Annotated in this window: 100 protein-coding genes and 4 tRNA genes (2 of these 104 running past the window's edge); 49 read left to right on the top strand and 55 right to left on the bottom strand. The window is 41.7% G+C overall.

Going from position 1 to position 115,343, the window contains the following annotated elements; all coding sequences use genetic code 11:
- From rpsA to pyrF, 5 genes are all read left to right on the top strand, one after another.
- Positions 1 to 975, top strand: partial view of a 30S ribosomal protein S1 gene (gene rpsA / locus ACFOHL_RS09050; RefSeq protein WP_376919898.1) — the 3' portion only. It extends 693 nt beyond the left edge of the window; only the last 975 of its 1,668 coding nucleotides appear in the window; the start codon falls outside the window, past its left edge; it ends in the stop codon at positions 973 to 975.
- 92 nt (positions 976 to 1,067) lie between these two features.
- A complete protein-coding gene (gene ihfB / locus ACFOHL_RS09045; RefSeq protein ID WP_376919897.1) occupies positions 1,068 to 1,346 on the top strand; it encodes an integration host factor subunit beta in 279 nt (92 codons plus the stop codon).
- A gap of 27 nt (positions 1,347 to 1,373) precedes the next feature.
- A complete protein-coding gene (locus tag ACFOHL_RS09040) occupies positions 1,374 to 1,631 on the top strand; it encodes a lipopolysaccharide assembly protein LapA domain-containing protein (RefSeq protein WP_376919896.1) in 258 nt (85 codons plus the stop codon).
- Positions 1,632 to 1,635: 4 nt separating this feature from the next.
- Entirely contained in the window at positions 1,636 to 2,805 is a 1,170-nt protein-coding gene (lapB, locus tag ACFOHL_RS09035; protein WP_376919895.1) for a lipopolysaccharide assembly protein LapB, read from the top strand.
- Between the two features lie 207 nt (positions 2,806 to 3,012).
- Positions 3,013 to 3,735 (top strand): orotidine-5'-phosphate decarboxylase, encoded by a 723-nt coding sequence (gene pyrF / locus ACFOHL_RS09030; RefSeq protein ID WP_376919894.1) that lies wholly within the window; start codon positions 3,013 to 3,015, stop codon positions 3,733 to 3,735.
- Here the strand turns inward: pyrF and ald are convergent.
- Entirely contained in the window at positions 3,732 to 4,868 is a 1,137-nt protein-coding gene (gene ald / locus ACFOHL_RS09025) for an alanine dehydrogenase (protein ID WP_376919893.1), read from the bottom strand. The genes pyrF and ald overlap by 4 nt on opposite strands.
- A 196-nt stretch (positions 4,869 to 5,064) precedes the next feature.
- Between ald and lrp the strand changes: the two genes are divergently transcribed.
- The 6 genes from lrp to serS all read left to right on the top strand — a co-directional run bounded on the left by lrp (position 5,065) and on the right by serS (position 11,897).
- Positions 5,065 to 5,553 (top strand): leucine-responsive transcriptional regulator Lrp, encoded by a 489-nt coding sequence (lrp, locus tag ACFOHL_RS09020; RefSeq protein ID WP_376919892.1) that lies wholly within the window; start codon positions 5,065 to 5,067, stop codon positions 5,551 to 5,553.
- A gap of 86 nt (positions 5,554 to 5,639) precedes the next feature.
- The gene (locus ACFOHL_RS09015; protein WP_376919891.1) at positions 5,640 to 8,123 is read left to right on the top strand and encodes a DNA translocase FtsK; all 2,484 of its coding nucleotides are present in this window, start codon (positions 5,640 to 5,642) and stop codon (positions 8,121 to 8,123) included.
- A gap of 41 nt (positions 8,124 to 8,164) precedes the next feature.
- Positions 8,165 to 8,821 carry an outer membrane lipoprotein chaperone LolA gene (gene lolA / locus ACFOHL_RS09010; protein ID WP_376919890.1) on the top strand — a complete coding sequence of 219 codons (657 nt, stop codon included), beginning with the start codon at positions 8,165 to 8,167 and terminating at the stop codon, positions 8,819 to 8,821.
- A 78-nt stretch (positions 8,822 to 8,899) separates the two neighbouring features.
- Complete coding sequence (locus ACFOHL_RS09005; protein WP_376919889.1) at positions 8,900 to 10,219, top strand: replication-associated recombination protein A; 1,320 nt, start codon at positions 8,900 to 8,902, stop codon at positions 10,217 to 10,219.
- Positions 10,219 to 10,599 carry a fluoride efflux transporter CrcB gene (gene crcB / locus ACFOHL_RS09000; RefSeq protein ID WP_376919888.1) on the top strand — a complete coding sequence of 127 codons (381 nt, stop codon included), beginning with the start codon at positions 10,219 to 10,221 and terminating at the stop codon, positions 10,597 to 10,599. Before ACFOHL_RS09005 ends, crcB begins: the two co-directional genes overlap by 1 nt.
- A gap of 8 nt (positions 10,600 to 10,607) precedes the next feature.
- The gene (gene serS, locus ACFOHL_RS08995) at positions 10,608 to 11,897 is read left to right on the top strand and encodes a serine--tRNA ligase (RefSeq protein ID WP_376919887.1); all 1,290 of its coding nucleotides are present in this window, start codon (positions 10,608 to 10,610) and stop codon (positions 11,895 to 11,897) included.
- A 5-nt stretch (positions 11,898 to 11,902) separates the two neighbouring features.
- Here the strand turns inward: serS and ACFOHL_RS08990 are convergent, their stop codons facing one another.
- The 5 genes from ACFOHL_RS08990 to ACFOHL_RS08970 form a co-directional block, all read right to left on the bottom strand.
- A complete protein-coding gene (locus ACFOHL_RS08990) occupies positions 11,903 to 12,241 on the bottom strand; it encodes a TusE/DsrC/DsvC family sulfur relay protein (RefSeq protein WP_376919886.1) in 339 nt (112 codons plus the stop codon).
- Positions 12,242 to 12,465: 224 nt separating this feature from the next.
- A complete protein-coding gene (locus tag ACFOHL_RS08985; protein ID WP_376919885.1) occupies positions 12,466 to 12,768 on the bottom strand; it encodes a hypothetical protein in 303 nt (100 codons plus the stop codon).
- Positions 12,768 to 13,136 carry a DsrE family protein gene (locus tag ACFOHL_RS08980; RefSeq protein WP_376919884.1) on the bottom strand — a complete coding sequence of 123 codons (369 nt, stop codon included), beginning with the start codon at positions 13,134 to 13,136 and terminating at the stop codon, positions 12,768 to 12,770. Before ACFOHL_RS08980 ends, ACFOHL_RS08985 begins: the two co-directional genes overlap by 1 nt.
- On the bottom strand, positions 13,136 to 13,519 hold the full coding sequence (tusD, locus tag ACFOHL_RS08975; RefSeq protein WP_376919883.1) for a sulfurtransferase complex subunit TusD: 384 nt from the start codon (positions 13,517 to 13,519) through the stop codon (positions 13,136 to 13,138). The genes ACFOHL_RS08980 and tusD overlap by 1 nt, the downstream gene beginning before the upstream one ends.
- A gap of 139 nt (positions 13,520 to 13,658) precedes the next feature.
- Positions 13,659 to 14,318, bottom strand: a complete 660-nt coding sequence (locus ACFOHL_RS08970; protein WP_376919882.1) for a Bax inhibitor-1/YccA family protein — start codon at positions 14,316 to 14,318, stop codon at positions 13,659 to 13,661.
- A gap of 297 nt (positions 14,319 to 14,615) precedes the next feature.
- Here ACFOHL_RS08970 and ACFOHL_RS08965 point away from each other — a divergent pair.
- A tRNA-Ser gene (locus ACFOHL_RS08965) sits at positions 14,616 to 14,707 on the top strand.
- 633 nt (positions 14,708 to 15,340) lie between these two features.
- Positions 15,341 to 18,853 (top strand): TonB-dependent receptor, encoded by a 3,513-nt coding sequence (locus ACFOHL_RS08960; protein ID WP_376919881.1) that lies wholly within the window; start codon positions 15,341 to 15,343, stop codon positions 18,851 to 18,853.
- Positions 18,854 to 18,964: 111 nt separating this feature from the next.
- Here ACFOHL_RS08960 and ACFOHL_RS08955 read toward each other — a convergent pair whose 3' ends face one another.
- Positions 18,965 to 19,501, bottom strand: a complete 537-nt coding sequence (locus ACFOHL_RS08955; RefSeq protein WP_376919880.1) for a DUF3016 domain-containing protein — start codon at positions 19,499 to 19,501, stop codon at positions 18,965 to 18,967.
- Between the two features lie 305 nt (positions 19,502 to 19,806).
- Here ACFOHL_RS08955 and uvrY point away from each other — a divergent pair, with 305 nt between their 5' ends.
- The 8 genes from uvrY to ACFOHL_RS08915 all read left to right on the top strand — a co-directional run bounded on the left by uvrY (position 19,807) and on the right by ACFOHL_RS08915 (position 23,859).
- Complete coding sequence (gene uvrY, locus ACFOHL_RS08950) at positions 19,807 to 20,448, top strand: UvrY/SirA/GacA family response regulator transcription factor (protein ID WP_376919879.1); 642 nt, start codon at positions 19,807 to 19,809, stop codon at positions 20,446 to 20,448.
- A 23-nt stretch (positions 20,449 to 20,471) separates the two neighbouring features.
- Positions 20,472 to 22,304 carry an excinuclease ABC subunit UvrC gene (gene uvrC / locus ACFOHL_RS08945; RefSeq protein ID WP_376919878.1) on the top strand — a complete coding sequence of 611 codons (1,833 nt, stop codon included), beginning with the start codon at positions 20,472 to 20,474 and terminating at the stop codon, positions 22,302 to 22,304.
- Between the two features lie 54 nt (positions 22,305 to 22,358).
- Positions 22,359 to 22,925 carry a CDP-diacylglycerol--glycerol-3-phosphate 3-phosphatidyltransferase gene (gene pgsA / locus ACFOHL_RS08940; protein ID WP_376919976.1) on the top strand — a complete coding sequence of 189 codons (567 nt, stop codon included), beginning with the start codon at positions 22,359 to 22,361 and terminating at the stop codon, positions 22,923 to 22,925.
- 173 nt (positions 22,926 to 23,098) lie between these two features.
- Positions 23,099 to 23,174 (top strand) — tRNA-Gly (locus tag ACFOHL_RS08935).
- Between the two features lie 23 nt (positions 23,175 to 23,197).
- A tRNA-Cys gene (locus ACFOHL_RS08930) sits at positions 23,198 to 23,272 on the top strand.
- Between the two features lie 29 nt (positions 23,273 to 23,301).
- Positions 23,302 to 23,388, top strand: a tRNA-Leu gene (locus ACFOHL_RS08925).
- A gap of 187 nt (positions 23,389 to 23,575) precedes the next feature.
- Entirely contained in the window at positions 23,576 to 23,782 is a 207-nt protein-coding gene (locus ACFOHL_RS08920; protein ID WP_376919877.1) for a type II toxin-antitoxin system CcdA family antitoxin, read from the top strand.
- Positions 23,755 to 23,859, top strand: coding sequence for a hypothetical protein (locus ACFOHL_RS08915; RefSeq protein ID WP_376919975.1), 105 nt, complete (start codon positions 23,755 to 23,757; stop codon positions 23,857 to 23,859). Before ACFOHL_RS08920 ends, ACFOHL_RS08915 begins: the two co-directional genes overlap by 28 nt.
- Positions 23,860 to 23,918: 59 nt before the next feature.
- On the opposite strand, the gene ACFOHL_RS08910 is transcribed toward ACFOHL_RS08915, so the two are convergent.
- Both ACFOHL_RS08910 and ACFOHL_RS08905 read right to left on the bottom strand, forming a co-directional pair.
- Complete coding sequence (locus ACFOHL_RS08910) at positions 23,919 to 24,659, bottom strand: anti-sigma factor (protein ID WP_376919876.1); 741 nt, start codon at positions 24,657 to 24,659, stop codon at positions 23,919 to 23,921.
- Positions 24,646 to 25,209, bottom strand: a complete 564-nt coding sequence (locus ACFOHL_RS08905) for an RNA polymerase sigma factor (RefSeq protein WP_376919875.1) — start codon at positions 25,207 to 25,209, stop codon at positions 24,646 to 24,648. The genes ACFOHL_RS08910 and ACFOHL_RS08905 overlap by 14 nt, the downstream gene beginning before the upstream one ends.
- Before the next feature lie 337 nt (positions 25,210 to 25,546).
- Between ACFOHL_RS08905 and ACFOHL_RS08900 the strand changes: the two genes are divergently transcribed.
- Genes ACFOHL_RS08900 through ACFOHL_RS08875 form a run of 6 tightly spaced genes read left to right on the top strand, consistent with a single transcriptional unit; the run spans position 25,547 to position 30,238 of the window.
- A complete protein-coding gene (locus tag ACFOHL_RS08900) occupies positions 25,547 to 26,146 on the top strand; it encodes a leucine-rich repeat domain-containing protein (RefSeq protein WP_376919874.1) in 600 nt (199 codons plus the stop codon).
- On the top strand, positions 26,136 to 27,395 hold the full coding sequence (locus ACFOHL_RS08895) for a hypothetical protein (RefSeq protein ID WP_376919873.1): 1,260 nt from the start codon (positions 26,136 to 26,138) through the stop codon (positions 27,393 to 27,395). Before ACFOHL_RS08900 ends, ACFOHL_RS08895 begins: the two co-directional genes overlap by 11 nt.
- The gene (locus ACFOHL_RS08890; protein ID WP_376919872.1) at positions 27,395 to 28,015 is read left to right on the top strand and encodes a LysE family translocator; all 621 of its coding nucleotides are present in this window, start codon (positions 27,395 to 27,397) and stop codon (positions 28,013 to 28,015) included. Before ACFOHL_RS08895 ends, ACFOHL_RS08890 begins: the two co-directional genes overlap by 1 nt.
- Positions 28,016 to 28,765, top strand: coding sequence for a hypothetical protein (locus ACFOHL_RS08885; protein WP_376919871.1), 750 nt, complete (start codon positions 28,016 to 28,018; stop codon positions 28,763 to 28,765).
- 28 nt (positions 28,766 to 28,793) lie between these two features.
- The gene (locus ACFOHL_RS08880) at positions 28,794 to 29,591 is read left to right on the top strand and encodes a glucosaminidase domain-containing protein (protein WP_376919870.1); all 798 of its coding nucleotides are present in this window, start codon (positions 28,794 to 28,796) and stop codon (positions 29,589 to 29,591) included.
- Positions 29,588 to 30,238: a DUF2987 domain-containing protein gene (locus ACFOHL_RS08875; RefSeq protein WP_376919869.1), complete on the top strand. Its 651-nt coding sequence runs from the start codon at positions 29,588 to 29,590 to the stop codon at positions 30,236 to 30,238. Before ACFOHL_RS08880 ends, ACFOHL_RS08875 begins: the two co-directional genes overlap by 4 nt.
- A 3-nt stretch (positions 30,239 to 30,241) precedes the next feature.
- Here the strand turns inward: ACFOHL_RS08875 and rssA are convergent, their stop codons facing one another.
- The 11 genes from rssA to ccoN all read right to left on the bottom strand — a co-directional run bounded on the left by rssA (position 30,242) and on the right by ccoN (position 40,456).
- On the bottom strand, positions 30,242 to 31,159 hold the full coding sequence (gene rssA / locus ACFOHL_RS08870; RefSeq protein WP_376919868.1) for a patatin-like phospholipase RssA: 918 nt from the start codon (positions 31,157 to 31,159) through the stop codon (positions 30,242 to 30,244).
- 13 nt (positions 31,160 to 31,172) lie between these two features.
- Positions 31,173 to 32,093: a tRNA 2-thiocytidine(32) synthetase TtcA gene (gene ttcA / locus ACFOHL_RS08865; RefSeq protein ID WP_376919867.1), complete on the bottom strand. Its 921-nt coding sequence runs from the start codon at positions 32,091 to 32,093 to the stop codon at positions 31,173 to 31,175.
- Positions 32,094 to 32,353: 260 nt separating this feature from the next.
- A complete protein-coding gene (gene fnr / locus ACFOHL_RS08860) occupies positions 32,354 to 33,079 on the bottom strand; it encodes a fumarate/nitrate reduction transcriptional regulator Fnr (protein ID WP_376919866.1) in 726 nt (241 codons plus the stop codon).
- Positions 33,080 to 33,140: 61 nt separating this feature from the next.
- Entirely contained in the window at positions 33,141 to 33,791 is a 651-nt protein-coding gene (locus ACFOHL_RS08855; protein ID WP_376919865.1) for a sulfite exporter TauE/SafE family protein, read from the bottom strand.
- Positions 33,778 to 34,014 (bottom strand): cbb3-type cytochrome oxidase assembly protein CcoS, encoded by a 237-nt coding sequence (gene ccoS, locus ACFOHL_RS08850; RefSeq protein WP_376919864.1) that lies wholly within the window; start codon positions 34,012 to 34,014, stop codon positions 33,778 to 33,780. The genes ACFOHL_RS08855 and ccoS overlap by 14 nt, the downstream gene beginning before the upstream one ends.
- Positions 34,015 to 34,117: 103 nt before the next feature.
- Positions 34,118 to 36,604, bottom strand: a complete 2,487-nt coding sequence (locus ACFOHL_RS08845) for a heavy metal translocating P-type ATPase (RefSeq protein WP_376919863.1) — start codon at positions 36,602 to 36,604, stop codon at positions 34,118 to 34,120.
- Between the two features lie 69 nt (positions 36,605 to 36,673).
- Positions 36,674 to 37,165, bottom strand: a complete 492-nt coding sequence (locus tag ACFOHL_RS08840) for a FixH family protein (protein WP_376919862.1) — start codon at positions 37,163 to 37,165, stop codon at positions 36,674 to 36,676.
- Positions 37,166 to 37,287: 122 nt separating this feature from the next.
- Positions 37,288 to 38,238, bottom strand: a complete 951-nt coding sequence (ccoP, locus tag ACFOHL_RS08835) for a cytochrome-c oxidase, cbb3-type subunit III (protein WP_376919861.1) — start codon at positions 38,236 to 38,238, stop codon at positions 37,288 to 37,290.
- Positions 38,239 to 38,241: 3 nt separating this feature from the next.
- Complete coding sequence (locus ACFOHL_RS08830; RefSeq protein WP_376919860.1) at positions 38,242 to 38,415, bottom strand: cbb3-type cytochrome oxidase subunit 3; 174 nt, start codon at positions 38,413 to 38,415, stop codon at positions 38,242 to 38,244.
- Positions 38,415 to 39,020 carry a cytochrome-c oxidase, cbb3-type subunit II gene (ccoO, locus tag ACFOHL_RS08825; RefSeq protein WP_376919859.1) on the bottom strand — a complete coding sequence of 202 codons (606 nt, stop codon included), beginning with the start codon at positions 39,018 to 39,020 and terminating at the stop codon, positions 38,415 to 38,417. The genes ACFOHL_RS08830 and ccoO overlap by 1 nt, the downstream gene beginning before the upstream one ends.
- The gene (gene ccoN / locus ACFOHL_RS08820) at positions 39,017 to 40,456 is read right to left on the bottom strand and encodes a cytochrome-c oxidase, cbb3-type subunit I (RefSeq protein WP_376919858.1); all 1,440 of its coding nucleotides are present in this window, start codon (positions 40,454 to 40,456) and stop codon (positions 39,017 to 39,019) included. Before ccoN ends, ccoO begins: the two co-directional genes overlap by 4 nt.
- A 477-nt stretch (positions 40,457 to 40,933) precedes the next feature.
- Here ccoN and ACFOHL_RS08815 point away from each other — a divergent pair, with 477 nt between their 5' ends.
- Positions 40,934 to 41,380 (top strand): hypothetical protein, encoded by a 447-nt coding sequence (locus ACFOHL_RS08815; RefSeq protein WP_376919857.1) that lies wholly within the window; start codon positions 40,934 to 40,936, stop codon positions 41,378 to 41,380.
- Between the two features lie 27 nt (positions 41,381 to 41,407).
- On the opposite strand, the gene bfr (ACFOHL_RS08810) is transcribed toward ACFOHL_RS08815, so the two are convergent.
- From bfr (ACFOHL_RS08810) to ACFOHL_RS08795, 4 genes are all read right to left on the bottom strand, one after another.
- A complete protein-coding gene (gene bfr / locus ACFOHL_RS08810; protein WP_376919856.1) occupies positions 41,408 to 41,875 on the bottom strand; it encodes a bacterioferritin in 468 nt (155 codons plus the stop codon).
- 4 nt (positions 41,876 to 41,879) lie between these two features.
- Positions 41,880 to 42,350, bottom strand: a complete 471-nt coding sequence (gene bfr / locus ACFOHL_RS08805; RefSeq protein ID WP_376919855.1) for a bacterioferritin — start codon at positions 42,348 to 42,350, stop codon at positions 41,880 to 41,882.
- Between the two features lie 116 nt (positions 42,351 to 42,466).
- Positions 42,467 to 44,050 carry a cation:proton antiporter domain-containing protein gene (locus ACFOHL_RS08800; protein ID WP_376919854.1) on the bottom strand — a complete coding sequence of 528 codons (1,584 nt, stop codon included), beginning with the start codon at positions 44,048 to 44,050 and terminating at the stop codon, positions 42,467 to 42,469.
- A 125-nt stretch (positions 44,051 to 44,175) separates the two neighbouring features.
- Entirely contained in the window at positions 44,176 to 44,376 is a 201-nt protein-coding gene (locus tag ACFOHL_RS08795) for a hypothetical protein (RefSeq protein ID WP_376919853.1), read from the bottom strand.
- 196 nt (positions 44,377 to 44,572) lie between these two features.
- Between ACFOHL_RS08795 and ACFOHL_RS08790 the strand changes: the two genes are divergently transcribed.
- The 5 genes from ACFOHL_RS08790 (at position 44,573) to ACFOHL_RS08770 (ending at position 51,833) form a co-directional block, all read left to right on the top strand.
- On the top strand, positions 44,573 to 46,099 hold the full coding sequence (locus ACFOHL_RS08790) for a response regulator (RefSeq protein WP_376919852.1): 1,527 nt from the start codon (positions 44,573 to 44,575) through the stop codon (positions 46,097 to 46,099).
- 114 nt (positions 46,100 to 46,213) lie between these two features.
- Complete coding sequence (locus ACFOHL_RS08785) at positions 46,214 to 47,701, top strand: extracellular solute-binding protein (protein WP_376919851.1); 1,488 nt, start codon at positions 46,214 to 46,216, stop codon at positions 47,699 to 47,701.
- Positions 47,694 to 48,140, top strand: coding sequence for a response regulator (locus ACFOHL_RS08780; protein ID WP_376919850.1), 447 nt, complete (start codon positions 47,694 to 47,696; stop codon positions 48,138 to 48,140). Before ACFOHL_RS08785 ends, ACFOHL_RS08780 begins: the two co-directional genes overlap by 8 nt.
- 5 nt (positions 48,141 to 48,145) lie before the next feature.
- Positions 48,146 to 50,050 carry a sensor histidine kinase gene (locus ACFOHL_RS08775; protein WP_376919849.1) on the top strand — a complete coding sequence of 635 codons (1,905 nt, stop codon included), beginning with the start codon at positions 48,146 to 48,148 and terminating at the stop codon, positions 50,048 to 50,050.
- A gap of 91 nt (positions 50,051 to 50,141) precedes the next feature.
- Entirely contained in the window at positions 50,142 to 51,833 is a 1,692-nt protein-coding gene (locus ACFOHL_RS08770; protein ID WP_376919848.1) for a putative bifunctional diguanylate cyclase/phosphodiesterase, read from the top strand.
- Positions 51,834 to 51,850: 17 nt separating this feature from the next.
- Here ACFOHL_RS08770 and ACFOHL_RS08765 read toward each other — a convergent pair whose 3' ends face one another.
- Genes ACFOHL_RS08765 through ACFOHL_RS08750 form a run of 4 tightly spaced genes read right to left on the bottom strand, consistent with a single transcriptional unit; the run spans position 51,851 to position 57,503 of the window.
- On the bottom strand, positions 51,851 to 52,294 hold the full coding sequence (locus tag ACFOHL_RS08765; protein WP_376919847.1) for a response regulator: 444 nt from the start codon (positions 52,292 to 52,294) through the stop codon (positions 51,851 to 51,853).
- A 36-nt stretch (positions 52,295 to 52,330) separates the two neighbouring features.
- Complete coding sequence (locus ACFOHL_RS08760) at positions 52,331 to 55,483, bottom strand: response regulator (RefSeq protein ID WP_376919846.1); 3,153 nt, start codon at positions 55,481 to 55,483, stop codon at positions 52,331 to 52,333.
- 60 nt (positions 55,484 to 55,543) lie between these two features.
- Positions 55,544 to 55,990, bottom strand: a complete 447-nt coding sequence (locus tag ACFOHL_RS08755) for a response regulator (RefSeq protein ID WP_376919845.1) — start codon at positions 55,988 to 55,990, stop codon at positions 55,544 to 55,546.
- A gap of 4 nt (positions 55,991 to 55,994) precedes the next feature.
- Positions 55,995 to 57,503, bottom strand: coding sequence for a PAS domain S-box protein (locus tag ACFOHL_RS08750; RefSeq protein ID WP_376919844.1), 1,509 nt, complete (start codon positions 57,501 to 57,503; stop codon positions 55,995 to 55,997).
- Positions 57,504 to 57,645: 142 nt separating this feature from the next.
- Here ACFOHL_RS08750 and ACFOHL_RS08745 point away from each other — a divergent pair, with 142 nt between their 5' ends.
- From ACFOHL_RS08745 to ACFOHL_RS08715, 7 genes are all read left to right on the top strand, one after another.
- Entirely contained in the window at positions 57,646 to 58,404 is a 759-nt protein-coding gene (locus ACFOHL_RS08745; RefSeq protein ID WP_376919843.1) for a sensor histidine kinase, read from the top strand.
- Positions 58,405 to 58,525: 121 nt separating this feature from the next.
- Positions 58,526 to 58,822: a DUF2845 domain-containing protein gene (locus ACFOHL_RS08740; RefSeq protein WP_376919842.1), complete on the top strand. Its 297-nt coding sequence runs from the start codon at positions 58,526 to 58,528 to the stop codon at positions 58,820 to 58,822.
- Positions 58,823 to 59,181: 359 nt separating this feature from the next.
- Positions 59,182 to 59,661, top strand: coding sequence for a MarR family winged helix-turn-helix transcriptional regulator (locus ACFOHL_RS08735; protein ID WP_376919841.1), 480 nt, complete (start codon positions 59,182 to 59,184; stop codon positions 59,659 to 59,661).
- 291 nt (positions 59,662 to 59,952) lie between these two features.
- On the top strand, positions 59,953 to 61,437 hold the full coding sequence (putP, locus tag ACFOHL_RS08730; RefSeq protein ID WP_376919840.1) for a sodium/proline symporter PutP: 1,485 nt from the start codon (positions 59,953 to 59,955) through the stop codon (positions 61,435 to 61,437).
- Between the two features lie 2 nt (positions 61,438 to 61,439).
- Positions 61,440 to 62,558 (top strand): glutamate 5-kinase, encoded by a 1,119-nt coding sequence (gene proB, locus ACFOHL_RS08725; protein WP_376919839.1) that lies wholly within the window; start codon positions 61,440 to 61,442, stop codon positions 62,556 to 62,558.
- Positions 62,558 to 63,805 carry a glutamate-5-semialdehyde dehydrogenase gene (locus tag ACFOHL_RS08720; RefSeq protein ID WP_376919838.1) on the top strand — a complete coding sequence of 416 codons (1,248 nt, stop codon included), beginning with the start codon at positions 62,558 to 62,560 and terminating at the stop codon, positions 63,803 to 63,805. The genes proB and ACFOHL_RS08720 overlap by 1 nt, the downstream gene beginning before the upstream one ends.
- Positions 63,806 to 63,874: 69 nt before the next feature.
- Entirely contained in the window at positions 63,875 to 64,798 is a 924-nt protein-coding gene (locus tag ACFOHL_RS08715) for a mechanosensitive ion channel family protein (protein ID WP_376919837.1), read from the top strand.
- Positions 64,799 to 64,828: 30 nt separating this feature from the next.
- On the opposite strand, the gene ACFOHL_RS08710 is transcribed toward ACFOHL_RS08715, so the two are convergent.
- Together ACFOHL_RS08710 and ACFOHL_RS08705 are read right to left on the bottom strand one after the other, a co-directional pair.
- Complete coding sequence (locus ACFOHL_RS08710; RefSeq protein ID WP_376919836.1) at positions 64,829 to 65,227, bottom strand: type II toxin-antitoxin system VapC family toxin; 399 nt, start codon at positions 65,225 to 65,227, stop codon at positions 64,829 to 64,831.
- Positions 65,228 to 65,458 (bottom strand): type II toxin-antitoxin system prevent-host-death family antitoxin, encoded by a 231-nt coding sequence (locus tag ACFOHL_RS08705; RefSeq protein WP_376919835.1) that lies wholly within the window; start codon positions 65,456 to 65,458, stop codon positions 65,228 to 65,230. It abuts the gene before it with no gap.
- 686 nt (positions 65,459 to 66,144) lie between these two features.
- Here ACFOHL_RS08705 and ACFOHL_RS08700 point away from each other — a divergent pair.
- Entirely contained in the window at positions 66,145 to 66,546 is a 402-nt protein-coding gene (locus ACFOHL_RS08700) for a DUF6746 family protein (protein ID WP_376919834.1), read from the top strand.
- A gap of 12 nt (positions 66,547 to 66,558) precedes the next feature.
- Here ACFOHL_RS08700 and ACFOHL_RS08695 read toward each other — a convergent pair whose 3' ends face one another.
- The 6 genes from ACFOHL_RS08695 to ACFOHL_RS08670 all read right to left on the bottom strand — a co-directional run bounded on the left by ACFOHL_RS08695 (position 66,559) and on the right by ACFOHL_RS08670 (position 78,897).
- Entirely contained in the window at positions 66,559 to 68,328 is a 1,770-nt protein-coding gene (locus tag ACFOHL_RS08695; RefSeq protein ID WP_376919833.1) for a two-component system response regulator, read from the bottom strand.
- Positions 68,321 to 72,904: a hybrid sensor histidine kinase/response regulator gene (locus ACFOHL_RS08690; RefSeq protein WP_376919832.1), complete on the bottom strand. Its 4,584-nt coding sequence runs from the start codon at positions 72,902 to 72,904 to the stop codon at positions 68,321 to 68,323. The genes ACFOHL_RS08695 and ACFOHL_RS08690 overlap by 8 nt, the downstream gene beginning before the upstream one ends.
- Positions 72,905 to 73,108: 204 nt before the next feature.
- A complete protein-coding gene (locus tag ACFOHL_RS08685; RefSeq protein ID WP_376919831.1) occupies positions 73,109 to 75,226 on the bottom strand; it encodes a S8 family peptidase in 2,118 nt (705 codons plus the stop codon).
- Positions 75,227 to 75,514: 288 nt separating this feature from the next.
- On the bottom strand, positions 75,515 to 76,807 hold the full coding sequence (locus tag ACFOHL_RS08680) for a mechanosensitive ion channel family protein (RefSeq protein ID WP_376919830.1): 1,293 nt from the start codon (positions 76,805 to 76,807) through the stop codon (positions 75,515 to 75,517).
- Positions 76,808 to 77,005: 198 nt separating this feature from the next.
- Positions 77,006 to 77,449, bottom strand: coding sequence for a YaiI/YqxD family protein (locus ACFOHL_RS08675; RefSeq protein WP_376919829.1), 444 nt, complete (start codon positions 77,447 to 77,449; stop codon positions 77,006 to 77,008).
- Positions 77,450 to 77,487: 38 nt separating this feature from the next.
- Positions 77,488 to 78,897 carry an SLC13 family permease gene (locus ACFOHL_RS08670; protein ID WP_376919828.1) on the bottom strand — a complete coding sequence of 470 codons (1,410 nt, stop codon included), beginning with the start codon at positions 78,895 to 78,897 and terminating at the stop codon, positions 77,488 to 77,490.
- A 146-nt stretch (positions 78,898 to 79,043) separates the two neighbouring features.
- On the opposite strand from ACFOHL_RS08670, the gene ACFOHL_RS08665 reads away from it, so the two are divergent.
- The 3 genes from ACFOHL_RS08665 (at position 79,044) to ACFOHL_RS08655 (ending at position 81,110) form a co-directional block, all read left to right on the top strand.
- Entirely contained in the window at positions 79,044 to 79,688 is a 645-nt protein-coding gene (locus ACFOHL_RS08665; protein WP_376919827.1) for a hypothetical protein, read from the top strand.
- Positions 79,688 to 80,425, top strand: a complete 738-nt coding sequence (locus ACFOHL_RS08660) for a DUF3307 domain-containing protein (RefSeq protein ID WP_376919826.1) — start codon at positions 79,688 to 79,690, stop codon at positions 80,423 to 80,425. The genes ACFOHL_RS08665 and ACFOHL_RS08660 overlap by 1 nt, the downstream gene beginning before the upstream one ends.
- A gap of 325 nt (positions 80,426 to 80,750) precedes the next feature.
- Positions 80,751 to 81,110, top strand: coding sequence for a DUF3135 domain-containing protein (locus ACFOHL_RS08655; RefSeq protein WP_376919825.1), 360 nt, complete (start codon positions 80,751 to 80,753; stop codon positions 81,108 to 81,110).
- A gap of 169 nt (positions 81,111 to 81,279) precedes the next feature.
- Here ACFOHL_RS08655 and ACFOHL_RS08650 read toward each other — a convergent pair whose 3' ends face one another.
- The 4 genes from ACFOHL_RS08650 to ACFOHL_RS08635 form a co-directional block, all read right to left on the bottom strand.
- A complete protein-coding gene (locus ACFOHL_RS08650; RefSeq protein ID WP_376919824.1) occupies positions 81,280 to 81,408 on the bottom strand; it encodes a DUF2256 domain-containing protein in 129 nt (42 codons plus the stop codon).
- On the bottom strand, positions 81,395 to 82,945 hold the full coding sequence (locus ACFOHL_RS08645) for a cryptochrome/photolyase family protein (RefSeq protein ID WP_376919823.1): 1,551 nt from the start codon (positions 82,943 to 82,945) through the stop codon (positions 81,395 to 81,397). Before ACFOHL_RS08645 ends, ACFOHL_RS08650 begins: the two co-directional genes overlap by 14 nt.
- A 2-nt stretch (positions 82,946 to 82,947) precedes the next feature.
- A complete protein-coding gene (locus ACFOHL_RS08640) occupies positions 82,948 to 84,375 on the bottom strand; it encodes a cryptochrome/photolyase family protein (protein ID WP_376919822.1) in 1,428 nt (475 codons plus the stop codon).
- A 252-nt stretch (positions 84,376 to 84,627) separates the two neighbouring features.
- Positions 84,628 to 85,554 (bottom strand): winged helix-turn-helix domain-containing protein, encoded by a 927-nt coding sequence (locus tag ACFOHL_RS08635; RefSeq protein ID WP_376919821.1) that lies wholly within the window; start codon positions 85,552 to 85,554, stop codon positions 84,628 to 84,630.
- 223 nt (positions 85,555 to 85,777) lie between these two features.
- Between ACFOHL_RS08635 and ACFOHL_RS08630 the strand changes: the two genes are divergently transcribed.
- The 4 genes from ACFOHL_RS08630 to ACFOHL_RS08615 all read left to right on the top strand — a co-directional run bounded on the left by ACFOHL_RS08630 (position 85,778) and on the right by ACFOHL_RS08615 (position 91,006).
- Positions 85,778 to 86,374 carry a hypothetical protein gene (locus tag ACFOHL_RS08630; protein WP_376919820.1) on the top strand — a complete coding sequence of 199 codons (597 nt, stop codon included), beginning with the start codon at positions 85,778 to 85,780 and terminating at the stop codon, positions 86,372 to 86,374.
- Entirely contained in the window at positions 86,371 to 87,948 is a 1,578-nt protein-coding gene (locus ACFOHL_RS08625) for a hypothetical protein (protein ID WP_376919819.1), read from the top strand. Before ACFOHL_RS08630 ends, ACFOHL_RS08625 begins: the two co-directional genes overlap by 4 nt.
- Before the next feature lie 310 nt (positions 87,949 to 88,258).
- Entirely contained in the window at positions 88,259 to 89,536 is a 1,278-nt protein-coding gene (locus ACFOHL_RS08620) for a DASH family cryptochrome (protein ID WP_376919818.1), read from the top strand.
- Positions 89,537 to 89,539: 3 nt separating this feature from the next.
- On the top strand, positions 89,540 to 91,006 hold the full coding sequence (locus ACFOHL_RS08615) for a cryptochrome/deoxyribodipyrimidine photo-lyase family protein (protein WP_376919817.1): 1,467 nt from the start codon (positions 89,540 to 89,542) through the stop codon (positions 91,004 to 91,006).
- A gap of 62 nt (positions 91,007 to 91,068) precedes the next feature.
- Here ACFOHL_RS08615 and ACFOHL_RS08610 read toward each other — a convergent pair whose 3' ends face one another.
- Positions 91,069 to 91,419, bottom strand: coding sequence for a hypothetical protein (locus tag ACFOHL_RS08610; protein ID WP_376919816.1), 351 nt, complete (start codon positions 91,417 to 91,419; stop codon positions 91,069 to 91,071).
- A 144-nt stretch (positions 91,420 to 91,563) separates the two neighbouring features.
- On the opposite strand from ACFOHL_RS08610, the gene fabA reads away from it, so the two are divergent.
- Positions 91,564 to 92,082 (top strand): bifunctional 3-hydroxydecanoyl-ACP dehydratase/trans-2-decenoyl-ACP isomerase, encoded by a 519-nt coding sequence (fabA, locus tag ACFOHL_RS08605; RefSeq protein WP_376919815.1) that lies wholly within the window; start codon positions 91,564 to 91,566, stop codon positions 92,080 to 92,082.
- 125 nt (positions 92,083 to 92,207) lie between these two features.
- On the opposite strand, the gene rmf is transcribed toward fabA, so the two are convergent.
- From rmf to nhaC, 14 genes are all read right to left on the bottom strand, one after another.
- Positions 92,208 to 92,384, bottom strand: coding sequence for a ribosome modulation factor (gene rmf, locus ACFOHL_RS08600; protein WP_376919814.1), 177 nt, complete (start codon positions 92,382 to 92,384; stop codon positions 92,208 to 92,210).
- Between the two features lie 482 nt (positions 92,385 to 92,866).
- On the bottom strand, positions 92,867 to 94,609 hold the full coding sequence (locus tag ACFOHL_RS08595; protein ID WP_376919813.1) for a DUF3466 family protein: 1,743 nt from the start codon (positions 94,607 to 94,609) through the stop codon (positions 92,867 to 92,869).
- Positions 94,610 to 94,621: 12 nt separating this feature from the next.
- Complete coding sequence (gene uup, locus ACFOHL_RS08590; protein WP_376919812.1) at positions 94,622 to 96,541, bottom strand: ATP-binding cassette ATPase Uup; 1,920 nt, start codon at positions 96,539 to 96,541, stop codon at positions 94,622 to 94,624.
- On the bottom strand, positions 96,538 to 96,768 hold the full coding sequence (locus ACFOHL_RS08585) for a glutaredoxin family protein (RefSeq protein ID WP_376919811.1): 231 nt from the start codon (positions 96,766 to 96,768) through the stop codon (positions 96,538 to 96,540). Before ACFOHL_RS08585 ends, uup begins: the two co-directional genes overlap by 4 nt.
- On the bottom strand, positions 96,765 to 98,903 hold the full coding sequence (gene rlmKL, locus ACFOHL_RS08580; RefSeq protein ID WP_376919810.1) for a bifunctional 23S rRNA (guanine(2069)-N(7))-methyltransferase RlmK/23S rRNA (guanine(2445)-N(2))-methyltransferase RlmL: 2,139 nt from the start codon (positions 98,901 to 98,903) through the stop codon (positions 96,765 to 96,767). The genes ACFOHL_RS08585 and rlmKL overlap by 4 nt, the downstream gene beginning before the upstream one ends.
- Positions 98,896 to 99,900, bottom strand: coding sequence for a quinone-dependent dihydroorotate dehydrogenase (gene pyrD / locus ACFOHL_RS08575; protein ID WP_376919809.1), 1,005 nt, complete (start codon positions 99,898 to 99,900; stop codon positions 98,896 to 98,898). Before pyrD ends, rlmKL begins: the two co-directional genes overlap by 8 nt.
- A 58-nt stretch (positions 99,901 to 99,958) precedes the next feature.
- Positions 99,959 to 104,797 (bottom strand): NAD-glutamate dehydrogenase, encoded by a 4,839-nt coding sequence (locus tag ACFOHL_RS08570; protein ID WP_376919808.1) that lies wholly within the window; start codon positions 104,795 to 104,797, stop codon positions 99,959 to 99,961.
- A 184-nt stretch (positions 104,798 to 104,981) separates the two neighbouring features.
- On the bottom strand, positions 104,982 to 107,300 hold the full coding sequence (locus tag ACFOHL_RS08565; protein ID WP_376919807.1) for an efflux RND transporter permease subunit: 2,319 nt from the start codon (positions 107,298 to 107,300) through the stop codon (positions 104,982 to 104,984).
- A 1-nt stretch (position 107,301) separates the two neighbouring features.
- Positions 107,302 to 108,345 carry a WD40/YVTN/BNR-like repeat-containing protein gene (locus tag ACFOHL_RS08560; protein WP_376919806.1) on the bottom strand — a complete coding sequence of 348 codons (1,044 nt, stop codon included), beginning with the start codon at positions 108,343 to 108,345 and terminating at the stop codon, positions 107,302 to 107,304.
- Between the two features lie 285 nt (positions 108,346 to 108,630).
- Complete coding sequence (locus ACFOHL_RS08555; protein WP_376919805.1) at positions 108,631 to 109,995, bottom strand: DUF1329 domain-containing protein; 1,365 nt, start codon at positions 109,993 to 109,995, stop codon at positions 108,631 to 108,633.
- Positions 109,996 to 110,005: 10 nt separating this feature from the next.
- Complete coding sequence (locus tag ACFOHL_RS08550; protein WP_376919804.1) at positions 110,006 to 112,081, bottom strand: DUF1302 domain-containing protein; 2,076 nt, start codon at positions 112,079 to 112,081, stop codon at positions 110,006 to 110,008.
- A gap of 142 nt (positions 112,082 to 112,223) precedes the next feature.
- Positions 112,224 to 112,448 carry a DUF2835 family protein gene (locus tag ACFOHL_RS08545; RefSeq protein WP_376919803.1) on the bottom strand — a complete coding sequence of 75 codons (225 nt, stop codon included), beginning with the start codon at positions 112,446 to 112,448 and terminating at the stop codon, positions 112,224 to 112,226.
- A gap of 18 nt (positions 112,449 to 112,466) precedes the next feature.
- A complete protein-coding gene (pepN, locus tag ACFOHL_RS08540) occupies positions 112,467 to 115,082 on the bottom strand; it encodes an aminopeptidase N (protein WP_376919802.1) in 2,616 nt (871 codons plus the stop codon).
- A gap of 64 nt (positions 115,083 to 115,146) precedes the next feature.
- Positions 115,147 to 115,343, bottom strand: the 3' portion of a protein-coding gene (gene nhaC, locus ACFOHL_RS08535) for a Na+/H+ antiporter NhaC (RefSeq protein ID WP_376919801.1). Its footprint extends 1,267 nt past the window's final position; only the last 197 of its 1,464 coding nucleotides appear in the window; the start codon falls outside the window, past its right edge; its stop codon occupies positions 115,147 to 115,149.

Below are 115,343 nucleotides of genomic sequence, written 5' to 3'. Positions count from 1 at the left end.
AGCGAAATTGTTAACGTTGGCGACGAAATCAACGTTAAAGTACTGAAATTCGACAAAGAGAAATCACGTGTTTCTCTTGGTATGAAGCAAATGGGCAACGATCCATGGCAAGAAATTGCTAATCGTTATCCAGAAGGCTCTAAACTAAGCGGTGCTGTGACTAACTTAACTGATTACGGTTGCTTTGTTGAGATTGAAGACGGTGTTGAAGGGCTTGTTCACGTTTCAGAAATGGATTGGACAAACAAAAACATTCACCCATCTAAAGTCGTAAGCCTTGGTGATGTTGTTAACGTGATGGTACTTGAGATTGACGAAGAACGTCGTCGTATTTCTCTAGGCCTTAAACAGTGCATCGACAACCCTTGGGAAACATTTGCTAAGTCTCATGAAAAAGGCGACAAAGTTACCGGTAAGATAAAATCAATCACTGATTTTGGTATCTTCATTGGCCTAGACGGCGGCATCGATGGATTGGTTCACTTGTCTGACATTTCTTGGCAGAAAACCGGTGAAGAAGCTGTACGTGATTATAAGAAAGGCGACGAGATCACAGCAGTCGTACTTCAAGTTGATCCAGAGCGTGAGCGTATTTCACTTGGCGTCAAGCAAATCGAAGAAGATCCGTTCAATAAGTATCTGACAGACAACAAAAAAGGTGCTATTGTTAATGGAACGGTTATTGAGGCCGATGCTAAAGGTGTAACAGTTCAACTTGCAGAAGAAGTTGAAGGTTATATCCGTATTGGTGACCTTTCACGTGACCGAGTGGAAGATGCAAACGATGTAGTTGCAGCAGGTGACACAATTGAAGCTAAATTCATGGGTGTTGACCGTAAAAATCGCGTAGTAAACTTATCTGTTAAAGCAAAAGATCAAGAAGACGAAAAAGAAGCGCTTGATAAAGTTAACAGTCAAGAAGAAAGTGGTTTGAGTGCAATGGCAGAAGCATTTAAAGCTGCTAAAGGCGAATAATCTCTATTCTCCAAAAGAGCGGCTTTAGCCGCTCTTTTTTTATGCCTGAAAGTCGCCAACTTTCATCGAAATATTAATTGGAGAAGACCGCAGTGACAAAATCTGAGCTTATCGAACGCATCGCCAGTAAAACGGGTGAATTACAAGGCAAAGAGCTTGAGTCGGCAGTAAAAGAGTTGCTTGAGCAAATGGCACAAACACTTCAGAAAGGCGACAGAATCGAAATTAGAGGGTTTGGCAGCTTTTCTCTACACTACAGAGCCCCGAGAGTAGGAAGAAATCCGAAAACGGGTGAAACAGTCGAGCTGACAGGTAAACATGTACCGCACTTTAAAGCAGGTAAAGAGCTTAGAGACCGCGTAGATTTGTAAGGAGCTCCTTTGTAAAAAGGGCTAATAATGAGAAGAATTCTAATAATAATTGTCGTAGTTTTGCTGGTATTTTTGGCAATTGTTGTAGGATCACGCAACACCGATGTGATCACCATCAACTATTTAATTGCTCAGACAGAACTACGAATCTCAACGTTTATGGTTATTTCGGTGCTAGTCGGATTTTTTTTGGGCTTCGTCACCTTATTAAGTAAATATTTAAGTTTACGCCTTCAATTAAGTTTAGCGAAGCGCAAGCTCAAGAAATTGTCAAAAGAAGAGTAGACTGATGTTGGAGTTACTCTTTTTATTACTGCCTGTCGCCGCAGCTTACGGTTGGGTGATGGGGCGCAACAGCTTGCGCAGTGCTCAACGCAAGCAGTCCAGTATTCTTTCAAATCATTACTATAAAGGTTTGAATCTCCTGCTGTCTGATGAACCAGACAAAGCGGTTGATACCTTTATGAAAATGATCAGCGTCAACAACGACACCGTCGAGACACACATTGCGATGGGGAATTTTTTCCGGCATCGCGGTGAGTTAGATCGCGCCATTCGTGTTCATCAAAATCTTATCAGCAGAGAAGAAATCAGTAAAAAACAAGAGGCACTTGCGCTTGTAGAATTGGGGACAGATTATCTACTTGCTGGTTTTCTAGAGCGTGCTGAGGGCGTATTTATACAATTACTCGAAAACGAAAAACACTTCCCAATTGCACAGCAAAAACTGTTTAGTATTTATCAAATAACAAAAGAGTGGTATAAGGCTGTAGAACTCGCGACACGAAGTTTAAAAATTACACCAAATGATAAGTTCATGTATTTATTGCTAGCGCATTTTTACTGTGAACAGGCAGTTGAGTTATTAAAAGAAAAAGATATAGAAGCGGCAGAAGCGACACTTAAAAAAGCCATCATGGTGGAAGGAAGCGAAGTTCGTGCTTGGCTAGAATTGGGCAAACTGGCAATTCAAAAAGAAGACTATTCGATGGCCTTTGAATACTTGTCTGAGGTGCCTAAACGCGATATCAATTGGTTGAGCGAGGCAATACCATTACTCGAAACCTGCGCATCTAAATTAAACGCTTGGTCTAAATTAGAAGGCTTACTTGAACCTTATTGGGAAAAATGTGCGTCGTCGTATATTGCAAAAGTAAATATACTGGCAAGAAGTGGTGAAACGCAAAATGCCGCAGATATTCTCATTAAGCAACTAAAAACACATCCCACAATGCGAGGGTTTAAGGCCTTACTGGGCTTATATCAACAACTGTCGAGTGATGTACGCACCAAAGAAAGTATGGGTGATCTACAAGTACTGATCGATAAACAAATATCAAGCCGTCCGAAGTATCGGTGTCACAGCTGCGGATTTACCAGTAGACAGCTTTATTGGCTTTGCCCATCTTGTAAAAAGTGGTCAGTGATTAAACCAATTAAAGGCTTAGATGGCGAATAAAGATTGGTCTTGGTTCGCTTAAGTGTACGGGGATATTGTACTGAATAGAGGCGACTAAAATTAAAATTTGTTTCTCATGGATGAGAAACTAAAGCGTATACGGACATACTTGCTGCGTTTTTGATTTTAGTCGCCTCTATTCAGCACAGTATAATCCCACTCTACAACTAAGTGTTGTATTAAACAAATTTAGAAGACTTTTAAAGCATGCAAACAGATTCAATTATCATTGATAAGCGTCCCGTCATTGTTGCCTTGGACTTTGATGACTTAAGCTTGGCAAGAGCCTTGGTAAATAGTTTATCACCCGAAAAATGCAGGATAAAAGTCGGTAAAGAAATGTTTACCTTATTTGGTCCTGACTGGGTCAGAGAACTGGTAGATAAAGGCTTTGAGGTGTTTCTTGACCTTAAATTTCACGATATTCCCAATACCGTAGCAAAAGCAGTAAAAGCCGCTTCAGCACTTGGCGTATGGATGGTAAATGTTCATGCCTCGGGTGGACCAGATATGATTTATGCGGCCAAAGATGCCGCCTTGATCTCAAACACGCCACCATTATTAACAGCTGTGACTATTCTGACGAGTATGGACGAACGTCAATTCGGCGCAGTTTACGATACGGGTGGCATAGATGAAAAGGTATTATCACTGGCTAAATTAGCGGAGTCTTCGGGTGCTGATGGTGTTGTATGTTCAGCGAGAGAGGCAGGCAGTCTTCGCCGTCACGTTGATAAGCATTTTTGCCTTGTTACCCCAGGCATTCGTCCCAAAGGCAGTGCCGTCAATGATCAAAAGCGGATCATGACTCCCAGCGAGGCTATTGACGCGGGAGTCAACTACTTAGTCGTAGGGCGTCCGATTACCCAAGCTAGCTTACCAGCTTCCGTGCTTAGTGAGATTAATGCATCTATTGTTCAGCTTACTTAGACTATACTATCTAGTGCAGTTTCAGCGGCACAATATTCTAAATCTAATTGATTTTTTAAGGCATCATACACCGCTTGGTAGGTGATTTTGCCTTGGTGCACATTGAGCCCGTTTAACAAATGCTTGTCGTCTAACAAGGCTTGTTTTAAGCCTTTGTTTGCGATGGCTAAACCAAATGGCAGTGTTGCATTATTTAGTGCGAGTGTTGAGGTTCGCGCTACACCGCCAGGCATGTTTGCTACACAGTAATGCACCACATCGTCAACCACGTATACGGGAGACTGATGGGTAGTTGGTGTCGCTGTCTCAAAGCATCCCCCCTGATCAATGGCGACATCGACGACAACTGCACCTGGTTTCATCTTAGCGATGTGATCTTTGGTAAGTAGTTTAGGTGCGGCTGCTCCTGGAATTAACACTGCGCCTATTACCAAGTCAGCCTCAGATGCATAGTATTCTATTGCATCAGCAGTACTAAAAACGGTGCGTAGTTGACCTGAGAAAATATCGTCAAGCTGACGTAAGCGCGGTAAAGAGCGATCAAGAATAGTGACATCTGCACCCAAACCAATAGCCATTTTTGCGGCGTTTGTGCCGACAACACCACCGCCGATAATAAGTACTTTTCCGGGTGCAACGCCTGGCACACCGCCTAATAAAGTACCATTTCCGCCTTGGGCTTTCTCTAAATAATGTGCGCCAGCTTGAATAGACATCCTGCCAGCGACTTCAGACATTGGGGCTAATAAAGGCAAGGCACCGAAATTATCGCTGACTGTCTCATAAGCGATACAACTAGCACCAGACTCTACAAGTAATTGGGTTTGCTGTGGATCGGGTGCCAAGTGCAAATAGGTATAGAGTATTTGCCCCTCACGCAACATTTTACATTCTTCAGCTTGTGGCTCTTTTACCTTGATGATCATCTCAGCTTTGGCAAAAATTTCGCTTGCCGAGCCAATTATTTCTGCACCAGCATCAATGTAATCTTGATTGCTAAAGCCGATGCCAGCGCCTGCATTTTCTTCAACTAAGACACTGTGATCATAAGATTTGAATTCTCTTACCGCAGCAGGGCTTAAACCCACACGGTACTCGTGGTTTTTTATTTCTTTTGGTACGCCAATTATCATTATATTTTCTCTTGGGTTTAGGGTCTGCTTTTGGGAATATATCCACTTCCTGTAGTTGCCAATGAGAGCATGTAAATCTGCAATTACTCAAAAACAACATAAAACTATGCTACCCCAAAAAACTAAAATTTAAATTTTGAAATAAGTAAAAATATAGAATAAAATTTGGCATTAATGGATTTAATAAGAATTATATATGCTAGTCAATACGCCAAAACACATTGATCGTTTAGACCGAAAAATACTCGATGCTTTGCAAAAAAATGGACGGATTTCTAATGTCGACTTAGCAAAGCAAGTTGGGTTGAGCGCAAGCCCGTGTTTGGAACGAGTAAGGCGCTTAGAAGCGCAGGGCTACATTGAAGGATACTACGCAAGGGTAAATCCTGAAAAACTGGGTGCCGCCATGTTAGTATTTGTAGAAATCACCCTAACGAAAACGTCGCCCGACATTTTTGCCGAATTTTCAGCCGCCGTTCAGGAACACGATGACATACAGGAATGCCATTTGGTTTCAGGAAATTTTGATTTTCTGCTGAAAACACGTGTGGCTGACATGGCAAACTATCGAAACTTATTGGGAGATATTTTACTTCGTTTACCAGGCGTAAGTGAATCACGCACCTATGTTGTGATGGAAGAAGTAAAACAGAGTACAAATATAAAAATCAGTATGAAATCATAGCGCTAACATGAGTATTTGAAAATACTGTGGTAATCTACACCTTGCGTTAAACAAACCCTAAGTAATAAAAGAGACAAAAACAAACTATGCCAAGATTATCAGGGGTTCAAAGGCTGTTAGAAGTAGGAATGATATCTTCTTGTGCCTTTGCATTTTTCTTACTTATTGCCCTAGCAACCTTCCATCCCAGTGATCCTGGCTGGAGCCAGGCTGGCTTTGAATCCGAAGTGAGTAACATGATGGGGGCGGTGGGGGCTTACTTTGCCGATATACTGCTCTTTACTTTTGGTGTTACCGCCTATCTAGCACCCTTTGCCTTGGCCTTTGTCAGTTGGTATATGTTTTTACATATAAGGAGTCTGGTTGAACTAGACTACCTTACTATTTCTTTGCGCTTGATTGGTATATTGCTGCTGATTTTTGGTTTTACGGGCATTGCCAGTATTAATTTTAATGACTTTCACTCTGTCTCTGCTGGCGGCGCAATGGGCGATCTTATCAGCAGTGCACTGATGCCGCACTTCAACTTTGTCGGTTCAGTGCTCTTATTGCTGTGTTTCTTTTGTACTGGGTTCACCTTGGCGACAGGGATTTCGTGGATGAGAATTATTGATGGGGTAGGCGCACTGGTGTTTTGGCTAGGCGACAAGGTCATCCGTTTACCTCAAGAAATGAAAAAATTGTCTCTACCTTCTCCAAAAAAGCGCATAGAGAATAACTCGCAAGATGATAAAGCACCTAATCTTCAAGTCAAAATAACGAGCCTCAGACCAGAGCCTCCCGCCAATACCGTGGCAGAAAAACAAGAGCCTGCTTTCACGATCCCCGATGAGGTGTTTGCCAACGCACCATTTACGGCAGAACAGGAAGATAAAATTGACCAGATATTTGCCCGACAGTCACCCCTGGGCGAAGATGGAGATTTGGACGACGGAATACACACGCAGGCCGATGAACATGAAGCAGCCTTAAACAAATCAGAGAAGGGCGCTTATCATAAAGCGGCGCATGTGACGAAGAATACCACGAGTGAAAACACAGCGCCATTGCAAGCTAAAGCCCAGCTACCTTTAGAACCGATGCCGTCATTTGCTTTGCTTGAACGAGCAGACAAAAAACAAAATCCAATTACACCAGAAGAGTTGGAACAAATATCTCGCTTACTCGAAGCAAAATTACTCGACTTTAACATTCAGGCGCAAGTTGTCGATGTTCTACCTGGCCCCGTCATCACGCGATTTGAACTCGATTTAGCACCGGGTATAAAAGTGAGCAAAATAACTGGCTTAGCAAAAGATTTGGCACGCGCCATGTCAGCAATATCTGTTCGCGTGGTTGAAGTCATTCCGGGTAAATCTGTAATAGGTTTAGAGTTGCCCAATAAGCACCGTGAAATGGTACGCCTAAGCGAAGTGATTGAATGTAAAGAGTTTCAATCGAGTAGTTCACCGCTCACCATGGTGCTAGGTGCAGATATCTCGGGTAAACCAGTTGTAGTGGACTTAGCGCGTATGCCGCACTTGTTGGTTGCAGGTACTACTGGTTCAGGCAAGTCAGTAGGCGTCAACGTCATGATTTTGAGTTTACTTTATAAGTCGACGCCAGAAGACGTGCGCTTGATCATGATTGATCCAAAAATGCTAGAGCTTTCAGTTTACGAAGGCATCCCTCATCTACTAGCAGAAGTTGTCACCGATATGAAAGAGGCCTCAAATGCACTGAGGTGGTGTGTAGGTGAGATGGAGCGACGCTATCGCTTAATGTCTGCACTGGGTGTTAGAAATTTAAAAGGGTTCAATAAAAAGATTGCCGATGCGGCTGCTGCAGGTACTCCGATACTCGATCCACTCTGGCAACCAGAGCAAAGTATGGATGAGTCGCCCCCTGAATTAGAAAAATTACCTTCTATCGTAGTGATTGTAGACGAATTTGCTGACATGATGATGATTGTCGGTAAAAAGGTTGAAGAGCTTATTGCGCGAATCGCACAAAAGGCAAGGGCAGCGGGTATCCATTTGATATTGGCAACCCAGCGTCCGTCTGTTGATGTGATCACTGGTTTGATAAAAGCCAATATTCCTACTCGTATTGCTTTTCAAGTATCCAGTAAAATAGACTCACGCACCATCCTTGATCAGCAAGGCGCGGAGTCGTTGTTGGGAATGGGAGACATGTTGTACAACCCGCCCGGTACGAGTATTACTACGCGCGTCCATGGCGCGTTTGTTGACGATCACGAGGTACATGCGGTAGTCGCAGACTGGAAAGCTAGGGGCGAACCGGATTACATCGATGAGATCCTCAGTGGAGAATCAAGCGGTGAAGTGTTATTGCCGGGTGAACAAGCAGAAAATGCAGAGCAAGAGTATGATGCGTTTTATGATGAAGCGGTGCAATTCGTTACCCAGAGTCGCAAAGTCTCGGTATCCTCGGTACAACGAAAATTTAGAATCGGTTACAACCGCGCCGCTAGGATAGTGGAACAAATGGAAATTGACGGCGTCATAAGTTCTGCAGGCCATAATGGCAATAGAGAAGTGCTCGCGCCACCACCACCGCCTAAGGACTAAGGACTAAGGACTAAGGACTAAGGACTAAGGATTACATACTGATGAAACAAAACAAGATGCCAATAAATCGTGCTTACTCTGTGCTAACTGTATGCGGTATAGCAATAAATTTATTTTTTGCTAGCCCCAGCAACGCACAAGTATCAGAGATGTCAGCGACGGAAAATCTGCGCGGTAAACTCCGACAAATTAACAGTTATCAAGCCCAATTTGAGCAACAAATAAAGGATGCACAGCAAGAACTATTACTCACCTCGAGGGGTAATATAGCGATTGGTAAACCGAGTAAACTAAGATGGGAAGTGATCAGCCCCGACGAATCACTGCTTGTGGCTGACGGAGAACATGTTTACAACATTGATACCTTTGTTGAACAGGTGACCATTCTTAATCAAAGCGAATTAGTCCAAAACAATCCCTTGTCTTTGCTTATAAGCGACAAAGACGATGTGTGGGACAAGGTTCGCGTAAGTTTTAAAGACAATACATACGATGTACAATCATTGGACGAAAACGCAAACATAGTCCGCGTCTCTTTGCAGTTTGAGGGAGAAAAACTTGTCTCACTTAGTTCTGTAGACGCGCAACAACAGACTAACGCCATCGTGTTTTCCAATATTAGACAAAATCCAGTATTGGAACTAAATCTTTTTAGCGTAGACATTCCCGAAAGCTATGAAGTGGATGACCAGCGATAAATGGTTTTTACTCTGTTTAGTCCCTCTCACTACTTTATTGTGCGTTTGCGTATTATCCAGTTTTTGGCGTAATTAACAGTGTCTCGAACCAATCCACTCGCAAATTTACTTCGCCCCAAACGTTTAAGCGACTACGTTGGACAATCTCATCTACTGGGTGATGGTGGGGTGTTAACCCCATTAATTATCAACAAGCAGCTTCCCTCGATGATTTTTTGGGGACCACCTGGTTGTGGGAAAACCTCGCTTGCCCATGTTATTGCTGAAGAAACCCAGCTTTCAATGCATTTTCTATCGGCGATTACTGCGGGTGTTAAAGACATAAAACAAATAGGTGACGCCGCAAGTAATACGCTGTTACCTGAGTCGGCATTAGTTTTTGTTGACGAAATTCATCGCTTTAACAAAAGCCAACAGGACGCACTGCTACCTTATGTTGAATCGGGCAATATCGTGTTAATTGGCGCGACAACAGAAAATCCTGCGTTCTCAATAAACAATGCATTGCTCTCCAGAATGCGCGTGTTTACGCTGGAAAAACTCAACGACGACGAGCTTAGGACATTGTTGACAAAGGCTATGTTGACACTCGGTTTAATACAAGCTGCATCTGAGCTTGAAGATGCACTGCCGAAGAACACAGAAAATGCTTTCTTAGACATCGCAAAGGGGGATGCTCGTCGCTTATTGACGACCTTAGAGGTGCTTGTTTCAGGCAATGAACAAGGTAAGAGCTTAAATATCTCGGCAGAAAAGGTCTATCAGGTCGCAGGGGAACGGATTGCCAATTACGCTTTTGGGGGGGATGAATATTACGATTTACTCTCTGCTTTTCACAAATCGATAAGAGGCAGCAGCGTTGACGGCGGATTATTTTGGTTTGCTCGCTTGCTGCAGGTCAACAGTGATATTGTACCCATCTGTCGCCGTTTACTTGCGATCGCATCTGAAGATATTGGCAATGCCGATCCTAGAGCCTTGGATATTTGCTTGAATGCTTGGGATATATATCATCGCGTGGGGCAGGCGGAAGGGGAGAGAGCCGTCGCTCAAGCGGTAGTTTATTCTGCCTTGGCACCAAAGAGTAATGCCGTATACAACGCTTTTAAGGCTGCAATAAAAGCCGCCAATACATACGCGTATGAGGCCGTACCCTTGCACTTGAGAAACGCACCAACGGCCTTGGCTAAACAAGCAGGGCATGGTGAAGGTTATGCTTATGCACATAATTACGAAGGTGCATACGTGCCCAATTGTTCCTATTTACCTGAAAAGCTAGGTAAGCCAGCGTTTTATTCACCCAGTGACAGAGGTTTTGAAAAACAACTGTCGGCAAAGATAAAATATTTGCAAGAAAGAGATGAGTGGGAAGCGCAGCAAAAAGGAGAAAACCCCTAGTGCAGACTTTATCCCTATATCTCGCGGTGGCCTGCGGTGGAGCCATCGGCGCGTGTATTCGTTTATTTGTCAATCAAACAAGCATAAACCTGTTGGGTAAAGGCTTCCCTTTTGGTACTCTTGCGGTCAATGTATTGGGTTCATTTTGTATCGGCTTGCTATACGCTTGGTTTGAACAACAAGATGCAGTGAACCCGCTATTAAAAGCATTTTTAACGGTAGGGATGTTGGGCGCCTTAACGACCTTTTCTGCGTTTTCTTTGGATACTGTATTGTTAGTGCAATCTGGAAATGTGATTAAGGCTTTTGGGAACATCATTTTAAATTTGAGCCTGTGCTTAGCTAGTGTGTGGCTCGCATTAATTTTAGCTAAAGGATGAAATAGGTAATGTTAGATCCTCGCTTGTTGCGAAACAATATTGAAGACACCGCAGCAAAACTTAAATCGCGCGGGTACGTGCTAGACATCGACGCGTACAATAAGCTTGAAGAACAAAGAAAAACCTTACAAGTCAAAACGCAGGAATTACAAAATGAGCGCAATGTGCGCTCTAAGTCGATTGGTAAGGCAAAAGCGGCGGGCGAAGATATTCAACCTTTGCTAGCACATGTTGACCAATTAAGTACGGAATTAAGTGAAGCAAAAGAGGCGCTAGATGACGTTCAAGCAGCATTAGACGCCATGTATGCGGAAATGCCCAATATTCCTCATGAGGATGTGCCTGACGGTGCTGATGAAAACGATAACGTCGAAGTTCTGAGATGGGGAACGCCAAGAGCATTTGATTTTGATGTAAAAGACCATGTCGATATCGCCGCATCCTTGAACAATGGTTTAGATTTTGAAACAGCTGCTAAATTAACGGGTTCTCGTTTTGTCGTAATGAATGGCGCGATAGCAAGATTACACCGTGCACTTGCGCAGTTTATGCTGGATTGCCATACACAAGAACATGGTTATCAAGAAGTCTATGTCCCGTATTTGGTAAATGCGGACAGTCTTTATGGCACCGGACAATTGCCCAAGTTTGGCGAAGACTTATTTCATACACAGCCAGCGACAGAAGAAGGGCAAGGTTTGTCTTTAATCCCGACTGCTGAAGTGCCTTTGACGAATATTGCCCGAAACAGTATTTTTAACGCCAAAGAACTGCCGATAAAAATGACGGCACATACTCCTTGTTTTCGAAGTGAAGCCGGTAGTTATGGGCGTGACACACGCGGATTAATCAGGCAGCATCAATTTGATAAAGTTGAACTGGTGCAACTGGTGTTACCGGAAGACTCTATGGAAGCACTTGAGTCCCTGACTGGGCACGCAGAAACGATTCTACAAAAACTGGCCTTACCCTACCGAAAAGTCACCCTTTGTACCGGCGATATGGGATTTGGTGCCTGTAAGACCTACGACTTGGAAGTATGGTTACCGGCTCAAAATACATATAGAGAAATTTCTTCCTGTTCCAACATGTGGGATTTTCAGGCTAGACGTATGCAAGCAAGATACAAAAAGCCTGATATGAAGAAACCGGATCTGTTGCACACTTTGAATGGCTCAGGTTTAGCGGTGGGTCGTACCTTAGTGGCGGTATTGGAAAACTACCAACAAGCCGATGGCAGTATCGAAATACCTGCTGCACTTGTACCTTATATGAATGGTCTAGAGCGTATCAGCTAGCTGATCTATAGGCATTTAGCGGGTTTTGGTAAACCCGCTATTTTCGTCGCTATTTTTGCAGGACCATCGGGGAACAAACGATGAAGGTAGCGGCTATTGCCAACTTCCTCACCGTATTTTTCTTTCATAGCTTTTACCAGTACACGGATTGCAGGACTTGTCTCGTAGCGGGTGTAAAAATCCCTCACAAAATGTACAACCTCCCAATGTTCATCCGACATCTCAATACCTTCTTGTTCAGCAAAAGCGAGCGCAATATCCATGCTCCAGTCGTTTATATCGGCTAGGTAACCTTTGGGATCCAGTTCAATCGTTTTCTCATTAACTTGCAGGGTATTATTCATAGTTTGTTACTTATTGTGTCGTTATTTACAGCCTTGGCGAAGCCATTCTGGGTTTCACTGTACTGGATAAAAACAAAGTCGTCATAAACCCATCCATGGGGACTCCAAAAAGGCATCCATGCCTTTTAGGCCTTGTTTTTATCCAGTACAGTGAAACCCAGAATGGCTTCGCCTAACTTTTATGAACAGAAGAACAATCGGACGAACACGCCTATTATCAACGATCATTGAAAAGTGAGAATAGGGCGGTGTTTTATACAAAGTTCTACCCATTCGTTTTCGCTAATCAGTTTTATTGCACTTCGGCTGCTCTCAGGTGTGTCATTATTCTGTTGAACAAAGTCGTCAGGTAAACCACTAACCACCCAGTCGGATGCTAGTATGCCGATAGCTGTATTTGACAATTTGCGCTCGTCAAGCAAGGCAGGTAAGGCATACACCCCATTTTGTAGCAGTATAATTTGAGATATCTTGTCTGCCAGAGGAAATAAATCGGCGTAATCTTTTTTTAATAGTTGGATCAACATTAAAACACCAAAACATTGTTTGCATTTTTTACCAAGTCAGCAAAACCATCATCTTCGAGCGATCTTAGCCCCAAACTTTCAAGGTCAATTGCAAGCTTTTGGTATTGCTCTGGATTGATTGTATTACCAAGCGCAATATAAATATTTTCGATATCATAAAGCGGCATCAGTGACAGTTGCTTAAGTAAACTCTTGTGATCTATCGTATCGCCAGATTGTGTTTCGAGCAATTGATATACGCCGTCGCCATAAAACACAAAGCGGATTTCGAGGCCGACGTTACTGGCAGACAAGGCGGCTTCCAAGGCATCCTTTGCATGGCTTGTATGATAAGGCGTATGGGTTGATACAAATAACAAATAAGCCATTAAAACTGTACACCAATTAGCTTGGGATCGCGCAAAGCTGCGAAGTACTCAATCATGCCTACGGCAGAAAACATTGGATCGTAGTTGTTTACATCGAGCATGTCGTCATCACTGACTAGCCCTCGACGAGTCGCGGCTGTACTGCAAACGTACAAAGGAACCTTGTATTGTGTAGAAAAATGCTTCCACGCCTCACGCTGATTTAACTCGTCTGAGTTGGGTAACAATAGTTTAGACGCGGTGTGAATAGCCGCAGAGTAAAAAAATACTTGTTCGACAGTATGCCCATTTTCAACAGCTGCGATACAAAACTGCAGCGCAGTTTCAGGGTTTCGGCTGTCATAAGGAGCTTTTGTTATAAATATAGCAAAACGTTCTGACATGTTGACTTGCTTGTAATGGGTGATGGCTATGATGTAGTGGATTTTTATCATTTCATTATATCTGTAATAAGACGATAAATACCACTAACAAAAACGCCCCAATAATGGGGCGTTTAAAAGTCAGTTTATTAACTATTGCTTAATCGTCAGCAGCGCCTAGTAAAGATAGTAGGGATGTGAAGATATTATAAATGCTCAAATATAGGCTAACGGTAGCCAATACATAGTTAGTTTCACCACCGTGAATAATGCGGCTAGTATCATACAAGATGAAACCAGACATGATAAAGATTACCGCAGCATTAATAGCCAAAGTAACAGCAGGCATGGCGAAGAAAATATTTGCGATAATTGCTAGCAGTACAACAACCATACCAACCATTAAGAAGCCACCTAAAAAGGAGAAGTCTTTTTTACTGATAAGTGCATACCCTGACAGTGATAAAAAGATTATCGCGGTACCCGCCAGCGCCTGAGCAATAATGCCTGTCATTCCAGCCGCCACGTACATGCTTAAGATAGGACCTAAACAAGCGCCTAGAAGTCCGGTGAATAAGAATACCAACGGTAAAGATGCTGCAGAATTTGCCTTTTTGTGAATGATAAACAAGGTGATGAGTGCACCGATGAACATCGCGAAGTAGCCGATAGTCCCAACACCAACAGCCATTGATATAAAGGCAGTTATCGCACTAAACCCTAGAGTAAGCGAAAGCAACATATAAGTGTTGCGCAACACTTTGTTAATTTCGACTACTGGACGTGCCGAAGTTGAATTAAAAGCAGTATGCCTTTCCATTTTTTTCTCCAATAAAATGCTTGAGTGTTTTACTAGAGGCTGTTTATCTTTGTTTGAACGAATGAATGACCGACAGCACAAATAACAAACAAAGATAAACAGCCTCTAAACTATTCTTAGTCTCTTTTTAGGGTGTTTGGTTCATTTTTTCAAGTACTATGTCATTAATTTTTAGCGAGGGCTGTAAAAAAAGGCCAGTAGTGTTGGAATATTATGCAAACAGTAATAAAAACGACATTTTTTATATATAAGGCCTTTACAATCGAATCAATGCTCATTAATATTCGCAGCACTTAAGGAGAGGTGGCAGAGCTCGGTTTAATGCACCTGACTTGAAATCAGACGTAGGTTCATCCCTACCGGGGGTTCGAATCCCTCCCTCTCCGCCATATTCAAAGGCCTGCAGCAATGCAGGCCTTTTCCGTTTTCAGCCTCAAACTACCAACTTGAGTTTGAGGCAGTCATTAAAATCCGCTTTGCCCGTATCCCAATTCATAGTAAATCTCCCTCTGACTTTTCCTGAATGTTATTCAAGCACTTTTTAGTGCCTAACTTTTTGCCAAGCATTTGAACATATCAACAAGGCATCCTCAAATTTTAAGGAAGATAGGTAATCCTTTTGCAACACAAGACCTTAGTGCTTATAACTCACCGCGCTGGAACCACCACACGCCCATCATTTTTTCGACTTATGTTCAAATTATAGTCTTAAATGTAAAAATTATATTTCAAATGTAAAATAAAAACTGCATTTAATGTATACATTAAAGTTAATTTTATGTTATACATATTAGTAGGTCGCACCGTACATATATCCCACTTAATTTTGTGTGGTTGTTGAATGTTTACACGTAATAATTTGTTGGGCTTTATCTGATATTGCGTTATCAAAGTGCCTTGTTGTCGAGTTGTTGGTGTTGATGGGATCGATGTGATTAATGAAAGGCAGGAGTCGCGTTGCCAACGCTGTATTTTTGTCAAAGTAACAATGTCAATTAGAACACCCAACTAGGAGTCAATTAATGGACACTGCGAGGAAAAAAGCACATTGCGTGCGCAATAATCTTTTAAAATACACGTCAATATTTCCGTTGGTATTGCTGGGAACTCAAGTTGCTATTTCGCAAGAAAATAACGAAAACAATGAAGAAACAACTGAGCATATTGAAGTAAAAGGCACCTACAAAGCACTCTCAGAAGCCGCCGCACTTAAGCGCAGCGCTTCACAAATCGTTGATGCAATTTCTGCAGCGGATATAGGTAAACTGCCAGATACTAATATTGCTGAAGCCTTGCAGCGTGTAACGGGGATCACGATTGGCCGTGATGATGCGGGTGACGGTACGTCTTTTCAGATTCGTGGATTCAGTGAAAACTCCCTAACTATTAATGGTAAAGGCGTGGTAACCGATGGCTTTGACGATCGTGAAAACAACCTTAATGCACTGTCATCAGCGCTTGTTAAAAACATTGTTGTCAGTAAAACACCGACTGCAGACCAAATAGAGGGTGGCAGCGGGGGCTCTGTAGAGTTGACCACCTTTTCACCGCTAGACTTCGATGACCTAGAATTGCGCGTGAGTGCCGATTTAAACGATAACTCACTCAAGAGCGATCCCAGTGCGAAAATTAGCGGTTTGTACTCCGACCGTATTACATTAGACGGCGCAGGAGAATTAGGGTTTTTAATTAATTTAGAAAAAGAAAACAGAAATACTTATTCAGAAGGCTTCAGTACTCGATATGGTGGTACAGACCGCAGTCGAAATGGACGCCATGACCCAGTGGGGATCGGGCGTTCAATAGCTTTATTAAACACTTTGGGACAAGCGCCTTTAAATGCTGCTTTTATTCCTCGATTCTCTGATGTGAGTTTACGCGACCAAGAAATTGATACTGATACAATAAGTGGTGCAATTGAATGGGCACCGACAGAAAATTTCAGCGTTGAATTTAAGGGCTCGTTTAGTGAATATAAAAAAGCGAACGCACAATCTAACTTGCGCTTAAATGGCTCTCAGCTGGGCGGCAATAGGGATGCGCGCGGCGAGTTTGGTGTCACACTCGAACCTGGCGCCACTTGGGATACCTTAGTTAGACCGGCAAATGCAAATGAATATGATGTGTCTACTTTTGCCGATAACTATACGCTGCCAAATGGTAACACCTTAAATAGTCAATTTACATCAGGTGAATTGGCAACGGGTGATGTCATGCGCTCAATGTTGACTTCGGGCATATTCTTAGCGGATTCAGAAAATAATAACCAAAATTCGCCATTTTCCAGTCGAGGTGGTTTATTCATACAAGAAAAAAGCCAAACCAATGTAGGCATAGACATTGATTGGTATGTCACTGATGACCTGTTAATCACCGCCCAAGTGGGGCGTTCTGAATCCGAAACTGATAATCTGAATCGTCGAATGGAGTTACATTTAGAAACAGAACATCCAGTTACTGGCAGACGCTTGTATCCTAGTTTACGTTATGACATCAGAAACGGCGGCAATCTGCCCGAGTATGAGTTGCTTTGGCGTGAACCCGTATTAGATGAAAATGGCAACCGAATCGGCGGAAGAGATATAGCAGGTTTTGCGCCTGATTATCTAGATCCGGTGGCAAGAAATGATTTACACCGTTTACATAGATTGGACAAATCTCTGAGCCGCACACGCGGTACAATCGATGAAGCGCGTTTTGACGTAGATTGGGACGTAGAGCTAGGAGGGATCACCCGTATAGAGTTTGGTGGTCGCTATGATAGCTTGGAAAACTTTAAAGACCGCTCTGATTTTAGAACACCTTTTGTCCCAGGATTCGAAGATAATGATGCGGACGGTATTCCAGATGACTTAGATGGAGACGGCTTGCCAGACAATCCTGAAAGACGAGGTAGTCGACCAAATAGAACCCTAACATCTTTAATAGAAGATCCCTTGGTTGGCAGTGAAGATGCCGCATTTTCTAGCGTAACACCGGAATTACTGGATCGTTTCTTTCTGCTTCGTGATGGGCTTTCCGGTGTGTCGAGTAATTTCCCTGGCCAATTCTGGGGAACAACCGATGACGCAGCGCTTTGGGATGAGACTATCAATTCTGTATATGGCGGTCATGAAGTCTTGTTAAATGAGCTACAGACCGAAAAAGTCTTTGAAGATACCACAGCCTTTTATTTAAAACTGAATTTTGAATACGAAGTTGCAGGTATGCCGCTAACTGGTAATATCGGTGTGCGCCACGGTAAAACCACAGGGCAATCCGAAGCTTTTATCGCACACTGTAATATGCCTTGGTTAGTAGATGCTGAGAAAACAGCGATTGTACGTCAGGAACAGCAGGAATTTAGAGATAACCTTCAGGCATGGATAGATGGCGGTGAAGTGGGTGAACAACCGACCCTAACACCATCGTTTTGGGATAGACCCTTGTCTACACACCAAGGTCGCAATGATCCGCTGGGCGCGCCAGAAAGAATGAGCTTCTGTAATACTCGCTTAGAGCCAGGTGGTGACCAAGTGGCGGTAATCTTTCAAGATGATCCTTGGGTTATTACACCAGGCTTCCCTGCTCAAGGTATTTTACGTACCGGTACACCCAATGTAGATGGTACTTCACTTTGGAAAGACTATTTGGCATCAGAGTATGAGTATGACTTTACCTTGCCAAGTTTAAACTTAAACTTAGGTGTAGCGGATGATATGTACGTGCGTTTTGCTGCATACAAAACCATCGCAAGACCAGGTCCGAATGACTTGAGCTTGGATCCAGCAAATAGAAATGGCGTATTCACGCAAGGTAACCCTAACCTAAAACCTTACGAGACCGAGTCATTTGATATTTCGTGGGAATGGTATATCTCGCAAACAGATAACATTTCTTTGACTTATTTTTCAAAGGATTTGCTCAATCAAAAAATTGATAGCACAGAATTTAACGTCGATTTAAATCGCTTAGTCTCCCAGCCCATTAATGGTGGTGACGGCAAGGTAGATGGTATCGAATTCAGCACGGTTCATACCTTTGGCTACTTACCAGAGGTAATCAGAGGCTTTGGTGTGCAACTCAATTATACGATTATTGACAGTGAGCAATCGAATGGTTGGGACGAATACACAGGCTTTGATTTGCCAATTGTAAATCGTTCAGACGAAACTTATAACATTCAGTTCTTTTATGAAAACCATGGGTGGAGTGCGCGTTTAGCTTATAACTGGCGTGATTCAAGACTACACGGAGCTGAGGAGCAATCATATCGCGATTTAACTTTGGGACAGATAAATGACGCAAGTACAGCTGCTGCTGGGCAAAATGTGTATAACAACTTTATCGATGTCAACCCCAGAAGCTGGTACGAAGACTATGCTCAACTCGATTTCACTTTAGGGTATGACTTTTCGGATAATTTGAGTGTTGTTTTTAAAGCTTCAAACATAACGGAAGAGGTAAACCGAGCGTTTACTGTTATTCCAGAAGCCACAAGAGAATATAACTTAGCTGCTTCATTCTATCGTTTATCGGTAAGTTGGAAGCTGTAATCAATACAGTTTATGCTGTTCGATTAAAAAGCATACTTTGAGCCCCTTTTACAGGGGCTTTCTTTATTCAACGTTCAACCATACTTAACAGAAATATAGTTGTGATCAAAACTAAGCGTTTATCACTTCCTTGAATTCTTTTTTAAACCAATCCGACAACATCTCTCGTTCAAAATACAAGGCGCGTTGACTACCTATTCGTGAAGCGTTATCTAGGTAATTCATATCGCGCAGGTTCACGGTATCGCTAGACACAATTTGCCCCTTGTCGTCTTTTAGTTCATAGCTAAACTTAATACGCGGAATGTCAATTCGTTGCATGATACGCACAAAATTGAAATTGCGGCGCGTGTCACCCGCCATATCCAAATCATTCACGGTTAATGACAGCTCATAACCTTCTGGGAATTTTTCCGCTAGTTTTTCAACATGCTTGTGTAAACGATTGAAAACGAACTTTCTATATTTAATGCGGGTACTGGTGTTGCCAGATGGATGCACGTCTCTAAACTCGGTCGGTTTGACCCACTCAATGTTCACGCGTCCGTTTTCAATTTCAGTTTTAAAATTTTCTTCTTCAGCGATAGCGGGGGACAAAAAACACAGGCTACCCGCGATCAATAGGGTTTTAGGTAATAGGTGCTTCACGATTTTTCCTCAAATTTAGGGTGCGCAAGTTATAGAGTACAAAATTCGAGCGATAGTTCAAATTAAAAATTTTACTACATCGCGTTTTGGCTAACTAATTGACAACACACCACAACACAGCTCTTACCCCAAAAGGTATTTACTCTATGTCTTGTTCATATTTGACTTTATTGATTTATATTTTTAACAAAATATTATCAATTCACGGCTTAATATATACGGCTCAGTGTGATAATGTAACGACAAACATGCAATGCATTTTAAAGTTTGCACTCAACTAGTAGTAACACAGGTTCAATTACGACGTGATCAAAATTTTAGTAGTGGATGACCATGAGCTCGTAAGGACAGGGATAAGCCGAATTTTAAACGATGTTAATGATTTTAAAGTCATTGCAGAAGTCGGGAGTGGCGAAGATGCCGTCGAGTACTGCCGGAAAAACTCGCCTGATATCGTTTTAATGGACGTATCAATGCCGGGCATAGGTGGCTTAGAAGCAACAAAAAAAGTACTGCGATATTGCGAGGAAACACGAGTTATCTGTGTATCTATGCACAAAGAAAATCCCATTCCCGCTAAAATAATGCAAGCCGGTGCTTTTGGTTTTCTGACAAAAGACGCGGATCACTCAGAAATGATTGATGCCATATATAAAGTCTCGTCAGGTCAGAAATACATTTCGCCTGAAATTGCACAAAAAATAGCAATAGGGCAATTGGATTTGACCGCAGACAACCCCTTTGACCAGTTGAGTGAAAGAGAATTAGAAATCACCTTGATGTTGACACGTGGCGTCAAGGTAACCGATATCGCCAACAAACTGGCTATCAGTGCTAAAACCGTGAATACTTATCGTTACCGGATGTTTGATAAACTCAATATCGGCTCAGATGTAGAACTCACTCACCTCGCACTTAGGCATAAGCTCATTCAGACCAGTGCATAAATAAGTAGGTAATCGCCTGACTTATGACAGAACAACAAGAAAATAGCTTTGACCATCGACATTTTTTGAAAAATGTATCGTCTTCGCCGGGCGTGTATCGCATGTACAATAGCCGAGGCGAGGTGATTTATGTCGGCAAAGCTAAAAACCTAAAAAAGCGTTTAAGTAGCTATTTTAGAGCCAATTTAGATAGCGCAAAAACGCAAAGTTTAGTTGCGAATATCAGCAATATCGATGTGACTTTAGTAAGCAGTGAAACAGAAGCGTTTCTGCTTGAAAACAACTACATCAAAAAGTATCGCCCTAGGTTTAACGTTGTTCTCAAAGATGACAAATCCTACCCATTTATCTTGATCTCTGAACATAAACACCCACGGATCAGTGTGCACCGTGGCTCGAGAAAGCCAAAAGGACAGTACTTTGGCCCTTATCCAAGTGCGTGGTCGGTAAGAGAGAGTTTGCGATCCTTGCAAAAGCTTTTTCCCATTCGCCAATGTGAAGATAACTATTATAAAAATCGTTCTCGCCCCTGTTTGCAATATCAGATGCAGCGGTGCGCTGCGCCCTGTGTTGAAGGCTACGTCAGTGACGACGATTATGCCGAGCAAGTCAGACTCGCAAGTATGTTCTTAAAAGGCAAAAATGTAGAGGTGATTCATGCACTTATTGACAAGATGGAGGCAGCCAGTGAAAAACTTAACTTTGAAGCGGCAGCCAAGTATCGCGATCAGGTGAGCGCACTTCGAAAAGTACAAGAAAACCAAATTATTACCAGTACACAAGAACAATTGGATGTATATGGTTTTTCGCACAAAAATGGCATTGCGAGTATTTACGGAATTTTTATTCGAGACAATCAAATACTGGGCAGCAAAGCATTTTTTCCAAAAGTGCCAAAGGACTCTGACGATCAGGAAATCTTACTTTCGTTTTTACTGCAGTTTTATCTTGCCGGTAATAAAACGATACCTAAACAAGTCGTGTTACCGCTCAAAATTAGTGAGGCTGCTGAGGTTGAAGCAGTCTTGTCTTCTGAAGCAGGTCGCAAAGTGCGATTTTACGAGGGCGTGAGAGACGAAAAACGAAGGTATTTGGAGCTAGCCAATAAAAATGCGCAAAATGCCTTAGAAACCCAACAAAATCAACAAATATCATTGTTCAAGCGCTTCAGTGATTTAGAGCAAATTATCGAAGTAGATACCCCCATTAAACGCATGGAGTGTTTTGATATTTCACACACATCCGGTGAACAAACGGTAGCCTCTTGTGTGGTGTTTGACCGCAATGGCCCTAAGAAATCAGACTACAGACGCTTCAATATTGAAGGCATTACCCCTGGTGATGACTATGCGGCGATGCTTCAAGCCCTTCGCCGCAGGTATAAAAAGCCAAGCGAAGACACAAAGATCCCAGATATATTGTTAATTGACGGAGGAAAAGGGCAGTTATCGCAAGCTGAACAACACTTTCAAGATTGGCCCGAAGAATACAAACCTTTGATAATTGGTGTGGCAAAAGGAAGTTCGCGCAAAGCCGGATTAGAAACCTTAATCTTAGCTTATTCTCATGCAACAATACCGGTGCAATCAGACCAAGCCGGTTTGCACTTAATACAGCATATTCGAGACGAATCACATCGCTTTGCCATTAGCGGTCATCGCAATCGGCGACAAAAAGCCAAGTCAAGTTCTCCCTTACAAGGCATACCTGGAGTGGGGGCAAAACGTCGCCAAGTATTGCTAAAACACACCGGCGGCTTACAAGGTTTAAAACACGCAAGTAAAGAAGAAATAGCCAAAGTACCGGGCATTAGTGAAGCGCTAGCCGATACCATATATGATTATTTACATGCGTAATTATGTAGATTTGCTATCATGCAGCTTGTGTTATCGATAGATTAGTGAAGTATGATTTGGACAGTACCCAACGTCGTTACAATTTTTAGGGTCATTTTAATTCCTGTTTTCGTTGCCGTATATTTTCTAGATTGGACATGGGCAAATGAACTCAGCGCTTTTATTTTTTGCATTGCCGCGATTACCGATTGGTTTGACGGTTATCTTGCTCGTAAACTCCAGCAAGTCAGCGCTTTTGGTGCCTTCCTTGACCCTGTTGCAGACAAGCTTATTGTTGCCGCCGCTTTATTAATGGTGACCCATATGTACGCCAGTCCTTGGGTCGCCGTCCCCGCGATTGTTATATTGATGCGTGAAATTTACGTTTCAGCACTGCGAGAGTGGATGAGCCAACAAGGGCAATCCGAAGCTGTGAAAGTAAACCTTATCGGCAAAGCGAAAACCATGACACAAATGTTAGCCATTATTGGTTTGTTATCAGGTTTAGACACGTTTTTGGGCTTTCCAATATATTGGGTAGTATTGGGTAAAATTTTGCTGTCTTTCGCCGCTATTCTCTCGGTTTGGTCTATGCTTGTGTATTCATCAGCCGCATGGAAAACACTGCGCTCGCTTAAATAATTATCGCCAAATGCACCAATTTTAGGCATGTTGCTTAAAATTTGTATGAACGGTTCTTTTTACCAAGATTTGTTGTTGACAGTTTTGTGAATGTCGGTAGAATTCACGCCACATTTTAGAGCAGGCGATTAATTTAATTAGTTATCTCGCACTAAAATAGACAATTAGATTACGCGGGAATAGCTCAGTTGGTAGAGCACAACCTTGCCAAGGTTGGGGTCGCGAGTTCGAGTCTCGTTTCCCGCTCCAATCTAATAGAGTGTAGTCAAAATGGCGCTGTGGCAGAATGGCTATGCAGCGGATTGCAAATCCGTACCATTCCGGTTCGAATCCGGTCGGCGCCTCCACACTCCTTGCATTAGCAAGCACCCCCTTAGCCCGGGTGGTGAAATTGGTAGACACAAGGGATTTAAAATCCCTCGCTGGTAACAGCGTGCCGGTTCAAGTCCGGCCCCGGGCACCATTTATCATTTAGCTATATTCTGCTAAATCTTATTACTTCTTACTATTCAATAATTTAGAGTAGATTCTCAAAAGCTGTGATTTCATATTACTAGCCATATATCGCCATATTTGCGACCAAAGTGCGGCTGAAACTAAGGTTTAACTCGAAATACACACAATTGTTATATATGATTGTTGGGCGTTTAATGCTTTTCAAAAAGCTAGGTGTGAATATTTCCAGCTCTGCCGAATTGGGGATTCAACATGCACTATTAGCGCGTAAAAAGGAGCTATGGTTAAAAGAAAACAAAGAAGCTATTGAAAGCTCCAATAAGTATGTGGAATTAAACGGTCTCCCGCTTAGTCAGTTTCGGTCACCCAGTTTATCGCTGCCGCACCAGAATCAGAGTTAAAACATCCAGTCGGTAACCTAAGTGAATATCACCACGACATCACCGCAGTGCTTGATATGATTTTTTCTGGCTTTTAGAAGAGCAATAGTTTAGTAAGTGTTAGGCTGGTATTGACCAAGCCAGCCTAAACTTTCAACTACGATACCTCATCGGGCTGAGAAAACCTCACGCAAACCCCTTCAGCTATGACAGTTTCGCTTGGTTCATCAAAAGGTGAACCACCCACTTCTTCAAGCGTGATCAACAAGTGAGACGAGTCTTGTATCAAGCGCAGTGTGGCTTGGTCTAAGTTAATGCTTGTTTGTTGTTCATCAAACACAAACAATGGTCGTATTTGCCCGTCTCTACGTGATTTTGACCACAGTTGTAAACTTCCGTTTTGGGGCTTCTGAAAATCATCCCATTTTAGGTGCAATTTTTGTCCTTCGGATGCGGTAAGCGCAGTTAGTACGGGCTGGTTTCCTTCGTTAAGCAGAACGGCGACATAATCAGTATTGGGGCCTAGTGCCTCGTCGTTCCATTGTACTGTTGTGACTAATACCAACACAAAAGCTGCAAACAAAGATACGGTTGCTACTTTCCATGGAAACAACATGTCCATAATAGAACCAAGCTTGGGAGAGTGCGTTTTTACATCATGCGATGTTTGATTAATTCTCGATTTAATCTTTTCCAGTGACTGCGGATCAGGTGCTACATCCACTTCTATGGCAGTTTGCACTTCGAGGTATTTTTCCCAAAAATGTACCTCGTCAACTAAGTTGTGATCGCGCTTTAACTGATCTTCAAATACGAGTCTTTCTTCAAAATTAAGCGTGCCCAATACGTATTCGAAGGCTTCAGAAGAGCTTTCTGTAGAAATTTTATTTGTACTCATTCTGCAAACACTCTTTTAGTTTTAAAGAACCACGTCTTAGCCAAGATTTAACCGTATTCAAATTTGCACCTAATATATCGACTAACTCTTCTCTCGAATATCCGTAAAGGTAAGCAAGTTTTATACTCTTGCTGAACTTTTCGTGCATAGTTTCTAAGCAAGCTTGCGTTTTGTGATTTAGCTCAATATTTTCAAGTTCTTCTAAGGGCCTTTCCTTAGCAGGTGTTGTGAGCAGTAGATCTTCTTCTTCATCTCCTCCAATGCGATTAGCGTGTTTTTGCTCACGACGAATTTTGTCAATTGCTCTGTATCTAACAATGGAACTCATCCATGTTGTTGCTTGCGATTGAGCCGGCGAGAAACTTCCCGCATTATCCCAAATTTGTACAAAGGCGTCTTGTAAAACCTCGTTACTTGACTCTTGAGAGCGGACAATCTTGTATGCTACCGCATGCAAATATACGGCGCTGAGCCCATACAGTTTCTCCAAGGCTTTTTGCTCTTTTAGCGCACAACGCGCCAGCAAACTCGCCAATAATTCATTGTCCAAACTACATTCCTTTTACATATTTGTACGTAGATACAATTAAATAGTTGCAGTGATCAATATGGCGATCAAAAAATGAATGTATAAATAGCTATATTGATGAACTGCTTTTTACAACAAACTTACATATAACGACGACGAAATCAATCCTGCAAAAGTTTATTGATTTGCGCAATTTAACCTCAATCACGCGCGGTTAAACAACACAATTAATGACTTGTAAGGATTACTTACTTTAGTTAGCCTAAGTCAATCAAATTAACAGGCAAATAACATATTTAAGATCATGTATTTACCATTAACTAGACTGCTCACTTTTGTTTTATTGATAAGTGCAACTATGATGAGTTTCGCTAAGGCCAGCTTTCTTGTAGATGACGAAGCATTGAATAAGTGTTTGCGCGATATAGCGGAAGCAGAAGGATATGACTCTGCTGAACAGTTCACCCAGATTAAATGCAATAGCAAAGGGATTCGTTCGATTGCAGGCATCGAACAATTTACAAATTTAAGCTCACTCTCAGTTTTCAACAACAAATTGCAGATGGTTGATGCAAAGCTCGATGACTTACCCAAATTAACCGAACTGAATATTGCAAGAAATAGACTAAAAAATTTGTCGCTCAATAATCTGAAATCTATCGAAAAAGTCTATGCGTTTGATAATAAACTGGAACAAATATCACTTGAAAACCTACCAAGGTTAAGCATGATAAAAGCACAAAACAACAAGGCAGGCTCTTTTTCGTATCAAGATGTTCCATTGCTTTCAAAAATTTATATTTTTAATAATCAACTCGAACATATGGATATCCACAATCTACCTAGTATTACGTATGTGGATTGTCGTCAAAACCCTATGCCTGACCCCTTGTATGATGAAATGGATGCCATGAAAAATGTGAGTTTTCTTCACGATGGGAACGCAGATGATTGGTAATTTTTGTGGAAACAAATACACATTTTGCTTGGTGTATCTTTTATGTGTGGGATTTGTTTGTGAAAAACCACAAGCAAAGTCTTTCACAATCGAACAACACAATATCGATCTCGGTGTAAGACCACGCCTAGCTTATATAGACGGCTCTCAAGATGCTAAGTCAGCCTCTATGCTTTTTCGCATACGTGCCAATAGTGAATGGACAGAGGCGTTTTCAAGTACAATCGAAATTGACTATGTTGTGTTAGGTTTACAGGACGAGTTCTCCAATGGAGTAAATTTTAACAATAATCCGGTTATTCCTGATGTTGAGGGCATTGATGTAAATCAGCTTTATTTTACATACTCGATTAATAACGTGAGCAATGTCGTAATTGGCAGAGAAGTAATAAATCTGGGCAATGAACGATTTGTGGGTTCAAATAGTTTTTGGCAGAACGAACAAAGTTTTGATACCGCTGGAATAGACTACGAATTTGCTAGTGCCTCTTCGTTTGTATACCGATATGTCAGCAATGCGAATCGCATTACGGGGGATCAAGCAGGTGTTAACTTGAGACCGTCAGATGCGAACTTTGAACAAAATAATGGCCGTAGACCTGCCAGTTTTCTGGGCGACCACACTCACAATACCCACTTGTTTTTCACTGAAATAAGAGAGTTTGATCACGCTGTGTTGCAAGCCTACTTTTTTGATATGGACATCGAGGAGATGAGGCTATTATCTAACCAAACCCTAGGTCTTCGCTATCAATATCGCTCACGATTTCAATCGTATAAAGCATCCTTGGATGCAGAGTATGCTGTTCAACGACGCCAGGAACTAGGCGATAATCGTCGCTTTAATTATTACAAGCTTGGCCTTGGTATCGGATTTAAAACACGTGATTTGTTTTTGCGATATGAAGTATTGGGAGAAAATAACGATGCGAGTTTTGTTACGCCGCTAGCATCCCTGCATGACCAGAATGGTTGGGCAGACAAATTCCTTGTTACCCCTGCAAAGGGCTTGCGCGATCTCTCTGTGCAAACTATCTGGCGAATTAGCCCTTTTAAGCTTGATATACGGTATCATGTGTTTACGAGTGAGCTTGGGGATGAGGACTTTGGCAAGGAGCTTGATATAGACCTATCACTAAAATTTTCTCACAACAATACACTATTATTGCGCTTCGCTGACTTCAATAGTGACAATGTGCGTTACAATAGCGATAAACGCGTATTTTTACAGTATTCATATCATTTGTAATGTTTGATTTTAGTGTTTGGTTAACCATAGCAATCATGCATGCAGTGGCAGTGGCGAGTCCAGGTCCAGATTTTGCTGTCGTCCTTAAACAAAGTTTGCAGAAAGGTAAAAAAGCGGGCATTTGGACCAGTATTGGTGTGGGGAGCGGCATACTAGTTCATGTTGTCTACTCTCTGCTTGGTGTCGGCTTGCTTATTCAGGCTAACGATTGGCTATATGAAGTACTGTTATACGCTGCTGCTGCATATCTGGTGTGGATTGGTTTTGGTGCCTTACGCAGTATGCCGAGTGAAAATCAAACGCAGGATGTACCCGCTGCAAAAGGCACCAGTAAAAACGCATTTATATTGGGATTTATTACGAATGGTTTAAATCCCAAAGCAACACTCTTCTTTTTGGCACTTTATTCTCTCGCGATTCCGACTGACACAAGCTTATCTGTAAAGCTTGCTTATGGCGTCTATTTAGCCGTAGCGACAGGGCTTTGGTTTGTGTTTGTATCTTTACTCGCCAGTCACGCCAGTATTCGACGGATTTATCAGCAAAAAGGCTATTGGTTCGACCGATTGATGGGAGTCGTGATAATATTAATGGCTATATTGCTCGTGGTTAGTCAATAAATGAAAATACATGACAAGTCTTTACTTAGTGCGCTAGACGGTAAAAAGCCTTTAGATGTTAAGGATGTATTGCTTCGTGCTAGGTCGCTATGCAGCAAGAATATTTTTACGCTTGTCATTAGTTTGTTGATGGTGTTTGCCATAATATTTGCTTTTGGCGTAGTCTTGGTGAGTACCTTCAATATCACCAAACTTGAGGATATTGAGCGTCTTCAAACTGAAGCAGGGGCGATGTTGGGTTTTGTTTCCACTATAGTCCTTGCGCCATTGTGGGCGGGTGTATCAATGATGAGTATCAACTCTCTTCGGCACAAGCCTATAAAAGCTAGCGATGTTTTTGCATATTTCTCATTTCTACCCGCTCTTGGCTTGTCAGCCGTAATTGTAAGTATTTTGACGGAAATTGGGTTTGCGCTATTGGTACTCCCTGGTTTATATGTATTTATGGCTTCGGTCTTTGTTGCACCACTTATCGTAGAGAAAAAGCTTGGGCCGATTTCCGCTATTGCTTTATCTGTCCGTATGGTGAATGCCTATTTCAATCAAATTGCAGTGATCTTTTTGGTTTTGATACTATTAATGATAGCAGTGGCACTTAGTTTTGGTCTGGCTTATATTTGGGTTGGACCTTTCTATTTCAATGTGAAGGCAATTTTGTATCAAGATTTGTTTTCTGTTGTTGATGAACAAGACTCTAGCAGTAATGCGCCTTCTCAAACAAATGAGAATACAGGGGTATTTGATGCCTAAACTTATGCAAAGGCTAGACCTTACTTTTATGAAATCGCGCACGTTTCATAAAGCGAAAGTAATATTGCTTGCGACATTATTTGTTGTCATTGTCGTCTTAGCCATCATTTTATCTCAACCGCAGCAACACCTCGTTTCGGATATTCCAGAGCTAGAGGACGACACTTCACCTGTCCCCAATTTTGCTAAATACGAAAATATCGAAGAAAAAAAACGTGCTTTTTTCGAATATTTGCGACCCGCAGTACAAGCACAAAATGACTATATCATGACGGTACGGCAATATGTGCAAGGCTTAAGAGCCAAAGAGTTGATGGGGGAGGCGTTCACCTCTAGCCAACAGGAACAATTGGACTGGCTATTAAAGGAATATCGTGTTGACGAAGGCTTGAGTCGGGAAATTATGTACCGTCGATTACTCAAAAAGATTGATATTATTCCACTTGAACTGGTCTTAGTACAAAGTGCCAATGAATCTGCTTGGGGAACATCGAGATTTGCACGCAAAGGTTACAATTTTTTTGGCCTTTGGTGCTTTGTTGAAAATTGCGGGTTTGTACCTTCGCGCAGAAATCCTGGCGCAGTGCACGAAGTGGCTAAATTTGATGACCTCTCCAGTGCTATGTATAACTACATGCGCAATATCAATCGCCATCCTGCTTATGCCGAATTGCGCAATATTAGACAAAGACTCCGAGAGAATCAGCAGGCTATCTCCGCTAGTAAATTGGCTGAAGGGTTAACACGTTACTCTGAGCGTGGCGAAGAGTATGTCGATGAGTTAAAACAAATGATACGAGTAAACAAGGAATTAATTTCTGTATGAAGCGCAATTTTATTTTTGGTATCGCAAGTGGATTTGCGCTCTCATGCCCAATAGCGCTCGTCAGTGCAGAAGAAATCTCAGTTGAATATAAACGCTTTTACAGCCATGTAAGAAAACTGAATAATGAGGAGACCGAAGCGCTACAGTTTGCATTTGGATTTAAGCATATACATGAGAATCGACTCTGTGACATAGCGTCTGCAGTAATAAGTACTGATAAAAAACAGATTCCATTGGCGCTCAGTGACGAACATCGTTTTACTGTGCCCAGTGAAAAAGCACTGCGCCTCGCCGATGCAAGGGTCGTATTAGATTTACAAGACAAGGCCAATTTATGCGACATGTCTGTTCAACTTGAAACCAAAGAAAACTACTTAAAAACAAGCTACACGCCAAAAGAACTACGCTATTTGTTTGACCAATACCATGCTTTTTTTGATGATATGGGAGGCTTATTGTCTTTTATGATGCCCTCAGTGGTTGGTTTGCGGTTTTATTTTGAGAACGGTCTTAACCAACAATTAGAAAATAGCGCATTCGTGATTGTGAATGGAGAGCTTACGGTAGACAAAAAGCAATTTGATAATTTGCCTACACTAAACTTGCCAAGCACTCCATTACGCATAACCGCAATAACATCAAAATAAGCCTTAACAGTCTTTTCTATTCTGCAAGTCTAGTTGATACTCAATTTGTTTAGCAAGGCGTTCAACTGCCGCTTTTCCCTGGTGTGCAAGCTCTTGTGCACGATGAAACTCCAATAGACCAACGTCACGGAGTTGTGGCTCTATTAGTAAGTCAGGTGGATCACCTGCCAACCTTGAACGTGTCACTCTAGCTTGTAGAATCTCCAAAGACGAACTCATGACACTCATGATACCCGGCGGCGTATTTTTCTTGTTGCCTTTTGGCGCAGGGGAAAACCATTGCTTCATAAATCCTGGGCTGCCTTTTTCCATGAATTCATCTGTTTTTTCCTGGATGCGCTTGTGCTCAGGCTCACATTTTTGCATGAGTTGCGGACGAAAATCAGCCGAGAGATTGACTGCAATCACAAAATCAGCCCCTAATTGCCGACATTGGTTAACGGGAACAGGATTAACGACGGCACCATCAACCAGCCATCGACCATTGTTTTCAATTGGTGTAAATAAGGCGGGAATTGCACATGAGGCTTGAATTGCGTTACTAACATCCCCTCGATCAAATACAACCTCTTTTCCTGAGTATAGATCGGTTGCTACCGCCGCAAAGGGTTTGTTCATTGTTTCAAAAGAGGGCGCGCAAAACTCATTGCGATGTTTTTCGAATACTCTTAAGCCAGTGGCTAAACCTCCGCGTCGAAACCCGATGCCAAGTAAACCAAATACTTGCCATTCAGTCAGCGTGAAAGCCCATTCTTCAAGTTCTTCTAGTTTTCCGCTAGCGTAAGCGGCGCCAACATACGCACCAATTGAACAGCCCGCTACCACATCAACCTTAACACCTACTTTCTCGAGTGCCTTTATGATACCGATATGCGCCCATCCTCTTGCTGCCCCTGCGCCCAATGCGAGTCCAATTTTCACTATACTTTCCTTATTATTTCAGCTCGACAATAGCAATACTTTCCTGACTTTCCATGTCTTCAATGCCTTGCTGCTCGTTGTTAAAAGATAGGGGGATGTCTATCGGATCAAATGCCGTGTCGCCCTGACTTTCTCCACCTTCTTTTGTTCTTAGATCTGAAAAGTCGTACAAACTTTTATCAAGTAAATGCGAGGGCGCGATATTTTGAAGCGCAGTAAACATAGATTCTATACGACCCGGAAAACGCTTTTGCCAGTCTTGTAGCATCAGTTTAATATTTTTCCGCTGGAGGTTTTCTTGAGAACCACACAAGTTACACGGAATGATAGGGAAGGCCATATGTCGAGCGTATTTTTCTATATCGCTTTCTTTACAGTAGGCGAGAGGACGAATCACTATATTGCTGCCATCATCGCTTACCAGTTTAGGTGGCATTGATTTTAGTTTTCCACCGTAGAACATATTTAAAAATAGTGTTTCTAAGATATCATCGCGATGATGCCCGAGTGCGATCTTCGTTGCTCCCAACTCCTGCGCAACGCGATATAAAATACCGCGCCTTAAACGCGAACACAGTGAGCAAGTTGTCTTACCCTCAGGGATCTTGTCTTTTACGATAGTGTAAGTATCTTCTTCTACAATTTTGTAATCGATTCCTAAGCCTTGCAAATAATTGGGTAATACTTCTTCTGGAAAACCGGGCTGTTTTTGATCGAGGTTTACGGCGACGAGCGTGAACGAAATGGGTGCGACTTTTTGGAGGTATAACAAGGTATCCAGCATGGCATAGCTGTCTTTACCCCCCGACAGGCATACCATAATGTGATCGCCTTCTTCGATCATATTGAAATCAATTACAGCTTTACCTGCTTCACGGCGAATACGCTTTTGCAGTTTGTTGAAACTGCTAGAGTTTTTAATATTTACAGACATATATCTTGATACTTACGAAAAAACGCCTGAAGTATACAATAACTTTTGGTTTTTTTTTAGGCTTGCTAAAATTATTACAATCGCTAACGGGGGAATCATGCAAACAATACAGCAGCCGATTGAATATCCTTCACAACCCTTGCAAAATCGCTGCGAGTATATCCATATACGCTTTGGTTTTTCATCCGTGAAAAATAAATTTTGCAAGGGTTGTGAAGGATATTCAATCGGCTGCTGTATTGTTGTTTTCCAGCGCCCTATTAGACCGCGACGCTAGTATCCGGTAAACGATCGCTGATTGCTTGAGGATCGATTATCGTGATCAGTTTACCATCTACTTTTATTAACGCATCTTTTTGAAACTTGGTGAGTAAACGGCTAACCGTTTCAACGGTTAAACCTAAGTAATTGCCTATTTCATTGCGCGTCATAGACAAATTGAATTGCTTGGCCGAAAAGCCTCGTTCATCAAAGCGTTGAGACAAATGTGAGATAAAATATAGGAGCTTTTCTTCTGCGCTACGCTTGCTTAGCAACATCATAAGATCATGATCATGCTTAATCTCTGCGCTCATAAAGCGCATTATTTGCTTTCGCAATTGTGGATACTTCATCGACATATCATCAAGCGTTTCATACGGTAACTCACAAACCATTGCAGTCTCTAGAGCTTGGGTGTAACTCTCGTGAATTTCGTTTTTAAGTGCATCAAAACCAATAATATCGCCTGGAAAATGAAAGCCTATGATCTGCTCAACACCATCTTTATCACTGATATAAGATTTAAAAGATCCCGAGCGAACCGCAAAAAGACTTTGAAAAGCATCACCACTGCTTATTAGCTTATCATTTTTATGCAGCGGTTTTTTACGTTCAATAATTTCATCTAAAGACGCCATCTCTGTTTTGTTAAGCGAAACGGGTAAACAAAGATGACTAAAACTACAACTTTGACAATGAATGGATAGACTGGATTTATTGGACATACCAAGCTCTCAGGGATGAAGCAATTGTGCTAGTGACTATTCGAAACAATTTACTCGTTAATTAGCGAAAAAGCAAAAAAACTGCACTTGAAAAAAGCGTCAATGCGAGAACATATCGCGATACTTTGTGTTGAAGTAAGGGGACAAGTTGCTTAGCACCAAAACTAATTAACAGCAGTGCGGGTAGGGTACCTAAACCAAAAGCTAGCATGAGCAGCGCACCGTTAACGGCACTCCCTGAAGCCAGACTCCACGTAAGCGCAGAGTATACAAGACCACAGGGGAGGTAGCCCCAAATCATGCCGTATACAAAGGCGTGCTTAGTGTTTTTGATTGGTATAAATCGCTTACTCAATGGCTGTACTCGCCTCCATAGTAAGCCGCCTAGGCGTTCGAGGTAAGACAAGCCCTTCCACAGATCACTAATATACAACGCGAGCAAGATTAAAAAGCCAATGCTAATGTATTCGAGTATGGGAAAATCAGTGTGATTGGCTGAACTGACGATACTACCAAGATAACCAGTGAAAGTGCCAACCAAGGTATAGGATAAAATGCGACCGCAATTGTATGCAAGGGTAAATAGCTGTTTATTTGCGTTAACTGGCATGCCAAAAGTAAAGGCGGTTACAAGCCCCCCACACATACCTACACAATGAACGCTGCCAGCAATACCAATAAAAAAGGCAGCGAGCAGGTTAATTTCCTGCATGATCGCTCGGATGAGATGTTCGAGAGGGTTTATCCTCACTCAACCTTAGGTTTTCATTGTTTTGTTGCTGCTCACCCTGCTCAATGTCGTCGTCAAACAAAATGCTATAACCTTGTCGCTCTAAATCATCGAATTGATTGTTACGCACAGCCCAAAAAAACACTGCTACGCCAATGCATACAATGATGACTGCTAGGGGGATAAGCACATAAATTATACTCATTCGATTTCTCTCTTAGGATCGATTTATCAGAACTACACAACTTTGCACAGTTCAACACTCAATATCGCTAAATTCCATTTAAGGGTTGATGCTGAACCGCACTCTACTTCATTAGACGAGTAGAATTATACACGACAATGATCGAACTCACTGACATACCTAAAGCAGCTTGCCACGGGCTTAACATACCACTGATGGCAAACGGTAATACAATAAAATTATAAGTCAGCGCCCAGCCAATGTTTTGTTTTATTTTTGCTTTAGTGCGCTTGGCCATATTGAGTAAATCATGCAACGCATTCAAGCGAAAGCCCAGCAGGACAAGGTCAGCGGCGTTTTTCGCTAAATCTGAGGCCTTGCCAACGGCAACTGAAACGTCGGCAGCGGCAAGCACAGGAGCATCATTAATGCCATCACCGAGCATAATGAGGGAGCGACCAGCAGCCTGTGCGTCTTTCACAAACTGAAGTTTTTGTTCTGGCGTGTTATTACCATAGGCGTATTTAACCCCTAATTCATCCGCCACTTTCTCGACATTAGCTTGCTCATCACCGCTGAGTATTGATAGTTTGTATTGACTCAATTGTTTAATAAGCTGAGCGGCTTCGGGCTGATGTGTATCACTGAGACAAAATTCAGCAATCAACACGCCGTCAACAAGCATGTAGACATTGGCGTCACTGAGCGTAAAGTTTGTATCAAGCTGAGTGTTGCTCCTACTGCTATTTTTAACCAAAACCTCAGCAATCAACGCCTTTGACCCGATATGGCATTCAAAGCCGTCAATTTGTGCACTAATGCCTTTACCAATCACAATATTGACTGCACTTACATTTAAGCTAAGTGTTTGTTCGAGCGAAAAGGCTTTCGCTATTGGGTGTTCTGAATATTGTTCAATATTAGCGGCTACATTGAGTACAGCCTGTTTTTGATCCTCAAGTGTTTTTAGCTTGCCTGCATACAAAGCTTTGAACAACTGACATGATGTGATTTGTGCTTGATTCACATGCATCTTTTGTATTGAAAACTCGCCAAGCGTTAGTGTGCCTGTTTTGTCGAATACAATATCGCTGGCTAGGGTAATTTGTTCCAGCGCATCTGCACGCTTTAATAAAATGCCTTTTTTGTTTAAATGTGCCATCGCACAGGTAAGCGCTGAGGGTGTTGCGAGGCCAAGTGCACAAGGGCAGGTTGCTACCAAAATGGATATCGTAATCCAAAATGCATCTGGATTACCTTGGTGATGCCAGTACGCATAACTCAAACCACTAATCAGTAGCACTGCCAACACAAAATAACGCGAAAATTGATCAGCAATTTGTGCCACTTTAGGTTTACTCGAAAGGGCAACTTCCTGTAAACGCAGTATCTGGTTCATCACTGCGTATTTAATGCTTTTTGAAACCGCTAGGCTGATTGTCCCTTCTTGATTAATTGTACCTGCATATACAGGATCCCCAACTGTTTTTAACACCGGCGCAAATTCACCGGTCAACATAGACTCGTTTATCGTTGTTTGCCCTTCGACAATAGTACCGTCTATCGGAATCGATTCTCCCGCTTTTACCATGACTTTGTCATCTACTCGTAGTTGTTTTGCAAGTACAGAATGCCATGCGCCTTCTTGCCACTTTGATGCGGTGACGGGGATCAGTTTTAGCATATTAGAAGACAATTCAGCTGCTTTATGTCGCGATCGATGCTCTAAAAATCGGCTGACCAACAGAAAGAAAACAAACATACATATGGATTCAAAATATACTTCGCCGCCTTCACTATTCACTGCCAACAAGCCAGCGATGTAAGTAGCGAGTATCGCAACACTGATAGGCACGTCCATATTAACTGTGTAAGCTTGAAACGCCTTTATCGCACTCAAATAAAACACGCTACCGGAATACAGTACAACGGGTGTTGTCAGTAGTAAGCTAACCGCATTAAAATAGCCAATGGTATCTGCTTCAAGATTACCAAATACATCAAAATATTGCCCAAACGCTAACATCATGACTTGCATGGTCATGATCCCCGCAAGCCCTAGCTTTTTAAGGTAAGATTTTTGTTCTTTTTTGTATGAAGCTTCGTGATCATCGGGCTGAAAAGGTAGCCCATCATAACCAATTTGTTTTAGACGTTTTAGGACGCCTGATAGCTGAACAATTTTATCGTCCCACGTTACCATAGCTCGACGAGCAGCGACATTCACTGCAATTTGTTTGATGCCTGAAAGTTTGGCTAACTGCTTTTCAATCAGCCAAGCACAGGCTGCGCAACTAATACCCTCAATAGTCAATTGAATTTGTTTATGTTTACCTTGATCAAATACAAATTCTTCTTGTAGCTCAGGTTCGTCGTATACTGCTAGCTTTGCCATGGTAGCATCAAGCGCGGCATCACCACGTTCCGCTAATTCAGTACGAAATTCATAATAGCTCTCTAGTCCATTGTCGACGATTGCACTCGCTACCGCATAACAACCAGGGCAACACATTGGATAGTCTACTTGCTTTATCTTGACTAGGTATTTATTGCCTTCTGTATTAGGTAGACCGCAATGGTAGCAAGCGTTTTCAGGTACAATAATGCTCATGTTCTATATTAAATGCGTACTCATTGTTTGAACGTGTTATTCCTTTTCTTATGCAACACGGAAAGCCGTCTAGGGGATCATTTTAATAGGTGACGCTTGCGGTAAACGAAGCTTCTTTTGCAATTTCCAGCTCTCGTCGATTGGCATTAAGCGAATACGCCACTTCCCCTCAATATTAAAATCTACTGAAGCGCGATAATTCCCCTGCGCATCGCGTGTAAGCAGTAATTCAACATCACGATGTGCTTGGGTAACGTGATAAAAATTGAGTTTTAAAGCTGTACCATCATCAGGTTGACCTGACAAAAATGTAACAACAACAGACGAATTCTCGAAACTCAGTTCAGTGCTGATGGCTAAGGCTTGGGCTTTTTCAATTTTATCTAGACGCGCATTGATAGATTTGCCTTCCTTATAGTAATCATCCACAACCAAGGTATTTGTGCCATCTGTTGCAAATCGCAAAACGATGCTACCAACTATGATAGAAGACAAGGGAATAGCAATCAAAAACCAAGGCCAAAACTGCTTATACCAAGGCGTGACATCTGTTTGTTGCATAGGCCTCTCTATTTACTTATTAAAGCTTTGAATCTACACAAAAAAGCCTCGCAAAACGAGGCCTTTTTACTACGAATTTTATTGCACATTTACCGCACTTTTATCGATGAGCTACAACGACACTAGTTCGATAAACTGTACACATAAGTGGCGACAACATGAATTTTGTCTTCACCCAATGTGTCTTTAAATGCCGGCATGACGCCGTTGCGACCGTAGTTTAAAGTCTCAGTAACTGCACGCTCTGTGCCACCGTACAACCATATGTTATCGGTCAAATTAGGTGCACCCAGTGCTTGGTTTCCTTTGCCGTCCATGCCATGACAAGCGGCGCATGCAGCAAATCTGGACTTTCCAGCATTAGCTAGACTAGTATCGACATCTCTACCGCTTAAACTCAATACATAGGCAACAACTTCAGACACGCCTTGTTCACCAAATGCGTCCAACCAACCTGGCATTAAGCCGTTCCGTCCATTGATTAGGGTCTCTTTAATTTTTGCGCCGCTGCCACCATACAGCCAATCATTGTCTGTTAGGTTAGGGAAGCCACCGCGCTGCCCACGTGCATCAGAGCCGTGACATTGGGCGCAGTTTTGCAAAAATAAACGCTTGCCAACTTGTACCGCTTCATCATTTTTAGTGAGTTCTTCCACAGGTACTTTTGCGTATTCTTCAAAGATTGGGTCGAACAAATCCTCCGCCTGTTTTACTTCTAGCGCATATTCGTTCCACGCACCATCGTTGATATCTTTTCGCAATTCCGCTTCAGACTCTTCAAGTGATAGTACACCTTGGTTTGAACTTTCCCAGCCTAATAGGCCTTTGTAGCCACCTAAGCTCGGGTAGGCGAATAAGTAGCCAATTCCCCAAACTAAGGTTATCCAAAACAAAATTGTCCACCAACGTGGTAATTGATTATTTAATTCAACGATGCCATCGAACTCATGTCCCATTTCATCGCCTTCATCGACACCTGTTTTATTTGCAAGTGTCCAGCGGAGCAGAAAGTAACAGCCGACTATAGTGCCTAGGCTAATTACACTGATCCAAATTGTCCAAAACATACTCATGGCTTAAGACTCCTGGTCTTTCTTGTTAGTTGCCTCTTCGTTGTCGTCGTCAAAAACGAGATTAGCGGCTTCATCAAACTTGTCTTTGTTTCGACTACTGAATGCCCAAATCACAACGCCAACGAAACTTACGAAAACGATAACAGTAAAAATACTGCCGATTACTCCCTGGTCCATTATTTTAAATGGGTGCCAAGTGATTGAAGATACGCGATCAAGGCTTCCATCTCGGTCTTGCCTTGTACAGCGGCTTTGGCACCGGCAATATCTTCATCGGTATAGGGCATACCAAGCATGCGATTGACTTCCATCTTCTTGGCAATGTCTTTTCCGTCTAATACGTTTTCTTGTAACCATGGATATCCAGGCATATTAGATTCTGGCACCACATTACGAGGGTTGATAAGGTGAACGCGATGCCATTCATCACTGTACCTTCCGCCAACTCTAGCCAAATCTGGCCCCGTGCGTTTTGAGCCCCATAAAAACGGGCGCTCCCACACAGATTCACCGGCAACGGAATAGTGACCGTAGCGTTCTGTCTCTGCGCGGAACGGACGAATCATTTGGCTGTGACATCCGACACAACCTTCGCGAATGTATATATCACGCCCTTCCATTTCCAAAGCCGTGTAGGGGCGTAAGCCTTTGACAGGTTCAAGGACTTGCTGTTGGAACATCAGAGGTAATATTTGAGCAAGGGCACCAAAACTAATCGCAACTAAAATCAATATAGTCAACAGCCCTACATTTTTTTCGATTAACTCATGTGGATTTTTCATTTGGCACCTCCCAAAGCTAATTCACCCTCGACAGACGCCGATTTAGGTGCTGTGACTGTGCGATAGCAGTTATAGGCCATAATTAGCATACCTGCGACGACAAACACACCGCCAATAAAGCGCACCACGTAGAATGGTTTTGAGGCTTCTAAGGATTCTACAAATGAATAGGTCAAAGTGCCGTCTGCATTGACTGCACGCCACATTAAGCCTTGTAGTACACCAGACATCCACATCGCAACAATGTATAAAACCACGCCGATAGTCGCTAGCCAAAAATGGATATTAATCAATTTAGTGCTGTACATTTTGGGTTGACCAAAAAGGATAGGGATCAAGTGGTAAACCGAACCGATAGAAACCATGGCTACCCAACCTAGTGCACCAGAGTGGACGTGACCGACAGTCCAATCAGTATAGTGAGATAAAGCGTTGACAGTTTTGATTGCCATCATGGGCCCTTCAAAGGTCGACATACCATAAAATGACAAAGAAACAATAAGGAAACGCAAAATAGGGTCAGTGCGCAATTTATGCCAAGCACCAGACAAGGTCATGATACCGTTGATCATGCCACCCCATGATGGGACAAACAAAATAACTGACATGACCATACCGAGTGATTGCGTCCAGTCAGGCAGGGCAGTGTAATGTAAGTGGTGTGGACCCGCCCAAATGTAGAGAGATACCAAGGCCCAAAAGTGCACGATAGACAAGCGGTAGGAATATACAGGACGACCCGCTTGCTTCGGTACAAAGTAGTACATCATACCCAAGAATCCAGCGGTTAGGAAAAAGCCTACAGCATTGTGCCCGTACCACCATTGCATCATGGCATCAACCGCACCTGCATAAATAGAATATGACTTAGTCATGCTTACAGGTATTGCCATGCTGTTTCCGATATGCAATACCGCAACTGTGAGCATAAAACCGCCTAAGAACCAGTTAGCTACGTATATATGCGATGTTTTACGAATAATCAACGTGCCAAAAAAGTTAATGATATAAGCGATCCAGACTAGGGCTATCAAAATGTCGATTGGCCACTCAAGTTCAGCGTATTCTTTACTAGCTGTGATACCTAGTGGCAAGGTAACGGCTGCTAACACGATAACCGCTTGCCAACCCCAAAAGGTAAAGGTAGCTAATTTGTCACTAAACAACCTGACCTGACAAGTGCGCTGTACAATGTAATAACTGGTAGCAAATAATGCACATCCACCAAACGCAAAGATCACTGCGTTAGTATGTAAAGGTCGAAGCCGAGAGTAGGTGAGCCATGGAATGTCAAAGTTTAAGGCTGGCGCAAATAACTGAGCAGCTATTAATACGCCGACCGACATACCCACAATACCCCATACAATCGTCATGATGGTAAACTGCCGCACTACTTTGTAGTTGTAGTTTGGCTTAACTTGACTTGTTTCGCTCATAACTAAAAATTTCCGTGTATAGAAATAAAATGGAATTAGAACAGGGTGATTTTACTTTTATTATTAGTCATCCTAGAGGCTGTTTATCTTTGTTTATTATTTCTGCTGCCGGCCATTAATTCGTCAAACAACGCTAAATTCAAGTGGTTTGGTGGTTCCAAATGAGTGAATTTAGAGGCTGTGTGACGAATTAATGGCCACAGCCCGAAGGGTTGGCTCTAAAATTGGATAGTTCTTCGTTGTAGTTGTCTTGTTTGGAACCACCAAACTGCGCCAACTACGCCTTGTCTTATCCAATTTTAGAACCAACACAAAAAATAAACAAAAATAAACAGCCTCTTGTTGAGTGGTGCGTTTAAGAAAAGTAAACTCCTAACTATTCAGGTGTGCATGATAAAGTTTTTAATAACAAAAAGATACATAAACACTAAGGTGATTGATCTTGGTCAATAAAGGAAAGTTTACGGTTAACAAATTGTGAATAAAAAAACGATATCAGGACTCGTCATACTGGCTACATTCCTTTGTTTGGTATTGCTTTCCGAATACAAACAGGTGGGTGTTAATGATGTGTTAAATCGTGATTCTGCCTGCCGTTTACAAAGTAATCAATGTGAAATTACCAGTAAATACGGGGCGATAAGCATAAATTTTAAACAGATGCCGATAAGTGAAGAAATGCTGAGTATTGTTTTTTCTCTCCCAAGTGGCTACCAAATAAACAGTGCTCACATCGAAGGCGTAAATATGTACATGGGCAGAACTCCAGTTATGTTCGAGCAAGGAAAAAAGATTAATGAAGGCACAACGTTTTTGGGGTCGTGTAATATTGAAGAAATGCAATGGCAGTTACAATTTACAATAAAAAAAGGCGAAGAGTTTGTCTCATCGCCTTTTAGTGTATTTTTTATCACCCGCAATTGACCTTGGGTGAGAAGACCAATATTTTTCCTATAACTGTGATTGCGTGTAGTTTTGTAAGCCAATTCGCTTAATTAAACCAAGTTGTTGTTCTAACCAATGTGCATGATCGTTTTCTGTGTCGTCCAACAACACCACCAACATGTCTCGGCTCACAAAATCTTTTGCTTGTTCACAAATACTGATAACCTCTTTGAGCTTTGCTGCCACCTCGTATTCGACACGCAAGTCACTTGCCAGCATCTCCTCAACGTCCGTACCTATCTCTAGGCCTGTACGGGTTTGCATGTCTGGTACGCCACCTAAAAATAACATGCGTTCGATGAGTTTGGTTGCATGGCCTTTTTCATCGTCGAATTCGTGATTGATGCGCTCATAAAGCTTAGTTAAGCCCCAGTCCAAATACATTTGAGAATGGATAAAGTACTGATCCATGGCTGCAAGTTCATACCCGAGCAGTTCATTCAAGCCCTTAATTACATTTGTATTGCCGTTCATGATATTACTCCTCTATTTGCGCTTGCAGATAATTGTCCATACCTAGGGCATCCATTTGATGCTCTTGTGTTTCTAGCCAATCTAAGTACTCCTCCTCATCATCGAGTAGTGATGATAGGAGTTCCCTACTTACATAATCCTGATTTGCCTCGCAAAGGGCAATTGCCTCTTTTAATTGAAGAATTTCTTTAAGCTGAAATTTGATGTCACAGGCTATGCACTCTTTGGTATCTTCACCGATAAAGAGTTTTCCTAGTGCTTGAAGATTGGGCAGACCTTCTAAAAACAATATTCGCTCTATAAGCTTGTCAGCTTGCTTCATATCACATATCGACTTTTTATAAGCAGCGCTATTTAATTTGTTAAAACCCCAGTTTTTGTGCATTCTCGCATGCAAAAAATACTGATTGATCGACGTGAGTTCTGTGGTAAGCACATCATTTAAAACTTTGATAACAGCGGTATCGCCTTTCATATGGATTCACCAATGATTAAAAACACGCGAATTATATCTTAGCTGGCAATAATAATCAAATTTATCCTTATATATCAGTTATTTATAAAAATAATGATTCTCATTAATGATTCGATTTAAGTTGTGATTTTGCTTTGTTGTTTTAATATATCTAAGCTCTCTTCAGCAAAACCTAGACCGGCATCGGTGAAAAAGTTGAATACATGGTCGACGCCTTTTTCCAACAAGGGCTTGACCTCATCTTCATAGCGAGCGATTGCCGCTACTTTTCCTTTATACCCAGCATTGCGCAGCTGATTGGTGACATTGGCAGAGTCTTCGATAGAGGGAAGTGCAAGCAGAACCAATTTAAGTGTTGAGATGTCGGCGCTTTCCCACAAATCTACATTTTCACCATCGCCATGAATGGCGTTTAGCTTGTTATGCTGTAGGCGAGCGACTTTTTCTTCGTCGGCATCCATACCACACACGGCATTGCCAAGCTCTCCCGATAATGCCCTAAACGCGCCCGTACCAACTCGCCCCATACCGAGCACCAGTACTTCGACACTATTGAAACTCGGGTAAATATCTTCAGCAAGTGGGACAGGGTGTTGATACCCGTGCATTAAATGATTGGATTCGTGATAGATGTCGTGTGAGCGTCGATAAAATACACTGGTGATCACAAAGGAAAACGATACACTTAAAGCTATGATCACCAACCAATCCGCACTTAAAAGTTGTAAACTTACCGCTAGCGCTGCAACGATCAATCCAAATTCACTGTAATTAGACATGACTGCACCGGTCAAAAAAGACGTGCGAGCGCGTAGTCTGAGTTTGGTAAACAAGATAAAAAACAAAGCAAATTTAACCGGCAACAAGAGCGTAAAGCCCAAAGCAATTAAGGCCATTTCAGGTGTGGGCAAGGCAGTCAAACCAATGGATAAAAAGAAACAGATCAAGAACAGATCTTTAAAACTTAACAAAGATTTAGACAATTCTACCGACTTGGAATTGCCCGCTAACAATACCCCTAAAATCAATGCACCTAGGTCACCTTTTACGCCAACAGATTCAAACAGATAGTAGCCTCCCAAAGCAAAGACAAACCCACACAAAGGCAGTAATTCGCCATGTCCCGCTTCTTTCAATAAGCGTTTGAATAAAGGAGCAAAGGGGATCAACAAAAATAGAGCAAAGGCGTAAATAGAAGGGAGCTTTCCTGTAGCAAACACCAAAAATAGCACGGCAAAAATGTCTTGCATTACTAGAATACCGATTGCCACTTTTCCATGACGAGTTTTACCTTCGCCACTCTCTTCTAATATCTTGACCACACATACCGTTGAACTGAACGAAAAAGCAAAACCTATTAAAGCCGCTTGTTTTATATCTAAATCAACAAAATAGGGGAGTGATATGCTGGTTAAAAGAGAAATGAACCCCGCAATTATCATTACCCAAACTGCGCAATGCCCAATACTACCCAACCAAACCTCACGCTTAGCCAAATCGGCAATGTTTAGCTTTAGCCCGATAGTGAACAGCATAATGGTTATGCCTAAGTTAGCGATAGTTTCAATGGTGTCGTTCGCTGAAAAACCTAAGGCATTCATTACAAAACCGGCAGTTAAAAAGCCGACCAAGGGAGGTAAATGAATAAACTTACAGGCAAAGCCGCATAAAAATGCAACCAATATCAGAAAAAAATCCATGGAGATGTATTGAACGCTCAATAAAAAAGATAAGTTTATTAAACCTTTACTCCGCGCAATACGCAAATCTTTTGTATTCGGCAACAGACTCTGGCGCCTGTTTGTACATAAGAGACCAACAAGCCCTAGGGCATGAGACGTTTTTTATCTTTTTTACTCAATGAATCCTTAAAATTAGCAAAGAAACCTTCAAGGTAAAACTTTGGTACTGCATCCATTTTTTCAATGGCGCGCAGATTGGCAAGCTTACAACCTAACTTCGACGCAATACAACTAAGTGGAATGCCTCGTTTGCTTAAAAATTTTATGAACTCTTTGCCTGTCATTACTGCTACCTCTCACAAGCTAAAACGTTTATATATTAAACAATACGTGCAAAATATAAACTGCCTGTTTTATACTCAAGTATTGCTAACATAACGCAAAAGCAATAATGTCGGCTGTTTTTGTAAAAAGCCATGATAAAAGCATTCTCGGAATGCACGTTCCTGTCGATAAACTAAAAAGAATATCTAGCGACAGATGGCTGACAATATTTTGGTACACGAAATGAATGTTTTGTTGGTGGATGATGATGCGTATGATCGTAAAATCATCCGTGAAGAGTTAAGTTTAACTCCCACTATTAACAATATTTATCAGACTTCGAGTGCAATAGAGGGATTAAAAAAAGCCTCAGAAGAAAGATTTGATGTCATTTTAATTGATTGCTCCATGCCACAAATGAGTGGCGTAGAGATGATCAAGCAATTGCGACAGGCACCGATGGCTAGCCGCACCGCTGTTGTAATGATGAGCGGGAGCTTGGACGATGAATTGGCATTAGAGTGCTTGCAAGCTGGGGCACAAGATTTTTTATTAAAAAATGAGATCAATTCAGACCGACTAAGACGTTCATTGTTGCAAGCGCAAAAGCGCTTTGAGCTCGAACAAAAAGTGCAACAAAGTATTCAGGCAAAGGAGCGATTTTTTGCCAGAATGTCACATGAAATCCGTACTCCTTTACACGGCATACTTGGGCTGACGGAAAACCTACAAGCCAAAAATCTCGGTGCTGAGGTCGTAGGCACCGTCAGCACAATTTCTGAATGTGGAAAACAACTACTTTATTTGCTCGATGACTTGCTAGCGATCTCAGAACTAAATGACGAAGTATTCTCAGTCAACATCGAAGCTATTTCCTTAAAATCTGTGGTCGATTATGTGCACCGCCTTTTTGAGGCAAAGGCAAAAGACAAAGGGATAAATTTAAGTGTTGTCTATCCAAAAAATGAAGACCTTGTAGTGCTTTCGGACAAAGTACGGCTTACGCAGGTGATCACCAATATTGTCAACAACGCCGTTAAATTTACCGAGCAAGGTAGTGTAAAAATTGAGATTATCGCTGAACAAAGCAGTGTGCAATTGAAAATCATTGATACCGGTATCGGTATTGTGTCACCCAAGCGGATATTTGATGCCTACAGCCGAGATGAACTGGCAACAGACTATGGTTTTTTAGGCACCGGTTTAGGCCTAGAAATCGTTAGAAAACTGACAAGTGCAATGGGACATACTATTACCGTTGAGTCATCAGTAGGAAAAGGAACTACCTTTAGTCTTAATTTACCCAAAGCGGTGAGGCAGAGTGCATCCAATCACGAAAAAGTGAACGGCTACGTTGGTCACAAAGCGCCCGATAAACGCTTTGGCAGAGTATTAGTGGTGGATGACAATGATATTAATCTTGAAATAGCCATCAATATGCTGCAAGCACACTGCACTGAAGTGCATGCCGCACAAAATGGCCAAGAAGCCTTAGATATGGTTGCAAATGGCCCTAGTTATGAACATATCCTAATGGATTTGAATATGCCCGTGAAAGATGGTTTTCAGGCAGCAAAAGAAATCAATGCGATGGATTTGGAGACCAAACCACTAATTTACGCGTTATCCGCTGATGCCTGCGACGAAACCACGGAAAGATGTAAACAAGTTGGCATGCACAAGCACATCAAAAAACCGTTTACCAAACAAGATTTATTAGATGCTATGCAGCATTCTGATTAAGTTATGCTATGGTTATAGCCATGTGAACACTGCGGCTCTACGATAATTGTATGTGCAAACACAAAGTACCTTAACGAGACAACATGCTATACCAAGCCGAAAAGAGTGTGTCGAGTGACACCTAATAGACGCCAATTTATCCAGCTATTTGGTAGTATAGCCGCAAGTTATGCCCTGCCTTTTTCTGCCTTGCCTAGCTTTGCCCTTAGTAAGCTACTGACATCTTCTGAACTCAAGCTTGATACTTCAAACGAAAACCTTCATCTTGACATAATCGAACTTGCCAAACAATACAAAAAAAGCAGTAATCTTCATTTACTACTTCCCGAGGGGAGTCAATTTAATGTTAAGCCAATTGCAGATTGGTTTTCCGAGGCAGTGGGACTTAAGGTAACACTAGAAACCGTGCCTGTAGACGATATCAACACTCGAATACTACTGGATAAACGACTCAAACACATTTCATGGGATGTAGCTTTGCCAGCAACATTTGGTATTCCAGAGCTTGCTGAATCTGGCGCAATAGCCGATGTGTCGCAGTTGCGAAAGCAAATAGAGCCACAAGGGTTTGATAGCAACCGCTACTACCAATTAGGTGATTTATATAAAGGTCGGTTTTACGGTTACCAGACGGATGGCGACGTATATATGATGTTTTATAATCAATTACTCACTACGCTACCTAAGCGTAATGATTTTGCTGATGCATTTGGTTATACCTATCGATTACCAAAAACATGGGAAGAATTGGATCAACACTTAGCGTTTTTCCATGATCCACAAAATAACATTTTTGGTGGCGCTTTATTTAAAAGTCCAAATTATTTGGTATGGGAGTTTTGGTCACGTTTTCACGCAAAAGGGCAGTTACCCCTAAATGATGACCTCTCACCCAATATTGACAATGAACATGGCATAGCGGTGCTGGAAGACATTATTCGTAGTGTGGCTTATATGCATCCTAATGCACGCAAAGATGGCTTGGTAGATAATTGGCGAACTTTTGCAAAGGGCAATATATACGCCAATATTGGCTGGGGAGGCACGCAAAAGTATCTCGTCGAAAATCAATCTCCCCTAGTTGGCAATTTGCGTTATGACGCTTTGCCCGGTGGCACAGTAAATGGCCAATTTATCGATGCTGGTTATTTTAATTGGGGATGGAATTACACACTTTCTCCGATGGTAAAAGACCCTGTTCTCGCCTATTTATTTACCTTGTTTGCCGTGTCGCCAATGCCTTCTACTACTGCGGTTGCGCAGCAAAAAGGCTTTTTCGATCCCTTTAGAAAAGAGCATTATCAAGATAACAATATTCAGCGCATATACACACAAGAATTTCTAGAAGCGCACGAAAATAGCATGAAAAATTGCATCCCTGATTTTTACATGAATGGGCAACAACTATATATGGGTGAGCTAAGGCGATATTTGAATGCGGCAGTAAACCAAAAAATATCGCCTCGAAAAGCGCTGGAGGCCGCAGCAAATAGCTGGAAAAACATCCATGAAAAAATGGGGGTAGAAAAACAAGCTATTCAATGGTCTTTCCTGCGTCTACAATATCCAAAACCGTTTAAGGAAGCACTCAAGTATGATTGATAAAGTTGTGCCAGAAAATCTTGTAACTATTTTGATGGTGGAAGATGATGAGCTGGATGTTGAAGTATTTAAACGAACTTTGAAGAAAGAACATATTCTCAATCCCTTCTACAATGTTACGGATGGGGAAGAGGCCTTATCTGTGCTCAGGGGACAACATCCCGACATACAAATAAGCAAACCTTATTTGCTAGTGATGGACATCAATATGCCGCGTATGAATGGCATAGAATGCTTAAGTGAAATTCGTCAAGATCCTGAGCTAAAAGACACCGTTGTATTTTTTATGACTACCTCGGAAGATGAACAAGACATGTATGAGGCATACAATCTAAACGTTGCGGGTTACATGGTTAAGTCGAATCTAGGCGAAAATTTCTTAAAATCAGTGCGTATGCTGGATCAATATTTTCACGCTATTGTGCTACCTGACGCCTAAATTTCATGAATAAAAAGCCTAAGCAAAAAAGCTTTTTTCAATTTTTTAATCGCGTATTTTTAAGTTTAAGTGGCGTGATTTTAGGCGTCACACTGCTTAGCGGTTTTATCTTCTCTCGCCTGTATTTATCGGTGGAAAAAACGGTAGAATATACCGTCCCATCAGTAAACAGAGTGGCGTCGATTGGCGCAAACACGGTTTTACTTTCAACCTTAATACCACGCATCAGTAGCGTCACCGAAATCGATAAGTTAGATATACTCAAACAACAAATAAACCAGTCATTGCAGCAAATCGACGAAAATTTTTCCGATATCGACACGCCTGATGAACAGCAAAACAGCATATCGACCTTAGTCGCTAATTTAAAGCAATCTATTGATGACTATATCAATCTTAAAACAGCTAGTTTGCAGCAGACAGTAAAACTAGTCCCGCTAAATACAAGATTATTGGACGCACTTAGCATTGCTATTCAAGAAATGCGTTTACTAGCTGTCGATGTTGAACTTGTTTTATTTAAAACGAATAAAGAAAACGAGCTCAAACAAAACCTAACGAGAATGGGCTTTATCAATGACATTATTTCTGACTTAGAATTGTTATCAACAATCGTACTCAACACTAACAATGAAGATAAGCCTCTAGTACTTGAACAAGTACAAGAGGAATTTAACACCATTTTTCGTAATATAACGTTTAGTTTGAGTAACATCGATATTGATACACCCGATACTTTGCATTTGGCTATACGCGATGTGTATAGCTTAGCGCTGTCAAACGGCAACTATTTTGAGCGTATTATTAAGCAAAGTGAGACTAATATAAAGGTGGTCGCCGGAGCTGAAAGCATAGAACGCACAATCAATGAAGTTTCTGCAGAGTTGACGCCTATATTGTCTGCTCGTGCGGAGCAGGATAGTGTTGCTCTCAGTTCTTTACTCTCCTTTACACATTTGTATTTCGCTATTGTTATCATGATAACCGTCGTGACGCTGCTTTTTGTTGCGTATATCAATCGCGTGGTTATTCCTCGTCGTATTATTCAGCCATTACAAGATATGGCGCAAGACATAGTGAAATTAAGTAGGGATGAAGTGAAAACACTACAATTTTCGCATGATTCAACAGAACTCCAAGAGATAAAGCAAGCCTTACTGATTTTTCAACAAAATGCAGAACAATTGCGTCATCGAGAAGACGAACTACTCAATGCAAACAGCCAATTGACTCAGCTCAATAAAAACTTGAATATGTTTATTCGCGTGTCTTCTCATGACTTACGCACGCCTCTGAGAGGAATTGAAGTGCTCGCGCACATGATTGAAGAAGATTTAGACAACAATGAAATAGCGAGTGCAAAGCGACACAATGCGAGGGTAAAAACCCGAGTTAAACGCATCGATCAACTCGTTGCGTCTTTGTCTGAGTATGTACGCGCAGAACGCCCCGAAACCAATATTGTCGAAGTAGAGTTTAAAGCTTTAGTAGACGAGTGTATTGATTTACTTAACGTGCCGACAAGCTTTGAATTTACGATAGATACTCAAGTGGCAAAAATAAGAATCAACCAAATCGCGTTTACAACAGTCATCCGAAATCTCATAGACAATGCTATTAAGCATCACGATTGCGACCAAGGTGCGATTGAAATAACTCTCTCAGAGAGCCAGTCACATTATGAAATTTCTGTTGTTGACGATGGACCTGGTGTGCCAGCACGCTTTCAGGAAAGGATCTTTAAGCCCTTTGAAACCCTGCAACCCAAAGATAAAGTTGAGGGTTCGGGCATGGGGCTGTCAATCATCAAGAAGCTCATTGAACATCATAAGGGTGATATTCATTTGCAGTCACCGATTGACGATGAGCGGGGCGCAAGATTTACATTTACTTGGGAGAAAATGTTGTAGCGCACAAATGATTACCTAGACTTAAGTTTACATTTTGCACATAATCAAGTTTACCTTGCGCTACAATAATCAAGCAAATTTAAGGGCATGCATGCAAATACTCGTAGTAGACGATGACAGTATTGACAGAGAGATGCTTCGTATTTCATTAGATGAAGCAGGTAAGGGCGGGTACGATATCTCGGAAGCCACCTCGGTAGAGTCAGCCTTGGCCTTAATCGAGCAACAGCGCTTTGATGTTATTGTTTTGGATTACCGAATGCCAGGCGCAGATGGTATTGAACTTGTTATTGAAATCCGTTCAAAACCTCGCTTGGGCGGCACTGCCATCGTGATGACGAGTGGTGAAGATGACGATAGTCTCGCCTTGGAATGCATTGAAGCAGGGGCGCAAGATTTTATTTCTAAAGAAGATATCACTCGAGGCAAGCTAGAAAAGGCGCTACTTCACGCGCAAAAACGCTTTGAAATAGAACAAAGAATGCACCAAAGTTATTTGCAAGTGAAGGAGTTGGCAGAAAAGGATCCATTAACCGGCTTATCTAACCGCTATCATTTTGAAGAAAGTATAAAAGTCGTGATTGCCAACAATCAGCGCACAGGCGCAAGTGTGGCGCTGCTTGCTTTAGATTTAGATGATTTTAAAGATATCAATGATACCTTAGGCCATAGCGCAGGCGATCAGGTCTTAAAAGAAGCGGTGCGCCGCGTTTCGATGTGTTTGCGAAATAATGAGGGCTTTGCCCGGATAGGTGGTGACGAGTTTGCGATCACCTTGAGCAACATATCGTCGATCAGTGTGATTACCATCGTTGCCAACCGCATTAAGAAAGCCTTCAACGCTCCATTTATGGTCGAAGGACGAGAAGTAAGATGCGGCATCAGCATCGGTGCTGCACTTTGCCCTGCGGATGCAAACGAGTCGCAAGGTTTACTTAAATGCGCAGATATTGCGATGTACCGAGCCAAGCAAAAGGGCAAAAATCAAGTTTGTTTTTACGAGTTGCACTACCAAGAGGAGTTCAATCGCCGTTTCGATATTCAAAATGCCATGCGTAACATTATGGAACACGCTAGCTTTCGTTTGGTGTACCAAGCAATATTTAGTACTGAAACGAGAGCTATAATAGGTTTTGAAGCCTTAATTAGATGGCCCGCTGCTCATGGGGCTTACACGCCTGACGAGTTTATACCCATTGCCGAAGAATCACGTTTAATTCTTGACTTAGGGCGTTGGATTATAAAAACAGCGATTGAGCAGGTCGCACATTGGAAACGAGAGCATAAAAAAGAACTGAGCATATCGATAAATATCTCACCCGTTCAATTAAGTGATCCAGAACTCGTTAGCTACATTGTAAAGGTCGCTGACTTAGCCAAGATCTCTAATCGTGACGTTATACTAGAAATCACCGAAACAGCCTTAATTAAAGACAATGAAAAAATATCACAGTCCTTGAAAGCTCTAAGTGACCTCGGTTTTAGGATAGCCTTGGATGATTTTGGTATGGGGTATTCCTCTGTTTCGCATTTGTTGCACTTTCCTATTCATATCGTAAAACTCGACAAGAGTTTACAGTTGGCTGATGCAAATGAAGGAAAGCAGTATGGTTTGTTAAAAGGGTTGTCGCTAATGCTGGCTAGTATGGATTTTACTGTTGTCGCGGAGGGCGTTGAAACAGAAGCGCAATTGCAGACCTGCGCAAAATTGAATATAGACAGAGCACAGGGGTATCTATTGGCAAAACCCTCAGAACCTACAGACATCGAAAAACTTTTTTAAATGCTTACGCCAAACGACTACGATTGTGTGTTGGGTAAGGTAACCACCGAAAACCAAAAGTTTTCGACTACACTAACAACATTGATAAACTGATCGAGGTCGAGCGGCTTAACGACGTAACTATTGGCATGGAGGTCGTAGGTTTTTACTACATCTTGCTCGGCTTCTGAACTGGTTAATACTACGACTGGAATGCGCTTAAGTTTTTCACTTGTTTTTATTTTGTCGAGTACTTCGCGCCCATCTATTTTGGGTAAATTTAAATCCAACAAAATCAGATCAGGCAACACAACATCTTCAAAACCTGCTTCCTTATTTAAGTAGGCTAAGGCCTCTTCTCCATCTCTCACCACGTTTAGCGTATTCGAAATTTTTGCAGCAGAAAATGCTTCCTCAGTCAGCATTACATCACCGGGGTTATCTTCTACTAAGAGTATTTCTATTGGTCTAATTGCTGACATAGTTCTCAACTTGTTTAAATAGGCATGATAGTAATACTACACATTAGGTGATTTTGGCAAACTAAAATAAAAGCGGCTACCTTTTTCAAGCTCAGAGATAGCCCAAATTTTACCATCCATCTGTTCAATGGTTTTACGGCAAATGGCTAATCCCATACCCGTACCAGAATATTCTTCTTTTCGATGTAAACGCTTAAAAGGTTCAAAAATCTTTTCACAATATTGCTGTTTCATACCGATGCCATTGTCAATGACCGCAAATACCCATTGCTCGGCTTCAGATTTTACTTTCACTTTTATAATCGGATTTACCTCTGATTTTCGGTATTTTATGGCATTGCCAACCAAGTTTTGAAACACGGAACATATACTCGATGGATCAGCGTTTACTATAGGTAAGTTATCCCATTCCACACTTGCCCCTGCAGCTTCAATACTGGTGGATAAATTTTCCATGACTGATTCAGCCATTTTGTTCAAGTCAATTGCACTAAATGTTTCGGCTTGGTTGCCCAATCGTGCATATTCGAGCAGATCTTTCACCAACTGTTGCATTCGTACGGCGCCATTGGTGGCGTATTCGATATATTTAAATGCGCGATCATCGAGTTTGTCACCATAGTATTTTTCGAGTAACTTCGTAAAGTTGATGACCATGCGTAAAGGCTCTTGCAAGTCGTGCGATGCCACATAAGCAAAACGCTCTAATTCAGCGTTTGAACGTATCAATTCTTCTTGTGCCAACTTACGTTCTGAAATATCGTTCATAAAGCAGTGGTGACCAATAAAAATACCGGCGTCATCAAAGCAGCTGATCATCGTGACCGCTTTATAAAAGCGACTGCCATCTTTGCGAATTCCTTTTGTTTCTCTCGTTACTTTGCCATCTTTTAGCATTTCTTCGTAGGCTGTTGCCATCATGGCATGTTCGGATTCATCAACTGTTATTGACCAATTTTTGCCAACTAACTCTTCTGGTTTATATCCACATGCACTGGCATAAGCTTCATTAACAAAAGTATAACGACCCTGTGTATCTATACGAGACACGCCTTCGACGGTGTTTTCTAAGGCATCGTGTAACTCTTTGTGGTCTGCCTCAGTGCGTCGGATAGCCGTAACATCTCGGCTAATACCCAAGATAAACGGATCGCCCGCACTATTTTGAAAGCGCGTTTTTTTAGTATGTAGAATACGTTTTTTACCATCCGGAAATAATATGGCTTCTTCAGTTTCCGAATATCCTTCGCGCAGTGCCTGCTTGTCGTGAGCCAAAAACTCAGCGGCTTCTTCTTCGTCATAAGCCTCTAAAGTGGTGGTGCCGATGACGGAATCTCTCACAGATTCGGGATATACACGTAAAAAAGCATCGTTAGCGCGCACTATTCTAAATTGCTCATCTTTAACAAAGAACATGTCGGGAATGGCTTCTTGCATAAGTTGCAAAAACTGCTTTGACTCTTCGATACGCTTGATATTTTCGGCGCGTGAAAATTCGCTAGAAATCCATTGTGCCAATAAGCTAAGCACTGTTTTGTTCCGCACCGATACTTCATTTTTTGTTCCGTTAAAACCATAAAAATTTAGTGTGCCATAGGCTTGTTGATTTAGGTAAATTGTTGTTCCTAGGTACACCTTTGTTCTTTTGCAGATGTCACTGTTTTCATCAATTGATGAGTTAAATTCAATATGATTATCAACGTAGACTTCATGTGCATTGAATGCCTTGGAACTAAAGTATGTTGAAAGCGATAAGACTTCATTTAGGTCAACAGATATGTTTGACTGATAATGTGAAATGGCGCATTCACCTTGATTCAGGATACTAATACTCGCCACTTGCAAGCCAAAGTAATCCAGCCCTTTTTTCAATATATCCGCCACTTTGTCGTTCAGGCTTAAGTCATTGTTTACCGTGGCTTTGTATAAGCAATTTAGCATGTCTTCTTCACGCATTTTTTCGCTTACATCTTGATAAACCCCTGTAATTGTTTTTGGCTTACCATCCTCCGTGCGTGTTGCAGTTTTGCCACTCTCATGTATCCAACACCAAGAGCCATCAAGGCGACGCAAGCGATAAACCAAATCTAGTTCATTGCTCTTAGCGTCAATGTAGTGTTGCCAATGCGACGCGACCTTATTTTGATCTTCAGGGTGGACACGCTGCCATAACTTATCTAATCCACTAGTCCGTTCATCTAAAGAATCGCCCAATAGCGCTTGTATTTGTTTGTCCACATATAGGTGTTCGTCTATCAAGTCGTATTCCCAAACGATGATACCTGTAGCTTGAACGACTCTGTCATAACGTTGTTTTTTGGTGAGCGCTTCGTATTGATAGCGACGAATCTCCAAGGTCTTTTCTTTTACCAAAGACTCTAAGTGCTTCTTTTCTATGCCTTGGCTTATGGCGGTGTCTAAGCTTTCAGAGTTGATTTCTCGTTTTACCAGATAATTGAAGGCACCTGCCTTAATGGCTTCTGCAGCTATGACTTCATTGCCTTGACCACTAAATAGAATAACGGGAATTTGCGGGTATTGCTCATGTAGCTTTTTGAGTACAACCAAACCATTTTCGCCCGGAAGAGAATAGTCGAGCAATATGCATGCTGGCTCAAGTGTACGAATGGTTTCTATTATTTGACTGCCTGAGTCCAACTCAAAACAATGATATTGTTTGTGTTTTATTTTTTTTACTGAGCGGATCACTAACTCTCGATCGTCAATATTGTCATCAACAATCAATAGCCGAATATCTTTTTCATCCTTAGTGAGTAGGTTATTTGGTTGCTCAACAGACGCAACAGCATGATGAATACTTGCCGCCAAATCAATGTTATTAATCTCAGATTTTACTAGGTAATCTTGCGCGCCACCTTTTAGTATCTCTACCGCTAGTTTTTCGTTGCCTTGACCTGTTAGCACAATAATAGGGACAAGTGGGTAAATTTGCCGGATCTCCCGCAATAACGTAAAGCCATCTTTGCCAGGCAACGAGTAGTCCAATAATACGCAATATGGCTTGGCTTGTGCCAAGTTTTCCATGCCCTGTTTACCACTACTGACATGCGTAATATTGAAGGTGTCATTGGCAGATTTACTTTGGCTTTGCTCAGTGAGCAACTTACGCTGACACAAATCAACATCGTCAACATTGTCGTCGATCATCAAAATATCGTATGTGGGCATAAAGCGTCGCGTCCGAAATACTAAATTAGGCTGGGTGAGTATTGAATATATGGTTGATTATCATAAGTCTTTTCTGGGTAAAATAGCCACGCCAAACCAGTAGTCTTTCATGGTTCTGATTGCTTGGGTTAAACCTTCAAAGTCAACCGGCTTTTGAATATAAGTACTCGCGCCAAGGTCATAGCATTTTTCGATATCTTTTGCGTCGTTTGATGTGGTGAGTACTACAACCGGAATCGAGCGAGTATTTTTGTCACTTTTTAGTTGTTGTAATACATGACGACCATCGATACCTGGCATATTCAAGTCGAGCAGTATCAAATCAGGTAAGCTTGCATCGGTATTATCGTTATATGCGTTATTTTTGTATATGTAATCTAATGCGTCCTGACCATTTTTACACCATTTGACGGGGTTCATAAAATGGTTCTTTTTTAAACTTCTTACCACTGCCTCGTAATCGTCTTGATTGTCTTCTACCAACAGTAAGTGCGACATACTATTCATGTATTCACCCATTGTGTTTTAGTGTAAAGAAAAAAGTAGCGCCGTGATGCTTTTGAGATTCTATCCAGATCTTTCCGCCATGACGCTGTATAATTTTTTTGACGAAGGTGAGTCCAACTCCCGTGCCTTTGACGCTATCGTCCTCGTCATTTAGGCGTTTAAATATGCGAAAAACGTCATCAAAAAACACCTCGTCAATGCCGATACCGTTGTCCTTTACATAAAATGTCAAAGGCTCCTCTTCATTTGACGCTGCTTGCGGATTTATGCAACCAATCTCAATCAGTTTTTCTGCTTTATCGTTGTACTTTAACGCATTAGTGATTAAGTTGCGAAATACTTCGGTGATCCGGGGTACATCACAAACCACACGAGGTAATTTCGATGGTATAAGGATTTTTGCATTGTCCAAACTGAGACTGTTCTCCATCATTGTAGTAATATCATGGATAATCGTGTTTACATCACATTCTTGAATAGCAAGGTCTTGGCGTCCAAGCCTTGAAAAATAGAGTAGGTCATCAACCAAACGCTCCAGCCTGCCACACAAATATTTCATACGGTTAACGCGTCGTTTGCCGTCTTCGCCTAATAGTTCTTCATAGTCTTCTTGTAAAAATAAGGCGTTATTGCTTAACCCCCGTAACGGCTCCTTTAGATCATGAGAAGCGATGTACGCAAAATCATCGAGCTCTTGATTACTGCGAGTGAGTGCCTCAATGTATGAATTAATGGCCTTTTCGGATTCCACACGCTGCGTGATATCTCTGATTGTGCCCACAAACAAAGGCAAACCTTCATTGTCCATTGCAGCAACACCTAACTCAATTGGAAATACACTACCGTCTTTACGTTTCGCTTCGACTTCTCGCCCAATACCAATGATTTTTTTATCACCTGTACGCCGATAATTTTCCAAATACGTATCGTGTTCGTCATGAAAAGGGTTAGGCATCAGTATCCTTACATTTTGACCCATGACTTCTTGTGCAGCATAACCGAATATTTTTTCAGCGGCTGGGTTAAAGCTTTGAATATGTCCATACTGATCAATGGTTATCAGCCCATCAAGTACGGTATTGAAGATCGCTAGCAGTTGCTTTTTCTCGTTTTGTATTTCTTGTTCAGCTCGTTTTCTATCAGATATATCCTTGATTGTGCCAATAAACATGACTTGGCCGTTTACATCCATTTGATTGACACCCAGCTCGATAGGAAAGATCGACCCATCTTTGCGTTTGGCTTTTACCTCTCTGCCGATACCGATTATTTTCTTTTCTTTAGTGCTTAAATAATTGTGTAAATATTGATCGTGTTCACTGTGATATGGATCAGGCATCAACATTTTTACGTTTTTGCCCACGACCTCATCTTCGGAGTATTGAAAAATGCGCTGCGCAGCATTATTGAAACTATGAATCTGCCCTTGGCTATCGATGGTAATCAAGCCGTCAAGGACCGTGTTCATAATGATATCAAGGGGTAGAGCTTGGATTTCTGCTTTGTCTGACATGTAATTTTTTACCTAGTCGGTCTGATTGCGTCTTGCTGCACTTGAGTATTTGAAAAAAGCTAGCTTTAATAGAAGCTATTTATCTTTGTTTATTTTTTGTGTTGGTTCTAATAGTTTATACGCTAAATTGTAGAGCGCCACATTGATTAACAAAAAACCGATGGAGAATACATTGAGTGAGCACTCAGAAAAACATGTTAGTCCAGAATTTGTAAAATCACTAATTAGCGGCATCTGCCACGACGTTGGCGCACCTGTTAGGCACATTGTTCAGTTTTCTCGTATGTTAGCAGACGCTGATAGTGCTTACACCGCAGCTGAAAAACAAACACGTTGGCTATCAATCATCAATGAGAGTGGGGGACGCCTGCAAGACATGCTCAAGGCCTTGAGCGTTTTTTCGCGTTTGAGTGTATCAGTACATGACAGTAAAAAATTGGATTTAAAATTATTACTCGAGCGCTTACTTGATTTTCATCAAGCTCATACTCTAGCAAAAAACAGACAAGTTGAAATAAACGTACAAGGTGATTGGCCTGAAATAGAAGGCAGTGAAGATCATTGGCAAACCTTATTTTCCTGTTTAATTGAAAATGCCTTATATTTTCAGCCAGAAGATTTGTCTCATACTATTCGCTTAACTATATGTTGTGATTACAATGATTCATTGCTTGATATCCGCTTTGAAGACAATGGTATTGGTGTGCCAGAAAACCAGTTTCCAGTATTAACTAAACCTTTTAAGCGAACTAATCATCTTGATGAATATCCAAGCTTAGGTATGGGCTTAGCATATTGCCAGTATATTGCAGAATTGGATCATGCCTTGCTCAAGTTTAGTTCTTCACCATCAGGCGGATTTATAGTCCGCTATACCCAGCAAGGAATTCGGAGAACATAGGGTTCAAGAACGTAAAGAACGACAAATATATTGGTTATACTGTTGGTTACGCGTAACGCTTGATGGAGTTTTTAAATAAGCGTTCATCTACATTTTCACAAAATTACCAAAGGAGCGAGGTTTGATAAAAATAGCGGTTACATTAGCGCTAATAATAAGTGCATTTTCGGCAATATCGGGTACCTCAACACTTCGCTGTGGCAAGCAATTGGTCAAACTGGGTGATACAAAAGCCGAAGTTAAAATTGTATGTGGCGAACCGATAGATATCGACCTAGTTGAGCACACGTTAGACGATAAGGCTATCGTCAAAACTGAAATTTACACGTATTATTTCGGTAAGGGTAAATTAATTAAAATATTGAAATTCGAAAATGGCAAACTAGCCGCAATAGATGAGGGGCGGCGGGTCAATTGATATTACACAATTGCTTTATCTGCGCCGGTTTTCTGAAGAAAACCCTAATTTAAAGGTGAGCATAAATCTACCGGCAAATATTTGTCACAGTCACAGAATTTCGCAACTATTGATTGATCGTGTTGAGAGCGTGAGATAAACCCCAACAGTATTATTTGGGAGGTTACGGAAGCACATTCAATGTCCGAACCGAAAAAAGCGAAGGAATCCCTCCATGTATTAAATTCACTACCAAGCAATCGTTCGATTTATATTTATAACACTATTAAAATTTTCATAGTAGTTGGCATAATTACATTTATTTAATATTATTAGTACAATACTTAGTTGGAAAAATCTTTTTTGGAAAAGTATGCCTAATGCAAAACCATGAACAACTTTTTGTCTCTATCCGAAAAATCATTCGAGCGATAGATATTCGATCCAGAAAATTGGGAAAAGAAGCAGGCATAACTGGGCCTCAATTAATGGTACTCCAAGAAATATTGCAACGTGACGGGATTACTGCAAGGGAAGTGGCTTCGCGGATAAACTTAAGTCAGGCTACAGTGACAAATATTCTTGATAGGTTAGAAATTAAATTATTTGTCGAGAGAAAGCGCAGTGATATTGATAAAAGGCGCGTTGCTTTGCATTTGACCGAAGACGGCAAAACCGCTTTAAGCAACGCACCTCAGGCCATTGAAGAACAGTTTGTTGAACGCTTTTCTGCACTCAAAGATTGGGAGCAACTGCAATTGATGGCAGCAGTAGAGAAAATTGCAGACATGATGGACGCCTCTGATATAGAAGCTGCGCCAGTATTAAATATTGGTGAGCTAGAATCAGCCCCCAAATAGCACAGTTACAAAAGCCCATAGATAGGATTCTTCAACATATTTTACTGATTACGTGATACCGACGTATTCTTTACGTCCTTTTCTATTCAAACCTTTATTTTCTTCACTAGCAGTTTTGCTCAAAGGCGACTGTTTCTCTTATTGATTCCTTCGAATCTACCTAGGCATTGAAAGATTGCCTCTTATATCTTTCTATGATCTTTGTTATTATTATTAGTGTACTAAACATTATAATTGTAATTATTAGTGCAGTAATTTAATTCTGTAAAGCTTAATCACCAAGGAGATTTGATGAGCTACATTTCACTATCCCTATATTTTGCCGCCATGATTGGAATTGGTGTTTATGGGTATAAAACAGCCTCAAAAGACATATCTGATTATGTTTTGGGTGGTCGAAAAGTTGGCCCTAAAGTGACGGCACTTTCTGCTGGTGCCTCAGATATGAGTGGTTGGATGTTAATGGGATTGCCCGGTGCTATGTTTGTGATGGGCTTTGATGCCATTTTAATCGCGGTGGGCTTATTAATGGGGGCTTTAGCAAATTATATTTTGGTCGCCCCGAGGCTACGTGTTTTTACCGAAAATGCAGATAACGCGTTAACCATTCCAGCATTTTTTTCTAAGCGTTTTAAACGAGACACCGGCACATTGCGGCTTTTATCAGCTGCCGTGATCGTTGTTTTCTTTACCTTATATACCTCCGCAGGCCTTGTTGCTGGCGGTAAGCTTTTTGTATCAGCATTTGATGCAAGTTATACAATGGGTGTTGTAGTGACACTCGCGATTGTTGTCTTGTATACGTTGTTAGGCGGGTTTCTCGCGGTAAGTACAACAGATTTTGTTCAAGGCTGTATTATGTTTGTAGCCTTAGTTATGGTTCCGGTGGTGGCATTTTTTCAATTCGATTCGGTAGAACAAGTCGCAAGTTCAGCATTTACTAGTATTCCAGCTTTCTCCGAGTCAATTCGAGACATCACGCTCATTACCTTAGTTTCGAGTCTGGCATGGGGTTTGGGATATTTTGGTCAACCTCATATCATCGTGCGCTTTATGGCGATCAAATCTGTAAAAGATATTCCGACAGCGAAAAGCTTCGGTATGAGCTGGATGCTGGTTACTATTTTGGGAGCATTAGCAACCGGCTTTATCGGTGTTGCTTATGTAAACAACTTTGGCCTAGTGCTATCCGATCCAGAAACAATTTTTATTCGCTTTACCGAAGTACTGTTTCACCCCTTAATCAGTGGTTTTCTGCTTGCTGCAGTACTAGCAGCAATTATGAGTACGATTTCATCTCAATTGCTCGTTTCAGCTAGCTCACTCACCGAAGACATTTATCGCGCATTTCACAACAAAAATTTAGGAAACAAGCAAACCGTGATTATCGGGCGCTTGGGCGTAGCGGGTGTTGCAATCGTCGCTTTGCTCCTCGCTCTTAGAGGTGATAGTTCGATTTTATCACTTGTCAGCAACGCATGGGCTGGGTTTGGTGCTGCATTTGGGCCGCTTATTTTATTTAGTTTGTACTATTCGCGATTGACTTACGCCGGCGCTATTTCAGGAGTGGTATCTGGTGCTATTGCTGTGCTCGTATGTATTTATGTGCCTCTGTTAGTTGACGGCAACACAATTAGCGATGTGATGTATGAACTCGTCCCTGGGTTTGCAATTAGTAGTATTACTATTTTCCTTGTCTCTCATTTCACTGCCGGTCCAAGCCGCGCAGTCGAATCACTCTATCAGCAATCTTCAAAACTTGTCTCGGAACAATAATCATGAATCAGAATAAAACAGTCGATACACACAATTGGAAACGAATCGTCATAAAAGTCGGCAGCGCACTAATTGCGCCTAATAAAAATGGCTGTAGTAGCCATTATCTTTTGGGTATTGCGCAATTCATTGTGCGCTGTCGATCAAAGGGAGTTGAAGTAGTCTTGGTATCATCAGGCTCTGTTGCTGCGGGGGCGCATTTGTTCGATAGCTCGTCAGATAATATAGCGGTTAAAAAAGCCATGGCCGCAGCCGGTCAGACAGAAATGATGGCGACTTGGGATCGATTATTTGATTTTCCTTCTGCACAAATTTTGCTCACGCATGCAGATTTGAGAAACCGAGATCGTTACATCAGCATCAGAAACACGATTTTTGAATTGTTAAAATGTGGCGTACTGCCCATCGTTAACGAAAATGATACGGTAACAACCGATAAGTTAAAAGTAGGGGATAATGACAATTTATCTGCGATGGTTGCTGCGGCTGCTAATGCAGATGCACTCATTATTTGCTCTGATATTGATGGGCTTTATGACAAAAACCCACACGAGCACGATGACGCCCGTTTACTGTCATGGGTTTCCCACATTGACGACGAAATATATGCAATGGCAGGGGGTACAAACAGTGACGTTGGAACCGGTGGGATGAAAACTAAAATTCAGGCCGCAGAAAAAGCAGTGTCACACGGTATAAATACCTTTATTGTGAATGGCTTTACCGAGCTTACCTTTAATATGCTGTTGGATGGAAAAAATCCAGGCACGCACTTTCAACCCTATGCGCAACCTTTGGGAGAGGAACTACACTGGATTACACATACCTCGAATGCTCAAGGTGAGGTTGTCGTCGAGGACGATTTTGACGCTGCGCTGCAACATGAAAGTGGTCAGTTGACAAGTAGGGAAGTGGTCGCCGTAGAAGGTGATTTTTCGATAGGTGATACGATACTTGTTCGCAAAAAGGACGGCACCCCTCTTGCAAAAGCGCAAACAAATTATGGTAGTTGCTTACTGAACTACCTTGCAGATCAAGACAAATCAGCGCCTGCACAGGCAAATTTGCAAAACACTGGGGCAATCATTTCAGAAAAAACTATCGCGATTTTGGAGGAATAATGCGTTTAATTGAATCACTAGCTAAAAAAGCCGCTCAAGCTTCTCGCACATTAGCACTGGTTGACGAGGTAACGAAAAACAAAATTTTGCATATGATGGCAAAAGACATTCGGATAAACAAAAACACGATACTTTCTGTCAACGAGGAAGAAGTTAAGAGTGCGAAAAAGCATGGATTATCTGAGGCCATGATTGATCGGCTGACATTGACCGAAGATCGAGTAGAGACGATGGCAGCAGGATTGGAAAACGTAGCACGCTTGTCAGATCCAGTTGGTAAAATGCGCCATGTCAATACTCGACCCAACGGTATTGTCATCAACAAAATGCGCGTACCCTTGGGTGTGGTATGTATGATTTATGAGGCACGGCCGAATGTAACTGCGGACGCCGGAGCACTTTGTTTGAAGTCGGGCAATGCGGTCATTCTAAGAGGTGGTAAAGAAGCACTATCGACAAGTAAATGTATCGCGACAATAATGCAAAATGTGTTAGAAAAATTCGAATTGCCAGTAGAGCTAATCACTGTAGTGCCTGACCCAGACAGGAGCTACATGATGGATCTAATGCAGCAAGATGAATACATCGACGTCATTATACCGAGAGGCGGAGAAGGACTGATAAGATTTGTGACGCAAAACAGTCGTGTCCCAGTAATTCAGCACTATAAAGGTGTATGTCACCTTTACGCGGATAAATATGCAGATCTGAAAACAGCGCTCGCATTAATGATAAACGGAAAAACCCAACGCACCGGCGTATGCAATGCACTTGAATGCCTGATTGTGCACAAAGATATTGCCGCGACATTTTTGCCAATGGCAGCAGAGCAACTGCGCGATAAAGGTGTAAAACTTCACGGGTGTAAAAAAACTAATCAAATAATTGCATGCGATAGTGAACTTGATGATAACGAGTTTGGGCAAGAGTACTTAGACCTAGACATTGCGATCCGCGTGGTCGATGATTTTTCATCCGCAATAAAACACATTGATGAATTTGGCAGTAATCACACCGAAGTTATCGCCACTGAAGACGAAAAGCGGGCGGCACTGTTTCAACAAACGGTAGACGCCTCTGTCGTAATGGTTAATGCATCCTCTAGGTTTTCCGATGGAAGTGAGCTTGGCCTAGGCGCTGAAATTGGTATTGCAACGACAAAACTGCATGCTTATGGGCCGATGGGACTTGAATCATTGACTACAGAGAAATTTATTGTCAACGGTACAGGGCAAGTAAGGTGTTAATCCCCAAAAGGCATGATTGCCTTTTGGGTTGTTTAGTCGTCCAAGTCATTCACAATAATAACAGGCCGCATGCAAATAAATCTTCCTGATAACGTCATCTTACCCGCTGACTTACAAATGCTTACGCTTGGACTTTTCGAACTCGTTCAGCAACATAAAATTGTTAGTTCAGTATTGTTATTACTGTTTATAGCAGCCTTGCGTAAGGCATTTGTATTTGCTTTAAAACAAAAAAGTCAAAAGAAAGGGGAAGATAGAAGGCATCAAATAAACAATGTAAATTTGCTAACGACCAGTATCGCCATTGTGTTAGCACTGGTGATTTGGGCATCTGAAATACAGCATTTTGCTATTTCTATTGCTGCTTTTACTGTAGCGATCGTACTCGCGACTCGGGACTTTATCCAATGCTTGATGGGTTTCTTTTACTACGTCACGGCCAAGCCATTTCGAGTAGGGGAGTGGGTGCAATTTGATGGTAGCACGATTGGTGAAGTCGTGAGGGTTGGCTGGACGAATACTGTATTACTAGAAATCCATGGCGATGAGCTAGAGTACACCGGAAAACACTTACATGTACCAAATAGCAAATTGGTGACACATACCACAAAAAACTTTAATTTCTTAAAGCGATACAAACTTCATTCTTTTGCACTCACGCTGGAAGCCAATATTCCCATTCATGCGTATTTGGAACATTTTACCCGTATTGCAGAAACTGCTTGTGACGATTTTAGTGACGTGGCCTTACGTTATAAGGGATTCATAGAACGACAGCTTGATACCGAATTTATTAGCGTTGAACCCACTATCACCTTGGAAACGAACCAGTTTGCAAAACAGGTAGTAAGCATTACGGTATTTTGTCCAACAAATGAAGTGGCGACTATTCAAAGAGCAATCACGACACGTATTCTGTCGTTAGTACATCAGATAGACCCTGACAAAAACGCGAAAGGATGGGGTGTTAATGAACAAACTTTTGGTGTGTGAAGCTTCAGGACTGCATTGTTCATAGTCTGGTTAACTAACTGTTCGTACATGTTGATACGTTAATATTTTATCGTCAGCTGTGATCAAAGGCGCAGATAAGCTTCTTGCCAATGCAACAATCATCCTATCTGCAGGATCTTTATGAAATTCACCAGGCAATCGTGTTGATTCTACGGCTACTTTATTATCAACAGGTACAAATGAAACATTATGTATTTCGCTCACTGTTTGTAACCAAGTGTCCACGTCCATAGTTAATCTTAAGCGTTCTTTGTTCACAAGCATTGATACCTCCCAAGCCGACATTGAGGATACATATATGTTTTCGTTCGATTGCATTGCTTGTGCTATGCGAATTTGGGCTGTATCGCTCAACTTATTATCTCCATTGACCCACCAAATCAATATATGCGTGTCCAAAACGATCATCTAAGCTAAGTCCCAGTCATCTTCTGCTATTGGTGCTATTGGATCTGTATAGCTGAGAACAGAACCCTGTAACTTTTCCAAAGGGCTAAAAGTTGTATCTTTGTATTGTGTTATTACTAGAGAGCGTTTTCCATGTGCAGTAATCACAACATCTTCACCTGTATCTTCCACGGATCTCATAATTTCTAATGCATGAGCTTTAAAGTTTGATTTTGATATCTCTTGTCGCATACTTTAACCATAGTCATATATTCATAGTCACAATGTATCAAAATATACAGCTAGTTGCATCAATAATATAACGTGACACATGAGTAGTGGGGAACTTGTGGATATTAATTAGTACATTATTAATTTAACATAATATACATTATGCGAAGTATTGTTGATTGTGGATAGGATGTTAATTTATGTGAACTCGACATGTTTTAATATATTTTTCAAAAACTTATTCAACAACAAACCTATCACAAGTAGAAACAACAAAGGCATTTTTACACAGACACTTAATAAAACTCAGTGCCTGTTACATATATGTACACACCTAGTTAGACTTTCCCAGTAAGTGAAAGTTATTTTTTTGTTGGCTGCAGCTAAAAAACATTCGTTGTCTTTAAACGATAATGATGCAATTCTAAAAACACATTCACTTGAATAATGTGTAGCTTGTTAAATATACGCAATTCACGTACATTTTTGAAATGAAAAGCGTATTTGTTAATTCCACCATATTTGAAAAACACCGCAATAGCTACCTCAGCGATATAAAATTCATCAGCCTTGTAAAAGATAAGCCACTCTATTCATACCTCCTTAAATCCAGTGTTCAAGTTAAAGAAGTTTTTATCAATCAAGACATTGTAAATAATAATAGTTATCATTTAATATGTAATGAATGATAACTTTCTTGGATAATTATGTATAAGCTCTCCCTTCCCTTTCGCATACTATTTTTCACATCTATGGTCTTGAGTCTTGCTGGCCAAGTGCCAGCTGACGAAGAATACAACCACTTCCCGTCTCTAGCTGCACCTGATTTGAAAACAGCGGTGTGCAATCTCAGTGCATACAACAAAAAGTTAGATGCGATTACCACAAAGTCCTCTCTTAGTACGGAAGATATGCTCAAAGTACATGAGTTGACTTATACTTTGGAGAATGCGCTCCTCCAACTTCAACAAGACTTGAAGTCAATGGCTGCAGATTTGGAGCATGTACACAAAGCCTCAGAGCGTTTGGACCAGAAGACAATTCAAGACGCTGGGAAAAACTACAGAACAGCAATGGCTGTGCTATTTGCCAGTCAAAAATGTCAGTAAGTGATGGGGTTTTTAAATCTGAAAACCCTTAATAAACGACGTTTTGCATTTGTCAGCAGGTTCAGGGCGAGCAAAATAAAAACCCTGAATAAGCGTAGGGCTATCTTTACAAATTTCGCGGACACTCATGAGTTGCTCTTTGGTTTCTACTCCTTCTACAACGATATTTAGTGATAGTGCGTCTGCGAGGGCGGAAATCGCACTCACAATAGCCTTATCTTCTTCTTTCGACGAAATATCGGTAATGAACGAACGATCAATTTTTAAGTTGTCTATCGGGAAGCGTTTTAAATAATTTAATGATGAGTACCCAGTGCCGAAGTCATCGATTGATAACTTAACGCCAAGTGACTTAATTTCATTCAAACGAACAATGTTTTCTTCTGCATTACCCATTACAATGCTTTCCGTAAGCTCTATTTCAAGTAATGACGGATCGACATTTGTTTCTAACAAAATATGCTTTAAGCGTTTTACGAAATTGGCTTGGCTGACTTGTTTTCCAGAGACATTAACAGAAATACTCACCGGAATGTTGAATTCATTTTGCCACTTCACAATTTGCTTACATGCTTGACGAATGACCCAGTATCCAAGATCAACAATGAGTCCAGTGTCCTCGGCTACAGGAATAAATTCACCGGGCGAAATTAAACCAAACTCTTCGTGATGCAAACGCAGCAAAGCTTCGGCTGATTTTGTCGTACCGGTGCTTGCGTCAACCTTTACTTGGTAGAATAATTCAAAGTTATCAACTTCAAGTGATTCACGCATGTATTCTTCGAGTTTCAAACGATTTAAACAACGGTCGGTCAAATCATGAGAATGTAACTTGAAGCCGTTTTTACCACTTGATTTAGCATTGTACATCGCTGCATCAGCATTTTTTAATAGTGTTTCTGCGTCCTCACCATCGAAGGGGTATATCGCGATCCCGATACTTGCTGTCACCACCAAACTGTACTGATCTATGGTAATAGGCTCACTCAAGGTGGCGTTGATGCGCTTGGCGATTTCGACAATACTTGCATCCTCGCCGCAGTCGTTTAACAGCAAAGTAAACTCGTCACCGCCTAAACGAGCGACTTGCAATTCATTTTCGACCAAGCTGCCACGCGTAATGATGTCCCCTTCCCTAAAATGCGTATTTAAGCGATTAGAAACTTCTTTTAGTACGGCGTCACCATAACTAAACCCAAGTGTTTCATTAATACGCTTGAAACTATCGATGTCAATAAACATCACAGCAAGTTTATGCTCGGCGCGTTTTGCTATGCCGATGAATGTTTGAATTTGCTTTTTTATGTACTGACGATTAGGCAGCTCTGTAAGGGGGTCAAAATACGCCAAATATCGCAATTCTTCTTGGCTGTCTTTTAGACTTTTTTGGATATCAAAAGACCGCAACATATATTTTATACGGTGCTTGATCAAAGGCCATTTTATTGGTTTTGGTAAAAAGTCGGTTGCCCCTGCGGTGTATGCTTGTTCAATAGAGGTATGATCGTCAGAGCCAGTGATCATCAATATTGGCAGATCTCGTCCACGCTGTGTGTGACGTATTTTTTGGCAAACCGTGTAGCCATCAATTTTTGGCATATTGACATCGAGCAATACGATATCAGGAGAAAACTCGTTATAAAGCGCGAGGGCTTGTTCACCATCGCAGGCCTCAACAACTTGATAGCCTTCCGCTTTGAGTGTTTGCGACATAAGCAAAATGTGTGTTTTGTCATCATCACACACTAATATTAGTTTTTTGCTTGCTGCTGCTTTACTCATCCACACTTCCTAACAAAGTAGACAGTGCACTAATTGTACTATCTAACACACTTTTTATTTTGCTCACTGCTTTATCACATTTTTCAAAATCAGCACGGCCCGAATTTGATTCAATCTCTGCACACATACTTTGCAACTTTTTAGCACCTACATTGCCCGACATTGATTTTAATGCATGTGCTGCGTTGTTTAACTGCTGCGCCTGTTTATCATTGTATGCTTCTACAATCGAAATAACTAGAGGCTGAGACTCTTCATTAAAAATCTCGAACAATTGAGGCAGCATTTTTTGCCCAGTACTTGACTCTACATCCTTCAGCGCACTGATGGTGTTCATATCAATTAGCTTTTCGAAGCCACTGGCAGACGCTTTCGTTGAGGGCTTGTTTATTTGCTCCTCATCGCTGCTATCAGCTGTAGTAAAGTCTTCTTTTGGTATGTGTACCGTTTCAATAAACTCAGACAAGTGCTTTTTAAGCATCGCCAGCATCTCAGCGGCAGCAAATGGTTTAGACATGAAGTCATCGACATTTGCATTGCGCCATTTGGCTCGACTGCTTGCACTTTGGTCGGCTGTCAGTGCGACAACAACCGCGTTGACACTAGTATGTAAGGCCTGTTTGATATGCGATGTCGCTTCTATCCCATCCATTACTGGCATTTGGTAGTCCATCAATATCATGTCATAAGCGTTTTCGGCTGCCATCTCTACCGCTTCCAGACCATTTTCTGCAATATCAATATTACAGCCCAGTTGCGCAAGTATGCCTTTTGCTACTTGCTGGTTGGTTTTGACATCTTCAACCAATAATATTTTTGCATTCACACGATGGCGCAAACCAAAATCTAGTCCCATACTCGCTACGATACTGTTTTCACCTGATTGATGATAATCAATGGCATCTACCAAGCCTTGTCTCGTAGGCAATTGAGACAGGCGACTAAAGTCGTGAAGCAATTGTTTGTTGTGAGACTCAGTGTTCGATGCGTTTTCAATTAATAGAATATGCTGCTCATATTGACTCAAAAGTGCTTCATCGCAGTGCGTATCGATGATCGCTTCATCGATGAGTATCAGCGTGTTTTGAAATACTGCGCCATCTAAGGCAAACTTGTAGCCGGTGCTTGTTTCCAACTGAGACGCAAAGCGAGAACACAAGTGATAAGTCAGGTCGAGTCTTTCAAGTAGGTTTATGTAGTTGTCGCAGGTAATCGATGTTGGCATAATTAGCAGGAATTGTTTGTCTTGGTAATTCTCTAGTTTAATTTCTTCCACATCATGCTTGTCTTCCGCTAATTCGCTTGGGAGCATTACAGTAAAACAGCTTCCCTGACCGACTTCAGAGCTCACTGAAATATTACCTCCCAGCAGCTCTACGATTGTTTTTGTGATGTTTAGGCCTAAACCTGAACCACCAAAACGGCGTGTCGTCGTTGATTCAGCTTGCTCAAAGGCATCAAATACACGGTTTAATTTGTCTGCGGGAATGCCAATGCCCGAATCAGTCACTTGTATTTTTATCATGCCGTTTTCAATACTGACATGCGTTTTTACAAACCCAGATTCCGTAAATTTGATCGCATTACCAACGATATTGATGACGATTTGACGTAGCCGAATAGCGTCACTTAAGCATACTTGTGGGCAGTCTTTAGATATGAATAAACCAAGATTTACGCCTTTTTCAAAGGCTCTGTTGGCGATATAGGTGATAGCATCTTCTATCGTTGTATGTATATTCGTCGGTACATGTTCGACCGACACTTTGTTCATCTCCAGCTTGGTATGGTCAAGTATGTCATTGATCATTTCCAATAGCATTTTGCCGGAGCGATAAGCAGTCATAGTGTATTTTCGTTGAACACTATCAAGATCAGTATTCAAAAGAAGTTCGCCCATGCCTAGTATACTGTTCATAGGTGTGCGGATTTCATGGCTCATTGTCGCCAAAAATATTGATTTTGCTTCGGCGGCAGCCTCGGCTTCTTCTTTTGCCTCTTTGGTTTGAATGACTGCGGTTTCTAATTTTTTATTGGTTTGTTGTAGCTCAATTGTGCGCTCGTCGACCTTTTGTTGAAGGGAGCGCTGGAATTTAAGCTGCCTTTGCATTTTTCGACGATATGAACGATAACTGGAATAAAAGATTAGGAGCAGCAAGGCAAAATATATACTATACGCAGTATTGCTGCGCCATAGAGGAGGATGGATGAAAATAGGTAAAGAAAACTCATTGATGGTCTTAACGCCATCTGCATTGATCCCCCTTACTTTAAGAACATAGGTACCATCCGGTAGGCCTGAAAAATTAATTAAACCACTGTCACCATTGTATATGTAGCTCGAATGTAGTCCCTCTAACTTATATTCAAGCCTATTGTCTTTCGGTTGCGAATAATCTAAAACACTGAACTCAAAGCCGATAAATGTATCTGTGTAAGCGAGTTCAAGTTCGCCTTTGTTATTGAGCTTGCCTTGCAATGAAACGGAATCATTAGCCTGATAGAACGATATTAATTGTAATTTGGCTTCATGCATCGTCTCTTGGATTTTGCTTGGCTGAAACACATTGAAACCATTTGAACCGCCAAAGAAAAAATTACCAAGTGTATCCTGATAAAAAGCACCTGCTGTAAAGTCCCTACTTTGGATACCATCAACAACAGAAAAATTATCTACCGCTAGTGTCGCCAAATCTATCGTAGACAAGCCTCTGGAGTGACTTAACCATATTTGCTTGTTGTCTGCGAGTATGCCGTATATCGAGTTACTTGGCAGTGAGAACGATTGGTCAAAATAAAAGATATCGAGAGAGGTGTCACCTAAAGATTGCTTATTCAGCTGTCCCATGCCCGCTTCTTGGGTACCAAACAACATATGTGATGGTGTATTTTTTAAAGCAAAAATATTATCGCTTCGCAATATGCCGTTTTCTTTATTTAAGTGAATAATACGCTTCGTTTTTAGGTCAAGTACATTTATGCCACCACCCACAGTGGCAATCCACAAACGCCCCTCTTCATCCACCTCTAAATCCGTTAAACGATCGCTGGAAATGGTTGAAGTATTCCCTGCTAAGTGTTGAAAGCGCTCAAAAGTCCCGTCTGACTTTAAGATGTTTAAACCGCCTCCGTAAGTTGATACAGCAAGCTCACCTGAATTCAGTACAACAATATTGCTAATGGCATTCGCACTAATAGACCTTGGATCATTTGCATCATGTAAAAACTGTTTTGACCCATGTTCTTCGCTATATTTAAACAAACCCGAACCAAAGCTACCTACCCACAGGTTATTGTCCTTGTCCATTGCTAATGACATGACTCTATTGTCAAAACTAGGGTCGATGCTCGAATTGATAAATTCTGCTGATTGTTTGTCAGATGAGATGACACTGACACCGCCACCAAAGGTGCCGATATAGTGTGTTTTTGTATTAGAATTGAAAGCAAATGAAGTAACAATATCGCTACCTATCAAATCTTGCTTATCAAAGTGCTTTTTGATGTGCGTAAACTTTCTTGCTTTTGGATTCCATCGACTAATCCCTTGCATGGTACCAACCCAAATAGTACCACTGGCACTCGTGTATAAGGTAGTGACGCGATTATCAATTAAGCTCCCTTTCTGCCCGTCATTGGCCAAATACTGATATTCCTCTCCTGTATTTGTATCAAGGACACACAAGCCCTTGTCCGTTCCTTTCCAAAGTACCCCAGAAGCATCCATCATTACACTGTTTTCACCAAGTGCCTGACATTCTGTTTGCTTAAATTGAATAAAGCTAACTTGACTTTCGTCGGCACGCAGAACGTTAATTTTTCCATTCTCTTCTAACACTAATAGACTATCCCTATACTTATCATAAGCTAATCTGAGACGGCTATTTTGTGATTCTGAAGATAAGGGTACTTGAATCAGTTGGTTGTTTTTTAGGACGAAGACACCGTGCTCATCAATAGATATATAAGTATATTTTCCGGTGTAAGCTGAAGCTAAAATATCGTTCGATGGCAATGTAATATGATTTTCTGTTGACAACAACGAGCGAGTTTCCGAAGCGGCCAAATGCGTGGATACCTTATCCAATGAAGCATTGATGACGATTATTCCGGTATTGCGGGTAAGTAGCCAAAAGTCGCCATTCGCTTGTTCAACAACTTTAGTATAGTAAATACCTTTAGGTATATCTAAGGCGCTATCGAGGGAATAAAAATTATCTGTTTCAGCTTGATATATATCGACACCATCTGCTGTCAATACCCATAGGCGCCCATTTTTATCTAAGTAGAGACTGTTTACCCAGTTGCTCGACAGCGTGTTTTCTCTACTAAAATCGACATTGTAATGAGTAAAGTGTTTACCATCGAATTTTTCTAAGCCATCCTGCGTACCAAACCACATGAATCCATCTGCATCTTGTGCGATTGCGTTTATCACCGGTTGAATATCGTATTCTTCGGGGTCGATATTGGTAAATTGAATGGGCTGAAAAACAGGGTTAAAGTGATCAAATGCTTCCGTTGCAAATGCACTAGGCATGGATATGAACAGTGCGTAGCAAAAAGACGCTTGCACTGTTTTTTTCCTTAAAATTTGCGCAAACCAACTTGCCACAAACACTGAATATGTCGAGATAATAACCAAACCGTATTTATTCGTTACTGCTTAGTTGTATTTTATCGACCAGTGTATATTTTTTTTTATGTGTAATATACAAAAAATGCGTGTGAAACTACTCACACGCTTCTTCGGATTAAAGACTCATTAATACTCTATGATTTATTCGTGGTCTACCCAGTTATTCAGGAAACTGTTGCTATCAAAGCTACGGTGACGCCATAGTTGTGCATTGCTATTGAAAGTATTGCCTCGCCACAATTGTGAGTTTGCATTAAAACCTGTGTGTCTCCACAATTGACCATTAGCACTAAAACTGGAGTGTCTCCACAACTGAGCATTACTGCTAAACGAGGTGTGACGCCACAACTGCGAGCTGCTGTTGAAAGAGGTGTGTCTCCATAATTGTGAGTTGCTCGCAAATCGCCATAATTGAGAGTCACTGTAAACGCCAGACCATTCAAGGCCTTCTGCACCGGGGATATAATAATCGCCGCCCTCTTCGTGTCGTCTGACAGGCCCAATGTAGTGTTCGTCTCCGTTTAAGTCTTTTGTAATATCCATACCGTTATTTGCACATCCAAACTCAGTACTTCGTACTGCTTGATAGGCATCGACTAAGCCTGCACCTTGCTGGTAGATACTAAAAGCCAAATGTCCGGATTCAGTAGTAGCTGCTTTAGCAGTAGAGATTAACCGACATTTAATATCATCTGGTCTCAAATAAGGGTTAGCTTCTAACATCAGTGCTACAATACCTGTGGTGATAGCTGTCGATTGTGAAGACCCCGACAAAGCAAAGTAATCATGCTTCTTATTTGTATCAAATATACTGTATGTTTTTCTGAGTAATGACTGTTTATCCATCACACCAAGAATGTGGCCACCCGGTGCAACTAACTCAGGCTTAACGAACCCTTCATAGGTCGGACCGGCGCTAGAAAAGGATGTCACATAATCGTCATTAAAGTTGTAGGGAGTTTTATTGTCAGTGATTGCCCCGACTGTGATCACATAGGGTGTGTTCCCTGGTACGCCTATTGTCATGGCATCAGGGCCGCTATTACCTGCCGCGGCTACTACAGTAATACCCTCGCGCCATGCTTTCATTAGTGCTTTGTTTAAGGGATCGTCCCAGTAGTATGAACTTGGCGGGGCACTGAATGACAAATTTAGCACTCTGATATTATGGGCATCTTTATTTTCAATTACATAATCAACCGCACGTAAAATATCACTGTAAGACGCTCGTCCTTGTTCATCAAAGGCTTTTATCGAAACTAAATTAACATCAGGAGCAATACCGTTGTAGCCGTTAATATGTGGTCTTTCTGCACTAGAGCGCTTACTTGCATCAGCAATAATACTCGCCAGATGTGTACCATGACCGTAGTCGTCATTTACACTTTTGTCCTCAAGCACACTTATTGAAGTCGTAAAGCGTCGTTTGTTATTAGTTCCCTTTTGTAACAAACTATTGTTGTTAATGCCTGTGTCGATGATCGCCACAGTCACCCCTTTTCCTGTCACGCCTTGTTCATGCACTAAGTTTGCTCTGACAAGTTCAGGATAATGCGTATCTCGGTTATTGTTGCTAGCCTGCTTTTTACTGTTTTTTGTGGTTGTGGCGATTTCACCACTACTGAATTGCAGGTCTACGCCATACAAAGTGGGATCGACAGTTTGCAAGGAGTCAAATTCAACCTGAACTTTAATTGCCTGATTCGCTCGCAATTGAATGTATCCGATCAGCGCAAACTCTTCGCTGCTAACTTGATTAAAAAGGACTTTTTCTCCATTAATTGAAATAGACTTAATCTGCCCATTTTGTTCAGGCGTTTGTAGATATAATGTCGATAATTCTTTTATGGCAGTGTCGGAATTTTCAACTTGCCATAACGCAGAATTCGCATTGCTTAAAAATTTGAGCGTTGAGGCAAGGGCTTTGTTACTGCCTTTGTCTGTTGCTTCTCGCTTATAACTTGCCACTTCAAAATTTTTATCTTCGAAAAAGCGTAAACCTTTGTTTGCTTTTTGTAACTCTGCTTTTTGCAAGGCCGTTAATTTAATTGAAACAGCGTCAATACTTGAGTACCTTGCTGTAGGTGTAACGCCAGCATCAACTAATAACTTTGATATGGAGCTGATATTGCCTCCATGAATAATGTAAGTCGATGTCGTTTCTTGGTCAGTGGTTTGCTCAGTTGCCCTATCAGCTATATTCGCCCTTGCAAATAGCGCTAACACTGCAATTGAGATTAGTATTACGTATTTTTTCATTTTGTACTTCGCCTTTAAGTAATAAGGAACATAAATGAAATTGCTCTCGGATGCTTAGTTGACCCATTTTTTTTGTAGATGGCCGACTCGCGTTTTCCATGAGATATCGACTAAAGTTTAGCCATTTACATGCCAATTAGTAAAAGTGAGTGCTATATTATTGATTATATGAGGCTTTATTGTAATTTTGATATCAACCAAACTTGATAACTTAAATAACAAACAAAAATTTGAAGAAGTGATTTAATAATTGAACGTATTTTTGAATTATCAAATGCACTTATTAATTCATTTTTTAAGTATACGTATTTCTCTTTGCGGGAAAGGAATGGAAATATCGTGGGCTTTCAATGTTTCGAAGATTGTTAATAACAAATCGCCACCCACACGGTTTTTACCGTCATCTATGCCTTCAATCCAAAATTCGACAAACATGTTGATTCCATTGTCACCAAAACTATCAATTTCGCAATCTGGACGCTCTTCAAATGGCACATCTTCACCACTAATCACTTGAGGATGTTCAGCAACAGCATCTTTAATAATCTCAACCATTTGCCGGATATCCGTGTTGTAAGACACACTGAAGTCAACACGATATCGCTGTTTTGGATCTTTATGAGACCAGTTGATCAAGGTTGAAGAAATAAATACTTCGTTAGGTACTAAAATATCTTTTCCATCGTACGTTTCCAAGACGGCATGGCGCATTTTGAACTCTCTAACAAAACCTTTGCTGCCATTGTCTAGCTCAACAAAGTCGCCAATAGTCAATGACTTGTCTAGCAAAATAATGATGCCCGAAATAAAATTAGAAGCAATGGATTGTAATCCCAATCCCAGCCCGACACCCAAAGCACCACCAAACACCGCGAGCGCCGTTAAATTGATCCCCATCACATTTAAAAGCAAAACAAAGATAATGCAAAACAAGCCAACTTCAAAAAGCTTGGTAAAAACTTCACGCGTCGACACATCTAAATTGCTGTGATTGCGAATGATGTTCTTGCCAAGGGCATTTGAAGCACGCCCTAGCCAAAACAAAATTGCGCCAAAAAACAACACTCTCAACAATCCGTTTAGACTAATATTTATATTGCCGATACTAATTGATATTGATTCGAGCACCTCAATGATAGTGGATAAAAAGCCGAGTAGATGTAAGCATAAGAGCGGTAAACCAATCCATAAAAACACTGTAGCCATGATTGAATGCTTCACAAACTCTCGTATCAGTGAGTAAGCAAATAATAAAACGGCGAATGTAATCGCAATATCGAGCATCCATACATCATGCTTGACTGATTGAACAAACGCTTGAGAAAAGTACAAGAAGAGTATTGCCAGCGCGGGAAATATCATCTGGCTTAAACGCGGCAGCAAGTGAGCGAGAGGGTGATCATCAGCTATGTTTTTTGTACTCGTAACAAGGTACTTTTTAATCAATACGACATATAAACAATATGCTGATATGTAGCAAAGCAGTATCAATAAAAACTGATGTAAACTGGTTTGTGTTGTAAGTGTTGAAACTAAACCATCTAGGTTATGAACAAATTGATCGCTTATATTTTTAATCATAAATGAGAGTTGACGATGGCATTCAGCATATTGTGTGACGAAAAGATAAAATAACGCAAATAATTATTTAAGATGTTGTAATTGAGATATTGTAGTTGGGAAGCGTGGCTCCCTACCCCGTATTAGCACGTTTTAATATCAATGTTGTATTACTATCCCAAGTTTCGCTTACGTAACCTACACTCTGGATAAGTAGCATCAACTCTGTGCGAGTAGTCTATCTAAAGTATCGGCAAAGGCTTTTTTGTCTCTCTGTCCAAAAGGCGCGGGGCCCGATGTTTGTATGCCACTCGCCCGCATTGTTTCCATAAAATCGCGGGTATTGAGTCTAGCTCTTATATTTTGTTTATCTAAAGTTTCGCCTCTAAACGTGATGACTTGTGCTTGTTTTTCAATAATTTCAGAGGCCAGCGGTATATCCGATGTAATGACAATATCATTAGACTCACAGCGTTTAACTATTTCGTTGTCAGCAACATCAAAGCCTGCAGACACTTGTACACTTTTTACATGTGACGAGGGAGGTAATTTTATGTAGTGATTGGCAATAAATAGTGTGGTGATTTTTCTTCGCTCTGCCGCGCGACAAATTATATCCTTTACGACTGTTGGACAGCCATCGGCATCAACATATATGTGCATGTATAAGTAGTTCTCTTAATGATGGCTAGAGCCAAGCTTTATATTACATATAGCATTAAGCTGTAAGTTATTATGCCAACTAAAATAGATATAACAAAGCTTAAAACAGCCCCCTCTTTTATCATATCCGTAATTTCTATGGCATTTGTACCATAAGCAATAGCATTTGGCGCGGTGGCAACTGGAAGCATAAACGCGCAACTCGCGGCCATTGCGGCTGGGATCATAAGCACAGCTGGGTCAACCCCGTATTGAATGGCAACTAAGTATAATATTGGCATAAGCAGTGTAGCCGTTGCCGTGTTACTGGTAATTTCTGTTAAATAAGTGACGCACAGACACAAAAGCAAAATGGTGACAACCAAAGGAAAAGCGGTAAAGCTTGATAAACCCTGACCAATAATTTCGCTTAGGCCTGATGCCGTAAACCCTTTGGCCAGTGCTATGCCGCCAGCAAATAATAACAGCATACCCCATGGAATACTGACCGCAGTATCCCAGTCTAACAACCTTCCCTTTTTCCCATTTGGGATCATGAACATGATAATTACGGCTGTCAGGGCAACAGTGCTATCACCCGCAAATTGTATATTAAATAGCTCACTCCAACCGCCAAAAGGAGCCTTTCTTGTGATCCATGCTAGCACAGCAATTGAAAAGACAATAAGTGTTCTTACTTCTTCAGCTCGCCATGGCCCTTGTGCAGGTAAGTGCCCTTGAAATGGACCGGATAAATTTCGCGTTAGCCAGAGGCTCATAATTGGAATAGCAATGAGTACGCAAGGAATGCCAATCATCATCCATGTGACAAAGCTAAATTCTTCGCCTTTTTGCGCTTCATAAATACCCGCGAAAATCACATTTGGCGGCGTACCAATCAACGTACCTAAACCGCCCACACTGGAAGCATAAGCAATACCAAGAACCAAGGCAATTTTGAGCCTTCTGTCATCAACACTCGCAAGTAAAGCCAAGGCTATGGGTAGCATGATCAAGACTGTCGCAGTATTTGAAATCCACATACTGATAATCGCCGTGGCTAACATAAACCCAAAAACCATGCGCTTTTGGCTGGAAGTACCAATTAGTTTTACCATTAAAATAGCGAGACGTCGGTGTACCCCAGATTTTTCTAGTGCTTTTGACAGTATGAACGCGCCCATCAGTAATAATATGACATGACTGCCCAAAGCGGCTGATACATCTTTGTGCGTTAATACATTGAATAAAGGCAATAAAGCAAAGGGCAAAATGGAAGTAACAGGGATAGGCAGAGCCTCGGTCACCCACCACGCTATTGTCAGGATAGCAATGCCAGCAGTAAGCGCAGCAATGTCAGGCATATTTTGCGAACGACATAAAAGGTAGGTCAGTAATGCCAGTAAGGGACCAAGCCATAGCATATGGCGCTTAACACTGCTTTGCTCCAATGTATTTTCGGTCGACATATGACGTCCTTGTTTGAGTAGGTTGTTAACAACACTTGTTTTAGCAAATAGATTTATTTGCTAAAACAAAATGCAAACAAATATATTTGCTTTTAAAGCCAAATAGATTATGCTAAATATCATTACATGATACAGGGTCTTGTCAAATGATTATTGCTGTAGAAACAGCAGACTTGGTAAATTCTACGCAGCTTACACATGAAGATTTCATGATAGTGAGTAATGCGATAGATAATGAACTCACTGACAACAAAGATCGATATACGCTGGTTTTTGAGCGTTTTCGAGGCGACGCGCATCAGGTCACTTATTTTCAGGCAGAATACGCAGTGCGTATCAGTCTGCTTGTTCGTCTTGCAACATACATAGCCTTGCCTGCACATCATACCTTACTCACGCAGTCTTTACTCGTTGGCAGCCAAGCCAAGGAGGACAAAATGGGAGCAGTGTACATCGCTTCTGGCCGGCATTTGGATAAACTAAAGCGCAGCGGCTTTTTAGTGGATTTTATTTCTGATACATACACCATGGCACTACCCAGTCAATTTATGCAAGCATTACTCAATGGCCTTACAAGCAAACAAGCTCAAGCCTTGTATTGGTATATCAAATTGGGGTTTCCAGACCAGCAAACCATCGCCAAACACTTGAATATGACACGACAAAATGTCAATACCCATTTACAGCGCGCAAACAGCGACTTAGTTAAAGCTTTTATCGATACTTACGAGGCAAATGTGACTCAGCTAAAGCAAGAGCAAGTGGTTCCATCGAGCGGAGATAAGCGCTAATGAGCATTTTTTTATCATTGTTGATTGTCCATCTCCTTGCAGATTTTTTTCTACAAAAAGACGAGTGGATTAATTCAAAAATCAAATACAAAATTAAAAGTATCGGTTTGCTAAAACACGTGCTAGTGCACTTGGCTTTAAATGCTATTCTGCTCTTTGTGCTGTTAGATGGCATGTCTACAGCATATTTTATCGCGCTATTTAGCATTGTACTCAGTCACTACGCCATTGATATTTGGAAAACCTACCAAGTGTTTTCTATTCGTGCTTTTTTAATTGACCAAGTGGCGCACCTTATAATTCTCGCTGTAGTAAGCGCATGGCTAAATGGCACCACCTTAGAACATGCCACAAACAGTATAAAAGCATTTTTGAGCATCGATATTTTAGTCATCTTTGCTGCCTTGATTTTTATCAGTAAGCCCTTGTCTTTTATCATTTATTTGAGTCTTTCTCCCTACACCCAGTCTTTTGAAAAAAATGAAAAGCAAAAAGGGTTAAGTCGTGCGGGAGAGTTCATTGGCATCTTAGAGCGATATCTTGTCCTAATTTTAGTCTTGGCTGGCCAATACACAGGTGTCGGTTTTTTACTTGCTGCAAAAAGTGTGTTTCGCTTTGGTGACATGCGCGAGCAAAAAGACCGAAAACTGACGGAATACATTATGCTGGGAACGCTCATGAGTATTGCCTCAGCACTCACTGTAGGGCTGTTGGTGAGTTGGCTCATTGATAGTTAGACTCTGCCATCCAAAAGATGAATTTCAGCTGTGTAAAGTAAAATATGTACTGTCGATTTTTTTTACATTTTTAAAATTCTCTCCAAATTACTTTTTGTATCATATTAATATTTATACAAATTTCAGATTGGAACGATTTGTGCCATAGGATAAAGAAAACAAAAACAAAGCTATGTCCCCTTTAAATGTTGGTAAACACAATGCAAAGCCAAAAAGGCATGAATACCTTTTTGGAGTCCCATGGATGGATCGATGACGACTTTGTTTTGTGTATCAATACTTTAAAGAAATATAGCCAAAATAAATCCTAAAAACGGAGCAGTAGATGTTTAAAAAATTGGATTTTGATTATCTCAGTGACTTGGCAAAAAACGATCCAGAAAAGTTTGAAGAAGTGCGCCAAAGTGAAATCGAAAAAGTTTTCAAACGGGCTTCACCTCACTCTCAGCGACGCCTAAGAGGTCTACAATTTCAAATTGATGCCAAAAGAGCAGCAAACAAAGATGCGCCTTTTGCTGCCTACATGCAGATTTCTAAGATGATGCACGAATCCTTTGACAATATGCGCTATCACTTGAACAAGCTGACTGGCAATAAGGGTTATAACCAGCAGTTTGCGGACAGTGCTTGTCAGAATCAATACGATCAAGGCAACGGTGCTAAAGTACTTAAATTTCGGCAGTAAACTGTTTACTGCCAATTGACTCCGGTTTTGTATATAGCCTGACCTCAGTACAAGCAATGCTGTCCAGTGAGATACAATGCCTGGACCGTTCGATTGCGTAATGAAGATATACTCTGAGCATCATTGATAAACGCGGTCATCTATCGCGCAAGTCGAGTGTTATTCGGTGTTACTTATTTCTGCGGCAACGCTCGGAACAGTACTTTACCCTATCCCAATCACGCGCCCACTTTTTTCGCCATACAAAGGGTCGGTGACATACTGGACAGGTTTTCTCGGGTAATTCAGACTTCTTCATTATTGTCTAGTTTGGCTAAAAATATATCAGCATCATCAAGCATGGTCTGTACGTGTTTCTCATCCATTTTTTGTAGCGTGCGATAGATCATTGCCATGCGAGGATTATTGGATAGCTTATCCTTGTGTTTGATCAAAAAATGCCAGTACAAATAGTTGAAAGGACACGCTTGTGAACCTGTTTTATGTTTAACCGAATAACTACAATGCTGGCAATAATTCGACATTTTGTTGATATACGCACCACTTGCTGCGTAAGGTTTACTGGCAAGCTTACCGCCATCTGCAAACAAGACCATGCCACTGACGTTAGGTAATTCAACCCATTCATACGCGTCGGCATATACCAACAAATACCATTCGTTGACTGCTTCTGGTGATAGGCCAGTGAGCAGTGCAAAATTACCAATAACCATTAAACGCTGGATGTGATGTGCGTAAGCATTGGCCTTGGTGTCACTGATGCACTGCGCTAAGCAATTCATGTCTGTTTTAGCTGACCAAAAAAAACTGGGTAAAGTGCGTGTCGCATGAAAATAGTTTTCGTCTTTATAATCTGGCATCAAATACCAATAAAACCCACGTACATATTCTCGCCACCCAAGGATCTGACGAATAAATCCTTCCACTGAATTTAACGGCGCTTTATTATCTTCGTAAGCTTGTTCTGCCGCCCGAATTACTTCCATTGGCGAGAGCAAACCGGTGTTGATGTATAAGCCTAAGTGAGAATGATACAACCATGGCTCATTTTGACTCATGGCATCTTGGTACTGCCCAAAACGAGGTAAACGTTCGTCAATAAATTCATTTAACACGAGCAGCGCTTGCTCTCGATCAACCGCGTAATGGAAATTTGCCAATTCACCAAAATGATGGCTAAATTCTGTTGCAACTAAGTCGATCACACCCTGCGTGATGTCATCAGGAGCAAATTGAGTCGGCAGGGGAATAGATGTATTTTTAGGCAAGGCTTGGCGGTTTTCGCTGTCATAGTTCCATTTTCCAGCAGTGGGTTGAGCGCCCTTCCCCTCTTTCTCAATTAGTACATTGTATTTTTTGCGCATCTCACGATAAAAATACTCCATACGCAGTTGTTTTCTGCCCTTTGCCCAGCGTTTAAACTCACCGTTATCTGCAACAAAGCGCAGATCTTCAGTGATGGTGACTTTGATTTTTAGCCGCTTTTCCCATTTAGTTACTGCTTCCCATAATCGGTATTCCGCTGGATGAGCAATCACAATCTCGTCAAGAGCATGGCTAGACGCAAATACCTTTAGTTGTTCAAACAAACTACCTTTATTATGTTTGTCTTGATATTCGACATAGTTGACTTGGTATCCAGCTGATTTTAGTTTTTCTGCAAAATGCCGCATAGCCGAAAAGATAAATGCGATTTTCTTTTTGTGGTGCTTGACGTAACTCGCTTCTTCACGCACTTCTGCCATCAATACCCAGTCTTTATTGCGATCAATCTTTTGCAAAGAAGACGTATCTAGAGACAGTTGATCACCGAGAATAAGACATAACTTTGCCATCGTTATGCCTCTTTTATTGCCGCGAAGGCATCCAATGCTCGTTGTCGCGATTGTTTTAAATCGACGAGTGGAAATGGGTAGTCTTCGCCGAGTGTAATTTGAGCCTCCGACAACACAGTGGCAGGCGCTTCCCAAGGTTTGTGGATATATTTTTGTGGCAGTTTTACTAGCTCAGGGCAATATGTTTTTACGTACTCGCCTTGTTTATCAAATTTTTCGCCTTGCAATACGGGATTGAATATTCGAAAGTAAGGCGCAGCGTCTGCACCAGAACCCGCCACCCATTGCCAACTTGCCGCATTACTCGCTGTATCTGCGTCCAATAAACAATCCCAAAACCAACGTTCGCCTTTTCGCCAGTCGATGAGTAAGTTTTTAACTAAATACGAAGCCACAATCATCCTTACTCGATTGTGCATATAGCCAGTTTTCCAAAGCTCACGCATGCCCGCATCAACAATCGGAACGCCTGTTTGTCCCGTTGTCCAAGCCGAAAATACAGCATCGTCATATTGCCACGCAAAATTGTCGAATTTGGCGTTAAAGTTTACTTGCTGAATCTCAGGGAAGTGGTACAAGAGGTAATACGAAAATTCGCGCCATGCGATTTCACTAAGGTAGGTATCAACGCCTTTGTCAGACATATCACCATTAAATTTGTCGAGTACGGCATACCATATTTGGTTAGGCGAAATTTGACCAAAATGCAAGTAGGGAGAGAGGCGCGAGCAAGCCTTAAGTGACGGGATATTTCTATCATCTTCGTAATTCAAAATTGCGCCTTCAATGAATGTTTGCAATGCCGTTTTCGCCGCTTCCTCAGTAACTGACCAATGAGATTCAAAGCCGTCATACCAATTTATGCTGGGCAACAAGGCTAAGGAGTCGATACTGTTTATCGCATTTTGTTCGATATCGCTGGGGATGGTGTACTTGGGTACAGCTAAAGGGTATCGTGGGCTAGGTTGATTTAGGCAAGCTTTGCGATAATAAGGGGTGTAGACCTTGTATGGCGTACCGTCAGCTTTTGAGACTGTCATTGGCTCCCATAACAAGCTGCCATTGTAACTTTTTACCTTGATACCTTGTTCTTTTAACACTGTTTTAATTTGTGTGTCTCTTTGCCTCGCCCATTTTTCATACATTCTATTCCAGACAACAAATTCGACATCGTGCGCTTCACAAAGTGCTAGCAGCACTTCTACAGGCTTTCCTGATTTAACGATTAACTTGTGGTTAAACTTGCCAGCCAAATCGCGTAAAGCGTGATGAAGCCACCACTTCGACGCACTACCTGGTTCATTAGGCTGGCTCAAAGACGTATCATGAATATAAACAGGGATAAGCTCCCCCATTTCAACTGCCGCGCTCAAGGCAGGATTATCCGTTATTCTTAGGTCTTGCCTAAACCACATTAACGCTTTTGCCATGCAAAGACATTTTCCTTAAACAATGTTTTGCAATACTTACTCATCAAACTGTTAATTCGATCGTTTTGTGTTTTTTTTAGGCGCATCAGTAATGGCAATTGGGGCGAAACACCTAGTCCAATATTGGCAGATCCCCCGATTTAAAAACCGCTGCAATTACATCCGTGTACGCTTAAATTTTTCATCCATGAAAAATATATTTTTATATCGGGCATCTGCCAATATCGGACTACGCGCTTAAGCTAACAAAGACTATTCTATATTTTCCGCCAACCAAGCTTTAACGCTTTGATCCACTCCACTAGGGTACGGTACGTTGTCTTCAACCACTACGTAGAGCAAACACATATCTTCACGCTTTTTAAACACGGACTCATATTTGTTCAACCAAAATCTGAGGTGTTGCTGGAGTGCTTTTGCCTGCGCTATTTCGTCAAGAATTTTCGGCTGGCTATTTAATAGTGCTAGTATTCTTTCGTTATTCTCCTTTAAGCCTGTCTCGGTGATAGCACGCATTTGGGCACAAACAAACTGTTCTTCTTTATTAAACTGCAAATAATAAAGTGAAAAGAACTTTTCAAATTGATGCTCTCGCTTTATCGCTAGTCGCTTTTCTAGCATCGCCACTAGCTCGTTGCGTCGTTTTGCTTGGGCAACAAATGCTGTATAGGTGTTGTCTTGGTAGTTAGCCAATGCCTCCATCGATTTCAGCAAACTTTGTTGACTCTGAACTTGAGCGTAAAGCAAATAGGCTGCAACGATAATTACACCGAACAAAACAAAAGAAAACAAATAGCCCATTTTTGATGAAAAAAATGCACTACTTTTTAAGCGTGTTGTAGGCACACGCTGTACGTCTTTGATAAGAAAACCAACCCCACGCACCGTCTTAATCAATTGCTGACTGTCACCATCATCATGAAGTAATTGGCGGGTATCAGATACTATTCTCGGCAATGACCAATCAGATACGTGGCTATTAGGCCAAATTGCTTGAGTGAGCGTATCTTTCGATACGGTTTTTGGACTGTTTTCACACAATAACTGTAAAAACAGCAAATTGCGCTCATTGGTCGCGATGGGTTTATTACTGCCTTTTTCTACCAACACCCTACGCTGAACATCAAGGTAAAAATTACCAAATTCGTAGGCAAGACTCTTTGCTTCCTCTGCTGTCATTACTCAGCCACCTAGGTCAATAGTCTCAATAGTATAAACATATGCGTTTGTTTTTTAAACAATTCAAACTATTTCAAAGTTCTCAAATAGTAGTTTTTGGCTAGATGTGCAAAAGATGATTAACGAGGGCTGTTGGTCAATATTTATTCTCAATAGAGCAAGGCTATAAATATCGAATACAGCTTTCAAACTCTAATTTGGTAAATTTCTACAAGGAATGATTATGTTTACTTTACGCTCTACAAAGCTACTGATAGTGCTGCTAATTTTCGGCACCAGTATTACATCTAAAGCTGCACTTATTGAGCTTAGAACGTCCAACAACGCGATATCGCCCTCAAGTGAATTTGAAGTCAGTGTTTGGGTTTCAAATTTGGGTACCGACCTTTTAGCCAGCTATGACATTGAGCTAGGCTTTGATCCAGTAAAAGCCGCTTTTAGTTCAATAGTATTTGACGACAAATTAGGGGCTGATTTGTTTTCATTTTCGGATCATCTCCCCTCGTCTTCGTCGGTTTTGTTTACGGAGCTGTCTCTATTACCAAGTAACGACCTCCTAGCGCGTCAAATGAATCAAGCTTTCAGGTTGGCTACGCTCAAGTTTACCAGTCTGCATAGTGGTCTCGCCACATTCAATATAATTAGCCACACCTTGATCAGCGATATGTTTTTACCAATATCGGCGACTACACAAGGCCTAAGGGTGAATAGTCAAATACAAGATGTAGCCTCACCAAGTATATGGTTACTGGCCTATTCTCTTGTTTTATTGATGGTGTTAAAACCGAGAGAAAAAGTTGTGTTAGGAGATCAGTCATGAACTACATCAAACTCTGCCTAATGTCGTTAGTGTTACTTGGCATTAACCAAACTGTCCATGCGCAAATGTGTGATGTCGATGCCAACGGTATCGTCGATAGACAAGATGTTTCACTCATTTTTCAGGCTCGCGGGCAATCCCCCACGCCTTCCGACCCGAGAGATGCCAATGCTGATGGGGTGATTAATTTGTTCGATGCACGGCAATGTGTCACACAATGCGACTTGCCTCGTTGTGAAACACCAATTGCCCCACCTCCTACCAACCAAACACATGTATTCTCTGGTTTTAGTTCATCTATAGAAGGTTGGCAACCTTGGGTGACAGACGGTACGCCCGAAGGTACATTTAAACTCAAGCAAATTAATACAAATGGCTCTTCAGTGATGCCGATAGGCGACTACTTTGATTTTAATGGCGCTCACTATTTTTTTGCTAGTACGCAAAGTTTTAGAGATGCCGAGCTTTGGCGAAGTGACGGTACATCTGCTGGGACTACACAAGTATCTAACCTAGGACAAAGCATCAATCTTACGATAGGCTCGGCAGGCTGTTTTGCTGGAGAAAAATTACTTGTCAATGCATTCAATACCAATACTGGTTTTACACAAGCCTTTGCTTTTCAAGCTAATGGAACAATCGAACAACTCGACGAATCTTCTGTTAACTGTGGCAACAGTACTAACATTGATGACCAATCGACTTACGGCACCTTGTATTTTGCAAACTTCTCGACTGACATAAATGAGAACGCTATTCATATAAGTGATGGTTCGTCCGTTGAACTCCTTGGTAGCCAAGCAAACCCTGTAACGCGTCCTGATCGGATGATAAGCATTGGCAGCAATATATTTTACTTTTCGCGCACGGGTAGCAGCCATACCACATTAATGGTTGTGAAAAGTGATGGCAGTGATGCCACAGCGTTGAAAAACTTTACTGGTATAGACTCAACAAGAGTGGAAGCCCGAGATTCAAGGCTGCAGCAGATTGTGTTCAACGGCAAACTCTACTTTAACGCAAATGATGGAATCAGTGGTTTTAGTTTGTGGGAGTCTGATGGTACGCCATCGGGTACCAAGTTGGTGAAAGATTTGGACAATAGTCCTGATTCTACAGAAATAGCCTATATGCGAGTGTTGGGAAATAAATTTATTTTCAAAGCGGAAGGCGCGGCATCAGGTATTTGGATATCTGACGGAACCGAGGCTGGCACGCAAAAAGTGTCGAATATTCTGCCGCTTGAATTAGTGGAGAATACCTTTTATCCGCCCATACCTGTGGTAATGGACGGCAAGTACTTTTTTACGGCAGGACCGGCGGGCAATCATGAGTTATGGGTATCTGATGGCACAACTGCAGGAACACAAATCGTGAGAGACATAAATATCGGTGGTAGCAGTAGCCCAGTTTCCTTGGTAGCACAAGACAGATACATCCTATTCGCTGCAATGGCGACGGAAGAACAAGGCTTTGAATTATGGCGCAGCGATGGCACTAATGCCGGTACTTTTCTGCTCAAAGACATTTGCCCAGATCCTTTTTGCAATGGCATGATAGATTTTGCTTTCTAAGCTATGCTTGTTTTGTCTCTAGCCCCACGGTGGGATTATACTTGGCAGTTGCCCTTACTTATGTCGCAAAAACGCTACGAGTATTTCCATATACGCTTTGATTTTTCATCCATGAAAAATAAATTTTTCGACATAAGTAAGGGCAACTGCCAAGTATAATCCCACCGTGCCTATAGCCCGAATTTGGGCTAGAAATTATTTGTCAAAGATAACAACACACAGCAACCACACAAAAAAGACGATCGATTTTGGCGATACTCATGTATCAAATTTCTGTATTTTGTATCAGCAAACAGAGATTTGATATCCATTGAAAACAATACATTGGTTTCGACACGACTTGAGACTAGACGACAACGCGGCATTCAATGCAGCTGTGAAAAATAGCTCAAGTCTGGCATGTATTTATATTATTGACCCCGCTTGGTTTGAACTTAGTTCTTTTGGTCAACGACACATGGGCGTGCATCGCTGGCAGTTTTTACTTGCTTGCCTATCAGACTTGCGTCAACAACTGTCAAAGCACAAGCTGAGGCTCGACATTTTCCGAGGAGAGCCAAGTACAACCATGCATGCGCTTTTGGCACATAACAATATCGATGCTGTCTCCGTCGAAAACCATTATGGCTACAACGAAACAAAGGATCTAGATGCGCTACAAAGACGACATGAAGAGATTCAATGGCTTGTAGGTGATAGCGCGTATTTGTATCCGGTTGAAGACTTACCATTTGCGCTTAAGGATATGCCTGATACTTTTTCATCTTTTCGGAAAAAAATTGAAAAGCAAGCCACCCCTAGGCAGTCCGAAACCAGTGAATTACTCAGTAGCATAAGCGACACCTGTGCTCTCGATTTGTACACCGATGGCTTGGCAGTAGAACCGTTATTAAAAACAAGCCGCTCAGCGAATAACGGTTACCTTGGTGGAGAAACGGGCGCAAATCAACGAATACGCCACTATTTTTTTGAAACTAACAACATTGCCCGCTATAAACAAACACGCAATCAATTGGATGGCTGGGATTTTTCAAGCCGCTTATCTGCATACCTTAGCTTTGGCTGTGTTTCGCCCGCCAAGGTTTATCAATCTATAAAACAATATGAGCACGAGGTCGTGGCAAATGAATCCAGTTATTGGCTATTTTTCGAACTACTCTGGCGAGAGTTTTTCCATTTACTGCATAAAAAGCACGGCAAGGCATTTTTTAGTAAACAAGGCTTAAAAACCCAAGCACCTGCCGGTTTGTTGGATCAGAAAAAACTTAAACGCTGGCAATCTGGACAAACAAATTTCGACATCGTCGATGCCTGTATGAAACAGTTGAATACTACTGGTTTCATGTCAAATAGAGGGAGGCAATTGTGTGCAAGTTGTTTAGTAAATGAACTAGCACTCGATTGGCGTTACGGTGCAGCCTATTTTGAAGAAATGTTGGTTGATTTTGATGTCGCTATCAATTGGGGCAATTGGCAATATCTCGCGGGTGTTGGCGCTGATCCGCGTGGGAGCAGGCATTTTAATTTAGCTAAACAAACTGAACAATATGACCCGCAGCGACAGTTTATCAATACGTGGTTGAGCTAGCCTATGGCATTTTCGGTAGTGTGGCTAAAGCGGGATTTGCGTTTGCGTGATCACGATGCCCTTATTCAGGCAGCGAAACAGGATTTACCCCTAGCCCTTGTATATATCGTCGAACCCATTTTGCTTGCAGATCCACATATGGATCTGCGTCATTGGCGCTTTATTTGGGAATCCATTCTTGACTTAAATACCCAGCTCAAACCCTACGGCACTGAAGTGACAGTACTACACGGAACAGCAGAAGTCGTGTTTGAGCAATTGCGCTCCATTGGTATGACGCATCTATTTTCTCATCAAGAAATTGGTCTTGACACAACTTACCAGCGTGACCTGAAGATACAGTCATGGGCAACAAGCAATCAGGTGATATGGCAAGAATTGCCGTATGCTTGTGTTCACCGTCCGCTCTTCAACCGAAAGGACTGGAAACAGCGTTGGAAAAAACGCATCAGTGCAAGTATTGCAGATCCAGACCTAAGCAATATTCGATATTTAGACTTGGGGAATTTCTCAAGCCATTTGTCTACTTTTCAATTTGAGGCGCCCGCCTCTTGGCAACAAGCCAAAGCAAGCTTTCAAAAAGGTGGTGAATGCCGAGCGTGGCAAACACTTCACAGTTTTTTTAATGGGCGAGGTAAAAAATATTTTGGCAATATTGGCAATCCTCAAGAGGCGCGAGAAGCCTGTTCAAGGCTGTCTCCATATCTGGCATGGGGGAATATCAGTTTAAAACAAGTATGGCAATTTAGCCGTAAATACGCAGCTCAAAAAACGTGGAGGCGCTCATTGTCTGCTTTTCAGTCAAGGCTCTCTTGGCATTGTCACTTTATCCAAAAGTTTGAGAGCGAATCTGCCATGGAACACCGTCCGGTAAACAGAGCCTACTTACAATATCAATACGCAGAAAATACCAGCGAAAAACAAACCCAACTAGAGGCGTGGAAGCAAGGCAAAACGGGTTTTCCACTTATCGATGCCTGTATGCGTGCGCTGATAAATACGGGATATATAAATTTTAGAATGCGGGCAATGCTCGTCAGTTTTTTGTGTCATCATCTCGACATTGATTGGCGAGAAGGCGTGATTTATTTGGGCAGTCAGTTCTTAGACTTTGAACCAGGGATTCACTATCCTCAGTTTCAAATGCAAGCCGGTGTGACCGGTACTAATATCATCCGCTTGTACAACCCGATAAAGCAATCTCAAGAAAAAGATCCGGAGGGCGTATTTATTAGGAAATGGCTTCCTGAGCTAAATGCCCTGCCCAACCACTACATTCACACCCCTTGGTTAATGCCGCCAATTGATGCATGTATAATCGATTTTGCAATCGGAAAGGACTACCCTTTGCCCATCGTTGATATTGAACAGACTGCAAAACTGGCAAGAGAAAAACTGTGGTCATTTAGAGAACGCCAAGATGTAAAAGTCGAAGCAAAACGCATATTACATAGACATTCCACTAGTTAGCCATTGCCCTTAACCACAGCATCAAGGTCACCTACAACTGATGGGACATGGATGCTTGATTCTTAGCTTTTTGTTTTATTATTGCGTCCTGACTTCGCACTATCACTTTCTTTGCTTCCACCTAGAGCGCTTGTATCGGGAATACTTCGCCTCAATCGCCTACGCTTATCCTCATCTTGGATCCACTTATTTAAAAAACGAATTTGCCCATTTCTATAGGCAGCATGAGTTATGCGTAACGAGTTGGAGAGGATTTCACTGTCTGTCCAACCTGTTTTTTCAGCGATAAGTTGGTAATCTTCTTGTGCCTCGCGGCTGATATAGCCTCTCACCATTTTTTTGCCTAATGCTTTTTGCTTCTCTCTAAATCGCTTTTGTTTTTCGGCATTAGCTTGCAGTTTTTTATTTGGCATTCTGGTACAAAGCTTCATCTCTAGGATTAATTGGCGCATTTTAAAACGAATTGACGATTTATTTAAAGAAAATTACTGTTCGGAGTTGTCTAGCGTACAACTGTACGCTAGATTACGGCTCAAATTTTTATTAAAGAACTAAAGATGACTGAGAAAAAGAATAGTTTTAGCCGAGACGATTTATTGGCCTGTAGCGCTGGAGATCTATTTGGGCCTGGAAACAGCCAGTTACCGGCACCGAATATGTTAATGATGGATAGAATCACTGCTATCTATGAAGAAGGTGGCGAAAACGACAAGGGCTACATTGAAGCTGAATTGGATATCACACCCGATCTGTGGTTTTTTGATTGTCATTTCCCCGGCGACCCTGTAATGCCTGGTTGCTTAGGTCTAGATGCGATGTGGCAGCTTGTGGGATTTTTTCTTGGTTGGTCTGGTGGCCCAGGAAAAGGTCGTGCACTAGGTGTCGGTGAAGTCAAATTTACGGGGCAAATATTGCCAAGCGCTAAAAAAGTTACTTACCGCATAGACTTTAAACGCGTTATTAAACGCAAGTTATACATGGGCTTGGCTGATGGCAGTGTTGCCGTTGACGGAAGAGTTATATACACCGCAAAAGACTTAAAAGTTGGCTTGTTCCAAGATACCTCTTATTTTTAAGTTAGTTTATGCTTGGGTAAAAAAAAGCCCCTGATCGTATTATCAAGGGCTTGTATACCAAGGCTGAGCTTTTAATATACGTAGCCAGCGCTAGTTACTCTCAAATCCAGGACTAAAATGAAAGGTCACTTATAAGATAATCCAAGTTGCCGGTCAGACAGCGCTTCTCGCCATCCACCTAGCCACTGAGAGCGAGCGTCTGAGGTCTGAAACGGACATATATCTTTTGAACGACCGTTTATACCCGCTTGATATCCTTTTGCATGTGCTCTACTCAACTTATCTCTTTTCTGTCTTTTCATCGTTGGCCTCTCTTGGTTATTTGATGTTGTTTCTTTGAATAAACAATTTACTCCAAAAAATTAACTCGTAATACTTGCTGTAATATACATCGGTGGTATTAAGTAGCCCGTACTCTGCACAAGCACCTAGTGTACTTACTGAGCTACCATTAAATTTTGTTAAGGTAAGTATTATAGATACGCTTGTCGTCTCAAATGTGCAAGAGCTGTAAGGTATATATATTTATCATTAAAGATAACTTGCTGAAATTTATACACTTATGCACTACATTTTTTTTGACTAAAAAATATTTTTTTATCGAATAATGTTATTACGATTTATTGAACTTTGCAGTGCAAGGTTTCTGCTAGGGGAAAATTGATGTAAGAATAAATGACTCTGAGGGATAAGTGATTTTCAAAACAATGTTCAGAGGTGCTGAGGCGATGCGTAATGGATTTTGATAACGCATCGCCTCTACCCTATATAATTAAGGAGGCTATCAACTAAATTTTAAGCGTCTATATAACGCAATTATTAGTAACGGTAATACAAGCCAAAAAGTTATTGATGCACCTTGCCGCTCCCTAAAACCGTTATCGGTCTCTCCGCAGTCGGCGGGCGGGTTACCCGTTGGATTCAATTTAACGCTGATGACCGTATCGAACATCCGTTCTTCCCCTGCGTCATCTAACTGTACGACACCCCGGGGGTTTTTAAATGGCAAACTCACAAATGCATCTGCCAATATTTCATTGTTATCATTGATATCAGTCGCAGAAATGATTTTATAAGGCGAATCACATGGCAACAAATCATTTAAGTTGGTAAAGGTATCTGAGTTTATGTCATACATGAATCCAACTCGAGGACGATTTTGTGCTGTCACGTTCTCATTTGATTCAGCATCGCCCACAACAATATTGTTGTTATTCATGGCACGGGGATAAGTCGCCGAGCCAAGGAAAAAGCCTTGCACAACTCTATTTTCATTCGTGTTGCGATCAAAAACAAACATTTTGTTTCTTAAAGCATTATTTACCCGCTGCGCAACAAAGCCCACGATAAAATTGTTGTCGTTGATCTGTGTGGCGTAACTCGGTAAAAATTCATCATCGTCTACCAAGCGCGTGGTTACCCCATTTTCAAAAACCGCAGCTACTTGAGGTAAGGCGTTTTCATCTACAAGTACGGTAGAAAAGCCAACCATTGTGCCTGCATTGTTAATATCTAGGCCTCGGGTGTAATTGAAAGCACTAAACTCGTCAGGCTCATGGAGTGAATCGTAAACCTGAGTAGAGAGTAAATTACCTTCAGCATCCAATTGCCATATCGTTGGACGTAATTCTAAACTCGTTGCTCGCGTTTCACCTGACTGCGGTCCATATAAAGCAGCTGCATCTGGAATATAGTCTGACGAAAAATCAAGCTGGTTAAAGATCGAGAAAACGCAGGCTTCAACAGGCACATCTGCGCGTTGTTCATCATCGTTACAAATAGTCAGGCGTTCTTGTATTACATCGTTGGTGCCAATTGAACTGACCCCCGCCACCTGAAAGTTTTCGTTTATTTGATAAGCTTCGCTGTAACCGCCAGCTTCTATGTTTGGCGGTAGCAAAGCCGTAACATTATCACCAACTTGGACAAAGCCACGTTGTAAAAAATCGTTAATGACAAAAATCTGGTCTTCGCCATTTTCATCGACATAGTCAAGTCTGAAAAACGGTGCAGGCATATTACCAACAATATGGGAGCCAAACACAGAATCAGTTATACGCGTGTCCAAGGCAAAGGTGAAGCCGGCTGTTCCCTCTGTCTCTTGGTCAAAACCGAAAATGTAACTGGTGTCTGTGCCGTCAGTTTTATAGGCAAGTTCTGACGCTAATTTTTGAAAGCGAGCATCTGCAGGAAACTGCACCGATGCGCGCCCTAAGGTTGCCGCCGCCCCGCGCAGTCGTTCAACGACGACTTGGTAATCGAAGTCATTGAAATTTCCTTGTGCAGCCTCATCGGGGTCACTTAAAGGCGCACCGTTCAAATCCAAAATGCTTAAATCAATAGGAGGATTGAATGCATCACGCGCGGTAATTAACATCAAACCGGTGTTGTCAATTGAAGCCGCAAAATATTCTTGAGATATAGTATCAAAGGGAAGCGTTTGTACTTCATAACTTGCTGCTTCTGCATTGTTTATGGCGCCTACCAAGGCGAGTAAAAGTGCACTTACAATAGGGGTTCTTTTCATCAATAATCCTGCTTACTGCGCGTTATTATTTTTATCTTCTAGTGTTTGCCAACGCTCAAACGCGATATCCAGTTTTTCTTCAAACTGAGCTAACTGTTCCAGCTTACTTTGCGTGTGCTCAACACTTTTTTGGAAAAACTCTGGAAGGTTAATCTCTTCTTGAAGCTCTGCTATAACTGTTTCTAAGCCTTCAATTTCTTGAGGTAGCGCCTTTAGTTCTCGGGCTTCCATATAGGATAACTTTCCATTTTTGCTGTTTGTCTGAGTTTTTGGTGATTTATCTTTCTTTTGGTTTTCTTCTTTAACTGCATCGTTCACTGAGTCTGTTTTCTCTTGCTCAGCGTACCATTGCTCCATATCGGCGTACCCGCCGACGAACTGGCGAATAGTACCATTGTTTTCAAAAGACAAACAGCTTGTTACCACGTTGTCGATGAATACACGATCATGACTAACCAAAAGTAAAGTGCCTTCATAGTCCACCAACAAAGATTCAAGCAACTCGAGAGTTTCGACATCCAAATCATTTGTTGGTTCATCCAATATCAATAGATTGTTAGGCTTGAGCATCAATTTGGCAAGCATCAGCCTGTTTTTTTCACCGCCCGACAGTGCTTTGACTGGCACGTTCGCTCGTTCAGGCGTAAACAAGTAGTCTTGAAGGTAGCTGATCACATGTCGATTGTGTCCATTGACCACTAAATCTCGTTTGCCATCTGCAACGGTATCAATCACTGTTTTTTCTAAGTCAAGCTGGCTTCGGTGTTGATCAAAGTAAGCCACTTCGATATTTGTACCGCGGAGTATTTCGCCTGAATCTGGCGTCAATTCGTCAAGCAAAAGCTTAATAAAAGTGGTTTTCCCCGAGCCATTGGAGCCAATTAATGCAAGCTTGTCACCTCGGCTAATGAGCAAATCTAAGTCTTGCACTATCACTTTGTCACCAAAACGATAATTTATTCCACTTAGTTCAAAAATGCGTTTACCAGAGCGAGAGGTATTGTTGGCTTTTATCACAGCAGAGCCTGTTAAATTTCTGCGTGCCTTAAATTCATTTCTAAGTGCCTTGAGCGCTCTTACTCGGCCTTCATTTCTGGTCCTACGTGCTTTTATTCCTTGTCGAATCCAGACCTCTTCTTGAGCCAGCTTTTTATCAAAGGCTTTGTTTTGTTCTGCCTCTACATCGAGGTCATGCGCTTTTCTAACAAGGTAGTCATCATAATGCGTATCGTAAGAACAGACTTTGCCTCGGTCAATATCAAGAATACGTGTAGAAACTCGCTTGATGAAAGCACGATCGTGGCTAATAAATACAACTGCTCCTTGAAAAGCACTCACGGTTTCTTCAAGCCATTTCACCGTCTCAATATCTAAATGGTTAGTCGGTTCGTCCAACAGTAAGATATCTGGCGCTTGTACCATTGCCCTTGCAAGCGCTGCCTTGCGTCGCCAGCCACCAGACAGCGCAGCCAAGCTCGACTGTGGTTCAAGTCCAAACTGGGTGAGCAACTGATGTATTACTTGCTCTAAACTCCATGCATTTTTACTTTCGAGTTGATCTTGTAAGGCTTGAAGTTTATTTAGGTGCTTTTCAGAAGGGTCTTCAGCTATCAATACCGTTAATTTATTATAATCTTTGAGGAGTTGCGCATTGTCTTTAAGCCCCTCTGCAACATAATCGAATATACTGACATCCGTGCGTTGTGGTGGGTCTTGAGACAAACGAGATATCACAAGTTCTCGACTGGTGAGCAATTGACCATCGTCAAGTTTAATATCCCCACTCAATACCTTCAATAAGGTAGATTTTCCGCTACCGTTGCGACCCAAAATACACAAGCGCTCACCTTCGTGAAGGGTAAAATTTGCGGCGTCCAATAAGGGGGGCTGACCAAAAATGATAGAGCCATTAATAACTTGCACTAAACTCATTGTAAGAAGGTCTTTAATTGTTCGAGGTCGAAGGGCCAAGCAAGCTCATCGAGGGTGTCATGTCGTTTTATTACGGGTATGCGGGCACCATATAAGTGGTAAAGGTCAACGCACTCTCTTACGTTTTTTTCATCTATGTCGAGTTCATCTATGCGCAGTGTGTTTAGTAAAGACTTAGCCTGATCGCAAAGTCCGCAATGCGGCCCAGTAAATAGTGTTAGTTTCATGTACTTAATATCCAGCAATGGTGTATTTTAGGATTCCGCGAAAAATCTTCTGGGATAGTTGTTGATGTGACATTCTCAATTTTAAAGCCAAGCTCACGTATAGCGTCTTCATCTAAGCTAAAACTGCGCAAGTTATTGCTAAAAAATACTTTAGCATTTGGTTTTAAAATCGCCTTAACCTGACCGATAAGCTCGACATGGTCGCGTTGCACGTCCCAGGTGTTTTGCATACGTTTTGAATTTGAAAACGATGGTGGATCCAGAAACACTCTATCGTAACGACAATGTACTTTATTTGCTGCCTGCTTGACCCAGTCCACACAATTAGCCTGTTCAAATACACTTGCACATCGGAGCTTGTTGAGAGTAAAGTTATCTTTAGCCCACTGTAAATAAGTATTAGACATGTCTACAGACGTAACAGAGCGAGCCCCCGCAATGGCGGCGTGAACCGAAACACTGCCTGTGTAACAAAATAAATTCAGAACGTCCATGCCTTGACACATTGATGCGAACATTTGCCTTGTTTCCCGATGATCAAGAAACAAACCAACATCCAAATATTCCTTTGGATTGATCCAAAATTTTGCACCGTATTCATGTACAGTGAAACGCGCATCTAACTTGTTCTTGAGGTTTCGTTCCTGGCTCGACACCTTTTCATATTGACTGCTACCAATTTGGCGCTTACGCGTTTTTACGACCAATTTACTGGGCAGGATATCAAGTAGTTTGGGAAGATGGAGTATGGCGTGTTGCAAACGCTCATTGGCCACTTTTTCTGGCACCGACTTAGGCGCTTGGTATTCTTGCAAAATCACCCAATCGGCATATACATCTATAGCAAAGTTGTAATGGGGTAAATCTGCATCATAAATGCGATAGGCATCTGTATGGCCTTTTTTAATGAACTTATTTAGCTTTTTTAGGTTTTTGTTGATGCGATTAGTAAACTCACTGCTTTGCTCATGTGCGGTGAACATTTCTAGATTTGCGCCGTTCAATTCGTACAACGCCAACTGGCATTCAAGTTTGCCATTAAACAGCTGATAGCGCTTGTGCGCTCTTAATTTTAGCGCTTTTAACAAGTTTTGCTCACTGCATAGTAATGCCATATGCCAGTTTGCGAAATGTTTTCTTAGATGCTCACCATACTCGTCATACAATGGCAACATGCTGGCAAATTCCCCTAAACGTTCGCCGTATGGAGGATTCGATACAATAAATCCTGAATTCGCTGGCGGACGTATTTGCAAGGCATCGACTTGTTTAAACTCTATGTAATCGAGAACTTGAGCGCGACGGGCGTTATCAATGGCTTTTTCGAGCACCAGATTGCTGACATCAGACGCATATATAGGCATACTCGGCTCACGAATTTGCTCTGCTGCCTTACCTTCGATCGCTTGCCAGGTACGCAATTTATGCCCCAAATAAAAGTCAAAGCCCCACATGTCGCGGTGCATATTTGGCGGAATATTCGCTGCCATCATAGCAGCCTCTATTGCGATCGTGCCTGAGCCACACATCGGATCAAGTAATGCCTGATTGCCATCAGCTTGCCAGTTACTGCGTTGCAACATCGCCACCGCGACGTTCTCTTTTAAGGGCGCTTCACCCGTTTCTAAACGATAACCACGTTGGTGTAAGCTGGCGCCACTAAAATCCAAACAAATATCCGCTTTGTCACGAAATACCCTGACTTGAAACTTAATGTAAGCATTGCTTTTATCCACAGACGGTCTAGTCTGCTGCTCTTCAAGAAAGTGATCGACGACAGCATCTTTTACTTTTTGCGCAATAAATTGGGTGTTGCGCAAGGCTTTATTGGTACCTCGCGCACTGATAGCGAACGACGTATCACTTGCAAACACTTGCGTCCAGGTAATGGAGCGTGCTAATGCGTATAGCTCATCCGCTGTATTTGCTTTTCCTGACGCTAATACCAGTAATACACGATTTGCCAAGCGGCTTTGTAAGCACAGTACATAAGCAGCATGCAAGTCTGCAGATATTCGACATTGCCCTGGTTTGAGCTTGATATCGCTCGCGGACAAGCCACTGCACAAGGTGAGAATTTCTTGTTTGAGCAGTTCTTCAAGACCTGCTGAACTTGTCGCAATAATGTCAGGCATTCGCTAACTCTTTAATTAGTTTTGGTCCTTGGTAAATAAATGACGAGTATACTTGCAGTAAATTGGCACCTGCTGCTAAGCGAGCTCGCGCATCCTCAACGTTGCTAATACCCCCTACTCCAACAATTGGCAAACGTCCATTTAATACGTTAGCCAAGGTTTGTGTGACTTGCAGGCTTTTATTACACAACACAGCCCCACTTAATCCCCCCATTTCGTTTGCGTGAACGTGTCCCTCTACTGCCTGTCTATCTAAGGTTGTATTCGTCGCGATCACGCCGTCCATCTCTGTGGCTAACAACTGTTCAGCAATTTGTGTCAGGGCAAGTTCGTCATTGTCTGGCGCTATTTTTACCAACAATGGCACGTATTTCCCAGTTAATTGGTGTTGTTTGATTTGCGCATCTTTTAAACCACCGAGCAAGCGGGCTAAAGCTTCACCAAACTGCAGGTTTCTTAAGCCCGGCGTGTTGGGAGAAGAAATGTTAATAGTGATATAAGACGCGTGTTCGTAAACTTTGTTTAAACAAATGAGATAGTCATCTAGTGCATTTTCTTCTGGCGTGGTTTTGTTTTTCCCAATATTGATACCCAGAATACCCTTAAAACGACTGGCTTTTACTTGCTCAACTAAGTAGTCGACCCCTTTATTGTTAAATCCCATGCGATTGATTATCGCCTGATGCTCGGGTAAACGAAATAAACGCGGCTTATCGTTGCCGGCTTGAGGCTTGGGTGTCACAGTGCCAACTTCAATAAACCCAAAGCCCATTGCAGCAAATGCGTCGATACATTCCGCGTTTTTATCGAGACCGGCTGCCAAGCCAATTGCATTAGGGAAAGTTAAACCGAAACACTCGACAGGTTTACTCTGAATATCTTGCGTATAAGCCTGTCTAAGAAAATTGTGCTGAGAGCCTCGTAAAAAAGCCAGAGAAAAATCATGACTCCACTCGGGGTCACAATGCAATAAAGTTTTTTGAACTAGTGAATACACGTTTATCTCATAAAAAAGCCCTGCAATGCAGGGCTACGTTTGCAATTGGAGCCGTATTTTAATGGTTCGCGCTAATACTTAACAGCATCAATTCGCGCAAAGCGACAGAAAATTTGGCAAATTCATGGTTATCGGCAGTTTTAAACTCCGACATCATGTGATGCCACCTGTCCAATTTGGGTTTGTTGTCAGCTATCCAGGCAGCCAAAATATCGTCTGCATTTTTCTTTTTATCACAAGAATTCAAGATAACGATGGTCAATGCCCGTTGTTGCCAATCTAACTCTTCCCTGTAAGACGCGCGTGCGAGCGCCTGCCAATGATTGGATACGGGTTGATTGTTGATTTGTTGTAAAAACCAATGCAGTTCAAACTTGTTACCCAATTGAAAATAAATCCGCGCAAGTAAGTCAACCTCGACAGACTCTTCTTCCGCCACTTGTGCTAGGTCGAGACAAGAGAATAAGTTACTTAAAGATGCAATCCGCAAAGCATCAGACTCACTCAAATGGTTATTCATCAAACTTTGTTTGCGCTTCTCTACTTCTTGTATCTCTTCTTCCACCAAGTAAGTACAAAGATTTGCACTCATTGTCTCAAAAGCCTGGCGATATTTAACAATGGCTTGTTCGATGTCGAGGTCTTTTTCTCCGTGACGAATAAACCAACGGCAGCCACGACGAAGCGCGCGTCGCATATCATCCAGAACCGTTAGTTGAACTTGTGCGTCCATCACATTGTCGAGCTGTTCAACACAAGACCATAATTCGCCCATTTGGAACACGCCCTTCACGACAGAGAAAGCGTGAACAATTTGCGCGACATCAGCGCCCGTTTCTTCCTTGATTCGATATACAAAATTTAAGCCCATATCGTTGACAATTTCATTCGCTAGCTTGGTAGCAATGATTTCGCCTCTCAAGGGGTGCTTTTGCATTTGTGCACTGAACTTCTCGCGAAGCACCTCAGGAAAGGCAAGATTTAAATGTCGAGTATAGAAAGGATTTTGCGTAATCTCGGCAATGTTAAACTGCTCTTTTAGGACCATTTTCCCATAGGCAATCAGTACCGATAATTCTGGACGTGTTAGGCCTTGTCCCGTTACTACGCGCTCTGAAATTTCATCATCACTGGGTATGAACTCCAGCTCTCGATTTAGCGCTCCTTCCCTCTCTAAGCCATGAATAAATCGCAACTGCTCTTTGATTTGTTTAACGCCACCGAGTTCTGAAATAGAAATCGACTGTGTTTGGCGATAACAGTCTTCTAAGACGATTTGGGCAACATCGTCGGTCATGTCGTATAAAAGCTTATTTCGTTGCTTAAGCGTCAACTCACCATCGTTTACCAGCGTATTGAGTAAAATCTTGATGTTTACTTCGTTATCAGAACAGTCTACGCCACCCACATTGTCGATAAAATCGGTGTTAACTCGTCCACCACTGGCGGCGTATTCAATTCTACCCAACTGTGTTAAACCTAAGTTGCCTCCCTCACCTACAATCTTTGCCTGTACATCGCGGCCGTTGACTCTCAGGTTGTCATTAGCGCGATCACCCACATCTGCGTGAGATTCTTTGGCGCTTTTTATATAGGTGCCAATGCCGCCATTCCATATGAGATCGACAGGCATTTTTAAGATGGCATGGATCAACTCATTCGGTGTCATCGTAGCTTGACGCGTGCCCAGACATTTTTTCATTTCGGGACTTAGCTTTATCGATTTTTCACTGCGTTTGAAAATGCCGCCACCCTTTGATATTAACGTGCGATCATAGTCATCCCAAGACAAAGAGGGATCATCAAATAAGCGCTGGCGTTCTTTATAGGTGGTTTTGGGATCAGGGCTTGGATCAAAGAAAATGTGTAAATGATTAAAAGCCGACACAATACGCGTATGCTTTGATAGCAACATACCGTTGCCAAAGACATCGCCGGCCATGTCACCGATGGCGACACAAGTAAAGGGGGTGCTTTGGCAATCAATCCCCATCTCTCTAAAGTGACGTTTAACCGATTCCCATGCGCCACGCGCTGTGATCCCCATTTTTTTGTGGTCGTAACCAACACTTCCACCAGAAGCAAAGGCATCACCCAACCAAAAATTAAACTCATCAGATATGCCATTCGCGATATCTGAAAATGTGGCAGTTCCCTTGTCTGCTGCAACAACAAGGTATGGATCGTCTTCATCCAATCGGACAACATTTTCTGGCGGAATTATTTTACCTTCTACAATGTTGTCTGTGATATCCAGCAAACTACGAATGAAGATTTTGTAGCAAGCCTGCCCCTCTTGCTGCATAGCTGCGCGATCGGCATCTTCGGGCATTCGTTTACATACAAAACCTCCTTTTGCGCCTACCGGCACAATCACTGTATTCTTAACCTGCTGCGCCTTGACCAAACCTAAAATTTCGGTTCTAAAGTCTTCCATGCGATCTGACCAACGCAAACCGCCACGAGCTACCTTGCCTCCTCTTAAATGAACACCTTCGATACGCGGTGAGTAAACAAATATCTCATACTTGGGTAAAGGCAAAGGCATTTCAGGAATGCGCTCAGGTAGCAACTTAAACGATATATACGCTTTACTTTTACCCTCGCCATCTGGCTGATAAAAGTTTGTTCGAAGGGTAGCTTTAATCAAATCTAAATAGCGACGTATAATGCGGTCGTCATCTAAATTTGATACGCCATCTAAGGACGCTAATATTGATTTTTCAGCACTTTCTAGGGACTTAGCATTCCGTTTTAATCCAGGATTAAAGGTAGCATCAAACAAATGGATAAGTGCTTTGGCAATCTCTGGATAACTTGCCATTGTATTGGCGATATAGTCAATACTGAAAGACGCACCGATTTGGCGCATATATTTGGCATAGGCACGCACAATGGTTACCATCCGCCCTGTAATGCTTGCGCCCAATATCAATCGGTTAAAGGCATCATCTTCAAGCTCTGCTTCCCAAACTTGAGCAAATGCGTCTTGAAATAAGGCTTGCGCTTTCTCCATGTCGAAGTTACTGCCGCGTTTGTGCAACATCGTGAAGTCCATTACCCAGTTCACCGCGCCATCATCACTTGTCACTTTGTATGGACTCTCATCAATGACGCGTAAACCGAAGTTTTCGAGCATCGGCAACACATCAGACAAATGTATCGGTTCGTGGCGATGATAAAGCTTGAGCTTAACTACGTCACTTTCCTTACCTTCTTCTTGTGGGCGATAAAATAAAATGTCCAAACAATTTTGATCGCACAAAGCATCGATGCGCTGCAAATCTACCAATGCAGCACTAGGTAAGTTATGTTCAGCGTAACTATGTGAAAAAGCATTGGCGTACTTTTGCTGGATTCGTTTGCCGTTTTCTTCACCATATGCTGCGACGATTTTAGCGTTTAACTTGTCTTGCCAAGTTTTGGTTAATTCGATGATATTGTTTTCTATTTCGTTCACATCGAACTCCATATTATTGTTATCGACACGCGCTATGTAATGTGTTCGGGCATACACCGATTCAGAAAAGTATGTGGTAAACTCAATCGCTCCTTTTGCCTTAAACGAGCGCTTTAGCAAGGCTTGAGTATCGCGACGAAGTTGCGTGTTATAACGTTCTCTTGGCACATACACCATACAAGAGAAAAAACGACCAAAGGCATCTTTGCGCACAAACAAACGGCTCATGCCACGCTCTTGCATCTGAAAAATACCCTTGATGATGCTAGATAGCTCTTCATCGGGAGTTTGAATGAGTTCATCTCTGGGGTAGGTTTCAATGATATTGATGAAGGCTTTATAGGCATGCGTGCCTTTTTCAAAACCTGAAATTTCACACATACGGCTGATTTTTTCTTTCAACATCGGTAAATCAGCAGCGCTGCTATTGTAGAACGCAGCAGAATACAAACCGAGAAAACGATGTTCGCCACAGACATCTCCACTGTCATCAAACTCTTTTATGCCAATGTAGTCCATATACGCTGGTCGATGTACTTTTGAATGAGAGCTTGTTTTTGTCAAAATAAGTGGATTACTAGACAAGGTCTCGTCTCTGGCACTTGCCGGTAAGTTCGATAGCAAGCGCACTCTATCGCTGATAGAGTTTTTCATCAAACCCAAGCTAGTGTCATTGGCGGGGATCCATTGATGATCCCCTTCTACGGCTTTGACGTCGTAGTAACGATAAGCCATTAAAGTAAAATTATGGTCATTTAGCCAATCAAGAAAAGTTTTGCCCTGTGCTTTGACTGCTTTTGTTGCTTTACTCTTTGATTTATCAAAGCGTTTAGTGACTTCTGCAAGTTTATCGCGCATCGGATGCCAATCACTTACCGTGAGTGAGACATCATTAACAACCGAATCTAATTCTAAGGTAAGGGCTTCGATATCCTCTTCACGTGATTGACGGTCAATTTCGATAAAAAAGACCGTTTCGGACACATCACTGTCCTTGCGCGATAGTGTATCGGAAAAAGCAAGGACGTGATTGTTTTCGTCGCGGCTAATATGCATAGGTGCGTGGAGCATAATGTGCGAGGTAATATTCAAGCGATTGATTGCCATCCGCACAGAGTCAACCAAAAACGGCATATCATCAACAATCAATTCGATAATAGTGTGAGGCGATTGCCAACCATGCTTGGCAATTTCTGGGTTAAATACGCGTATAATGGATTGATTGGGCTGTTTGTCTTGCAACTTTTGCCACAAACTCAGTATGGCACCATATAAATTGCTGTCACTGCGACCATGAAGATCGTCTAATGACATGTTTTTTACCAGTTCTAGTCCAAACTCTTCAACTAAGCCCGCGTGCTCTGGTTTAACTTTTTTGTGTATAAGTGAAAAGACCTGCTCTAACAGTACCGAATTTTTTTGCTTGGTCACCGTCATATTTTGTCCCAATGTTGTATGTAGTTAGTGTATTAACTAGTATTTTTACTAGTACTAAATATAGCCTTGTATCGTACATTTTGCTAAAAATATTAGGGAATTAGGAGTTTTAATATGATAAATATGAAAATCGAAGGAATAGATTGAAGTCTTCGAAAGACAGCTATCGAAGACCCCAAAAAAGTTAGGCCTTGTTTTTTTTATGCCACAATAAACGAGCAATAGCGGGCAGTACAATTATTGCGCCTAACATATTCACGACAAACATGAATGTGAGCAAAATCCCCATATCCACTTGAAATTTTAAGCTCGAAAACACCCATGTGCTAACGCCAATAGCCAATGTAACGCCTGTGAATAAGACCGCACTACCTCTTTCTTTAAGCGCTTCGTAGTAGGCATCTTGCACGCCAATCCCCTGCTTTAGTTTGCTGTTCATTGTCGACAATATGTAAATGCCGTAGTCAACGCCAATACCGACTCCCAGTGCAATAACGGGAAGTGTGGAAACAGTCAAACCAATTTCCAGATGAGTCATCAAAGCTTGCGCTAATATTGAGACAACATAAAGAGGAATGACTACTGCCAAGGTTGCTTTTACAGAGCGAAAACTAAGCAAACACAAAACAATAACAGCGCTAAAAACATACAACAGCATGGGCGTTTGTGAGGACGCGACTGCTTCATTTGTTGCTGCCATAACACCCACTGGGCCTGATGCTAAACGAAACACAATATCTTCACTAGCATACTGATTTGCGTTTGCTTTTACCGCGTCAACAACAGTACTGATGGTTTCTGCCTTGTGATCTTCCATAAACAGAATAACGGGCATCGCTGAACAATCCCCATTGAGTAAACCCGAAGAGGTCGGTACTCGAGACACTGCTTGTACCAAAGTTGATTGATTTCTCGGCAAAACTTGCCACTTGGGGTTACCTTCATTGTATCCAGCGTTAACCTTTTTGGCGACAGAGGCTAGAGAGATAGCAGACTGCACCCCAGGAACGTTCTCCATTCTCCACTGAAAATCATCAATAGCTCGCATGACTGAATGGCTTGTGCAGGCTTCAGATTCTGCTTCCACAATGACTGAAATATAATCGACAGTGATTGCATAGCGTTCAGTGATCAAAAAGGTATCTTGATTGTAACGAGAGTCACTGTGAAGCGCAGGAGCCCCTGCGTGTAAGTCACCAATTTTTAATTGTTGTGCCTGTATGAAGCCAAAAACAAATAAAACTACCGTCAATCCAACAATGATTGGTGAATAACGTTTACCAGCAAAACCCGCAACAAACTTCCAAAACTTGCCGCCATGAGACTTTTCTAAATAATGGCGTTTGTTTTTCTCTGAAAGACTCACATAAGACATCAATATGGGGAGTAAGAGTAAATTAGTTAAAATGATAACCGCTACGCCCATCGAAGCAGTAATTGCTAATTCTCTGATAATACCAATGTCTATGACCAGTAAAGTCATAAAACCAATGGTGTCTGACAACAAAGCTATGCCCCCGGGAATTAGCAAACTATTGAAAGCGCGTTGAGCGGCTTTTTTAACTGACATGCCCTGCGCAGCGCGTTTACCCACGGCGTTTATCATTTGAACGCCATGGCTCACGCCAATAGCAAATACCAAAAATGGAACGAGTATTGACATCGGATCGATGCCAAAACCAAACAGGGTTAACAAACCCAGTTGCCAAACGACAGCCACTATCGAACAGGCAATCGGTAGTATGGTTAAAACAACAGAACGACAAAAGAAGAATACCATAATGGCGGTAATACCAATGGCTATCGCAAAAAACAGCAAGACATCTTTTGCACCACTCGCCACATCGCCGATCATTTTGGCAAAGCCAATGATATGAATGCTTATTGCGTCTGATTCAAACATGCCCCGAAGTTGAGATTCCAACTCATTTGCGATACTTAGTGTATCAAGCGCCTTCCCCGTCTCAGGATCAATATCTAGCAGTTGGGCAGTAACCATTGCGCATGAAAAATCACTCGCAACTTGCCTTCCAACGATACCCGCTTTGTCGATGTTCTTTTTAACCAAAGCTAAGGCCGCAGGATCAGAAGCATTAAAATCAGCCGGTATAACAGGCCCACCTGAAAACCCGCCTTCGACAATTTCAGTAAACCTCGTCGAAGGGGAAAACAAAGATACGACTAAAGAGCGATTTACCCCATTAATAAAAAACAATTGGTCATGCACGCCTTTTAGCGTTTCAAAAAATTCCTGATTAAAAATATCTGAATCAGTATCGCAGACACTCACTAAGACGTTATTCGCGCCGCCGAAATTTTCTTTGTATTGAATATACGTGCGCATATACTCGTGCTTAAGGGGTATATTTTTGGTGAACCCCGCATCTAGTTTTAGTTGCGTTGCCTGATAAGTAAAAAACACCGTTGCAAGCGCAAATATCAAAAACAGTGCGTTGCGGTACTGAAATACAATTCGCTCACTCTTGTCAATAAACTTGTTCATATTATAAGGATACCGCGATTTGTTTTAGGCCATTTGCTGTCACTAAGGTAAGTATATTTTTTTCGTATATTCCGTCGCTAATCGACGATGAAATATCATTATCAATAAAGCTAATCGCGCTATGTGGAACACATGCTTGCGTCTGTGATTGTGGAGTTTGCGCTACATTTTCTAATTTACTCGCATCAATGTGCAGCACCACCCCATTATTCCCAACGGCGTATGCGCCATTACTTGCAGGGACGATGGCGTTCAAAGAAGTCGTCACGCAAGTGTTTAAAGATGACCAAGGCGAATTGTTGTTTCTGACAAATACATGCCCACGTAAGCCAATGGCAATTTGCAGCTCATGTGAAAGTTCAATAAAGTCGAAAAATGAACCAAAATAGTCGATACGCAAGCGCTGCCATGTGTGGCCCTTGTCAAGACTTTCAGCGAGTAGTCCCGCCTCACCCGCAATAAGCAGTTTGTCACCTTTTTTACGAATACGATTAAAGTGCGGCAAAATGTAGGACAGTTCCTCTCGATAAAAGGCGGGGTCGTCCTTGATACTTTCTAAATATTCAATATCCTCGTCATTTAGCACTGAGGCATGTAATTCAGCTTGCCAAGTCTCTCCACCATCAAGTGTACGATAAAACAATCCATATGCACCAACAGCCAGTCCCTCGGAAGCTGACAAAAATAATACGTCTAAAAACGGACGGTCTAACTCAGGATTGTTATAGACTAGTTGCCATGAATCGCCGCTATTTTCTGATCGCAAAATACTGGCATCATGTCCAACCACATAAAAATCATTCTCGATATGCTCAATTGCGGTTAACAAGCTGCGAGTAGGAACAGGCACTTGCTTGATTGATTCAATATCGTCGAGTTCAAATTTTAATATATGTCCTCGTTCTCCCACGGCAATGGCAAAATCGCTTTTAGCAATATCTAACAATAGTGATTTTTTTACTAGTGGCGCCATATAGGCTTGCTGACCATAGCTAAAACAACTAGAAAAAATCAATGTGCAAACGATGAGAAACTTTTTTATCACGTGTACTCTAATAGTTGTATTCGCTTTGTTTTCCTTTGGTTTCGAACAGCAAAAAGGTCGTCTAGAGGGTTTAGATGAGAACTCATACAGATATCCGCCCTTTTCTAGCCTTTTTGTTTTTGTGTCAAACACACCAAGGGTAACATGCGTTGTTGATTTATCTTGGTGACACCGCTTATGTCACAGTTTATGTAGTCGAAAATTATGTAATCGAAAAATTCATCGTTTTAACACGACTACACTACAAATAAAAACGGCTGGCAAGGCCAGCCGTTTTTATGTCGACTATCGCTTGCCTTCGCGTCTTAGCGCCTGAGGAGTAAAGTCTCGATCACTGGGTTTAACAGTAAAATCGTACACTCGCTCTTCGTTATCCAGCCCTAATGCCAAGTATCGACGCGAATTCAAATCGTGATACACGTCCATAGTAGACCAATGCGTCGGCACGTCATAGTAGTTTATGCCATATGCCAATGCCACTCTGTACAATTCACCACGATTGTCATACATATCGGCCACATGAACTTGCCAACTGTCTTCGTCGATGTAGAACACGCGTTTTTGATAAATGTGCCTAAACTCGTCTTTTAACGTAGCTTCGACCACCCAAACACGGTGTTTTTCATACCGAGTGAGGTCGGGATTAATATGCCCCGTTTGCAAGATCTCTTCATACTTCACTTTATCGCTATGTAATTTATAACTGTTGTAAGCAATGAACAGTTCTTTTTTACCTTTAAGCTCCCAGTTATATCGATTTGGGGAACCATTAAACATATCAAAGTCGTCAGTTGTTCTCAGCCCATCAGCTGCTGTACCGGGCGCGTCATAAGCTATATTTGGTGCCCTGCGAACACGGCGTTGCCCTGTATTATATGTCCATGCTTGACGAGGCTCTTTAATTTGGTCAACCGTTTCGTGCACTAAAAGCGCTGTACCTGCTAATCTGGCAGGACTAGTAACGGATTGTTTGAATTTAAACAACACATTCTCTTCGAGCAAACGATCAGGTGTCATATCGTTTTCTGAATATTTTAATAACAAAATTTCATCAAAACCGATAACATTATAGTCCCCGCCGGCAGTTACGGCTGCCTGACCTCCATTGCGCTGAACAGCAGAGCCACGATATCTTAAGGTATGGTTCCAAATAGCTTCGAGTCCAGATTTAGGAATAGGAAAAGGTATACCAATTGCGGCGCCTTTAATACCATTACCACCATCTAATAACTCGGCATTCTGTGCGTTTTTCTTCGTCGCATCATAGATAAATTGCGGGTTAGAAGCAGTTCTTCGGGTTTGATAAATTGGCATACGGAAACTATCTGGATAGGCTGCAAATAGTGCCTTTTGCCCGTCACTTAACAGCTCACTATAATCACTATAATTACTCGCCGTTATCGTAAATAAAGGTTTATCTTCTGGAAAAGGATCAGGGTGAAAATCACCCACTTTAAATCCTGCTGGCACTTCAGTAATCCCGCCGTTCCAAGCAGGGATACTGCCATCAACATTGGCGGCTTTTTCTGCACCTAAAGGCGTTAATTCGTTACCGAGCTTTTCAAGTTCAGCGTCTGTTACTTTTGCAAATGACGATGCTGTGCATACAAAAGCAATACTGGCTGCTAACAGCCCTAATTTTTTAATCATATTAACGTCCTTAAATTGCGTACTTAATATTGAACGATAAGAAGTCTCTATCCGCCAATCTATTGGTAGTACCTAAACCACCCCAGAAAGAGCTGTATGATGCAGTGAACGACCACCGGTTCAAATAGTCAAACGTAAATGACAAATTGCTCGATTTTCTATCTTCTAAAAATAGAAACAAAGGATCAGGGGTTGTACCGTCTACGTCGTGAGAAAAGGTCGCACGCGCTCGCAAGTTTACGCCTGAAAATACATTGTTAAAATCTGCTACGGCCAACATGCGATAACCCCAAGCAGAGTCAGTTGGAAATGGATTGGTCTCTGGACCGTCAGATAAGCCAATATGCAAACCTTGCCTAAAGTTTGGCGGGTTACTGCCTGGGACAGGCTCAAGAGAAGGCGTTCTATCAGTACCTGGCGCATTCAAGCGAATTAACTCAGGATCAGGGAAATCTTCAATTTGCACGTATCCGGCTTCACCCAACAGGATAAAATTATCTGTCCCTAAGACTGGACCAAACACATGAGAAGCCGTCATTTGCAATTGCAAGGTATCAGATAATAAAAAGCCCTCGGCGGTTTCTCCCGGCCCCACTCCGCGACCGATGTTGTTTAGTTGAGATATCCCTGCTAAATCGGGGCGAATACCCGCGTTGGCTAATTGCTCAGGCATACCCTGATAAAGCAATTCAACATCATCTATTTGCAGGGGTTCATCTACGCGGTAGGCAACTTCGCCAGCTAAAGCCGTTTCGCCAATATTGGTATTAAAACTTACGCCGTATAACTTAATGTCTTCTGGGTAAGTGAAGCGAGCTTCGGTAAAGGCTTGTAAATCAGTTAAGGTATCTCTTGTTACGCCTTGTGTAACAAGCATATTTAAGTCTCGAGCAATACCTTGTTGAGTAAAATCTGAAGTAATACCCGATATCAAAGGTCGCTGACTATGATAATTGATATGGTAAAAGCCAAACTCCGTCTCGTTTAGGTTCTCGGCAAACCACCCCAGTTTTACACCGTACTGACCAGAATCACTCGCCTCTTCGTGAGCAGCGTCACTTTTTGCTCTAACGGCAACCTTTGTTGGATAAGCCAAATAAGCCTCTGCAGCCTGAGCCTGAGAAAGCTGACCGGCAGCTACCGCCTGTCCCAAGCCATTCAATTGAGTAATCAATACCTCCGCGTCAATATCAGGATTACCCGTGAAGCCCAATTGCACATTGTTAAATGAGCCTCCTTCGCCAGCAAAATCATTGGCGGCAAAATAACTGCCCGCAACCGGCAGCAGTGAACGCTCATATTCATACTGGTAGTATGCTGACAAGCTGATAGTGTCAGTAAAACCGATATCGGCAAACAACATACCTACAGGAATAAAGACTTCCTTCAATTCTGCACCTGGTGCACGTGCACGCGTTACATCTACAGGATTTGTAGTGTTAATACCGTGCTGAATAAACGTACTTTCTCCCCAAGAAACAACTTGATCCCCTAAGCGGATACTGATGGGGATATCGCCAGCATAAAAATCCGCGTAGACGAAAAAGTCTAACAATCGGATATCTCGACAGAGTTCATCGCGCGCTTCGCTGTCTCGACAGGGATCAACAGTGTTGCCTGTGATTGGATTTTGCCAATCTCTGTCTCCGTCCGTCAGTTCAAAATCATAAAAATAAAAGCCCCTGGCGAATAGTCCAAAGTCGCCGTAGCGTAAATCTAATTCATGTAATCCAACAACTTGAGTAGAAAACGCCTCGCCTGGGTCATAACTCAAATTCCCCAAGTCACCATTTGTTGAATAGGCACCGGTGCCTTGTGCCCAAACATCCGCTGATGGATATATCACATTGGTTGCGGCGTTGTACCCAGTCCAATTGAACTGTGCACCATTGCTATTGCCAATTAAACGTTGATCTCTGTCTTCAACTCTTATACTTGTTGCAAGTGTAAACGTCGAGTCTAAGGTAATTTCTAGGTCGCCAAAATTCCAATTTGCGGCATTTGAACTAAAGGATGAAGCTGCCAAGATGGCGGCTACCCCGGTTGCTACTGTCGTTTTATTAAATGCACGAGGCTTTTTTGACATGCGTTTACTCTCTCCAATCTAAGCGATACTACTCATTAGTGTAGACACAAGTTCATAATTAACAAAAATATTACATTAATTTTGTATAATCTCAAGAACTAATCGTACCAGTTGAATGCTCAATATATTAAATCATTGTTTTTTATGCATTTTTCTCAATTGATTTAAAGCTGTTATTTTGGTCAACCTCGAGTGTAAATACGCCATGGATACCAGAAGGGCTTAAAAACCGAAGGATGTGTTTTTTCAATAATTGAATGCGTTTGCCATTTAAATCTTCGACTACAATATACTTAATATCAACATTGTATAATTCCTGACACTTAGCGTAAGGCATATTAATATTGAAGGTATAACGTTTATTCATTTCAGAGCAGACGTGCCGTTAAGTGTCTGATGCAAGCGCTTTGCTGGTTTTTTCGAACAAATCTTTACTCAACTCTTTACTATTAAAAATACGCTCTAACTGGTGTTTCATATGGGCTTTATAAGAGGCATCGTATTGCTTAAATTGCAGTAAAGGCGTAATGATTCTACTGGCGACTTGCGGGTTGATTTTATCAAGTTGCAACAAGTAGTCTGCCACATATTTGTAGCCCAAGCCGTCTTTTTGGTGAAACCCTGATAGGTTGTAAAACGCAAAACTACCAAGTAACGCTCTGACTTTATTGGGATTACGCTGATTAAATTGGCTATGCGCTTTGAGTAAATCTAAACGCGACAGTATATCACTGCGTCGAGCTGTGGCGTGCAGGCTAAACCACTTATCCATAATAACGGCATCATGCGTATATTCACTCTCAAACTTGAGCATAAGTTCATCAAATACAGCGATATTCGTAGCTTGCGCGACTTTCAAACAGTTTAATTTATCGCTCATATTATCTGCATTCGCGTACCTTTTGCGCAAAGTAACTAGTGCTGCGTTTTTGCCTTGTTCACTCAAACTCGCTAACTTTAACCAAGCCGCATATATCGCACGCGCATTAACTTGCTCAGTACTGTATTCATATTCACTTTGAATAAAGTCTTGGCAACGCAACAAAGCATATTCACCAAGCTCATCAGCAAAAGCCTGTTGAACAGCTTGAATAGCAGCATCAAACCGAATGGGATCGATACTCTCCAAGCCTACTCTAGCCGCCTCAAAACTCGGTACGGACAAGAGTTGAGCCAGCACATCGCTTTCAATTGAATTACTCTTTAACACGTTTGCGTACTTAGCGAGTACAGCCTTAGTTTCTCTCTGCGTTAAGGAATCAAAATCTTCTAAATAGCAGGTTTGTATGCATTTGATAAATAAGCCTTGGCTCGCATCCCACTTGGCATAGGAAGAATCCGCATACTGAATAATGTGGAGTAACTCGTCGATTGCGTAGTCATATTCGACAATAATGGGCGCAGAAAAATTATCAAGCAACACCGGCGTCACGTTTTCACTTTCGACAGTAACGGAGACCTTATCGCGATCCACAATGATATTGCCGTTATTCAAGCTACTCACCTTTATCTCTTGCCCAGATTCGTCTAAAAACTTGGTTGAAATAGGCACAAACAATGGCTTTTTATTCGCTTGGTCAGGTGTTGCAGCGTTAATTTGTGTAAATTCAAATGTGGTGCTTTTTCCTTTGTTTTCACTCCCAACTTTTCGCACCTTAATCAAAGGGGTACCGCTCTGAGAATACCAAAGTTGAAAGTGCCTCAAATCGACATTATTTGCACTCGCCATTGCATCAACAAAGTCATCACAGGTTACGGCTTGCCCATCGTGACGGGCAAAGTATAAATCCATGCCTTTTCTGAAACCCTCTTTGGTCAACAATGTGTGTAACATGCGGATCACCTCTGCACCTTTGTCATAAACAGTAACCGTGTAAAAGTTGTTCATTTCCATTACTTCATCAGGACGAATGGGATGACTCATAGGGCCTGCGTCCTCAACAAATTGATGTTCACGTATTACCTTTACTTGCGCGATCCTTGTCGATAGATAGCTGCTCATATCAGCACTAAACTGCTGGTCTCTAAAAACAGTCAGCCCCTCTTTTAAGCTGAGTTGAAACCAGTCTCTGCAGGTCACACGATTACCAGTCCAATTATGAAAATATTCATGTGCAATAATAGATTCAATATTGAAATAGTCTTCATCTGTCGCTGTTTGTGGATCAGCTAGTACAAATTTCGAATTAAATACATTTAAGCCTTTGTTTTCCATGGCTCCCATATTAAAGAAATCTACAGCTACCACCATATAAACAGCTAAATCGTATTCCAAACCATAGGTCTCTTCATCCCATCGCATTGCTTTTTTCAATGAGTCCAAGGCGTGCTGCCCTTGCTTTAAGCGTCCTTTTTCTAGATAGAGCTCTAAGTTAATTTGGCGACCACTGAGCGTACTATAGCTGTCTGTTAATAGATCAAAATCCCCCGCCACTAGCGCAAACAAATAACTGGGTTTGGGGTGTGGGTCGTGCCAGACCGCGATGGCAGTGTCACCATCTTGATAACGTTTGACTAGATTTCCATTAGACAATAAAAACTTGTCTGTTTCGCATTTCGAGCGAATAGTCACAGTAAAAACAGAGAGTACATCTGGCCTATCAAGGTAATAGCTTATTTTACGAAAGCCTTCGGCTTCGCACTGCGTGCAATACGTGCTTTGTGTGTAGTACAAGCCTTCCAAGGATGTATTAGACTGAGGATCAATTTGCGTTGTGATTTCAAGTTCAACATTTTCCTCGTCAATATTCAAACTTAAACTATATTCATCAAATTGATATTCATATTCACCTAAGCTACGTCCATTCACACTCACCGACAGTAACAGAAGGTTCTCTCCATCTAACTTCAGTTGTGTCGCGTTTATGTTTTCTTTTTTGATATGCAAACAACTGGTCACAACCGTTTTGCTTGGCGATAAGTCAAAGGTCAAAAAAGTGGAACGAATAGAAAAATCAGGCTGTTGATAATCAAGCCTACGTTTGATTAGGTGCTCGGTCATGCTCAGTATTCCTAGACAATCAAAAAGGCGCGAGTGCGCCCTATTATTTGGGTGACATTACCCTTTAGCGAGTAATCTCGATTTTTGGTGGCGTTAAACGCAATATTTTAATACCAAAATAAGCATAGATAACCGCAAGTATCGGGTTTATTAAATTAAAGAACGCGTAGTAGATGTAGTCAAGCGGATTGACTTGTAACACACCGTGCATGTAAGCACCACAAGTATTCCACGGAATAAGTGGAGAGGTAATGGTTCCGC

This window comes from Agaribacter flavus, from assembly GCF_042646125.1.
Lineage (GTDB): Bacteria > Pseudomonadota > Gammaproteobacteria > Enterobacterales > Alteromonadaceae > Glaciecola > Glaciecola flavus.
This window is presented reverse-complemented; position numbering and strand designations above follow the sequence as displayed.

Excerpts from the sequence above, each read along its gene's own strand:
- ACFOHL_RS08840 (WP_376919862.1), bottom strand. The coding sequence starts at position 37,165 with ATGCAACAAACAGATGTCACGCCTTGGTATAAGCAGTTTTGGCCTTGG.
- pyrF (WP_376919894.1), top strand. The coding sequence starts at position 3,013 with ATGCAAACAGATTCAATTATCATTGATAAGCGTCCCGTCATTGTTGCC.
- ACFOHL_RS09040 (WP_376919896.1), top strand. The coding sequence starts at position 1,374 with ATGAGAAGAATTCTAATAATAATTGTCGTAGTTTTGCTGGTATTTTTG.
- ccoS (WP_376919864.1), bottom strand. The coding sequence starts at position 34,014 with ATGAGTATAATTTATGTGCTTATCCCCCTAGCAGTCATCATTGTATGC.
- ACFOHL_RS08750 (WP_376919844.1), bottom strand. The coding sequence starts at position 57,503 with ATGTCAGACAAAGCAGAAATCCAAGCTCTACCCCTTGATATCATTATG.
- ACFOHL_RS08910 (WP_376919876.1), bottom strand. The coding sequence starts at position 24,659 with ATGAGTACAAATAAAATTTCTACAGAAAGCTCTTCTGAAGCCTTCGAA.
- ACFOHL_RS08900 (WP_376919874.1), top strand. The coding sequence starts at position 25,547 with ATGATGAGTTTCGCTAAGGCCAGCTTTCTTGTAGATGACGAAGCATTG.
- ccoP (WP_376919861.1), bottom strand. The coding sequence starts at position 38,238 with ATGAGTATGTTTTGGACAATTTGGATCAGTGTAATTAGCCTAGGCACT.
- ACFOHL_RS08735 (WP_376919841.1), top strand. The coding sequence starts at position 59,182 with ATGCAAAACCATGAACAACTTTTTGTCTCTATCCGAAAAATCATTCGA.
- ACFOHL_RS08830 (WP_376919860.1), bottom strand. The coding sequence starts at position 38,415 with ATGGACCAGGGAGTAATCGGCAGTATTTTTACTGTTATCGTTTTCGTA.
- ACFOHL_RS08765 (WP_376919847.1), bottom strand. The coding sequence starts at position 52,294 with ATGTCAGCAATTAGACCAATAGAAATACTCTTAGTAGAAGATAACCCC.
- ttcA (WP_376919867.1), bottom strand. The coding sequence starts at position 32,093 with ATGTCTGTAAATATTAAAAACTCTAGCAGTTTCAACAAACTGCAAAAG.
- ACFOHL_RS08800 (WP_376919854.1), bottom strand. The coding sequence starts at position 44,050 with ATGGATTTTTTTCTGATATTGGTTGCATTTTTATGCGGCTTTGCCTGT.
- ACFOHL_RS08880 (WP_376919870.1), top strand. The coding sequence starts at position 28,794 with ATGAAATCGCGCACGTTTCATAAAGCGAAAGTAATATTGCTTGCGACA.
- proB (WP_376919839.1), top strand. The coding sequence starts at position 61,440 with ATGAATCAGAATAAAACAGTCGATACACACAATTGGAAACGAATCGTC.
- ACFOHL_RS08610 (WP_376919816.1), bottom strand. The coding sequence starts at position 91,419 with ATGCCAAATAAAAAACTGCAAGCTAATGCCGAAAAACAAAAGCGATTT.
- ACFOHL_RS08855 (WP_376919865.1), bottom strand. The coding sequence starts at position 33,791 with ATGCAGGAAATTAACCTGCTCGCTGCCTTTTTTATTGGTATTGCTGGC.
- ACFOHL_RS08545 (WP_376919803.1), bottom strand. The coding sequence starts at position 112,448 with ATGAATAAACGTTATACCTTCAATATTAATATGCCTTACGCTAAGTGT.
- ACFOHL_RS08970 (WP_376919882.1), bottom strand. The coding sequence starts at position 14,318 with ATGGAAAGGCATACTGCTTTTAATTCAACTTCGGCACGTCCAGTAGTC.
- ccoN (WP_376919858.1), bottom strand. The coding sequence starts at position 40,456 with ATGAGCGAAACAAGTCAAGTTAAGCCAAACTACAACTACAAAGTAGTG.
- ACFOHL_RS08890 (WP_376919872.1), top strand. The coding sequence starts at position 27,395 with ATGTTTGATTTTAGTGTTTGGTTAACCATAGCAATCATGCATGCAGTG.
- ACFOHL_RS08980 (WP_376919884.1), bottom strand. The coding sequence starts at position 13,136 with ATGGCTTATTTGTTATTTGTATCAACCCATACGCCTTATCATACAAGC.
- ACFOHL_RS08755 (WP_376919845.1), bottom strand. The coding sequence starts at position 55,990 with ATGAATAGTATGTCGCACTTACTGTTGGTAGAAGACAATCAAGACGAT.
- tusD (WP_376919883.1), bottom strand. The coding sequence starts at position 13,519 with ATGTCAGAACGTTTTGCTATATTTATAACAAAAGCTCCTTATGACAGC.
- ACFOHL_RS08695 (WP_376919833.1), bottom strand. The coding sequence starts at position 68,328 with ATGAGTAAAGCAGCAGCAAGCAAAAAACTAATATTAGTGTGTGATGAT.
- ACFOHL_RS08655 (WP_376919825.1), top strand. The coding sequence starts at position 80,751 with ATGTTTAAAAAATTGGATTTTGATTATCTCAGTGACTTGGCAAAAAAC.
- ACFOHL_RS08705 (WP_376919835.1), bottom strand. The coding sequence starts at position 65,458 with ATGCGACAAGAGATATCAAAATCAAACTTTAAAGCTCATGCATTAGAA.
- ACFOHL_RS08555 (WP_376919805.1), bottom strand. The coding sequence starts at position 109,995 with ATGATTAAAAAATTAGGGCTGTTAGCAGCCAGTATTGCTTTTGTATGC.
- putP (WP_376919840.1), top strand. The coding sequence starts at position 59,953 with ATGAGCTACATTTCACTATCCCTATATTTTGCCGCCATGATTGGAATT.
- lrp (WP_376919892.1), top strand. The coding sequence starts at position 5,065 with ATGCTAGTCAATACGCCAAAACACATTGATCGTTTAGACCGAAAAATA.
- ACFOHL_RS08685 (WP_376919831.1), bottom strand. The coding sequence starts at position 75,226 with ATGAAAAAATACGTAATACTAATCTCAATTGCAGTGTTAGCGCTATTT.
- ACFOHL_RS08845 (WP_376919863.1), bottom strand. The coding sequence starts at position 36,604 with ATGAGCATTATTGTACCTGAAAACGCTTGCTACCATTGCGGTCTACCT.
- pepN (WP_376919802.1), bottom strand. The coding sequence starts at position 115,082 with ATGACCGAGCACCTAATCAAACGTAGGCTTGATTATCAACAGCCTGAT.
- uup (WP_376919812.1), bottom strand. The coding sequence starts at position 96,541 with ATGAGTTTAGTGCAAGTTATTAATGGCTCTATCATTTTTGGTCAGCCC.
- serS (WP_376919887.1), top strand. The coding sequence starts at position 10,608 with ATGTTAGATCCTCGCTTGTTGCGAAACAATATTGAAGACACCGCAGCA.
- bfr (WP_376919856.1), bottom strand. The coding sequence starts at position 41,875 with ATGAACGGCAATACAAATGTAATTAAGGGCTTGAATGAACTGCTCGGG.
- ACFOHL_RS08720 (WP_376919838.1), top strand. The coding sequence starts at position 62,558 with ATGCGTTTAATTGAATCACTAGCTAAAAAAGCCGCTCAAGCTTCTCGC.
- uvrC (WP_376919878.1), top strand. The coding sequence starts at position 20,472 with ATGACAGAACAACAAGAAAATAGCTTTGACCATCGACATTTTTTGAAA.
- ACFOHL_RS08760 (WP_376919846.1), bottom strand. The coding sequence starts at position 55,483 with ATGCCCACATACGATATTTTGATGATCGACGACAATGTTGACGATGTT.
- ACFOHL_RS08680 (WP_376919830.1), bottom strand. The coding sequence starts at position 76,807 with ATGATTAAAAATATAAGCGATCAATTTGTTCATAACCTAGATGGTTTA.
- ACFOHL_RS08550 (WP_376919804.1), bottom strand. The coding sequence starts at position 112,081 with ATGTCAAAAAAGCCTCGTGCATTTAATAAAACGACAGTAGCAACCGGG.
- ACFOHL_RS08635 (WP_376919821.1), bottom strand. The coding sequence starts at position 85,554 with ATGACAGCAGAGGAAGCAAAGAGTCTTGCCTACGAATTTGGTAATTTT.
- ACFOHL_RS08650 (WP_376919824.1), bottom strand. The coding sequence starts at position 81,408 with ATGAAGAAGTCTGAATTACCCGAGAAAACCTGTCCAGTATGTCACCGA.
- ACFOHL_RS08895 (WP_376919873.1), top strand. The coding sequence starts at position 26,136 with ATGATTGGTAATTTTTGTGGAAACAAATACACATTTTGCTTGGTGTAT.
- ACFOHL_RS08875 (WP_376919869.1), top strand. The coding sequence starts at position 29,588 with ATGAAGCGCAATTTTATTTTTGGTATCGCAAGTGGATTTGCGCTCTCA.
- fabA (WP_376919815.1), top strand. The coding sequence starts at position 91,564 with ATGACTGAGAAAAAGAATAGTTTTAGCCGAGACGATTTATTGGCCTGT.
- lapB (WP_376919895.1), top strand. The coding sequence starts at position 1,636 with ATGTTGGAGTTACTCTTTTTATTACTGCCTGTCGCCGCAGCTTACGGT.
- fnr (WP_376919866.1), bottom strand. The coding sequence starts at position 33,079 with ATGTCCAATAAATCCAGTCTATCCATTCATTGTCAAAGTTGTAGTTTT.
- ACFOHL_RS08640 (WP_376919822.1), bottom strand. The coding sequence starts at position 84,375 with ATGGCAAAAGCGTTAATGTGGTTTAGGCAAGACCTAAGAATAACGGAT.
- ald (WP_376919893.1), bottom strand. The coding sequence starts at position 4,868 with ATGATAATTGGCGTACCAAAAGAAATAAAAAACCACGAGTACCGTGTG.
- ACFOHL_RS08625 (WP_376919819.1), top strand. The coding sequence starts at position 86,371 with ATGAACTACATCAAACTCTGCCTAATGTCGTTAGTGTTACTTGGCATT.
- ACFOHL_RS08790 (WP_376919852.1), top strand. The coding sequence starts at position 44,573 with ATGGCTGACAATATTTTGGTACACGAAATGAATGTTTTGTTGGTGGAT.
- ACFOHL_RS09015 (WP_376919891.1), top strand. The coding sequence starts at position 5,640 with ATGCCAAGATTATCAGGGGTTCAAAGGCTGTTAGAAGTAGGAATGATA.
- ACFOHL_RS08795 (WP_376919853.1), bottom strand. The coding sequence starts at position 44,376 with ATGACAGGCAAAGAGTTCATAAAATTTTTAAGCAAACGAGGCATTCCA.
- ACFOHL_RS08700 (WP_376919834.1), top strand. The coding sequence starts at position 66,145 with ATGTATAAGCTCTCCCTTCCCTTTCGCATACTATTTTTCACATCTATG.
- ACFOHL_RS08565 (WP_376919807.1), bottom strand. The coding sequence starts at position 107,300 with ATGAACAAGTTTATTGACAAGAGTGAGCGAATTGTATTTCAGTACCGC.
- bfr (WP_376919855.1), bottom strand. The coding sequence starts at position 42,350 with ATGAAAGGCGATACCGCTGTTATCAAAGTTTTAAATGATGTGCTTACC.
- ACFOHL_RS08920 (WP_376919877.1), top strand. The coding sequence starts at position 23,576 with ATGCTTTTCAAAAAGCTAGGTGTGAATATTTCCAGCTCTGCCGAATTG.
- ACFOHL_RS08715 (WP_376919837.1), top strand. The coding sequence starts at position 63,875 with ATGCAAATAAATCTTCCTGATAACGTCATCTTACCCGCTGACTTACAA.
- lolA (WP_376919890.1), top strand. The coding sequence starts at position 8,165 with ATGAAACAAAACAAGATGCCAATAAATCGTGCTTACTCTGTGCTAACT.
- ccoO (WP_376919859.1), bottom strand. The coding sequence starts at position 39,020 with ATGAAAAATCCACATGAGTTAATCGAAAAAAATGTAGGGCTGTTGACT.
- ACFOHL_RS08615 (WP_376919817.1), top strand. The coding sequence starts at position 89,540 with ATGGCATTTTCGGTAGTGTGGCTAAAGCGGGATTTGCGTTTGCGTGAT.
- rlmKL (WP_376919810.1), bottom strand. The coding sequence starts at position 98,903 with ATGCCTGACATTATTGCGACAAGTTCAGCAGGTCTTGAAGAACTGCTC.
- ACFOHL_RS08665 (WP_376919827.1), top strand. The coding sequence starts at position 79,044 with ATGATTATTGCTGTAGAAACAGCAGACTTGGTAAATTCTACGCAGCTT.
- ACFOHL_RS08985 (WP_376919885.1), bottom strand. The coding sequence starts at position 12,768 with ATGTTGATCCAACTATTAAAAAAAGATTACGCCGATTTATTTCCTCTG.
- ACFOHL_RS08570 (WP_376919808.1), bottom strand. The coding sequence starts at position 104,797 with ATGACGGTGACCAAGCAAAAAAATTCGGTACTGTTAGAGCAGGTCTTT.
- ACFOHL_RS08675 (WP_376919829.1), bottom strand. The coding sequence starts at position 77,449 with ATGCACATATATGTTGATGCCGATGGCTGTCCAACAGTCGTAAAGGAT.
- ACFOHL_RS08670 (WP_376919828.1), bottom strand. The coding sequence starts at position 78,897 with ATGTCGACCGAAAATACATTGGAGCAAAGCAGTGTTAAGCGCCATATG.
- ACFOHL_RS08660 (WP_376919826.1), top strand. The coding sequence starts at position 79,688 with ATGAGCATTTTTTTATCATTGTTGATTGTCCATCTCCTTGCAGATTTT.
- ACFOHL_RS08780 (WP_376919850.1), top strand. The coding sequence starts at position 47,694 with ATGATTGATAAAGTTGTGCCAGAAAATCTTGTAACTATTTTGATGGTG.
- ACFOHL_RS08710 (WP_376919836.1), bottom strand. The coding sequence starts at position 65,227 with ATGATCGTTTTGGACACGCATATATTGATTTGGTGGGTCAATGGAGAT.
- ACFOHL_RS08585 (WP_376919811.1), bottom strand. The coding sequence starts at position 96,768 with ATGAAACTAACACTATTTACTGGGCCGCATTGCGGACTTTGCGATCAG.
- ACFOHL_RS08595 (WP_376919813.1), bottom strand. The coding sequence starts at position 94,609 with ATGAAAAGAACCCCTATTGTAAGTGCACTTTTACTCGCCTTGGTAGGC.
- ACFOHL_RS08885 (WP_376919871.1), top strand. The coding sequence starts at position 28,016 with ATGAAAATACATGACAAGTCTTTACTTAGTGCGCTAGACGGTAAAAAG.
- ACFOHL_RS08770 (WP_376919848.1), top strand. The coding sequence starts at position 50,142 with ATGCAAATACTCGTAGTAGACGATGACAGTATTGACAGAGAGATGCTT.
- ACFOHL_RS08960 (WP_376919881.1), top strand. The coding sequence starts at position 15,341 with ATGGACACTGCGAGGAAAAAAGCACATTGCGTGCGCAATAATCTTTTA.
- ACFOHL_RS08630 (WP_376919820.1), top strand. The coding sequence starts at position 85,778 with ATGTTTACTTTACGCTCTACAAAGCTACTGATAGTGCTGCTAATTTTC.
- ACFOHL_RS08990 (WP_376919886.1), bottom strand. The coding sequence starts at position 12,241 with ATGAATAATACCCTGCAAGTTAATGAGAAAACGATTGAACTGGATCCC.
- rmf (WP_376919814.1), bottom strand. The coding sequence starts at position 92,384 with ATGAAAAGACAGAAAAGAGATAAGTTGAGTAGAGCACATGCAAAAGGA.
- ACFOHL_RS08645 (WP_376919823.1), bottom strand. The coding sequence starts at position 82,945 with ATGGCAAAGTTATGTCTTATTCTCGGTGATCAACTGTCTCTAGATACG.
- ACFOHL_RS08775 (WP_376919849.1), top strand. The coding sequence starts at position 48,146 with ATGAATAAAAAGCCTAAGCAAAAAAGCTTTTTTCAATTTTTTAATCGC.